Origin of the sequence: Pseudomonas sp. D47 (assembly GCF_045447305.1) — a bacterium.
Classification (GTDB): Bacteria; Pseudomonadota; Gammaproteobacteria; order Pseudomonadales; family Pseudomonadaceae; genus Aquipseudomonas.
Window position 1 is genome coordinate 1 of record NZ_JBJGXU010000026.1, and the last position, 81,594, is coordinate 81,594.

An 81,594-nucleotide genomic window follows, 5' to 3' on the forward strand; every position below is an offset into this window, starting at 1 on the left:
CGTTCCGCGTACGCAACACCCAGACCCAGTGCTCGATCCTAGACTAGGGAAGACAAGGCAATATTCAATGATATCAATGAGGGACAAGCAAAATAATGAAGTTCTAGATGAGCGAGGCCGGCCAATAATGACGCGAGAGTATGAATTCACCCGCGCCAACGGCTCTAAAATTCTGATTCAAGATCATGGTGCTGGACACAAATTTTCCGCACCTGAAGGACAGGGTGATCAAACATCACATTTCAACCTTAGACCGAAAAACTGGCCCAGAACTGGAAAATTAGACGGTGGCAAAGCCCACTATTACTTCCGAGGCAAGAAATGAAGCATTGGAACGAACTAGACGATACTATTTTCTTCAACAAGGTATTTACCTATCCAGTAGAAATAGGCGAAATAACACTTTTTTCTGTGACAATTGACAATGACAGGCCCAATATCGGTTTAGGCTTCGACATTTCAGAGCTTCCTGACGCACCACCAAAAAAGTGGATTCCAGAGGAGTTCAATACATGCCGGATAGGCTTAGATTGCGGAGGTCTGAGCGACGTTAGAATCAGCAATATCCCTACTAAGGAACCACTAAAAATGGTAATAACCAAACACGAAAACTTTTATGCTTTGCAAGCAAAGTCCGCAACTTCAGCAATTGAGTTCAAGGCGAAATATATTTCGCTCTGTGGGCCATCTGTATATTTCAACGACCCGGATTCAGCTTGCTACTAATGCGAGAAGAGGTGCGCGTAATCTGATTGATCCGGCCCCATTGGATCATGGTTATGCAAACAAAGTAGACAGCCACTATAGCCCCCATAGCCAACCCCAATTCGCCACCCCACCACCCCCAACCTAAACTCTGTCCAAGCTATTTCAACGGACAGAGGATTCACCATCATGGGCAAACGTCACCCCTATCTCCCCGCCTGGCAATGGCGTAACGCCCCACAAAACCATCAGCACCCTACCAACCTGGGGCTGCAGTTGATTGCCGTACCGCTGCTGATCATCGGGTTTCTGTTGATCGCATCCGGGGTGTTCAGCCTCAGCCTGGCCAGCTTCGCCGTCGGTGTAGTCGGTGTGTTGGCAGGCGTGGCGCTGCAGCGCCACGGGCGCAAGCTGGAAGCTCAGGGCAGCCAGCGGTTCTGAGGCTCAGGCGAAGACCACCACGGTCTGGCGGCTGATGGCGATCAGTTCGCCGGTCGGGCTCCACAGCGCAGCGGCGGCGTGGCCGTAGCCGTCGCGGGCGTGCTCGATGTTGACGTGGTACTGGCACCAGTCGAGGGTGGTCAGGTCTTGCAGCGGCTGGATAAATTCGATGGTCCAGGTCAGCGTGCTGCCCGGAGCCGGTTTGGTCAGGTGTGGCAGTAAGGCCGGTGGCCAAGCATCGACCAGGGCGAGGATATGCGCCTCGGTCAGCGGTTCTTCCTTCACGTCCCCGCGCAGGCGTACCCAACCGCCCATGTCGCGGGATTTATTGCCGGTGAACGGCAAGCCGCCGACGCTCCAGCGCATCGCCAGGTGGCGCATGAACTCCGGCGTGACGCCCTTGATGTAGGGCAGTTCCTGGCATTCGTCCCAGTGTTTGAACGTAGGTGGCGCCTCGCTCGCCACATCAATCACTGACTCACGCGGCGCACCGAAACTGGCCTGCACCAGCGTCGCCACTTCACCGTTCTGCGTCACGCGGCCAAGCAACTGGCTGACGGCCTTGCCTTCGCGCAGCACTTCAACCTGGTAACTGGCCGGTACATCCGGCGCAACCGGACCGACAAAGGTGATGGCCAATGAGCGCAAAGGGCGATCTGCCGGCACTTTGGCGCGCAACGCTTCATATTGCAGCGCGGCAACCAGGCCACCAAAGGTCGCACGGCCCTGGGCCCACTCGGCGGGGATGGTGACATCCAACGGGTTGCTACGGGCAGCGTCGAGCAAATTACTAAAGCGCATGGTGACCTCACATCTAGAAAACCGATGGGGCGATCTTAACCATCGAGCTGGCTAGGTACAGCGCCCATTCCGGCCAAAAACCGGACCGGGCTAGAAACAATCCGCGCGGAGTTTGTCCAGTACCCGATCTGCCTGGCCTTCCGCCTTGGCCATGGTGCGATGCCATACAGGAACGCACGGCTGCAAATCCGGCTGGTGCCCGGCCTGCGCCAGCCATTGCCAGCAGTCATGCCAGTCACCGAGGGCGCCTTGGGCTAGTTTGAGGCGCGACATGGCTTTGGCAGGCAGCTTGTCCAGCTCGGGATAGGCTTCAGCGGCGTAGCGCACGCGCTTGATCAGCAAGCGCAGGCGGTGGCGATCATGGTTTGGGTCTTTGAGGGCTTCATCGAGCTTCTGCCATTGCTTGGCCAGTCGCTTTTGAATACGCGGGCGAAGGCCCTTGAGTAATTTCTGGTGTTGGGAGGCGCGGATAAAACGTGGGAATGCATCGAGGATCAGCAGCAGGTGCGCCACTTCCGGGCTTTGCGCCACGTGGCGATAGGCGTCGGGTTGCAGGCGCATGCGCCGATCCGCCGCTTCGTGGTAGCCGTGCTGATGCAGATACGCCGCCAGGACCTCGCGGTCGCGTAGCGGCGTCGTCAGTTGGCCGACCGTGCTGGCGGCCAATTCAACGTGTTCCACACCCGGCAACCCACGCAAGGGCCGCAACAAACTGCGCAGGCGCCGCACGGTGGTGCGCAAGTCGTGCAAGGCTTCATCGTCGGTGACAGCGGCGAGGCGAGCTTGGCAGCTCAGTAACCCTACTTCCAGGCCAATGACCTGAGCGACTAACTGATCGACCAAAGCTGACATCCGTTCCTCCATTGACGATGAATAATCCTGGTTGACGCGACCGATCAACGCCCGGCGCGCGACTCACGAATATAGAACCGCGCTTTTTCGGCTTTGTTGGAGCAGCCTTCAAACGCTTCAAATTGCTGCTGGGTCTTGGCGCCCGTCAACAAGGACAAGGCTTTAGAGTAGCTCACGGTGCCGGCAAAACCTTCGGCCTTGGCCAGGTCCAGCTCATGCCACGCTGCATCCAGTTGCGTGCCACAGCTATCGCGGTACGCGGTTTTCCCGGCACAACCGGCCAGGGCCAACACGATCACAGGCACACACATCCAGGCTTTCATCAAAGACACCTCAAAAAAAGAAAAACAGTCGTACGGTGTAGACGTTGCCCACAAGGAAAAGTGCCTTGTTCGCCGCCTGAAATCAGAAGCACCTATCGCCAGAGCATACCCGAGCCTGCTCGCTATCCTCGAAAAATATTACAAGGCTCAGCGAAGATTGAAGCCGCCCCCTCAATGGGTGCATTGTGGGCACCTGCTTTGGTAAGGACATGGACAATGAAGAAGCGTGTTGCCTTGGTGCTGGGCTCCGGCGGGGCCAGGGGCTACGCCCATATCGGCGTGATCGAGGAAATCGAACGCCGCGGCTACGACATCGCCTGTATTGCCGGCTGCTCCATGGGCGCCGTGGTAGGTGGGATTTATGCCGCCGGCAAGCTTGACGAGTATCGAAACTGGATCGAAAGCCTCGACTACCTGGATGTACTGCGCCTAGTCGACGTGAGTTTTCGCCTGGGGGCAATTCGCGGCGAGAAAGTCTTCGGCCAAATCCGCAAGATCGTTGGCGAGATCAATATCGAAGAACTTCGCATTCCCTACACCGCCGTGGCCACTGACCTGACCAACCAGCAGGAAATCTGGTTTCAGGAAGGCTGTCTGCACCAGGCCATGCGCGCCTCAGCCGCGATTCCCAGCCTGTTCACCCCCGTGATGCAGGGCAACCGCATGCTGGTGGACGGCGGCCTGCTCAACCCGCTACCGATCGTGCCGGTGGTGTCCAGCCATTGCGACTTGATCATCGCGGTCAACCTCAACGCCACCAATCAAAAACATTACCAACTGCCGGTGATCCAACGCCCGCCAGCGTTCAAGAGCCGCTTCAACAGCTTGGCCCGGTCGTTAGGGTCGCACCTGCCGTTTCGACGCAAACAAGCCGAGCAGTTAATGAAGCTCGAGCAGGAAGCGCTCCAGCACGCCCACGCCGCCGAGATCAACCCGTGGCTGGAGTCGGCCGAGCCCGAATCCCAACAACCTGCCGCCGCGCCGGAAAAAGCTGGGGCGCCGAAATCGGCGACCGGTTCGTTCATCATCGACAACGTCGGCCCGGCATCACTGCTGGACCTGATCAACCAGAGCTTTGAGGTGATGCAAACGTCACTGGCGCAGTACAAGATCGCCGGTTACCCGCCGGATGTGCTGATCAACGTGCCGAAGCGGGTGTGTCGGTTTTTCGAGTTCTACAAGGCGCCGGAGTTGATCGCCTTGGGGCGGGAAATTGCCAGGGATACATTGGACAAGTATGAGAGTGAGCAGGGCTGAAATTTGTGCTGTGGCTGATGGCCCTATCGCGGGCAAGCCCGCTCCCACAGTGTGATCTGTGAACACATTCAAAGGTGGGAGCGGGCTTGCCTGAGATGAGGCTTGCGCGGGCGCCGCCAGACTCAGGCATTCAACAACCGATACCCCACCCCCGCCTCGGTCACAATAAACCGTGGCTGAGTCGGGTCATCCGCCAGCTTCTGGCGCAGATGCCCCACCACAATACGCAGGTAGTGGCTGTCTTCAGTGTGGGTCGGCCCCCAGATATCCTTGAGCAATTGCTGCTGGGTAATCACTCGGCCCGGATGCCGCGCCAGTTGCGCCAGCACCGCGTACTCCTTGCGGGTCAACGCCACCTCGACACCGTCCAGCAGCACGCGGCGATAAGCCAGGTCCACCGTCAGCGAGCCAAAACTCAAGGCGGCCTCCTGAGCCTCCCCCGCCGGGGCCTGGCGCAGTAACGCGCGAACGCGGGCGAGAAATTCCTGGATACCGAACGGTTTGGTCACGTAATCGTTGGCGCCGCTGTCCAGGGCTTCGACCTTCTGCACCTCGCTGGCGCGCACCGACAGCACCAGCACCGGCACCGTCGACCACTCGCGAAACTCGCGCAGCACCTGCTGGCCATCCATGTCGGGCAAGCCGAGGTCGAGCACCAGCAAGTCCGGCTTGCTCAATGCCGCTTGTGCCAGGCCCTCGTTGCCGGTGCCGGCCTCGATTACCTTGTAGCCTTGGGAGGCCAGGCTGATACGCAGGAATTTGCGGATCTGCGGTTCGTCATCAATGACTAAAATCGTCGCGGTCTGGCTCATGGTGTCCAATCAAAATCCGTGGAGAAAAGAGGGTAGCTCAAGCCTCGCGTTCCAGGCCAGGCTGAGTCGGCAATGGCAGGAACAAGGTGATGCAGGTGCCCCGCCCTTCAATGCCGTCGGCGACGCTGATGCGCCCACCGTGAGCGCCGACCATGCCCTGGCAGATCGCCAGGCCCAGGCCCGTGCCCTGCCCGCCGCGATCACCGCGAGCGGCGGTGTAGAACATGTCGAAAATTTTCGCGCGCTCGTCTTCGGGAATCCCCGGCCCCTCATCGGCCACGGCAAAAAACAGTTGGTCATCCGCCACGCCCGCACTGACCTCCAAACGGCCTTGGGCGGGGGAAAAACGCGCGGCGTTTTCCAGCACATTGACCAGCGCTTGCTCGATCAAGGCGGCGTGCACATACAGCAAAGGCAACTCCGCCGGCACGTCGATCTTCACCTGCAGCGGCGCCAGCACTGCACGCAAACGGCCCAGGGCGCTACCGACGATATCGCCCGGCGAAACCCAATCGCGCGCCAGCTTCAGCGCGCCGTGCCCCAGGCGGGTCATGTCGAGCAGGTTCTGGATATAGCGGTCGAGGCGCTCGGCTTCATCACGCGTGCCTTCGAGCAATTCGCGGCGATCCTCCAGAGGAATGGCTTCGCCGAGAGCCAACAGGCTGTCGATGCTGCCGCGCATCGAGGTCAGCGGCGTGCGCAAATCATGGGACACCGACGCGAGCAAGGCGCTGCGCAGTTGCTCGGTCTCACCGTGCAAACGCGCGGATTCCAATTCCTGCGCCAATTGCGCTCGCGCCAACGCCTGCGCCAGCGGCTGGCTCAATGCGGTGAGCAGACGACGGCGCTGGCCGCTTAATTCCAGACCTGGTTTGGGGCTGACACCGAGCAAGCCCAATGGCCCCTCTTCGCCCGACAACGGCCACCACCACCAGCGCCCAAACGGCAAGGTGCCAGTGCCCATGCCCGCCGGTTGGTCGTGCTGCCAGGCCCAATCGGCGGCGGCGCGTTCAGATTCAGTGAGGTTCAGCGGCGAACCGGTCTCGACCTTCCAGTCGCCCTGGCTGTCACGATTGACCAAGCACAAGTCCAAATCACTCCAGCCTTCCAGGTGATGCGCCGCCGCGCTGATCACCGCCTGGCGATCGGTGGCGGCGGTGAGTTTGCGCGACAGGTCGAGCAGTTCGCTGGTTTCTTGCTGGGTATCGCGCAGGGCCTGCAACTGCCGACGCTGGCGCGCAGCCAGGTTGCCGGTCAACGCCGCCATCAGCAGGAAAAACAGCAGGGTCAGCACATCTTCTTCGCGCTGGATGGCAAAGGAGAAATTCGGTGGGATAAACAGAAAATCGTAGGTCAGGAACGACAGCGCCGCACACAGCAGCGACGGCCCCAGGCTGCTGCGCACGCCGACCAGCAATACCGCCGCGAGAAACACCAGGGAGATATTCGGCAGCGGCAACACGCTGGCCACCGCCCAGGCCAGTGCCGCCGCCACAAGGGTCGCGACCACCGCCAAGCCGTAGTCGAACCACACCAAGCCGCGTACATCTGGCAGGCGCGGCGACGCGGGCATGTCGTCGCTGTCGAGGACGTTGATTTCCAAACCGCGTGCATTGCGCAGCAAGCGCGCCGCCAGCCCACCGCCGAACAACCGTCGCCGCCAACGCATGCGCGACTGCCCCACCAACACAAGGCTGGCGCGGCGTTCGGCGGCGTGCTGGATCAGCGTCTTCGCCACCTCCCCGGCCCGCAGCAACACCACTTCACCGCCCAGCCGCTCGGCCAGTTGCTGGGCATTTTGCAGACGCAGGCGCGATTGCTCATCGCGCGCGCGGCCGCTATCGATATGCACCAGGCTCCAGGGCAAATGCCGACGCTGGGCCACGCGGCTGGCGTGGCGCACCAGGCGTTCGGCCTGCGCATCGCCATCCACGCCCACCAGCAACCGCCCACGTACCGCCGGCGCGGCCTGGCCGAGTTGGCGATAGCCTTGGGCCAAATCGTCATCGACGTGGGCGGCGGCGGTCTGCATCGCCAGCTCGCGCAGGGCCATCAGGTTGGTCTGGGTGAAAAACGCGTCGATGGCCGCCCGGGCCTGCTCCGGCACGTACACCTTGCCGTCGCGCAGGCGCTCGAGCAGCTCGCGCGATGGCAGGTCGATCAGCAGCAGTTCGTCAGCCTCTTGCAGCACCCAGTCCGGCAGGGTTTCGCGCACTTGCACGCCGGTGATACCGCGCACTTGATCGTTGAGGCTTTCGAGGTGCTGGACGTTGACCGTGGTGAACACGTTGATGCCGGCGGCCAGCAGTTCCTGGATGTCTTGCCAGCGCTTTTCATGGCGGCTGCCGGGGGCGTTGCTGTGGGCCAGTTCGTCGACCAGCACCAGCTTGGGCTTGGCAGCGAGCAGGCCGTCGAGGTCCATTTCTTCGAGCATTACACCGCGGTATTCGGTGCGCACCAACGGTTGTTGCGGCAGGCCGCTGAGCAAGGCCTCGGTCTCGGCGCGGCCGTGGGTTTCGACTACCCCGGCGACCAGCCGCACGCCCTGGCGCAGCTGGGTGTGGGCGGCCTGGAGCATGGCGTAGGTCTTGCCCACGCCCGGCGCGGCGCCGAGGAAGACTTTGAGCCGGCCACGGCCGTCCCGTGGCAGATCGGCTAACAGGGCATCGGCGCGGCCGGAGTCGCTCATGCTTTGCGGTTCCTTCAGGTGTTTATTTGGGGTCCTTCAGGCCGCCATCGCGGGCAAGCCCGCGCCCACAGTTGGAATACATTCCCCTGTGGGAGCGGGCTTGCCCGCAATAACGGCACCACGGCTTACAACTTTTCCAGCGCCATGTTCAGCGCCAGCACATTCACCACCGGCGGCCCCACCAGCGGGCTTTCGATGTGCTCATCGAGCAAGCGCTGCAGTGTAGACACCGGCACATTCCGGGCCGCCGCCACTCGCGCCAGTTGATAGGCAATCGCTTGCGGTGGCAAGTGTGGATCAAGACCGCTGCCGGAGGTAGTCAGTGATGCCAAAGGCACGGGGCCCTGGCCTGGCACCAACTGCTTGTTGGCATCATCAAAGATGCGCGTGGCCAACGCCGGGTTGCTTGGGCTCAGGTTACTCGCGCCGCTGGACACCGTCGCAAACGCGCCGGCCGAGGGGCGCGGATGGAACCAGCTGTCACCGGTAAAATCCTGGGCGATCAGGCTGGAGCCGCGCACTTTGCCGTCGGCATCACGCACCAGGCTGCCGTTAGCCTGGTCAGGAAAGGCGACTTGCGCCACGCCAGTCACGACCAGTGGATAGGCGACGCCGGTGATCAGGGTCATGAGTACCAGCAGGCTCAGGGCCGGGCGGATCATGGTGGACATTTCAAATTCCTCAATTCGTTTATCAGCGCCGGGCGCGGAGCGTCCGGGGCGGCATTCCCACGCGGAGCGTGGGAACGATCCGGGTTACACCAGGTGCAGCGCAGTCAGCAGCATGTCGATCGCCTTGATGCCCACGAACGGCACCAGGATCCCACCGAGCCCGTAGATCAGCAGGTTGCGACGCAGCAATGCCGCCGCACTCGCCGCCTGCACGCGCACACCGCGCAGCGCCAGGGGAATCAGCACCACGATGATCAACGCGTTGAACACGATGGCCGAGAGGATCGCGCTCTGCGGGCTCTGCAAGTGCATCACGTTGAGCACGCCGAGTTGCGGGTAGATCGAGGCGAACAACGCCGGCAGGATCGCGAAGTACTTGGCCACGTCGTTGGCGATGGAGAACGTGGTCAGCGCCCCGCGGGTCACCAGCAATTCCTTGCCGATCTGCACCACGTCCAGCAGCTTGGTCGGGTCGCTGTCGAGGTCGACCATGTTGGCCGCTTCACGGGCCGCTTGGGTGCCGTCGTTCATCGCCATGCCAACGTCAGCCTGGGCCAGTGCCGGGGCGTCGTTAGCGCCGTCGCCGCACATCGCAACCAGGCGACCGTCGTTTTGTTCGTGGCGAATGCGCGCGAGTTTTTTCTCCGGCGTGGCTTCGGCCAACACGTCATCCACACCGGCTTCAGCAGCAATCGCAGCAGCGGTCAGTGGGTTATCGCCCGTCACCATCACGGTGCGAATCCCCAGTTTGCGCAGCTCGGCGAAACGTTCGCGGATGCCAGGCTTGACCACGTCTTTGAGGTGGATCGCACCCAGCAGCTTGCCATCGGCACACACCAGCAACGGTGTGCCGCCGCTTTGGGCGATCTTGTCGATTTCCCGCGAGAGTGCCGGCTGCAGGTCACGACGTTGTTGACCGATAAACGCCAGCAGCGAGTCGACCGCACCTTTGCGGAACACACGGCCTTGGTAGTCGACACCCGACAAACGCGTTTCAGCACTGAAGGGCACTGAGGTCAGTTGATCCAGGCTCGGCTCTGCCTGAGGGTGCAAGGCCCGCAGGTATTCGACGATGGATTTACCTTCCGCCGTGTCATCCGCCAGGGAGGCCAGCAGCGCACCTTCAGCCAGGTCACGCCCGCTGACGCCAGGCGCGGCGATCACCGCAGCACAGCGACGGTTGCCGAAGGTGATGGTGCCGGTTTTGTCCAGCAGCAACACATGCACGTCACCCGCCGCTTCCACCGCGCGGCCGGACTTGGCGATCACGTTGAGGCGCACCAGGCGGTCCATACCGGCGATACCGATGGCCGACAACAGGCCGCCGATGGTGGTAGGAATCAGCGTCACCAGCAGTGCGACCAGGAACACCAGCGGCAGACTGCCATTGGCGAAGTGGGCGAACGGCTGCAAGGTGACCACCACCAGCAGGAAGATCAGGGTCAGGCCGATCAGCAAGATATCCAGCGCGACTTCGTTGGGGGTTTTCTGGCGTTTGGCGCCTTCCACCAGGGCGATCATCCGGTCCAGCGTGGACTCGCCCGGGTTGACGGTGATGCGGATCAGCAGCCAGTCCGACACCAACCGAGTGTTGCCAGTGACGGCCGAACGGTCGCCGCCGGACTCGCGGATCACCGGCGCGGATTCGCCGGTAATCGCCGCTTCGTTAACCGCCGCAATGCCTTCGATGACCTCGCCGTCACCGGGGATCATTTCCCCGGCGGTGACGCGTACCACGTCGCCTTTACGCAGGCTGGTGGCCGGCACGACTTTGAAGCTGCCGTCGGCCTCTTTGCGGCGCGCGCTGAGGCCTTCGCTACCGGCTTTAAGGCTGTCGGCGCGGGCCTTGCCGCGACCTTCGGCCAAGGCTTCGGCGAAGTTGGCGAACAGCACGGTGAACCACAGCCACACGGCGATCTGCACGGCGACAAACGTCGGCACGTTGACGTCGGGTACAAAGCACAACACGGTGGTGAGGATGGCGGTCAGTTCGACCACCAGCATCACCGGCGAGCGTTGCAGTTGGCGCGGGTCCAGCTTGACGAACGCCTGGATCAGCGCCGGGCGCCACAGGGCGGAGATGGCGGTTTTGGCGGGTTCCTGGGTTGTCACAGGGGCCGCATTTTTTGCAGGCATATTCATTTTCATATCCCTCAGAAGCCCATGCTCAAATGTTCAGCGATTGGGCCCAGTGCCAGTGTCGGCAGGAAAGTCAGGCCGCCCACCAGCAAAATGGTCACGGTCAACAGGGTCACGAACAGCGGGCCATGGGTGGGGAAGCTGTTCTGGCCAATCGGTGCGGTCTTTTTCATCGCCAGGCTGCCGGCCAGGGCCAGTACCGGGAGGATGTAGCCGAAGCGGCCGATCAACATGCCCAGGCCCATCATCAGGTTATGAAACGTGGTGTTGCCACTGAAGCCGCCGAACGCCGAACCGTTGTTGGCACTGGCCGAGGTGTAGGCGTACAGCAACTGGCTGAAACCGTGAGGGCCGGGGTTGCTGATGGCACCCGCCGGGCCAGGCAGGCTGGCGGCGATGGCGCCCAGTACCAGCGTGCCCACCGGCATGACCAGCAAGGTCACCACCAGCAATTGCACTTCCTTGGCCTGCAGCTTCTTGCCCAGGTATTCCGGGGTGCGGCCGATCATCAGGCCGGCGAGGAACACCGCGATCAACACGTTGAGCAACATGCCGTACATACCGGCGCCGACGCCGCCGAAGATCACTTCGCCGACCATCATGTTGACCAGCGCCACCATGCCGCTCAGCGGGTTGAGGCTGTCGTGCATGCCGTTGACCGAACCATTGGACGCCGCCGTGGTGGTGACCGACCACAACACAGTGGCGGTGGTACCGAAGCGCACTTCTTTACCTTCCAGCGGCGCGGCTTGCTCAACGGCTGGATTGTTCAGGGTCGGGTTGGGCTGGTATTCGGCCCACAACGAGGTCGCGCCGCCGATCAGGAACAGGGCCAGCATGCAGCCGAGGATCGCCCGGCTCTGACGCAGGTCTTTCACGTAATGGCCGAAGGTAAACACCAGCGCCACCGGGATCAGGATGATCGCCGACAACTCGAACAGGTTGGCCCAAGCGGTCGGGTTCTCAAACGGGTGCGCCGAGTTGACGCCGAAGAAACCACCACCGTTGGTGCCCAGTTGCTTGATTGCAATCTGGCTCGCAGCCGGGCCCAGTGGGATCACCTGGTCAACGCCCTGCATCGTCACGGCGCTCACATAGTGAGCGAAGGTTTGCGGTACGCCCTGCCACACCAGGAACAGCGCAAACACCAGGCACATCGGCAGCAGGCCGTAGAGGGTAGCGCGGGTCATGTCGACCCAGAAGTTACCCAAGGTCTTGGTGGATTTGCGACCGATACCGCGGCAAAGGGCGACCAGCACGGCCAGGCCGGTGGCGGCACTGACGAAGTTCTGCACGGTCAGGCCGACCATCTGGCTGAGGTAGCTCAGGGACGCCTCACCGCTGTAGTTCTGCCAGTTGGTGTTGGTCATGAAACTGACCGCGGTGTTGAAGGCCAGGGTCCATTCCTGGCCCGGCAATTTCTGCGGGTTCAGTGGGAGGTAGTCCTGGAACAGCAGGATCGCGAACAGCAACACAAAACCTGCCAGGTTGAACGCCAGCAACGCCAGCATGTACTTCTGCCAGCTCTGTTCCTGATGTTCATCCACGCCCGACAAGCGATAACACGCGCGCTCGACGGGGCCGAGCACTGGCGTGAGCCAAGTGCGCTGACCTTCCATCACCTTGTAGTAGAACCGCCCCAGGAACGGTGCCGGCACCAGCACCACGGCAAAGAAGGCGATGATCAGCCAATAGTCATAACTGTGCATAGCCTGCTCCTAGTTCCGATCCGCGCGTAACAGCGCAACCAGCAGATAAATGAACAGCGCCACGGCCAATAGCAGTGACACCCCGTCCAGAACGCTCATGGAAGTCTCTCCGTTTTGCGGCGATTGCCGCGTGTGGGGCAATTGTCCGCAGGAGTGGCGTAAAGGAACGAGAGCGACGGCAGGGGCGGGGCGTAAAGACGGCGTAAAGAGTGGGTTTATGCGGGGTTTACAGGAGGGTTTTCGGCGACTGGGTGGGCCTCATCGCGGGCAAGCCCGACTCCCACACTGGACCGAGTTGCCCAGGTGAGCGCTCATCAAATGTGGGAGCCGGGCTTGCCCGCGATGGCGGCGGCGAGGTCGCCACCGCCCCCATCTGGTGCGACGCTGGCAATTTTCAAACGCCAAACCATTCCCTTGACGACAGTTCGGCGCCTTTACGACACCGCATCGCGCAGTGGCATGGCCGCTGCAACACCCTGAATCATTCCAAACCGTTCAGGGAGCGCAACATGATGAACACACAACTCAAACCCACCTTGGGCACCCTGCATTTGTGGGGCATCGCCGTCGGGCTGGTGATATCCGGCGAATACTTTGGCTGGAGCTACGGCTGGGGCGTGGCCGGTACGCTGGGCTTTTTGGTGACCTCACTGATGGTCGCCGCCATGTACACCTGCTTTATATTCAGTTTCACCGAGCTGACTACCGCGATTCCTCACGCTGGCGGGCCGTTTGCCTACAGTCGTCGCGCCTTTGGTGAGAAAGGCGGCTTGATCGCCGGGCTTGCGACGTTGATCGAATTCGTCTTCGCACCGCCCGCTATTGCCCTGGCGATCGGGGCGTATCTGAATGTGCAGTTTCCGGCCCTGGACCCCAAACACGCGGCCGTGGGTGCCTACATCGTGTTCATGGGCCTGAATATTGTCGGCGTGAAGCTCGCGGCCACCTTTGAGCTGGTGGTGTGCGTGCTCGCCGTCGCTGAATTGCTGGTGTTCATGGGCGTGGTCGCGCCGGCTTTCAGCTTCAGCAACTTCGCCCTGAATGGCTGGGCCGGTTCCGATACCTTCGGCGCGCCAGCCATTGCCGGGATGTTTGCGGCGATTCCCTTCGCCATCTGGTTCTTCCTCGCCATCGAAGGCGCGGCCATGGCCGCCGAGGAAGCCATAGACCCCAAGCGCACCATTCCAAAAGCCTACATCAGCGGCATCCTGACGTTGGTGATCCTGGCCATGGGTGTGATGTTCTTCGCGGGCGGCGTGGGCGACTGGCGCACCCTGTCGAACATCAACGATCCGTTGCCGCAAGCGATGAAAACCGTGGTGGGCGACAGCTCCGGCTGGCTGCACATGCTGGTGTGGATCGGCCTGTTCGGCCTGGTGGCGAGTTTCCACGGCATCATCCTCGGTTACTCGCGCCAGTTCTTCGCCCTGGCCCGTGCCGGTTACTTGCCATCGTTCCTGGCCAAACTGTCGCGTTTTCAGACTCCACACCGAGCAATCATCGCCGGTGGCGTGGTCGGCATCGCGGCGATCTACAGCGACGGCCTGATCAACCTGGGCGGCATGACCTTGACCGCCGCCATGATCACCATGGCAGTGTTCGGGGCCATCGTGATGTACATCATGAGCATGCTCAGCCTGTTCAAACTGCGTAAGACCGAACCGCTGCTGGAGCGCACCTTCCGTGCGCCGGGCTACCCAATCGTGCCGGGCATCGCTTTGGTACTGGCGGTGGTGTGCCTGGTGGCAATGGCCTGGTTCAACGCACTGATCGGGCTGATATTCCTCGGTTTCATGCTGGTGGGGTTCATCTACTTCCAGCTGACCGCGCAAGACCGTGCCGATGCACCGGCGGATGCGATGTTGACTGGCCTTTAAGACCTTGAGCAGGAACGGGCCTACAATGAACTACTAAGAACGCCCGTTACTCAAAGCAGCAATGACCGTGGGAAATTTACCCACGGTTTGCTGCCTCAAGGAGAGCCCTATGCCGTGGTATGCCTGGTTGATTTTAGTGGTCGCGATCGGTTCGATCGTCGGTGGTTTGTTGATGCTGCGTGACAGCGCCAACAAGGTGGAACTCACCGACGAACAGCGCAAGCGCGTGGCCGAGCGCAACGCACAAGCGGACTCAAAAGACGCACAAGACCGCTGAACCTGCCGCTACTCCCAATCCGCCTTGGCGATATGCAACCCGTGCTGGCCTTTATAGGCCGCACGCTCGGGCTGGCTCCAGCCTTTGAGCAACTCATCCTCCAACCGATAGATCTCCACCCCCAGCGGGCGACACACCGTCAGCGGGTCTTGCGCGTCCGGCCCCCACATCGGCAACGATAGATCCCCGCCCGGGCACGTCGACAGTGCGCAGAGCACATCAATCTCGGCAAAAAACTCCAAGTAGTCGCCCTTCTGCGCCGGGCAGGCTTTCATGAAGTACATGTCGTCGTGATTGAGGCCGGTGCACTGGAAGATATTCAGCACGTCGTGCACATCAAATTCGGTCAGGCCGTAGGGAAGCACGGCGCGCGTCAGGTTTGAATGGCAATGGTGATGAAAGTCTTCGCCGGTGAGCATGCGGTTCACATACGGGTCGCAGCGCGTACCGAGCAAGTCGTGCAGGCGCCCGCCATGTTCATCGATGCCGTAGCTCGCCAGGCTGTCATCGGTGATGGTCACCAACGGCCGCAGAAACGGCAGGTTCGACCACAGCCGGTCATGGGTGCTGACATGCGCGCCTTGCAACTGGCGGGTGCGCGCCGCCCACAAGCGTTCGCGCGGGTCGTTGGCGTTCCACACATTGAAGTCGCCGACCTGCGGCCCCACCGGCGTGGTGACACGGAACACATGCCCGGCCGGCACCTTCCATGCCCTGCCCGTGCGAATCGGCACTTCAAACTGCTCGATTAACGTGCGTTTATCCGCCTGGTCACGAATGCGTTCGTAGAACGCCGTGTCCACCTGCAGCGCCGACCCCTTACTGACCTGGTAAGCGGCGGGATAGTCTTTGTACATGGTGAAGATCCTCGATCAGGGTTAGGTAAACAGGCTTAATGTCAGACGCTGTGAATCATCCAGGTACAGGCTCATCGCTTGGCCTGCCGCCGGTTTATCCGCTTGGGCCAATAATTCGTAAATTTCGCGATCGCGCTCCAACCAGGGCGCCTGGAAACGCTGCTCATCGGGTGCCGCGCAAAACACCAGCCGCAGTTGGGCAATGACTTGGGCGAAAAACTCATCAAACAATGGGCTGCGCATCAGCCCAACAACCTGCTGGTGGAACACCAGGCTGTGCGTCGCCACGGCGCGCCAATCTTCACGCTCCCGGGCCAGGGTGGTGGCCTCAATGGCGTTTTGCATGCGCTCGGCCTGATCAAAGGTCAACGCTGCGCTCTGGGCGATGGCCTGCAATTCAAGGGTTCGGCGCACGACGAACAGATCACGCACTTCGTCGCGCTCCAGCCGCCGCACCATCACACCTTTGTTGCGCACGTAGCGAGTGAGCCCCTCCTGCCCCAGACGATGCAGCGCCTCGCGGATCGTATTACGCGAGGCGTTGTAGGCCTTGACCAGATCAACCTCGACCAACGCCATCCCTGGTAACAGCCGCCCAGCAATGATGTCGGCACGCAGTTCCAGGGCAATCTGATCGGCTAAAGACAAACTGAGCGTCATGACCACCTCATGATTGTTGAACAATCTCTGCTGAAGGCATAAACACTTTTCATGCCAAGATCGCCGAGGGTTGCTTGGATGTGTAAAACGGTTTACCCGTTAAAATGCACACTGGTTCACGAGGCAGTCCTATGCGTTATTCAGCAGACCATAAAGCCCAGACCCATCAACGCATCATCAAGGAAGCCTCCGTGCGTTTTCGCCGCGACGGTATCGGCGCCACCGGCCTGCAGCCGTTGATGAAAGCGTTGAACCTGACGCACGGCGGGTTTTATTCACATTTCAAATCCAAAGATGATCTGGTGGAAAAAGCCCTGCAGGCTGCTGCCGGGGAACTGGATGCCCATTGCGAAATGCTGTTCAGCCAGGAGCGGCCGTTGGAGGCGTTCATCGACAGCTACCTGTCTGAATGGCACAAGGCCTCACCGGCAGAAGGCTGCCCGGTGCCAACCATGTCTTCGGAACTGGGCCTCAGAGGCCAACATAGCTCGACCACCGATGCGGTACTGGGTGCTCGGTTGAAGCAGGTCGAAGCGGCCCTGGGCAACGCGAATGCCGATGAACAAAGCCTGGTGATGATGTCGACGCTGGTAGGTGCTCTGGTACTGGCCAGGAGTGTCGAGAGCCCGCAATTGGCGACGCAGATCATGAATGTAGTACGCGCCAGTTTGAAAGCGCAGGTTGCAGAGGATGAAAAGGCCGGTCAGTGACCGGCCTCCTTAGCTGCTTTCACATCCTCAATTGATCACCAGCCTGTCACGATTTTTCTCCAGCAACGCCTTGCCGATGCCCTTTACTTCCAACAACTCATCCACGGCCGTAAACGGGCCGTTGCTTTCGCGGTAGGCGATGATCGCCTTGGCCTTGGCCGCGCCGATGCCGAAGAGGTCACGTCGCAGGGTCTCGGCGTCGGCCGCGTTCAGGTTGACCTGGGCAGACTGCTCGGCCTTGGGCATCTGCGCGGTGATGGGGGTCGGGGCTTCGGGCTTGATAGAAGGGGCTGCGTTGACGGCAACCGAAAGCGTGGTGAGTAAAGCGAAGATCAGCGAAGAGATGTAAGTGTTTTGCATTGGTGACGCTCCATGACATCGGTAGAAGAAAAGCAGCTTTCCGAAGCTGCTTCTCAAACTTAGGTCATGTTGGGCGTTCGTCAAAAACGCTTGAGTAACAGCGTGTTAAATCAAGGTTCCAAGCGACGCTGCTGGTGGATCCAGTCGACGATTTCGCCGTCAGGGGAGTAACCGCTGACGGTGTCGCGCAGGATCTGGCGAACGCGGGTGTAATCGTCCTGATCCACGGCAGACAGCAGTTCGGTCAGCTTGGCCTTGAGGATGTCCCATGACAGATGATCTTCATTGGCGCTCATGATCATCGGGTGCTGGGTGGCAACTACGTTGTCGCCGATCAGTAACTCTTCGTAAAGCTTTTCGCCGGGACGTAGACCAGTGAACTCAATAGCAATGTCACCCTGAAGGTTCTTGTCGGAGCGAACGCTCAGGCCGGACAAGTGAATCATTCTTTCTGCCAGCTCTACGATTTTCACCGGCTCGCCCATATCCAGCACGAACACATCGCCCCCCAAGCCCATGGAACCGGCCTGAATGACCAACTGCGCCGCTTCGGGAATGGTCATGAAGTAGCGGGTGATTTTGGGATGCGTGACGGTGATCGGGCCACCTGACTTGATTTGCTTGTGAAACAGCGGGATCACCGAGCCGGAAGATCCCAGTACATTGCCGAATCGAACCATGGTGAAACGGGTTTTATTGACCCTCGAAACATTGGTCTTGTCGCCGAACAACACCGGCGCCAGCTCACGGCTGAGGGCTTGAAGCGTCAGTTCGGCAAGGCGTTTGGTGCTGCCCATGACGTTCGTTGGGCGCACAGCCTTATCCGTCGAGATGAGTACAAAGTTGGACACACCGGCCTGCAGCGCGGCCTGGGCGGTATTCAACGTCCCCATTACGTTGTTCAGCACGCCTTCGGCGATGTTGTGCTCAACAATGGGCACGTGTTTATAGGCTGCCGCGTGATAAACGGTGTCTACGCGCCAGGTCTTCATGACGTCCAGGAGTTTATGCGGGTTACGCACCGACCCCAGGATAGGTAGCAAGCGTACGGAAAGCGACTCACGGGTAATGCGCTGCTCCAGCTCGGACATGATGCTGTAGAGGTTGAACTCACTGTGCTCCAGCAATAACAACGTCGTTGGATTCAGCGTCAGAATCTGCCGGCACAGTTCAGCACCGATGGAGCCACCCGCCCCCGTTACGAGGACGCTTTGCCGCCTGATGCAATGCTCCAGCAGCTCCTCTTGCGCGGGAACGGCATCGCGCCCCAGCAAGTCCGCGATATCGACTTCCTGGATGTCATCGACCTTCACACGCCCACTGGCAAGATCCATAAAGCCGGGTACGCTGCGCACATGTAATGGGAAACCTTCGAGAAACCCTAGAATCTCTCGCCGCCGCCCTCTGTTGGAGGACGGTATGGCCAATAAAATCTCTTGCGCGCCGGTTGCCTCGATCATTCGCTGGATATGCCTGGGTTTATAAACCTGCAGGCCCGAAATGACGCGATCAGAGATACCGTCATCGTCATCGATAAACGCTACCGGCCGCATGACGCGGCCCATTCGCAATGCCGCTACCAGCTGATTACCAGCAGCACCCGCGCCGTAAATCGCAACGCGTGGCAGGCCGTCTTCCCGGCTGGTGAAGGGCACGTGCTGCGCCGCCGTGAACCAATCCCCCAGGAAATACTGACGCATGGCCAAGCGCAGGCCACCCACCAATATCAAGCTCAGCCACCAATAATTGAAAATGATCGAGCGAGGTACGACAGTCTGGTGATTACTGTAGAGGTAAACGACTACGCCAAGTATCAGGGATGAAAGGCTGACCGCTTTGATTATCACGATCAAGGCATCGTTACCGAAGTAACGCATGACAGCACGGTACATTCCAAAACGAATGAACAGCGGGATGGCCACGACCGGAGCGCTCAAAAACAACCATCGGTGCTGTGTCACAGGGTTGATCAAATCGTCCACCCCTAAGCGAACGACGAACGCCATCCACAGAGCAATCCAGACCAGAAAAACGTCTGTGATGACCTGCAAGACACGCTTCCTTCGCCGAGGAAGGCCTAACAGATATGACCGAATACTACCCATAAACCCTTCAAACACCTTTGCTGCTCCTATTCCTGCCGCCACACTGCAAACTTGACTTAAACACCTCGTACGGGCTGCGTGACGCCAAAGCCCGCTTACCGGAAATGCCTCATCATGTTTCCAGTTTGCCCGCCTTGTACTTCACCGCCAGAATAATCAGCGGGATATAAGCAATAACCAGCCCAAGCAAGCCATTGAGACCTAATACACCTACACCAATGGCGATGGGCGTCAACCAAAACAGGTTAATCGCCAACACTGAAAGCGTCACCGGCAAATGCCCACCCACTTGGCGAGATGCAAACTGATAGGCATGACTACGATGAGCTTCGTAGACTTTGTCGCCGCGTATCAGCCGACGGCTCAACGTGAAGGTCGCATCAACAATAAAAACGCCCAAGAGAATCAACCACACCCACAGGAGATTCGTGTCTTGCCATGCCGCAGCCAGGGAAAGCCCTCCAAGAATAAGGCCCAGGAAACCGCTACCGGCATCCCCCATGAAGATTCTCGCTAGCGGAAAATTCCAATAGAGGAAGCCAAGCACTGCCATGCTCAACAATAGCGGTACCCAGATGAGGATCGGATAGCCGGCAAGCCAATAAACCAGGCAGGCCCCAAGGCATGCGCACATCGCCTCGATACTGGCCAAACCATCGATACCATCCATGAAATTATAAAGGTTGAGCATCCACACCAAATAGAACACAGCGAGGACGTGGCCTACCCAACCTAGATCAATAACTATTCCCGGCAAACTGATCGCTGGCAGGCCACCTAACCAGAACAATACCCACGCTGCAGCACTGAAATGCCCCAACAAACGCCAGCGAGCGGCGATGTGGCCATGATCGTCGAGAAACCCAAGCAGCGCGACCGCGCCCCCTGCCACCATAAGCGCCCAAAACACAGCGTGTGGCAACTCACCACCGACGAACAAAATCGGCAGTGCCACCAGAAAGCTCACGACAATAGCCACGCCACCGCCTCTGGGCGTCGGGACCGAGTGGGAGCTACGCGCGTTAGGTATGTCTATCAAACTCCGGGCCAACGCATAGCGTCGCAAAAGCCATGTCAATACAAGTGAAAGGCCTGCGATCACGGGCGCAAGCCACAGTACGTGGTTCATCAACGGCTCCAATTGCGGCTCTTATTAAAACGAACCAACTACTTCAATTTTCCCTGAAAACGTTCAGCGGTCTGGCGTAAAGCAACGGCTAGCGTGGTGGAAGGTGTCCATCCCAGGAGGTCACGCGTTTTTTGGATATCAACCTGTAAAGAGCCGCATAGACGCTGGCCCATACCTTTACGGCCGATCATCCGCGCGCACCAGCGCAATAACACCGCGGGCACAGGCACCAGCCGCGCCGGCTTGTCTAACGCCACGCCAATACGCGTCAACAGCTCAGTGGTTGATATGTCTTCACCATCGCTCACCAGGAATGTCTGGTTGGCAGCGGCGGGATGGTGCAGGCACGTCACAATCAGATCAACCAGATTATCCAGCGCAACCAGGCTACGCTGACTGTTAATAGCCCCCAGTGGCAGGGGTATGCCCCTATTCAGCCAGACCATCATGCTGTGAAAGTTTGCCTTTACGCCCGGCCCATACACGAGGGTTGGACGGATGATAACGACCTCCATGCCGGTCCTTTGTGCCAACAACCGAAGCGCCTGCTCAGCCTCCATCTTGGAGATGCCGTATGGGGTTGTAGGAGCAGGCAGGTCATCGGCCTTATAGGGTTCCCCCTTTCGCGTGCCCTCTCCATTGACCTTGATCGAGCTGATGAAAATGAAGCGTTTGACGCCCGCACGTGCGGCTTGCTCTGCCAGCCTCAACGTGCCTTCAACATTGACCTTGCGGTACTCCAAAAGTGGATCGCTTGAAGCATCCGACATAACGTGAACGCGCGCAGCACAATGAACCAGCACATCCACTCCTTCTAAAGGAAGGTTCTCTGCGCCAAGGTAGTCCTCGCCTACGCGTACCCGAGTCGCTGCGGGCGGTAGCTCCACACCGTCACGACGAACAAGTGCAAGCACCTGACAATCTTCTGCCGATGCCAGACGCTTTACGAGCGCGGCGCCAACAAAGCCGCTTGCCCCGGTAACGAAGAATGTTTTCTTATGACTCAACCCGCATTCTCCAGCCACCTATACATATCAAAATGTAACTCCATCTTCTTTCCAAACAAATGTGCACACCACGAGTTCTCGCGATGAAAGGAGCAACCAACAAAACTAGTGTGAGGCGGCCTATTACAGACCCACGTCGCCATTCTCCACACGCACCGACTGGTCCGAGACCGTTAGCTCAAGCCCAAAGGTTCGCACTCAGCGCACGTTTGTAGCGACGCCATGCCCTTCACGCCTAAGCCAGAAAATCGTGAGGGCGCCTAGGGTACCACTTGAAGCCCGAAACGCCGCAGAATCAGAGCACGCCTATACACTCATCAGAACCTTGTATAACCATTCAACCCATGCCGAGCGCTAAATACGCCAAGTTGACCACCACCTGAAACGCAGGTAGGGAGTAATAGCAGTTTTGGGCGAAGCCAACTCATCGGCAGAGAACAGAAATTCTGTACGACGAATCTGAATTGCACATCATAAGGCTTGATCTTCAGGAGCAGGACGACGCGCTGGATAGAGCCTCTGAAGCCTGCGAGAGATCAGCCATCGCCCATCGCTGCCGACGGCCTTTTTACATGTGAATTCAAGAGTCTGCGTGGGCCGTAGATCTGTTTAATGCGTCGAGGTCATGCTAGGCTTCCCGCCTGCCAAACCTTCTGTAGCGCCCGTATAACATGGGTCACTGCCATGCTCCAGCGGGTTGAGCGGTTTCAAAAGCGTTGATAGGCAATGTATCCCATGAGGGCGACAGTTTTGGTGGACGAGTCAGGTATACCTATTTCTGAAAATTGCCAGCTCGCCCCTGCCACATCGCCAATATCTATTTTTATAATGAATCAATCGTTTCATTACTTGCCGTGACTAAGGGTTATGTCTTCAAAAAGCACTTCGCGAACACAATCGAAACCCTCATTCGATTTCATTGAGTTTCCGAATGCATCAAGCCTGCTTGGCTGGGGTGTTGGGGGTTACGGCGAATGAGTGTTTTGTTTAAAAACATATCCGCCAACTTTCTGGGGCAAGGCTGGATCGCCTTTATGGGCATCTGCTTTGTTCCTCTGTACCTTAAATTTATTGGCGTAGAAGGTTACGGGCTAGTTGGTTTCTTTATCATTCTTTCCTCAGCAATGACGATGTTTGACGGCGGCTTTGGAGCCGTCGCAACCCGAGAGGCCTCCAAGTATGAAACCGCATCAGCAGCCGAAAGGCTAAAGGTCATTCTTACGCTTAAAAGCGTGGAGTGTATCTTCTGGGGAGTGGCGATCACTGTCGGCACAGGCGTCATACTGCTGGCCCCGATGATTGCCGAATACTGGCTTACGGTCAGCCTGGATAAAATCCAATCGATCACTCAATCACTCAGAATAATGGGGATTGCGCTGCTATTGCAGTTCCCTATCGCACTGTACTACGGCAGCCTCATCGGCCTTCAACGGCACGTTACGCTAAACTCTATCAGTTCTTTTTTTGCAACCACGCGCGCGGCGGGTGCAGCCTTAGTATTATGGATCGTTTCCCCTACGGTAGAAGCGTTTCTGATCTGGCAGGCCATCAATAGCCTGGCCACCGTCTTGGTATTGCGCATGAAGCTGGTCAACGGTCTGCCGGAGTGGAAAGAGGCAGGACTATTTTCCCTCGATATTATACAGCGCCTGGGCGGTTTTGCAGCCGGAGTAGGTATAACCAACATTCTTGCGTTTTTATTAATGCAAGTAGATAAAATCATTCTCTCGAAAATATTACCCTTAAAAGACTTTGGATGTTACATGCTCGCTTGGACTGTCGGCTCAGTGGCATTCAGGCTGATTTCTCCAATATTTAACGTTTACTACCCCAAACTGGTCTCACTCGTCGCGGCTCAAAATACCGCCGACACATTTCACACGTTCACCAGGGCCAGCCAGGTACTGTCATTGCTGGTCATTCCATTCTCTCTATGGGTGGCGATGTACAGCCACCCCTTGATGCTTTTCTGGACCCGGGACGAAACCGTCGCCACGCAGGCTAACGCTCCACTGATGGTCCTCGCCATTGGGACAATGCTCTATTCGTTCATGCAGATGCCTTATGCGCTGCAGTTGGCACATGGCTGGACGCGCTTTAGCGTATGGCAGAATGCGACGGCAGTAGTCTTTATGGTCCCACTGACGTACTACCTAGCCACTCACTACGGACTGAACGGAAGCGCATGGCCCTGGCTGATTCTGAACGTTGGCTACGTCGCGATATGTTCACCCATCATTTTTCGCAAACTAAAAGTCAGGCCAGCCAGCACATGGTATGCCGAGGCCATACTTATACCCGCTGCGATCGCATTTTCTTCGCTGCTGGCAATGAAGATGTTGTTCGATACGTTAGCCTTTAACAACCTGCTGACGATGGCGTTTTCTCTCGGAGTGACTTATGTACTCGTTGGGCTTCGCATCTTTACTTTCCGCTTTACCGGTCGAAAAATTGAGTGGAGAAACACGTTATAGTCACTGTGAAACAAGACCCCCACTTAACCGTACACAGCTGCCCTGACGTAGACAGGGCGCACCTCGACTTTCTTGGTCTATCAAGATCTTATTTTTCACAGGGCGAAAAATAAAAATGCGCGTTGCTTTTGATCACCAGATATTCTGCCTGCAAAACTACGGCGGTATCTCTCGCTATTTTTCTCGGATTGCCGAGCAGATGGCCGTCACCGGCAACGAGGTGGGCATTTTCTCGCCGCTGCACCGCAACTTCTATCTGCAGGATCTGCCCGAAGGTATCGTTCACGGCCGCAAAGCCGAACAATACCCACCTCGCACGACAAGACTGGCGTTGATCTACAACCATCTACTGGGTCACAACGCAATGCGTGCCTGGCGGCCTCAGGTGGCTCATGAAACCTACTTTTCACGCTTCAGCGCCGTTCCCAAAGGCTGCCCGGTCGTATTGACGGTCTACGATATGATCCATGAGTTGTATCCCGAAAACTTCTCGGCTCGGGACCAGACAACGCAGTTAAAGCGACGTGCCGTTGAGCGAGCTGACCACGTGATCTGTATTTCGCAGAGTACGCGACAGGACCTCATGCGACTGTTTGCGGTGCCCGAAAGCAAACTGTCCGTTGTCCATTTGGGGTTCGAACAATTTAAGCGCGCCTCGCAGGAAGTTGCCGGCCCATCCACCAAGCCGTATCTGCTGTATGTCGGAAGTCGTCACGGCTACAAGAACTTCTTAGGGTTACTTGACGCGGTAGCGAGCTCACATCGGTTAAAAGCCGACTTTGATATAGTCGCCTTCGGCGGCGGCGCTTTTTCGGCAAGCGAACTGGAGCACGCTAAACAGCTCGGCTTTTCTGCCGGCCAATTACGCCAAGTCGGTGGCGATGACGCAGTCCTGGGCCAACTTTATGAAGGTGCCAAAGCCTTCGTCTATCCCTCTCTTTATGAAGGTTTTGGCCTTCCTCCCTTGGAAGCCATGGCGCACGACTGCCCCGTCATCAGCAGTGGCACAAGCTCAATGCCCGAGGTTATTGGCGATGCCGGCGTCTTGTTCGACCCGCTCAATGGCGACGAAATGGCCGGAGCGATAGAAAGAGTGGTTTACTCTGACAATGAAATCGCGAGGCTGGTTGAGCTCGGCCATGAGCGATTGAAGCATTTCTCATGGCAGCGCTGCACCCAGGAAACCTTGGCGATCTACCAGTCCTTACAAAGGTAATGTTTTGGAATATTCAGAAAAAACAGCCCTGATTTGTGGCGTGAGTGGTCAGGATGGCGCTTACCTGGCGAAGCTCCTGCTCGATAAGGGCTACACCGTCTGGGGGACTTCCAGAGATGCGCAAGGTTCTTCATTCGCCAACCTGAAGCGGCTGGGCATTGCCTCGAAGTTAACGCTCCTGTCGATGGTGCCGGAAGACTTTCGCAGCGTGTTTATGGCGCTAAAGCGCAGCCAGCCTGACGAAGTATACTTTTTGGCTGGCCAATCATCTGTCGGGCTGTCTTTCGAACAACCCGCCGAAACAATTCAAAGCATCACCCTTGGGACGCTGAACATGCTCGAGGCCTGCCGGATGACGGAGCGGCCAATTCGTTTTTATCAGGCAGGGTCCAGCGAATGTTTTGGCGACACTAATGGCGAGCCGGCGTCGGAGAATACGACGTTCCATCCTCGCAGCCCTTATGCGGTAGCTAAATCCTCCGCTTTCTGGCTGGTCGATAATTATCGCGAGGCTTATAATCTTTTCGCTTGCACCGGTATTTTATTCAATCACGAATCCGAATTACGCCCGACCAGGTTTGTTACACAAAAAATTGTAACTACAGCCAAACGCATTGCTACGGGTTCCGACGAGCGATTAACGCTTGGGCGACTGGATATAGCACGTGACTGGGGAGCCGCCTCAGAGTACGTCGATGCCATGTGGCGAATGCTGCAGTGTGATGAGCCAAGTGATTTCGTGATCGCTACCGGCCAGACCCATACACTGGAAGCCTTCGTAGCAGAAACTTTTACTCAATTGGGCCTCGAGTGGACAGATTACGTGGACCAATCGAGAGAGTTCTTTCGACCCACAGATCTGTTGATCAGTCGTGCGGACCCGGCCAAGGCCGAACGCGTTCTGGGATGGAAAGCCCAGTCGACAATGCCCGAAGTCATTAGCAGCATGCTTAATTCGATTTAACTAAATATTCAAAGAATTCTAGGACGTAGACATGACCCTGAAAAAAGCGCTGATTACCGGGATCACCGGCCAGGACGGCTCCTATCTGGCTGAGTTGCTGTTGGAAAAAGGCTACGAAGTCCACGGTATCAAGCGACGTGCATCGTCCTTCAACACCCAACGTGTCGATCACATCTACCAGGATCCGCATGTTGATAATCAGCGCTTCATCCTGCATTACGGCGACCTGTCCGACTCATCGAACCTGACCCGCATCATTCAGGAAGTTCAGCCTGACGAAGTCTACAACCTGGGCGCACAGTCCCACGTCGCCGTGAGCTTCGAGTCGCCTGAGTACACCGCGGATGTGGATGCCATGGGCACCCTGCGTATTCTTGAGGCTATCCGCCTGCTCGGACTCGAGAAGAAAACCCGTTTCTACCAGGCTTCCACCTCTGAGCTCTACGGCCTGGTGCAGGAAACGCCTCAAAAGGAAACCACGCCTTTTTACCCGCGTTCGCCGTATGCGGTGGCCAAGCTTTACGCCTACTGGATCGTGGTCAATTACCGCGAAGCCTATGGCATGCATGCCTGCAACGGCATTCTCTTCAACCATGAATCACCGCGCCGTGGCGAGACGTTCGTGACCCGCAAGATCACACGCGGCCTGGCAAACATTGCCCAGGGCCTTGAGCAGTGCCTATACATGGGCAATATGGATGCCTTGCGCGACTGGGGCCACGCCAAGGACTACGTCCGCATGCAGTGGATGATGCTGCAACAGGACGTCCCTGAAGACTTCGTGATTGCAACCGGTGTGCAGTACTCCGTGCGTGACTTCATTCGCTGGTCTGCTGCCGAACTCGGCTTGACCTTGCGCTTTGAAGGCACCGGCGTGGACGAACGCGGCATTATTGAATCCATCACCGGCGACAAGGCTCCAGCACTCAAGGTGGGCGACACCCTGGTGCGTGTCGACCCACGCTACTTCCGCCCGGCAGAAGTTGAAACCTTGCTGGGTGATCCAACCAAGGCAAAAACCAAGCTGGGTTGGGTGCCGGAAATCACCGCCCAGGAAATGTGCGCCGAGATGGTTCGCGAAGACCTGAAGGTTGCCCAGCGCCATGCGTTGCTGAAGAACCATGGTTACGATTTGCCGGTGTCGCTGGAGAACTAGGATGTCACGCCAATTGAGCGAGTGTGTTTTTGTTGCCGGCCATAAGGGGATGGTCGGCTCGGCCATTGTGCGACGCCTGCAAGCCTTGGGTTACACCAATATTGTGACCCGCGACAGGGCTCAATTGAATCTGCTGGATCAGCATTCGGTCGCGACGTTCTTTGCCGAAAACAAGATTGAGCAGGTCTACATGGCGGCGGCCAAGGTAGGTGGCATTCATGCCAATAACACTTACCCGGCAGAGTTCATCTACGAAAACCTGATGATGCAGGCGAACCTCGTCCACGCTGCGCACCAAAACAATGTGCAGAAAATGCTGTTCCTGGGATCGTCGTGCATTTACCCGATCAAGGTCCAGCAACCGATGGCCGAGGAGGCTTTGCTCACGGGTGTGCTTGAGCCGACCAATGAGCCGTACGCGATTGCGAAGATTGCCGGGATCAAGCTGTGCGAAAGCTACAACCGTCAGTATGGGCGTGATTACCGTAGCGCAATGCCGACCAACCTGTATGGTCCGAATGACAATTTCCACCCGGAAAATTCCCATGTCATTCCGGCCCTTCTGCGCCGTTTCCACGATGCAGTCGAGCAGGGTGTAGAGGAAGTGGTTATCTGGGGCAGTGGCGCCCCCATGCGCGAGTTCCTGCATGTCGATGATATGGCCAGTGCGTCAGTGCATATCATGGAGTTGGATCAGGAGCAGTATGGCGCCCATACCCAACCCATGCTCTCTCACATCAATGTCGGCACCGGTAAAGATTGCACCATCCGGGAATTGGCTCAAACCATTGCCAAGGTCACAGGGTTCAAAGGCCGCCTGGGCTTTGATGCGAGCAAGCCGGACGGCCCGCCCCGAAAACTGATGGACGTATCGCGCCTGGAACAACTGGGATGGCACGCCACTATCAGCCTGGAAGATGGGCTGCGTGATGCTTACGCCTGGTTTTCCGAGAATGCCTTGCACGCGCGCTCGCGCTAGCTGCAAGGCGCTTGGCGATGGCCCCACTGGGGCCATCGCCAAGCGCCCTCCCCTCCATCAGATAGTCATCACGATTTTCTTTTCTGCAGGAAGCAACCTCATCCCGCCGGGGCATTCCCGGTTGAGGCTTAGTCGGTACTTATGATCAGACACCTAATCAACATTATTCTTTCGCTCCTTCCACCCTCTCGACTGTTTGCCGCCCGAGCCGCTTTATTGCGCTTTGCGGGCGTCGAATTGCAGTCGAATGTGAAATTTTGCGGACGTGGATGGATCTACGGTCGGGGTCGCCTGATCATCGCCGAAGGGACCTGGCTCAGTCCAGGGGCGGTCTTTCATACCCATCAGGAGGCTGATATTCAAATCGGCTCCCGATGCGACTTTGGGCCGGGCGTTGAATTTGTCACAGGCAGTCATGAAATCGGCACGGGAGAACGCCGTGCAGGCCAAGGTACGGCACGCACTATCGTGGTGGGCGACGGCTGCTGGGTGGGAGCCAAAAGCATCATCTTGGGGGGCGTCACCATCGGCGACGGCGCCATTATTGCAGCAGGTGCCGTGGTGACGCGTGATGTGCCTGCTCATACGCTGGTTGCCGGCGTGCCAGCTGTCGTGAAGAGACAGCTGACATGAAGCGGCCTTTAGTCTTTGTGGTATGCAACGCACTGGATGACAAAACTCGCCTTGAACGAGGCATTGTCAGTGATAGCCCGGCAGCCTCGCGCAAAGTGCTTATGCTTTGCCAGGCACTGCGCGAAGCAGGCGCACGCCCCTGCATCCTGAGTTTGGGCCGAGGCCGCGCCAACGGTTCTTTTACTTATTTCCCGCGAATTGTGAGGCGAGTAGCTGGCGTGCCGGTGGTTTACGCGCCGTTTTCACACGTTCGGTTTTTCTCCCAGTTTCTTTCGCTGTTCTTTCTGATCGGAGCGCTGCTTCGGCTCTCGTCCAACCAGAAAAAAGCAGTGATTTTCTACAACCGCATGAGCGCCTACCTGCCTCTTCTGCTGACAGCGTCGGCGACAGGCTACAAACGTTTTCTCGACCTTGAGGATGGAGAAGTAGCGGGCCAAAACAGTGGCCGTCTGAAAGCACTGCTGGGCCGCTCGATCACCTGGCTATATGACCGTTTGTGTCCGGACGGCGCATTGCTGGCGTGCAGCGCGTTAGAGGATATGACCCGCATTCGCCCTGTACATTGTTATTACGGGTCGACCTCCACAAAGGCATTCGACGTAAAGTCGAGTAGCAGCCCCCTGTCGATTCTGATGGCCGGAACACTCAATACGGACACAGGTGCAGACCTGCTGATTGAAACGATCCGTCTGCTACGACAAGAACCCGGCGACTGGGTGCACAAACTGCAATTCGAAGTAACCGGCAAAGGCGAAGCGCTCGACGCCCTCCAGGCTCTGGCCATTGAAAATGCCCCCCCCAACGTTACAGTGCATGGCCGCACAACTGATGCGCAGTACGCAGAAGTACTTAATCGATGCCGTGTGGGGCTGGCACTCAAACCTGTAGGCGGGCCGTTGGCTGACACGACGTTCCCCTCCAAGGTCATTGAGTTTGCCGAGGCAGGCCTGCTGGTTCTGAGTACGGACATCAGCGATGTACGCAAGGTATTAGGTTCCGGCGCTCTGTACCTGACGCGCAATGACCCAAAAGAACTGGCGGAGCTGCTCCGCAACATCGTCGAGCAGCCCGAAGCCATGCAGGCCCGTACTCTCCAGGGCCAGCAAGCCGTTATTGCTCGATGCGCACCGCAACTGGCCGGTGAAGCGGTATTCGGTTTTATTTTTGGTGGGCGACCATGACAAAACAACCCATGCTCGTTACCTGGCAACCCGTACTGACAGATCATCAGGCGTTCACTTACGAGGCACTCGCTCAACAGGCCGGCGTACCGGTGCTAGCCTACGTATTGACGATGGAGGATGCGACCCGCCGCGCTCAAGGCTGGCAAGAGACCCAGGTCGAATCGATCGAACGCCGCCTGATACCGTCGCATGGCGGGCTTGCCTACTGCCTCCAAAAAATGCGCGAGCACCGGCACGACGTACACGTGTTCGGCAGTGCATTCCAAAACACCAGAATGCTGTACTGCCTGTTGCTGGCACTGGTATTTCGTGTCGAGTTTTATATTGTCTCAGAGCCCTATTCCCCGATCGCCCAAGGCTACTTCAGCGATGGACGAATGACGCTGCAAAAACTCAAGGCGATGCTGCGGCCGTGCCTTTACAAGACCTACATGACCTTGCTGAAGCGACGCATGTCCGGGGTGTTTTCGATCTCTTCGAAAGCAGTCTCGCAATATTCAGATTCGGGCGTTGCTAAAAACAAATTGTTCCCATTCGGCTACTTTATTCCCTCTCTTGAAAGCGCCCCACCAAGCACCTCGCAAACGCGCGAAGACGGCCAACCGTTGAGAGTGGTTTTTGTTGGGGCACTGATTACACGCAAAGGCCTGGACCTGCTGATAGAGGCCGTCACGCGCTCAAAAGCAGCTGTCACGCTAGATGTCTACGGGCCTGGAGATCCTTCATCATTTGTCTTTGATAACGATAGAACCCGTTACCAGGGCACCATTGCATTCGGCAGTACGCAAAAAATCGTCTCCACCTACGATGTGCTTGTTTTGCCGAGTCGCTATGACGGATGGGGAGTTGTGGTGAATGAGGCCCTGTGCGCGGGTGTTCCGGTGATTTGCAGCGATAAGGTAGGCGCTCGTGTGCTGGTTGAGAAATTTGCTGCGGGTGCGGTCTACGATGCCGAGAGCCCGGACGCACTTGAATCGATCATCACTGCATTAGCTTCCGAGCCCGAACGCCTGCTCGCGATGCGCGCCGCCACGCGACATGCCGCCGAAGCCATCCAGCCAAACGTCGCGGCCAGTTACATGCTGGCGGTGCTTCGCGCAAAACCTGGGGACAAAGCCACCATCGCTTCCCCTTGGTATCCGGAATAATCATCCCATGAGCCAAGATTCTGTTCGCCTGCACCTGACCAACATCGCAGGCCTGGGCGCAGTGCAATTGCTCAAGTCATTGCTACCGGCCTTGGAGCGCAACAAGCGCGTGCGTATTGTTGAAGCCTATTTGCCCGACAGGGGAGATCTTGCGTCCTACCAAAGTGCGGACGGCTCGATAAAAGTAACGAGTTATCGGCGCTACCTTCCCAACGCCCTTTCGCGCCTGGTGGAATGCCTCTATCTCGGCCGGCGTTTCAGTGGGGAGCCCCCCCTGCTGGTGATGGGCGACCTGCCCATTCGCTGCGCAGCTCGGCAAACGGTGTTCGTACAGAACTCTCACCTTTTGCGGCCGGAAAGATTCTCCTGGAGCGTTGGCGGTCTCAAGCTGGCGCTGCTCAGGTGGGTGTTTCGCTCAAACCTGCGGTACGCACAAGCGTTTATTGTGCAAACAACGTTGATGCGTGACGCTTTGATTGAGTCATACCCCTCGCTGCGCTCACGGGTGCATGTCGTGCCTCAACCGGTACCTGTATGGCTGCTGAACTCCGATCTTCGCCGCACAGGGCGTGTGGGAGCTGCCGCCGGACCTTTACATATGATTTATCCGGCTGCGGGGTATCCCCACAAAAATCACAAGCTGCTCGCCGCCGTCAATAATATCAATATGACACAATGGCCCGTAGCGAAGCTCGATCTCACCCTCGAGGAAAAAAACAATCCTGCTCCCAGCCTTACAGGGTTACGTTGCGTGGGCATGCTGTCTGCGCAGAAGATGCTGCAGGCCTATAGCCAAGTGGATGCGCTACTGTTTCTCTCAACCGATGAGAGCTATGGGTTTCCACTGGTGGAAGCGATGTTTGCAGGACTGCCGATCATCTGCCCGGACCTGCCTTACGCGCGAGTTTTGTGTGGTGACGGGGCGATATACTTTCGCGCAGATAACGCAGACTCGCTGAAAAATGCCGTAAACGAACTGCACGGAAGGCTCTCAGCCGGCTATTGGCCAGACTGGAGTGAGCAGTTGACAACGATCCCCAGGGACTGGGAGACCGTCGCGAAGACCATGCTGGACATCGCCGCTCAGCCTACCGCGGGCGCGACCAACGAATTGAATGCAAGGGAAGATTAAATGTTGATTCCGGTAATTATGGCCGGCGGCTCTGGCTCTCGCCTCTGGCCGCTTTCGCGTCAGCTCAACCCAAAGCAGTTCCTCTGCCTGGCTGACAGCGAGCTGTCCATGTTGCAGGCTACGATCAAGCGTCTGGACGGCCTTGATGTCGCCGTACCACGCTTGATTTGCAATGAAGAACATCGATTTCTGGCAGCCGAGCAACTTCGGCGCCTGGGACTGGAAGACGCCAATATCCTTCTGGAACCAGTGGGCCGAAATACCGCGCCGGCCGTGGCCCTGGCAGCTTTGCAGGCGTGCGCTGATGAGCAGGATCCCTTACTGCTGGTGCTGGCAGCCGATCATCTGATCCAAGACGCCGAAGCATTCCAAGACTGCATCCGGCAAGCGTTACCCCTGGCTCATGCCGGGAAGCTGGTCACGTTTGGAATTGTGGCGACTCAACCGGAGACCGGTTACGGTTATATCGAAAAAGGTGAGAGTGTCGACGCCGGTGGTTTTCGCGTGGCACGCTTTGTAGAAAAGCCGAATGAGGAAACCGCTCGCACTTACCTGTCCAGCGGGAACTACCTCTGGAACAGCGGCATGTTCATGTTTCGAGCCAGTCGTTACTTGGAAGAGCTGGAAAAATTTCGTCCAGACATCCTCGCCGCTTGCCGCAGTGCTATCGCCCTAGGCACGCAGGATATGCACTTTACCCGTGTCGGCAAAGAGGCTTTTGCAAACTGCCCGGCCGAGTCGATCGACTACGCCGTGATGGAGCAAACCGCTGATGCAGTAGTAGTACCGCTGGATGCGGGCTGGAGCGATATCGGCTCGTGGGCGGCACTGTGGGAGGTCGGTAGCAAGGATGCGCAAGGCAACGTTTGTCACGGCGACGTACTGATCGAGCAGACAAATAATACGTTCGTACACTCGCATAGTCGCTTGGTCAGCACTGTAGGCGTCAACGACCTGGTGATAGTTGAAACCAAAGACGCCGTTCTGGTGGCCCATAAAAGCCAAGTGCAGAACGTGAAGAAAATCGTTGATCGACTCAAAAGTGAAGGCCGTTGTGAGTCACTGGATCATCGCGAAGTCTATCGTCCGTGGGGTATGTATGACTCGATTGATAACGGCAGTCGGTATCAGGTCAAACGCATCACCGTTAATCCTGGCGCACGACTCTCGTTGCAAATGCACCACCACCGAGCCGAGCACTGGATCGTTGTGAGTGGCACTGCGAAAGTCACCAACGGTGACAAAACCTACCTGGTGACTGAAAACCAATCCACGTACATTCCCATTGGCCAAGTCCACACTCTGGAGAATCCTGGCGTTATTCCACTGGAACTGATTGAAGTGCAATCCGGCTCCTATCTCGGCGAAGACGATATCGTACGCTTTGAAGACCTGTACGGTCGCACATAAGAGGTTGTCTTGAAGGTATCAATTATTACGGTCTGCTATAACAGCGCCGGTACGATTCGAGACACGATAGAGTCCGTTTTTTTACAAGACTACAACAACATAGAATACATTCTGGTGGACGGGGGCTCTAAAGATGGCACTCAGGCGATTATCGAGTCTTATGGTGATCGCATCAGCCGCTTTGTCAGCGAGCCGGACAAAGGGCTCTATGACGCGATGAATAAGGGTGTAGCCCTGGCCACAGGTGATGTCATTGGGATTCTGAACTCCGATGACTTTTATGAAAGCGCCACCAGCGTTTCTGCTGTGGTGGAAGCCTTCGAGCGCCGCCCGGAAAGTGATGCAGTGTTCGGCGACGTTGTGTTTGTGGACGATCCCGACCTGCAAACAGTGACTCGCTTTTACCGCGGCAATCGGTTCGCCCCCTGGAAAATGCGTTTTGGATGGATGCCGCCTCATCCGGCGACATACATTCGCAAGTCGGCTTACCATAAAGTCGGCTCATACTCTTTGAAGTACAAGATTTCCGCGGACTTTGAGTTCTTTGTCAGGCTTTTCATGGTGCACCGCCTCAAGTACTCGTACCTCGATAAGGTATTGGTACGCATGCGATCGGGAGGCGCGAGCACGGCAGGATTTAAGAGCAGCCTGAGACTGAACATGGAGATTGTGGACGCTTGCCGCACAAACGGCATCTGCACCAACCTACCCATGCTTTTACTCAAGTTACCGTTCAAACTTTATGAGTTGCGTAAGCGCCCTAAAGATAACGCCTGATCATCGGGCTGGCCTGTCAGCAGCGCGCGCCGTGTGTGCGCCTGCTGGCTAGTCGACAGCAGTCTACCGCTAAGGGCGGGGCTGAGAGGGACTCAACCTAACTAGACAGACTGCTTACGGCGCACCTTACACCCTACCAGCACCCCAAGAACCGGACCTATCAACATCCCGGCAATCAATGCCAGCGTAACAAACACCGCTACCGGCCATTGCCCTGTAGTCCACCCCAGGAAGGACAATGCCACTCCCTGCTGGTTTTCAAGCACAAACGCCAACACCGCCAAAACAGCGAGAAGAGCGACTAACACCAGCAAAACGCGCTTGATCCCACGCATAACTTACTCCTACCCCAAAACCACTCAGACGCCTTCTTCCTCGTCTTCGTTCACTCGATCCCGCAACTCCTTGCCCGGCTTGAAGTGCGGCACAAACTTGCCGTCGAGGCTGACGGACTGCCCGGTTTTCGGGTTACGGCCCACACGCGGTGCGCGGTAGTGCAAGGAAAAGCTACCAAAGCCCCGGATCTCGATTCGATCCCCAGTGGCCAAGCATTGGGACATTTGCTCAAGCATGGTCTTGATAGCCAGCTCTACATCCTTGGATGAAAGCAGCCCTTGATGGGTGACAATTCGTTCGATCAACTCCGACTTCGTCATATTTTTCCCTTCTTTTTCAAGCAGCTAGGAAAAGCGCTTCAGAGGTTTTAGCATGACTTGGTGAATTTGAACAGCCCACACCCTAACTTATCTGCAGGTTCGTTTTACGCCCATAAAAAGTGCCAGCGCCCTCATTTGCAGATCACCAGCATCGTGCGGGTCACCGCGCCAGCCGGGTTCCAGCCAAACAGATAGTCACCCTCTTCATCCTTGGCGTCGCTGGACCGAGCTACAACCTTGTAGCCCTGCATCTTGCACTCGCGGGCAGCACGCTTCTCACACTTCTCCCAATTGGAGCCAAGCCCTGAACAGTCAATCTCGATGCCGCTGACGCCGTGCCTGGCGTGAGTCTTGGCACTGGTGGAGCAGCCTGCAAGCAGCATCATTGAGAAAACGACAATAAACCTGTTCATTCAAATCCTTATTGAAGCAACAACACGAAATAGCGCGTATGAAAACTATAGTCAGTTCTGACACCCCGCTGTAAGACTTGGTTCGAGGTTGTTGATTCAACAAATTTCAGGCACAAAAAAGGGCGACCGAAGTCGCCCTTTTTCTATGGTCTGACAGAACTTAGTTCTGTTTTTCCATCTGTGCACGCAGCAGGTCGCCCAGAGTGGTAGGACCAGCAGAAGGCTCAGACGAAGCTGGCTTATCGCGCAGGCTTTGAATGGCTTCTTTCTCTTCGATCTCGTCTTTCGACTTGATGGAGAGCTGGATTACGCGGCTCTTGCGGTCAACGCTGATGATCTTGGCTTCTACTTCCTGGCCTTCTTTCAGAACGTTACGCGCGTCTTCAACGCGGTCACGGCTGATTTCGGAGGCTTTCAGAGTCGCTTCGATATCGTCGGCCAGAGTGATGATGGCGCCTTTGGCGTCAACTTCTTTCACGATGCCTTTAACGATTGCGCCTTTGTCGTTCTCTTGAACGTACTCGGAGAACGGATCGCTTTCCAGTTGCTTGATACCCAGGGAGATGCGCTCGCGCTCTGGGTCAACCGACAGGATAACGGTGTCCAGCTCGTCGCCCTTCTTGAAACGACGAACAGCTTCTTCGCCAACTTCGTTCCAGGAGATGTCGGACAGGTGAACCAAGCCGTCGATGCCGCCGTCCAGACCAATGAAGATACCGAAATCGGTGATCGACTTGATGGTGCCGGAGATTTTATCGCCCTTGTTGAACTGGCCAGAGAAATCTTCCCATGGGTTAGATTTGCACTGCTTGATGCCCAGGGAGATGCGACGACGCTCTTCGTCGATGTCCAGAACCATAACTTCCACTTCGTCGCCGACTTGTACGACTTTCGAAGGGTGGATGTTTTTGTTGGTCCAGTCCATTTCGGAAACGTGTACCAGGCCTTCCACGCCTTCTTCCAGCTCTGCGAAGCAGCCGTAGTCGGTCAGGTTGGTAACACGCGCGGTTACGCGAGTGCTTTCTGGGTAACGAGCTTTGATAGCAACCCATGGATCTTCGCCCAGCTGCTTCAAGCCCAGGGAAACGCGGTTACGCTCACGATCGTACTTCAGAACCTTGACATCGATCTCGTCGCCAACGTTGACGATTTCGGAAGGATGCTTGATACGCTTCCAAGCCATGTCGGTAATGTGCAGCAGGCCATCGACGCCACCCAGATCGACGAATGCGCCGTAATCGGTGAGGTTCTTGACGATACCTTTGACTTGTTGGCCTTCCTGCAGGGATTCCAGCAGAGCTTCACGCTCGGCGGAGTTCTCTGCTTCCAGCACGCTGCGACGGGAAACGACAACGTTGTTGCGCTTCTGGTCCAGCTTGATGACCTTGAATTCGAGTTCTTTGCCTTCCAAGTGCGTGGTGTCGCGCACTGGACGAACGTCGACCAAAGAACCTGGCAGGAACGCACGGATGCCGTTAACGTCGACAGTGAAGCCGCCTTTAACCTTACCGTTGATAACGCCCTTGACCACTTCTTCAGCTGCGAAGGCTGCTTCGAGAACAATCCAGCATTCAGCGCGCTTGGCTTTTTCACGGGACAGCTTGGTTTCACCGAAACCGTCTTCAACCGAGTCCAGAGCAACGTGAACTTCGTCACCGACATTGATAGTCAGGTCGCCAGCATCGTTGTAGAACTGTTCCAGCGGGATCAGAGCTTCAGACTTCAGACCAGCGTGAACGGTTACCCAGCGAGCTTGGTAATCGATATCAACGATAACACCGGTGATGATGGAGCCAGCCTGAAGGTTCAGGGTTTTTAGGCTTTCTTCAAAGAGTTCCGCAAAGCTTTCGCTCATTTTAATTCCTGTTGATAAGGGCGAAGAATACGCCCATCTCCACACCCCAGACGGTGTGGGTTAGTTTCAATTAGAAGAAGCACCGCAGGACTATGACTGGTCCCCTGCAGCCTTCTTGGTCACCCGGCGATATCGCGAATGGCGATTTCACTCAAGATGCGTTCCAGCACCTGCTCGATGGACAACTCCGTGGAATCCAGCTGTATGGCGTCAGCCGCCGGCTTAAGCGGGGCTACCGCACGCTGGGTATCACGCTCATCGCGTGCACGGATCTCATCTAGCAGACTCGACAGACTAACACCATCGACTTTTCCCTTCAACTGCAAGTAACGGCGGCGAGCCCGTTCCTCGGCGCTGGCGGTCAGGAAAATCTTCAGCGGCGCTTCCGGAAACACCACGGTGCCCATGTCACGACCATCGGCGACAAGGCCCGGCGGCTCCTGAAAAGCCCGCTGACGCTGCAGCAATGCGTCACGCACGGCCGGCAGCGCGGCAACCTGGGAAGCCCAGGAACCGACTTGTTCGTTGCGCAGGTCATCGGTGACGTCATCGCCTTCAAGGATGATGCGCTGCGGATGACCTTCCGTCGCGCCGACGAACTGCACATCCAGGTGCGCCGCCAGCAGCTTCAGGGATTCTTCGTTGGTCAGGTCGACGCCATGGTTGCGTGCGGCAAACGCCAGCACGCGGTACAGCGCGCCGGAATCGAGCAGGCACCAGCCCAGGCGCTTGGCCAGAATGCCGGCGATGGTGCCTTTGCCCGAGCCGCTTGGCCCGTCGATGGTAATCACCGGTGCTTTGATATTCACAATTGAGCCTCTTGGGCAACACGGATGCCGACGTGGGCACACAGTGTAAGAAAATTCGGAAAAGATGTAGCTACATTGGCGCAGTCACGAATACGAATCGGCGCAGTAGCCCGTAAGGACGCCACGCTGAAGGCCATGGCAATCCGGTGGTCGCCATGGGCATGCACGTCGCCCCCGCCTATCAGGCCCCCGTCAATGATAATCCCATCAGGTGTCGGTTCACACTTCACGCCTAATGCCAACAGACCGTCGGCCATGACCTGAATACGGTCGGACTCTTTCACGCGCAACTCTGCAGCGCCGCGCAATACAGTGCGGCCCTCAGCGCAGGCCGCCGCGACGAACAACACCGGGAACTCATCAATAGCCAGCGACACCAACGCGTCAGGAATCTCGATGCCCTTCAGCGCAGCAGCACGCACGCGCAGGTCCGCAACCGGTTCACCGCCGACCTCACGCAGGTTTTCCAGGGTGATATCCGCGCCCATCAGCCGCAGGATATCGATCACCCCGGTACGTGTCGGGTTGATCCCCACATGCTCCAGCAACAACTCGGAGCCTTCGGCAATCGACGCCGCCACCAGGAAGAATGCAGAAGAAGAAATATCCCCCGGCACCTCAATATGCGTGGCGGTCAATGCATGGCCCGACTCGATCGACGCCGTAGCGCCCTGCACCTGCACCGGGTACCCGAAGCCGCGCAGCATTCGCTCGGTATGATCACGGGTCGGGGCCGGCTCAGTCACCGAGGTTTTACCCTCGGCGTACAAACCTGCCAGCAACAGGCAGGATTTGACCTGCGCACTGGCCATCGGCAGCGTGTAGGTCAGCCCCTTCAATGCCTGGCCACCGCGAATGGTCAACGGCGGGTGCCCTTGCGGCCCGGTCTCGATCACGGCTCCCATTTCCCGCAGCGGCGTGACCACGCGGCTCATTGGGCGCTTGGACAGTGAAGCATCACCGGTCAAGACACTGTCGAAGCTCTGCGCCGCCAGCAACCCGGACAGCAGGCGCATGGACGTCCCGGAGTTACCCAGGTAAATCGGCCCCGGCGCTGGTTTCAAGCCATGCAAGCCAACGCCATGAATGGTCACGCGCCCATGGTGCGGCCCTTCAATCACCACGCCCATGTCACGAAACGCCTGCAAGGTTGCCAGGGCATCTTCACCTTCAAGAAAACCTTCAACCTCGGTCACGCCATCGGCCAATGAACCAAGCATGATCGAGCGATGGGAGATCGACTTGTCGCCCGGCATCCGAATCTGCCCGCTCAAGCGGCCACCCGGGTTGGCGAGAAAGGTCAGCTCATCGGCGTTCACGGCAGTTTCCATGTAGGCCCGGCGAGCCAGGATCTTGCTGAAATGCTCACGCGCCACCCTTGCACGGGTGAAAACGCCCAGTAATTGATGGCCGTCCCCGGCATCCACCGCGTCGCGCAAGGCGTCGAGGTCACTGCGGAAGGTGTCCAGGGTGCGCAATACCGCCTCGCGATTGGCAAGGAAGATGTCGTGCCACATCACCGGGTCGCTGCCGGCAATGCGCGTGAAATCGCGGAAGCCACCGGCGGCGTAGCGGAAAATGTCGAGGTTTTCGTTACGCTTGGCCAAAGAATCAACTAGACCAAACGCCAGCAGATGCGGCAAATGACTGGTCGCCGCCAGCACTTCGTCGTGGCGCTCGACCTGCATATGCTCGACATCCGCGCCCAGCTCGCGCCACAGCCGGTCAACCACAGCCAACGCCGCCGGATCGGTTTGCTCAAGTGGCGTCAGGATCACCTTATGGCGGCGGAACAGCTGCGCATTGGACGCCTCCACCCCACTCTGCTCGGAACCGGCAATCGGGTGGCCCGGCACAAAACGCGCCGGCATGCCGCCAAACGCGAGTTGTGCCGCGCGCACCACATTGCCTTTGGCACTGCCGACGTCCGTCAGGATCGCCTGGCCCAAGTCCATCTCGGCCAACAAAGCCAGCAGCTTCTCCATGGCCAGAATCGGCACCGCGAGCTGGATCACATCCGCGCCCTGGCATGCGAGCGCCAGGTCAGCTTCACAGCGATCCACCACGCCCAACTCAACCGCCAACTTGCGCGACTGTGGGTCCAGGTCCACACCGACCACTTCGCCGCACAACCCGCTTTCACGCAGGCCTTTGGCGAAGGAGCCGCCGATCAACCCCAGACCGACCACCACCAAGCGACCGATCATAGGCACAGCAGGTTGCAATGCAGTGACATCAACCACGAGCCAGAACCTTGGCCAACGCCTCCAGGAAGCGGCTGTTTTCCGCCGGCAAACCGATGGTGATACGCAGGTGGTTCGGCATGCCGTAGTTGGCCACCGGGCGCACAATCACGCCTTCGCGCAGCAGGCCCTGAAAGACCGGCGCAGCCGGTTGACCAAGGTCGACGCAAATGAAGTTGCCCTTGGACGGAATCCAGCCCAAGCCCAACTCACGGAAGCCTTCCTGCAGTTGCAGCATGCCGCTTTCGTTGATGCGACGGCCTTCTTCCAGGTATTCGGCATCCTTCACCGCCGCACAGGCCGCCGCCAGGGCGAGGCTGTTGACGTTGAACGGTTGGCGCACGCGGTTCAGCACATCGGCCACCACCGCCGTGGACAGGCCGTAACCCACCCGCAGCGAGGCCAGGCCATAGGCCTTGGAGAACGTACGCGACACCAGCAGGTTCGGGTAAGCCGCGAGGAAATCCAGGCCGTCCGGCAGGTCGCTGCCTTCGGCGTACTCGATGTAGGCCTCGTCCAGCACTACCAGCACGTGCTCCGGTACGTCTTGCAGAAAGTCGTTCAACGCCTGCGCATCGAACCAGGTACCGGTCGGGTTGTTAGGGTTGGCGATAAACACCACACGGGTCTGGGCGTCGATGGCCGCCAGCATGGCCGGCAGGTCATGCCCCCAATCCTTGGCCGGAATAACGCGCGCGTCAGCACCCACCGCCTGAGTGACAATCGGATAGACGGCAAAAGCGTGCTCGCTGAACACCGCATTCAAACCAGGCGCGAGGTAGGCGCGGCCGACCAACTCAAGAATGTCGTTGGAACCGTTACCCAAGGTCACTTGGTTCAGCTCGACCCGGCAGTTTTCCGCCAGCAGGGACTTGAGGGCAAAACCGTTACCGTCCGGATAGCGGGTCAGCTCAGCCAGCGCTTCACGAATCGCCGCCAACACCTTGGGGCTTGGGCCCAGCGGGTTTTCGTTGCTGGCCAGCTTTACGATCTTCGACGGGTCCAGGTTCAACTCACGCGCCAGCTCGTCCACAGGCTTGCCTGGAACGTAAGGCGACAGTTGTTGCACGCCCGGCTGAGCCAGGGCGAGGAAGTTGCCACTCATGTTAAAGCCTCACAAAACCGCTTTCGGGTAAGAGCCCAGCACCTTGAGTGCTACGGCTTCCTGACTGATTTTCTCCAGCACACCTTTAACCAGTGGGTCGCGGTGATGGCCGATGAAGTCGATAAAGAACACATAAGTCCATTTACCGCTGCGCGAAGGGCGCGTCTCGATTCGCGTCAGGTCAATCCCGTTGTCGTGGAACGGCACCAGCAGCTCATGCAGCGCGCCGGGCTTGTTGCTCATGGAGACGATGATCGAAGTCTTGTCGTCGCCGGTCGGCGGCACTTCCTGACTGCCGATCATCAAGAAGCGCGTGGAGTTGTCCGGGCGGTCCTCGATTTTCTCGGCCAGACGCGTCAGGCCGTACAGGCCAGCGGCCATATCGCCGGCAATCGCCGCCGAATTCCACTCCCCCTTGACCCGCTTGGCCGCTTCGGCGTTGCTGGACACAGCCACGCGCTCGACATTCGGGTAATGGGCGTCCAGCCACTTGCGGCACTGGGCCAGGGACTGAGCGTGGGAGTAGATACGGCTGATGCTGTCGGTCTTGGTGTTCTCGCCCACCAGCAAGTGGTGGTGGATACGCAGCTCAACTTCACCGCAGATCACCATGTCGTGCTCAAGGAAGCTGTCCAGCGTGTGGTTGACCGCGCCTTCAGTGGAGTTCTCCACCGGCACCACGCCAAAGTTCACCGCACCAGCGGCCACTTCACGAAACACTTCGTCGATCGCCGCCATCGGCTTGCTGATCACGGCGTGGCCGAAGTGCTTCATGGCTGCTGCTTGGGTGAAGGTGCCCTCAGGGCCGAGGTAAGCCACTTTCAGCGGCTGCTCCAGTGCCAGGCACGAAGACATGATTTCACGGAACAACCGCGCCATCTCTTCGTTGCCCAGCGGGCCCTGGTTGCGCTCCATGACGCGCTTGAGCACCTGGGCTTCGCGCTCAGGCCGGTAGAATACCGGCACTTCGCCTTCCGCCAGAGACGCCATCTTCACTCGTGCAACTTCCTGGGCGCACCGCGCGCGCTCACTGATCAGCTCCAGGACTTTCTCGTCCAGGCTGTCAATGCGTACGCGCAGAGCTTTGAGTTCTTGCTCAGACATTAGCCGTGTTCCTTTTCGAACTCTGCCATGTAGGCCACCAGCGCCTTGATGGCGTTGATGTCGACAGCGTTGTAGATGGAGGCGCGCATGCCACCTACCGAACGGTGGCCCTTGAGGTTCAGCAGGCCACGTGCGTCGGCACCGGCCAGGAATGGCTTGTCCAGACGGTCGTCAGCCAGACGGAACGGCACGTTCATCCACGAGCGGTCGGTCAGGTTGATCGGGTTGCTGTACAGGCCGCTGGCGTCGATGAAGTCGTACAGGGTGCGCTTCTTCTCTTCGTTGAGCTTGCCCATGGCGGCGACACCGCCCTGCTCTTTGAGCCACTCGAACACCAGGCCGGACAAGTACCAGGCGAACGCCGGCGGGGTGTTGTACATCGAGCCATTATCGGCCGCGACCTTGTAGTTGAGCATGGTCGGGCACACCGAGCGCGCGCGACCCAGCAGGTCTTCACGAACGATGTTGACCAAGATGCCGCTGGGGCCGATGTTCTTCTGCGCGCCGGCGTAGATCATGCCGTACTGGGACACATCAATCGGGCGCGAGAGGATGTCCGAGGACATGTCGCACACCAGCGGCACATCACCCACTTGCGGCACCCAGTCGAATTCCAGGCCGCCGATGGTTTCGTTGGCTACGTAGTGAACGTAGGCAGCATCCTTCGACAGCTTCCATTCGTTCTGACCGGGAATGGCGAAGTAGTCGTAAGGCTTGGCGGTGCCGGCCACATTGACGTGACCATAGCGCGAGGCCTCTTCAATCGCCTTCTGCCCCCAGATACCGGTGTCGATATAGTCGGCGGTGCCGTCTTCCGGCAGCAGGTTCAGCGGGATCTGGGCGAACTGCTGGCTCGCGCCGCCCTGCAGGAACAGCACTTTGTAGTTGGAGGGGATGCCCAGCAAGTCGCGCAGATCCTGCTCGGCCTTGGTGGCGATGGACACGAACTCATCGCTGCGATGGCTCATTTCCATCACAGAGAGGCCTTTTCCATGCCAGTCGAGGAGTTCACCCTGCGCGCGCTGCAGGACTGCTTCAGGAAGCGCCGCGGGACCGGCACAGAAGTTATAGGCTCTCTTGCTCACATCCAATCTCACTCTGATCTGGTTGGGGCTGCAATCATGTTCGGCAACAACCTTTATCTGAAGCAAACCCACGCGGGAGTTGGCTTGCCTGCGATACAGGCACCTCGGTAGTTCAACGGGTACCGCGGTGATGCTATCGCAGGCAAGCCAGCTCCCACAGGGAACGGCTCCAGACAAAAGCCAAGTATTTCAAAGGGGACAAACAACAAGGGGGCGAATCTTCATCCGCCCCCTGTGTGTCCGCTTATTCCTGCGGTTCTTCTTCGTCTGCGGCAGCATCGAGGGTTGGCTCGTCGACGTGGTCATCGCCGGTTGCGATCACCTCGCCGTCAAACACTTCACCTTCTTCCAGCTCTTCGCCTTCGACTTCGGACGGTTCCTGCACACGCTCCAGGCCGACCAGTTTTTCGTCCTTGGCCAGCTTGATCAGCGTCACGCCTTGGGTGTTGCGACCCAGGCTCGACACTTCAGCCACACGGGTACGTACCAGGGTGCCCTGGTCGGAAATCAGCATGATTTCCTCGCCATCGAGCACCTGGACCGCGCCGACCAGACGGCCGTTGCGATCGTTGCTGACCATAGCGATAACGCCCTGGCCGCCACGCTTGTACTCCGGGAATTCGCTGATGGCAGTACGTTTGCCATAACCGCGCTCGGAAGCGGTGAGGATCTGGCTGCCTTCTTCCGGGATCAGCATCGAAATCAGCTTCTGCCCTTCCGGCAGACGCATGCCGCGCACACCGCGAGCGGTACGGCCCATGGCACGCACGTCGGATTCCTTGAAGCGAGTCACTTTGCCGCCGTCGGAGAACAGCATGACTTCACGCTCGCCATCGGTGATGGCAGCGGAGATCAGTACGTCGCCTTCATCCAGCTCCAGGGCGATCAGGCCCACGCTGCGCTGACGACTGAAGGATTCCAGCGGAGTCTTCTTCACGGTGCCTTTGGCGGTCGCCATGAAGATGAAGTGACCTTCGGTGTATTCGTCAACCGGCAGCATGGTGGTGATGTATTCATCACTGTCCAGCGGCAGCAGGTTAACCAGCGGGCGACCACGGGCCGCGCGCGAGGCTTCCGGGATTTCGTAGGTTTTCAGCCAGTACACTTTGCCTTTGCTGGAGAACAGCAACAGCGTGGTGTGGCTGTTGGCGACGAGCAGGTGAGCGATGTAGTCCTCATCCTTCACGCCAGTAGCCGACTTACCTTTACCGCCACGACGCTGAGCCTGGTACGCAGCCAACGGCTGGGTCTTGGCGTAGCCACCGTGGGAGATGGTCACCACACGCTCTTCTTCCGGGATCATGTCACCCAGGGTCAGGTCGAGACGGGCATCGAGGATTTCGGTGCGGCGCACGTCGCCGTATTCGGCACGGATCACTTCCAGTTCTTCGCGGATCACTTCCATCAGGCGCACAGCGCTGCTGAGGATGCGGATCAACTCGCCGATCTGGTTTAGGATCTCCTGGTACTCGGCCAGCAGCTTCTCGTGCTCCAGACCGGTCAGGCGGTGCAGACGCAGTTCCAGGATGGCCTGGGCCTGTTCCGGCGACAGGAAGTACTTGCCGTCGCGCAGACCGTATTGCGGGTCCAGGGTCTCCGGGCGGCACGAATCGGCACCGGCACGTTCAACCATCGCCACGACGGCGCTGGATTCCCACGGCATCTTGATCAGCGCTTCTTTAGCTTCCGACGGCGTCGGCGAAGCCTTGATCAGCGCGATAACCGGGTCGATGTTCGACAGCGCAACCGCCTGGCCTTCCAGGATGTGGCCGCGCTCACGCGCTTTGCGCAGTTCGAACACGGTACGGCGGGTGACCACTTCGCGACGGTGACGCACGAAGGCTTCCAGCAGATCCTTGAGGTTCAGGATGCGCGGGCGGCCGTCGATCAGGGCAACCACGTTGATACCAAACACGCTTTGCAGCTGGGTCTGGGCGTAGAGGTTGTTGAGGATCACCTCAGGCACTTCGCCACGACGCAGCTCGATCACCACGCGCATACCGTCTTTGTCGGACTCGTCGCGCAGCTCGGTGATGCCTTCCAGCTTCTTCTCTTTAACCAGCTCGGCAATCTTCTCGATCAGACGCGCCTTGTTCAACTGGTATGGGAGTTCGGTGATGACGATCTGCTGGCGGCCACCGACCTTGTCGATGTCTTCGATCATCGAGCGGGCGCGCATGTAAATGCGGCCGCGACCGGTGCGATAGGCTTCGATGATGCCGGCGCGACCGTTGATGATCGCGGCGGTCGGGAAGTCCGGACCGGGGATGTATTGCATCAGCTCATCGATGGTCAGCTCAGGGTTGTCGATGAGCGCCAGGCAACCGTCGATGACTTCACCGAGGTTGTGCGGCGGGATGTTGGTGGCCATGCCCACGGCGATACCGCTGGAGCCGTTGACCAGCAGGTTGGGAATACGGGTTGGCATGACCGCCGGGATCATTTCGGTGCCGTCGTAGTTCGGCACCCAGTCCACGGTTTCTTTATGCAGGTCGGCCAGCAGCTCGTGCGCCAGCTTGGTCATGCGCACTTCGGTGTATCGCATGGCCGCGGCGTTGTCGCCATCGACCGAACCGAAGTTACCCTGGCCGTCTACCAGCAGGTAGCGCAGGGAAAACGGCTGGGCCATCCGAACGATGGTGTCGTACACCGCAGTGTCGCCGTGAGGGTGATACTTACCGATCACGTCACCGACAACACGGGCAGATTTCTTGTACGGCTTGTTCCAGTCGTTACCCAGCTCGCTCATCGCGAACAGCACACGCCGGTGCACGGGCTTCAAGCCATCGCGCGCATCAGGCAGTGCCCGCCCGACAATTACGCTCATCGCGTAGTCGAGGTAGGACTGTTTCAGCTCGTCTTCGATATTGACCGGGAGGATTTCTTTGGCCAGTTCGCCCATGAGAAGCCTGATTCCTTTTTCGGGTGAAACCTCGTCACATCCTATGGGACGAACGAAGCTCGCCGCTGCCGGCAGAGTGCCTGACAACGACTTACGACAAATCAACGAGTTATGACACGGATCTGCACGTTATAGGCGGCCCCTTGAGGCAGCCCTGGAAACCGCCGGATGTTATCACAATCGCCGCCACGCACCTATCCCCCTGATGCGCATGGAGCATAGTAAGTTGACGGATGACAGGCTTGAGGGCGACGAGAGGGGCTCAGAGATAGGGTGGTGCTATTTTTCCGGGGCAGATGCGAGGGGTTTATTGACTTTTAAGGCCAATCGCGGGCAAGCCCGCTCCCACATGTTGATTTGTGAACACAGTGAGTGTGGGAGCTGGCTGGCCTGCGTTGACGGTTCCACAGACAGCAAAGCCCTCAATGCAGGCGTTTACGGCACATCAACTTGGCCAGCTTGGCCGTATCCGGGCGCTCAACAACGCCCTTTTCCGTGACGATCACATCAATCAGATCGGCTGGCGTCACGTCAAATACCGGATTAAAAGCAGCCACCTCCAAGCGCTGCCCCATGACATCCAACAATTCACCGGGATCACGCTCTTCCAGCGCGACGTCATCGCCCGTTGCCATCATCAAATCCAGCGTCGAACTCGGCGCCACCACCATAAAACGCACGCCGTGGTGCATGGCGCACACGGCTAACTGGTAAGTGCCGATCTTGCTTACCACATCACCATTGGCGGCAATGCAGTCGGCGCCGACAACCACCCAGGTCACCCCTTTGGTCTTGAGGATATGCGCGCCGGCCGAGTCAGTATTCACCGTGACCGGGATGCCCTCGCCCGCCAGCTCCCACGCCGTCAGCCGCAAACCTTGCAGCCAGGGCCGCGTTTCGTTGACGTAGACACGCTCGACCAAGCCTTCCAGGAAGGCCGCACGAATCACCCCGAGGGCCGTGCCGACACCGCCGGTCGCCAGTGCGCCAGTATTGCCATGGGTCAGGATCGCCTGGGGGTTGCCCTGGTGCTTGCGAATCCGCTCAAGACCCAGTTGAGCCATGACCACATTGGCTTCCCGGTCGCTTTCATGGATCCCAATGGCTTCGGCTTCCAGCACCGCCAGCGGGTCGGCGTGCTTGCTGACGCGGTCCAGGCGATCACGCATGCGCTTCAAAGCCCAGAACAGGTTCGACGCCGTCGGACGGGTATCGGCCAATAGCGCGTAGCCTTCTTCCCACGCAGCCTGCCAGTCACCGCCTTCAGCCATGGATTCACGGGCGGCGAGCACCAGGCCATAGGCGGCGCTGATACCAATGGCCGAGGCGCCGCGCACTACCATCGTGCGTATGGCATCGGCTACTTCAGCCACAGTAGTGCAGGCAACCCAGGATTCCTGAGACGGCAAGGCACGCTGATCGAGCAGGTGCAGCGCGCCATCACGCCATTGGATGGCCTTCACTTTCTCTGCCGCTAACAGTCGGTCGCGCATCCCTTACCCCGCACTCATGAACAAAAGCCGCCGATTATAGCGATCCGCCAGCCTGGACGCTCGGGTATACTTCGCCCTTCTTTTATAGCTGCCCGGGAAGAAGCCTGCGATGACCTCCACTGCCGCCCCGCTCGACGTGTTGCTGCTGCCCACCTGGCTGGTACCTGTCGAACCTGCCGGCGTAGTGTTCAAGGAATACGGCCTGGGCATTCGCGATGGGCGCATCGCCTTTATCGGGCCACGGGCCGCCGCGCTGAAGCTTTCGGCCACCGAAGTGCGCGAGCTGCCGGGCATGCTGCTCAGCCCCGGTCTGATCAATGCCCACGGCCATGCGGCGATGAGCCTGTTCCGCGGGCTGGCCGATGATTTGCCGCTGATGACCTGGCTGGAAAAGCACATCTGGCCCGCCGAGGCCAAGTGGGTCGATGAAGCCTTCGTGCGCGACGGCACCGACCTGGCTATCGCCGAGCAGCTCAAGGGCGGCATCACGTGCTTTTCCGACATGTATTTCTACCCCAAGGTCGCCAGCGACTGCGTACACAACAGCGGCATGCGCGCGCAGATCGCGATTCCGATCCTCGACTTCCCGATTCCCGGCGCCAGCACGGCCGATGAGGCGATTCGCCAGGGTGTAGAGCTGTTCGGCGACCTCAAGCACCACCCACGTATCAAGATCACCTTCGGCCCCCACGCGCCCTACACCGTGTGCGATGAGAACCTGGAGAAGATCCGCATCATCGCCGAGGAGCTGGACGCGGCCATCCACATGCACGTGCATGAAACCGCTTTTGAAGTGCAGCAAGCCGTCGAGCAGACCGGTGAACGCCCCTTGGCGCGCCTGGGCCGCCTCGGCTTGCTCGGCCCGCGCTTCCAGGCCGTTCATATGACCCAAATCAGCGAGGACGACCTGGCTTTGCTGGTAGAAAGCAACACCAGCATCATCCATTGCCCGGAATCGAACCTGAAACTGGCCAGCGGCTTTTGCCCGGTGGAGCGTCTGTGGCAGGCTGGCGTCAATGTGGCGATCGGCACCGACGGCGCCGCCAGCAACAATGACCTGGACCTGTTGGGCGAAACCCGTACCGCCGCGATGCTGGCCAAGGCCGTCGCCGGCTCGGCCACCGCCCTGGATGCCCACCGTGCCCTGCGTATGGCCACGCTCAACGGCGCACGGGCCATGGGCCTGGAAAGCGAGATAGGCTCGCTGGAGGTCGGCAAGGCCGCCGATATCGTGGCCTTTGATCTTTCAGGGCTGGCGCAACAACCGATCTACGATCCGGTCTCACAGCTTATATATGCCACCGGACGCGATTGTGTGAAACACCTTTGGGTCGCCGGCAAGCAGTTGCTCGACGACCGGCAATTGACCCGCATGGATGAACAACAGTTGACCGCCACGGCCATTGCCTGGGGCCAACGCATCAGCGGGCACAGCGAATAACGCAGGGTTTGAACCTACGCTTGAACATCTGCAAACCGATTTATCAGATTTAGAGGATTCACCATGAGCAACGTCGACCACGCCGAAATCGCCAAATTCGAAGCCCTGGCCCACCGCTGGTGGGACCGTGAAAGCGAGTTCAAACCGCTGCACGACATCAACCCGCTGCGGGTCAACTGGATTGACGAACGCGTCAACCTGGCCGACAAGAAGGTGCTGGACGTTGGTTGCGGCGGCGGCATCCTCAGCGAAGCGATGGCCCAGCGTGGCGCCACGGTAATGGGTATCGACATGGGCGAAGCCCCGCTGGCCGTGGCCCAGTTGCACCAGCTGGAGTCCGGTGTGAGCGTGGAATACCGCCAGATCACCGCCGAAGCCCTGGCCGAAGAAATGCCTGAGCAGTTCGACGTGATCACCTGCCTTGAGATGCTCGAGCACGTACCGGACCCGTCCTCAGTGATCCGCGCCTGCTTCCGCATGGTCAAGCCGGGCGGCCAGGTGTTCTTCTCCACCATCAACCGCAACCCCAAGGCCTACCTGTTCGCGATCATCGGCGCCGAATACATCATGAAGCTGCTGCCGCGCGGCACCCACGACTTCAAAAAATTCATCCGCCCTTCCGAACTGGGCGCCTGGAGCCGTCAGGCCGGGCTGACCGTCAAAGACATCATCGGCCTGACCTACAACCCGCTGACCAAGCACTACAAGCTGGCCAGCGACGTTGACGTCAACTACATGATCCAGACCCTGCGCGAGGAGTAAGCCTGTGAAGTTGCGAGCGGTTCTCTTCGATATGGACGGTACCTTGCTGGACACCGCGCCGGACTTCATCGCGATCTGCCAGGCGATGCGCGCCGATCGCGGCCTGGCGCCGATCAACGACCAGCACATCCGCGATGAAATCTCCGGTGGTGCGCGGGCGATGGTTGCCGTGACCTTCTCGATGGACCCGGAATCCCCAGGCTTTGAAGAACTGCGCCTGGAATTCCTGGAGCGCTACCTCAAGGGCTGCGCGGTCCACAGCAAACTGTTCGACGGCATGGCCGAGCTGCTGGAAGACATCGAAAAATCCAAGTTGGTGTGGGGCGTGGTCACCAACAAGCCGCTGCGCTTTGCCGAGCCGATCATGCAGCAGCTGGGCCTGGCCGAGCGTTCGGCGCTGTTGATCTGCCCGGACCACGTGAAGAACAGCAAGCCGGACCCTGAGCCGTTGATCCTGGCGTGCAAGATGCTCGACCTGGACCCGGCCAGCGTGCTGTTCGTGGGCGATGACCTGCGCGACATCGAATCCGGCCGCGACGCCGGCACCCGCACCGCAGCAGTCACGTTCGGCTACATCCACCCGGACGACAACCCACGCAACTGGGGCGCCGATGTGGTGGTGGATCACCCGCTGGAACTGCGCAAGGTGCTGGATAACGCACTGTGCAGTTGCTGAGTGTTCGCAGATCTCACCAACACTGAGATCAATGTGGGAGCTGGCTTGCCTGCGATGGCGGAGTACCTGTCGCCACAGGTGCTGGCTGGCAGACCGCTATCGCAGGCAAGCCAGCTCCCACCTGAAATGGATTCCACTTCAAGAGCTGTATCAGCTTGAATTCTGTCGAGGCTATTTATGTTTGATTACTGCGCACGTCCAGAACTGCTCAAAGGCCGCGTGATCCTGGTGACCGGTGCCGGTCGCGGGATTGGCGCGGCGGCGGCGAAAACCTATGCCGCCCATGGCGCCACCGTGCTGTTGCTGGGTAAGACCGAAGCCAACCTGGCCCAGGTGTATGACGAGATCGAAGCGGCCGGCCAACCGCAACCGGTGGTGATTCCGTTCAACCTGGAGACCGCCCTGCCCCATCAATACGATGAGCTGGCCGCGATGATCGAAAAAGAATTCGGCCGCCTCGACGGCCTGCTGCACAACGCCTCGATCATCGGCCCACGCACGCCGATCGAGCAGTTGTCCGGTGAGAATTTCATGCGGGTGATGCACGTCAACGTCAACGCGATGTTCATGCTGACCAGCACCTTGCTGCCGCTGCTCAAGCTGTCCCAGGATGCGTCGGTGGTGTTCACCTCCAGCAGCGTCGGGCGCAAAGGCCGGGCGTACTGGGGCGCTTATGGCGTGTCGAAATTCGCCACTGAAGGCTTGATGCAAACCCTGGCCGATGAGCTTGAGGATGTGGCGGCCGTGCGCTCCAACAGCATCAACCCGGGCGGTACACGCACCAGCATGCGTGCCCAGGCCTACCCAGGCGAGAACCCGATGGAAAGGCCTGCGCCGGAAGAGATCATGCCGGTGTACCTGTACCTGATGGGGCCGGACAGTACCGGCATTAATGGGCAGGCGTTTGATGCGCAGTAATAACTGAAACAACACCACCCAAAATGTGGAACTGGGTTTATGTGGGAACTGGCGTGCCTGCGATGCAGGCACCTCGGTGCATCAGGCATAGCCAGTTGATGCAATTGCAGGCAAGCCAGCTCCCACAGTTAGACTTCGGTGGTTTCAGGCTTTACAGCCTTCCTAGGCGCATCCACCAGCACCGGAATCTCCTTCCCGTCAGCATCAAACAACTTACCGCCGCTGAAGTAATCCCCCTCGCGCAACGCCGCCACGTCGTGGAAGCACAAACTGCGCTCAGTCCCCGCCACGAACACCGACTGCTGGTCCGAGTTCCCGGCGGTGAAGTGGTTGAAGCCCAGGTTCAGCAGGATCGCCATGATCGCCGACGAACTGATGCCCGAATGAAAAATGGTCGCAAACCAAGTGGGGAAGTGGTCGTAGAAATTCGGCGCGGCGATGGGGATCATGCCGAAACCGATGCTCGTTGCAACAATAATCAGGTTCATGTTGTTGCGGTAATCCACCTTCGACAGCGTGCGAATACCACTGGCCGCCACGGTGCCGAACAGCACAATCCCGGCGCCGCCGAGTACCGACGTTGGTACGGCCGCAATCACCCGACCCATAAAGGGCAACAGGCCGAGCACCACCAGGAACATCCCGCCGGTGGCCACCACAAAGCGACTCTTCACGCCGGTCACCGCCACCAAACCGACGTTCTGGGCGAACGCGCTTTGGGTGAATGAACCGAAAATCGGCGCGAACATGCTCGACAGCATGTCGGCGCGCAGGCCGTTACCCAAGCGTTTGGAGTCGACTTTGGTGTCGATAATCTCGCCCACCGCCAGGATGTCCGCCGAGGTTTCCACCAAGGTCACCATCACCACGATGCACATGGAAATGATCGCGGCCACATGGAAGGTCGGCATGCCGAAATGGAAAGGCGTGGGAAAGCCAAACATCGGCCCTTGGGCGACGCCGGAGAAATCCGCCATGCCGAGGAACACCGCGATCACGGTGCCAATCACCATCGCCAGCAGGATCGACAACCGCGAAATAGTGGCGCTGCCGATCTTGCTCAGCAGCAGCACCAGTACCAAGGTCAGCGCCGCCAGGCCGATGTTCGGCATGCTGCCGAAATCCGCTGCGCGGCTATTGCCGCCCATGGCCCAGCGCGCCGCCACGGGCATTAAGGTCAGGCCAATGGTGGTGATCACAATACCGGTGACCAGCGGCGGGAAAAACTTGGTAATCCGAGAGAACACCGGCGTGATCAACAGGCCGATCAACGACGCGGCCATCACCGCCCCAAGAATCGCCGGCACCCCGCCGGCGCCATCACTGCCGACAATCGCCACCATGGTTGCCACACCGGCAAACGACACGCCCTGCACCAACGGCAACTGGCAGCCAAAAAACGGCAGGCCCAGGGTTTGCAGCAGCGTGGCCAGGCCACCGGCAAACAGTGACGCGGCGATCAACAGGCCGATATCCGCCGGCGACAACCCGGCCGCCTGGCCGACGATCAACGGCACGGCAACGATGCCGCCGTACATGGTGAGCACATGCTGCAGGCCGTAAGCCATGTTGGCGGCGACGCCAAGATTCTCATCTTCTGGCCGCTGCGGTGACGCCTTCGGGATAGTCATGGTGAGGGGTTCTCTGTTTTTGTTGTGCGAGCACTGTATGCAATGTTTGGACTGGATGTCCATAGAGTTGTATACAATCAATCGAACAAGATACCCTCCATCGGCGTTACAAAAACAATCCGGCCGTCATGAGCCAGAACGCCAAAGGACCTAGAACAATGAAAAAGGCATTACAGGGCGTAACCGTTGCACTCACCCTCCTCGGCGGCGGGGAGGCCGTCGCAGTGGAATGGATGAACAACAGCGTGGGATTTCGCTACGGCCAGCACTTCACCAACCCGAACAACCCCGACGACTTCAGCAAGCGCATCTACAGCTTTACCCACGCCAGCGGCTACCAATACGGCAGCAACTATCTGAACCTCGATGTGTTTCTGTCCGACAGCCGCGACCCGCGCAAGGGCACCGACCATGGCGGCAGTGAGGTTTACGCGGTGTACCGGCACCAGCTGTACGCGTCACGGGTATTCGATGTGCCGCTCGGCACCGGGCTGATCAAGGATTACGCCCTGACCCTGGGCTTTGACGCCAACCGCAACAACAACCTCGCCTCAGCCAAAAAGCGCGCACTGGTGATCGGCCCGACATTGAAGTTCAACACCGTCGGCGTACTGGATTTGAGCCTGATGTACTACAAGGAAAGGAACCACACCGGCATCCCCGGCGCGCAAGAGTCGAACCACACGTTTGACGACACCTACATGCTCAACCTGACGTGGATGCGCCCGTTCAACATCGCCAACCACGCGGCGAAATTCCAGGGGTTTGTCAATTATGTCGGGGAAAAAGGCGAGGACTACCATGGCCGTGACACCGCGCCGGAAACGCTGATGCGCAGCGCGCTGATGGTGGCGGTGCGGCCGGGTAAAAGCGTGAAGCCGAACCTGTATCTGGGGGTGGGTTATGAGTACTGGCATAACAAGTTCGGCGTGGACGGTGGCCGGGGTACCCGGACGTCAACGCCTACGCTGAATATGGAAGTGACCTTCTAAAAGTCGCCACTCAATCAGCTGAAGAACTGGGTCAACTGTGGGAGCTGGCTTGCCTGCGATGCAGGCACCTCGGTTTATCAGCCACACCGCGGCGATGCGATCGCAGGCAAGCCAGCTCCCACATCAGATCAGGCGTTTGCGAGCTCCGGATTGTCCGTCTTCGGCCGCGCCAACCAGTAACCCAGCACCGCCAACGGCGCCGTCGCCAGCATCACGATCACGGTAATCAGCAGCGGCTGATCAATCATCGACGACACCAGCAGGCTGCTGAGAAAGCACAGCCCCAGTTGCAAGGTGTTTTGCAGTGCCGCCGCCTTGCCGGAATTTTCCGCAAAGGGCATCAGCGCATTCGCCACCACAATGGGGTAGCTCGCACCGTTGACCAGTGCCATCAGGCAGAACGGGATCAGCAAAGTGGTCAAGGTCGGCACCGTCAACGTGGCGACCAGGTACAACGCCACCATGCTGATGCAATAAGCCACCAGCAACCAAGGCAACAGGGTTTTGCCCTGGTAATGCTGCAAGGCGCTACGGCAGCTGTAGCCACCGACCAGAAAGGCCAAGGTCGGCAGCACATAGCTCAAGCCAATGTCATTCGGGCTGTAGCCCATATCGCCGAGGATGAAGGGCGAAGCCGTCAGCCAGGCGAAGAAACTGGCCGAACAGGCGGCGAAGATCATCACGTTGCCGGTGAACACGCGGGAGGTCAGCAACTGCCCATAACCGAGGCGCGAAGGTTCGCCCTCCTCTGCCCGACGTTTCGGCATCTTGCGCAGGAACAACGTCGGCAGCAGCAACAGCAGCGACACGCCCAGCAACACCGCGAAGATCGCCTGCCAGCCGAAGTGATTCAACACCATGGCGCCCAGCAACGGCGCCAGGGCCGGTGACAGCGACATCAGCGGCATGATGCTGGCGAACACACGGTGCGCCTTGACGGCCGGGTAGCGGTCGATCACCAGCGCCTGCCAACTCACCGCTGCGGAACACACACCAATCGCCTGGATAAAACGCAACACCAACAATTGCGGCGCCGTTTCGACCCAGAACATGCCCGCGCACCCCAGCACAAACAGGCTCAGGCCCGTCAGCAGGATCGGCTTGCGCCCCAGGCGGTCGGACAACGGCCCCCACAACAGCTGCCCCACCGCAAACCCGGCGAGGAAAATACTCAAGCTGGCGCCCACGGCACCTGGGCTTATGTGTAATTGCTCGCCCATGGCGCCGAACGCCGGCAAGTACATGTCCATGGCGAGATAACCGAGCATGCTCAGCCCCGCCAGATACCAAGTGAAACCAAAAGAATTTTTCATTGAAGCCTTGCTGAACCTGCCATCAAACTATTTGCTGACTGGCGCCCATTATGAAGCTGACAGTTTGTGTGTGAAGCGATAATAATTGGATACTCTTATCAATTTTTTTGAAGGCAGCCGCCATGTGGTCCGAATACTCGCTGGATGTCGTCGATGCCGTGGCACGCCATGGCAGCTTCAGCGCCGCCGCTCAGGAGCTGCACCGCGTGCCTTCCGCCATCAGCTACACGGTGCGCCAGCTTGAGGAATGGCTGGCGGTGCCGCTGTTTGTGCGCCGCCATCGCGACGTGGAGCTGACCCCCGCCGGGCGCCTGTTTATCGACGAAGCCCGTGGCGTGATGAAAAAAATGCTCGGCACCCGGCGTTTGTGCCAGCAGGTGGCGAATGGCTGGAGCGGCCAATTGAAGGTGGCCGTGGACTCCATCGTCAAGCCCCAGCGTTGCCGGCAACTGGTGCTGGACTTCTACCGGCGCTTTCCCGAGGTGGAATTGCTGCTGGAATACGAGGTGTACAACGGCGTGTGGGACGCCCTCGCCGACGACCGTACCGATATCGTCATCGGCGCCACCAGTGCGGTGCCGGTGGCCAGCCACTTCACGTTTCGCGACATGGGCCTGCTGAACTGGCTGTGTGTGGTCAGCGCCCAGCATCCATTGGCGGCGATGGACGGCTTGCTCAGTGACGATCAACTGCGCCCGTTCGCGTCGCTGTGCATGACCGACACTTCACGCAACCTGCCCAAGCGCGACACCTGGACCCTGGATAACCAACGCCGGCTGGTGGTGCCCAACTGGTCCTCGGCGATTGATTGCTTGCGCGATGGCCTGTGCGTCGGCATGGCGCCGGCGCATCAAGTGTTGCCGTGGATCGAACGCGGCGAGCTGGTGGCGCTGCAATTGAGCCGACCGTTCCCAGCCAGCCCGTCGTGCGTGGCGTGGGCGCAGAGCAAGCTGTCGCCGGCAATGAGTTGGTTGCTGGAGTACCTGGGCGACACCGAAACCATGAATCAAGAATGGCTGAATGGCCCAGATCTCTGAACGTCACGCCGTTCAAATGTGGGCTTGTGTGGGAGCTGGCTTGCCTGCGATGCAGGCGCCGCGGTCTTAATGTCAGACCGAGGTGATGCTATCGCAGGCAAGCCAGCGCCCACATTTTGATCGGGCTTCAATCCAATAAGCGGGTGATGGCCCTTACGATCATCTCCACTTCTTTTGCCTCCAGCGTCAGCGGCGGCAGCAATCGGATGATCTTGCCCCGCGTCACGTTAATCAGCAGCCCATGCTCGTGCGCCGCACGCTGTGCCAAGTCGCGATACGGGCGGGCCAGTTCGATACCAATCATCAAGCCCTGCCCGCGAATCGCCAGCACCTGCGAGTGTTCACTCAACTCCACCCGCAACCGCGCCAGCAGCCGTTCACCCTGGTGCGCGGCGTTCTGCAGCAAGCCCTGCTCTTCAATAATATCCAGCACCGTGCAACCCACACGGCAGGCCAACGGGTTGCCGCCGAACGTGCTGCCGTGACTGCCGGGGGTGAACAGCTGGGCCACGGCGGCCTTGGCCAGGCAGGCGCCGATGGGCACGCCGTTGCCGAGGCCTTTGGCCAGGGTCATCACGTCCGGGGTGATGCCTTCATGCTGAAACGCAAACCAGACGCCAGTGCGGCCGATGCCGGTCTGGATTTCATCCAGCATCATCAGCCAGCCGTGGCGCGTGCAGTGATCGCGCAGGGCTTTGAGGTAGCCGGGCGGCGCAGGTAACACGCCACTTTCGCCCTGGATCGGTTCCAGCAGCACGGCCGCAATGCGCGTACCGAATTGTTCAGCGATGACGTCCAGCGCCGCCAGGTCGCCAAACCCGACCTTGAGAAAATCCCCCGGCAAACGCTGGAAGCCCAGGCGCACCGAGGGGCCATCGCTGGCCGCCATGGTGCCGAGGGTGCGCCCGTGAAAAGCGTTTTCCATCACCACCACCAACGGTTCTTCAATACCTTTTTTCCAGCCATGCAGCCGTGCCAGTTTCAGCGCCGTCTCGTTGGCTTCGGCGCCGGAGTTGTTGAAGAAGGCGCGGTCCAGGCCCGACAACTGTGTAAGGCGCTGGGCCAGGCGCTGCTGCCAATCAATGCTGTAGAGGTTGGACGTGTGCAGCAGCAGGCCCGCCTGCTCACTGATCGCCGCCACCAGCCTTGGGTGGGAGTGCCCGACATTGGTCACCGCCACACCCGCTACCGCGTCGAGGTATTCACGGCCCTGCTGGTCCCAGAGGCGCGTGCCCAAGCCTCGGGTGAAGCTCAGGGCCAAAGGTTGATACGTGGTCATCAGGCAGGCGGCGGTCATGGTGGCAGGCTCCAGTGCATCGTTGGGATGGGGGCAGTATCGTTAGCCACCTGAGCTGGATAAACTGCGCATTCCTGCAATGACTTTAAACCAAGGCTTGATAATGGATTTGTTCCAGGCAATGTCGGTGTACGTGCAAGTGGTGGAGACCGGCAGCATGACGGCTGCCGCGCAGGAATGCGGGATGTCGACCACCATGGTCGGCAATCACTTGCGCGCGCTGGAGCAACGCCTGGGCGTCAGCCTGCTCAAGCGCACCACGCGCAAGCAGAGCCTCACCGAGTTTGGTGAGCAGTACTACCAGCGTTGCCTGGAAGTGCTGGGGCTGGTGGCCGACTCCGAGTTACTGGCGGAGCAGATCCACAGCGGAACCCCCAAAGGCAGCCTGCGTATCACCGCACCGCCGGTGTTTGGCACCGAACGCCTCGCACCGGCCCTGAGCGAATTTTCCCAGCGCTACCCACTGATCGACCTGCACGTGATGCTGAGCAATGAGCGGATGAACTTGGTCGACAGCGGGTTCGACGTGGCGATCCGCCTCGGCGAACTGGAAACCTCCAGCCTGATCGCCAGGCCCATGCAGGCCTACACCCTGACCCTCTGCGCATCACCTGCGTACCTGGCGCGACGTGGCACGCCTTCGAAACCCGATGACCTGCGGCAGCACGACTGCCTGGCGTTCGCCTACCCTGCGACCGACAACTGGCGCGACACCGACAAGCTCTGGCGCATGACCGGGGAGGAAGGCGAGGTGGAGGTTCCGGTGGCCGGCTCATTGACCATCAACAGCTCGCAAGGCTTGCGCCAGGCAGCCGTCAACGGCATGGGCATCATCATGCTGGCCGATGCCCTGGTGCAACCGGACCTGGAGAGCGGCAAGCTGGTGGCCTTGCTGACCACCTATCAACTGTCAAGCCGCCCCATGCACCTGCTCTACCGCCAAGACCGTTATCGCTTGCCCAAGCTGCGCGCTTTTGTGGATTTCGCCATGGAGAAGTGGGCGCGCTAGAAGCCCACACCCAACTCGCGCAGGCGCGCCGCTGTACGTTCGGCCGACACATGGTGAATCCCCTGCCAACCGAGGGCGACCGCCGCCTCGATATTGCCGGCGACATCATCGATAAACACCACTTCACTGGCCTGGATATCCGGCAGATGGGCACGCACCTGGCTTAGGCTCGCGTGATAGATCGCCGCATCCGGCTTGATCAGCTTCAGCTCGCCCGACACCACGATGTCGCGAAAACGCTGCAGGAACGGATAGTTGGCCAGCGCATAGGGGAAGGTTTCAGCGGACCAGTTGGTGAGCCCGAACAGCGGCATATCGGCCGCATGCAACGCTTCGAGGATCGCCACGCCTTCCGGCAATGAGCCGCGCAGCATCTCGTGCCAGCGATCGTAATAGGCCTGGATCAAGGGTTGATGTTGCGGGTATTGCTCAATCAGGTGGCGCGTGCCTTCGGCCAGGCGGCGGCCGGCGTCCTGCTCGGTGTTCCAGGCCTGGGTGCAAATGGTGTCGAGAAAGTGTTGCCGCTCAAGATCGTCGGCAATCAGCTTGCGGTACAGGTGGTGCGGGTTCCAGTCGAACAGGACACCGCCGAAATCAAAAACTACTGCACGAATCGTCATCAGATCCTCCGTTAGCGTGGCTTGATAGCCGGTGGAGTCTGGCAGATTGTGAGGGCGGGTGGGAGGGTTCCCAAAAGGAAGGCGTGACGCAAACAAATGTGGGAGCTGGCTTGCCTGCGATAGCAACACTGCGGTGTGACTGACACACCGTGGTGTTGCTATCGCAGGCAAGCCAGCTCCCACATAAACAGCTCTTACATTTTTAGAGCGTGTTTCAGGCGTGGATCAGACCATTGATCTTAACGGTCGGGTTCACATCCGCTTCGTAATCAACACCGTCGATTTCAAAACCGAACAACCGCAGGAACTCAGCCTTGTAACCGGCAAAATCGCTGATCTCGTTAACGTTGTCGTCAGTCACCTGGTTCCACAGCGCCGCCACGGCGTCCTGGACTTTCGGCTCCAGCTCAGCCAGGTCGGCACGCAGGCGGCCGTCGGCATCAAGCTTGGGCTCTTTGCCGTACAGGCTGTCCTTGAACAGGCCGTAGACCTGCTCGATGCAACCTTCGTGAGTGCCCTGCTCTTTCATCACTTTGAACAGCAGCGACAAGTACAGCGGCATGATCGGGATGGCCGAGCTGGCCTGGGTGACGACGGCCTTGAGCACCGACACACGGGCGTCGCCCTTGAGTGCGGCGAGGTTGTCGCGCAGGGTCAGGACTTTTTTGTCCAGGTCTTTCTTGGCTTCGCCGATGGAGCCGTTCCAGTAGATGTCCTGTGTCAGCTTTTCACCGAGGTAGGTGAACGCGGTGGTCTTGGCGCCTTCGGCCAGTACGTCGGCGTCACGCAGGGCATCGATCCACAGCTGCCAGTCTTCGCCGCCCATGACTTTCACGGTGCCGTCGATTTCTTCCTGGGTGGCAGGCTCAAGCGTGGTGTCGACCACAACGCCTTTGTCGGTGTTGATACCGCGCAGGGTCACGGCCTTGCCGATCGGCTTGAGGGTGGAGGTGTGCACCACGCCTTGCGGGTCGGTACGGCGTGGCGCGGCCAGGCTGTAAACGACCAGGTCGATCTTGCCCAGGTCTTTCTTGATGGTTTCGATGGTCAGGCGCTTGATCTCGTCGGAGAACGCGTCGCCGTTGATGCTCTTGGCGTACAGGCCTTTTTCAACCGCAAACTTCTCGAACGCCGCGCTGTTGTACCAGCCGGCGGAGCTCAGTTTGCCTTCTTCGCCTTCTTTCTCAAAAAACACACCCAGGGTGTCGGCGCCGCAGCCAAACGCTGCACTGATGCGCGCGGCCAGGCCGTAACCGGTGGAGGCGCCGAGGACCAGCACCTTCTTCGGGCCGCCTTCGATAACGCCATTCTTGGTTACGTAGTCGATCTGTTCCTTGACGTTCGCTTCACAGCCAACAGGGTGAGCGGTCACACAGATAAAGCCACGAACCCGCGGTTTGATGATCATAAAATTTCTGCCTCTTCCAAGGTGCCGAAGGCCAATGGTGGCCGTTCAACTTAATCGTACCGGTCTATGACGCCCGAAAAACCGAAGCGTCACGATAGTCGTAAATCTTCTGTTTACAAAATCCAATCGGCGCAGCGCTTTTTGGCGCATGCCTGCTACCGTTCACACACCTACCGAGCTTCCTGCGCAGAATTCTGAGCCCGACCCTAAATATGAAGATTTGTTCAACTTATTCACAATTTAGTAATATTTAAAACGCCTATTCGTCGCTGAACCCCTTATCATGGCAGGGTTGTATCTACATGTTTCTACCCCCCACCACTCGCAGCCACGGATCCGGACCTGTCGAATGGCGTCCAGCTGGAGCTGAGTTTCATGAGCAAGTCTGCCTTACGCAAAAAAACAGTGTCGGTCGCCTGGGTCATTGGCGTCCTGCTGATTATTTGCCTCTTTCCCCTGACCACCGCGGTATTCCTCGGCCTGGTGCTGGTGTGCGGTGTCTACGATTTCCTGCGTAACGGCCTCTATGACGCCAACACCATCAAGAAGTACTTCATCGGCAGTGGCCGCAACACCTGGATATTGGCACCGTTCAACACCCTGTTTGACCTGTTGAGCCTGCGCAACCGCCATGTCTACACCATGCGCGACCTGCCACCCGCCTGGCGTGAAGACCTGCAGCAGGTCATCGACGATGCCATGGCCAACAAAGATGAAATCATCAGTTACCTGGACGAGCGCATGGCCGAGAAGAAGCGCGGCATGTTGTTCTTCCAGTGGTACGGCCGCCCAATCGAAACCACCTTGGACATCCCGCAACTGCGCAAGAAACTGCCGTTTGTGAAGACCATCGGCGTCTCGGTGTTCAACGAAAACCGCTCGACCTCCTTCCACTTCGGCCCGCTGCGCATGATGTTCCGTGTGCTCTACAACATGGCGCCGGCGCCTCACCACGACGGTGTCTTTATCCAGGTGGGCAAGCACAAGCACTACTGGCACGACGACCCGCTGTTTATCTTCGATGACACGCTGATGCACGCGTCCTTCAACAAAAACGACGCAAAACGTTACTGCCTGTTCATTGATATTGTGCGGCCAACCTTGTTGCCCTCCGTGCTCAACGCCGTGATCGCGGGTTTTGCCGGGCTGGTGTTTACCCTGCGTCGGGTTTTCTACAAAAACTGGAAGCTGATTCAGTAAGTTCTGCGGCATGATGGTGCTGGACGGTGTTTGCGCCCTGCCTGAGAGGCGGCCAAACTACAGTCTCGTGCGACCGAATTCGGCGCTCACCATTTTCAAGCCATCGCCGCCCTGTGCGGGTGCGGTGGCTGCGCCTTCAAGGAATCAGAATGCCCCAACGTCAAGTCATCAATGCCTCCGTCAGCCCCAAGGGCAGCCTCGAAACCCTGTCCCAACGTGAAGTTCAGCAACTGAGTGAAGCCGGCACCGGCAGCATCTACACCCTGTTCCGCCAATGCGCCCTGGCCATCCTCAACACCGGCGCGCATATCGACAACGCCAAGACCATCCTCGACGCCTATCAAGACTTTGAAGTGCGTATCCACCAGCAGGACCGTGGCGTGCGCCTGGAACTGTTGAACGCGCCGGCCGACGCCTTCGTCGATGGCGAAATGATCGCCAGCACCCGCGAGATGCTGTTCAGCGCCCTGCGCGACATCGTCTACACCGAGAATGAGCTGGGCAGCCAGCGCATCGACCTGAGCGACTCCCAAGGCATCACCGACTACGTGTTCCACCTGCTGCGCAACGCCCGTACGTTGCGCCCGGGTGTCGAGCCGAAAATCGTGGTGTGCTGGGGCGGGCACTCGATCAACACCGAAGAATACAAATACACCAAGAAAGTCGGCCACGAACTGGGCCTGCGCAGCCTCGACGTGTGCACCGGTTGCGGCCCTGGCGTGATGAAAGGCCCGATGAAGGGTGCGACCATTTCCCACGCCAAACAGCGTATTACCGGCGGGCGCTACCTGGGCCTGACCGAGCCGGGCATCATCGCGGCCGAAGCGCCGAACCCGATCGTTAACGAACTGGTGATCCTGCCCGACATCGAAAAACGCCTGGAAGCCTTCGTGCGCGTCGGCCACGGCATCATCATCTTCCCGGGCGGCGCCGGCACGGCCGAAGAGTTCCTGTACCTGCTGGGCATCCTGATGCACCCGGACAACCGCGACGTGCCGTTCCCGGTCATCCTCACCGGGCCGAAACACGCCGCGCCGTACCTGCAACAACTGCACGCGTTCGTCGGTGCCACCCTCGGCGAGGCGGCGCAGGCGCACTACCAGATCATCATCGACGACCCGGCTGAAGTCGCTCGCCAGATGACCGTAGGGCTCAAGACCGTAAAGCAGTTCCGCCGCGAGCGCAACGACGCGTTCCACTTCAACTGGCTGCTGAAGATCGACGAAGGCTTTCAGCGCCCGTTCGACCCGACCCACGAAAACATGGCCAGCCTGCAACTGAGCCATGCCCTACCGCCCCATGAACTCGCCGCCAACCTGCGCCGTGCGTTCTCGGGGATCGTGGCGGGCAACGTCAAGGACAAGGGCATTCGCCTGATCGAGCAACACGGCCCGTACGAAATCCACGGCGACCCGGCGATCATGAAACCACTGGACGAGCTGCTGCAGGCGTTTGTCGCCCAGCACCGCATGAAGTTGCCGGGTGGCGCGGCGTATGTGCCGTGTTACCGAGTGGTGCAATAACTAGCGTTGCACCGCCACACATTTGATTTCCACCAGCAACCCGGGGTGTGCCAGTTCGGACACCCCGATGGTCGTCCAGGCGCAATGGCCACGTGGGAACAGGCGGTTTTTCACCTCGCGAAAAACCGCCATGTGCTGGCTCATGTTGACGTGATACGTGGTCATGTCGACCACGTCTTCAAAACCACAACCGCCCTCCTCCAATACCTGCAGCAGGTTCTGCCAGGCGGCGATGAATTGCGCCTCGGGATCTTCTATCACCGCCAGTTCCAGTGTGCGGCCGACCTGCCCTGCGCAGTACAAGGTGTTGCCAACTTTAACGGCGGGCACGTAGCCAGCACGCTCAACGATGGGTTGCATGGCAGCGGGGATGATGAGGCGGCGGCGTTCAGTCATAGCTTGTATCTCTTTGGGGCTGAGGCAGGCGTGCGAGAGCAGACAGTTCGAACTAGGGTTTTACCTGTTCCCACTTACCAGCAGAGCAACCTATGGACCAACGGATCTTGTCCTTCATCAATCCTTACCTTAGGGTAAGGAATATCACGATGGAGATCTTCGCTATGGCCACCGCAACATTGACCTCAAAAGGGCAAATCACCATACCTGTCCAAGTCCGGACAGCACTCGGCCTGGAAACGGGCGATCGGGTTGAATTCGTCGAAACGGAAGATGGCAAATTTTCGATCATCGCGGCGAGCAAAACCGTGCAGGACCTCAAAGGGTTGATCCGCAAGCCCGCCCACGCCGTATCGATTGAAGACATGAACCACGCCATCGCGGCGCAAGGAGCAAAAGCCGGATGATCGGGCTGGATACCAACGTACTGGTGCGCTATGTCACCCAGGATGATCCCATTCAATCACCCAAGGCATCGGCGCTGATCGAATCGCTCACCACGCTGTCACCGGGCTTTGTGAGCCTGGTGTCCGTGCTGGAACTGGTCTGGGTTTTACAAAGCTGCTACCAGTCGGCCAAGAGTGATGTGGTGAACGTTTTGGAAACGCTGTTGCGCACGCGTGAATTGACCGTCGAACATGCTGAAATCATCTGGCAGGCCCTGCGACGATTCACGGCAGGCAAAGCCGATTTCGCCGACTACCTGATAGAACGCTGCGCCCATGCGGCAGGCTGTGAATACACCGCCACCTTTGACCTCAACGCAGCCAAGGCCACCGGAATGAAACGGCTGGCCTGAGCCATGGCATTGCGACGACGTTCAGGCTTTGGTAAAAACCGCGTTCAACCTTGATCGAGAGACAGACTCACGTGCGCACGCTTCTTCTCGCTACCTTGAGCATGGCCTGCACCCTGGCCAGCGCCGACACCATCACCTGGCCGGATCTGCCGCAGAGTTGCTTCGTCAGCGGCCGCTCAGCCACCAGCACGGATGTCGACACAGGCTGTGCGGCGTTTCTGATCAATGTGCAAGGCAAGGCGGCGGGTACGCCGATCAAGCTGGATATCCCCCAGTATGCGATGCATGTGGACGAAGCCACCGGCAAAGAAACGCCTGTGATCATCATCCAGGCGGAAGAGAACGGCGAGGTCAAGGCGGTCGGCTACAAGGAATTGGGCACCGATCAGCTCGGTGCCGCGTTGCTGCGGGAGGTTCGGCTTCTAGGCACCCAGAAGCCGATCTAGACGTTATTTGGTCTGGGCTCAGCGAACCCAGCCACCGCCCTGCCAGTGGTAACCATCATTGCGCTGCACCCAATGCGGGTGCACATAACGATAGCCTTCGCGCACTTGCTCCCAATGGCCGTGCACCGCGACGTATCGCCCGCCTTCCCAACGCCAGTAACCGCGTGACCAGACATAGCCGTAGCGCGTAGCCGGTTCGACTTCGATCACCTGCACCGGCGGCGGTTGCGGCGCAACGACTTCGACATACTCACGTTGTACCGGCCTGCGGTCATGCACAACGCGCTCTTGCACACACCCGGACGCCGCGACGACTACCGCCGCCAATGCCGCATAACGTAGCCACATACAAAACCCTCGGGCGCTGACGCCCAACACCTGCACCGTAAAAAATGCCCCCTTGTTTCAGCCGCGCTCCTGCTTAGGCTTGGGTTCTTTTTTAACAGGTGATGTCTGTCAGCTTGCTGAACCCGCAGGCCTCAAGAGGCACATGCGACGGTCGGTCGTTTCAGGCGCGCCGACGAACATCGGTTACACCCGCCCGCACTCATGCAACACACGCGATTGCACACAACTCAGACGCCGCGACAACTGCCGCCACCAATCCTGCATAACGTAGCCACATACAAAACCCTCGGGCCCCGACGCCCAACGCCTACACCCATCAAAAATGCCCCCTTGTTTGAGCCGCGCTCCTGCTTAGGCTTGGGTTCTTTTTTAGCAGGTGATATCTGTCGGGTTGCTGAACCTGCTGGCCTCAGGAGGCACACGCGACGGTCGGTCGTTTCAGGCGCACCAGCAGCAACCCCGCAACCACCACAGCAATGCCGGCGTAGGTCGACCCGGCGATCACATCGCCAAACATCAGCGCCGCCCACACCAACGTTACCGGCGGCTCCAGATAGACCAGCGCCGCAACATGGGTAGCCGTCATCACCCGTAACAACATCCACAGGCTCAAGTAGGCGACGAACGTAGAGAACAGCGTCAGCCAGACAATCGAGATCAACACGTCAGGGTCGTGGGGAATACTCAGCGTGTCGGTGTAAAGCACCGCAGCGGTAAAGCCGACCAGGGTCAGCAGCGACTGGATAAACAGCGGCAACACCAAGCCTGCGTCCTGGCGGTGCACGGTGCGGCGCTCATACAAGGTCGCCAGTGTCAGCCCCAACGCCGAGGCCAGTGGCAACAGGTACATGACCAGGCCGACGCTTTGGCCGCCGCTGCCATACTGCCCGGCAATCACGATCGAAACCCCGCCGAAGCTAATCAACAGCCCGAGCCACTGCCAGCCACCGCTGCGCTCCGCCGCGCTGCCGGTCGACAGTGCCGCTGTCATCAACGGCTGCAGCGCCGCAATGATCGCAGCAATGCCCGGCGGCAAGCCATTCTGGATCGCCACGTACAGGCAACTCAGGTACAGGAACTGCGACAGAAAGCCGATCACGGCGTAATGGCGAACCTGAGCCCATGAAACCTTCAACAACCTCACATTCAAAAACAGCCCCAGGCACACCGAGACCAACAGGAAGCGCCAGAACAGCAGGTTGAACGCCCCGCCGCCTTGGGTACCCAACTTGGCGCCGATATAGCCGGAGCTCCACGACAGAACAAACGCCACCTGCAACAGCAGCCGCTTTAAGGTTGATCGCGTCATGAAGCCTCCCGTCAGTGCACATTGACGCAAAGGCTAAGGGCCGCGCATGCTTCTGTATATTTGAATTAACAGCACTACTAATCCGTAATAGTGGAATCATGGCCAAACAACTGAATATCGATCTGCTGCGTACCTTCCATGCAGTCGCGCGCTTTCGGCGCTTCAACGAGGCGGCCGAGCATGTGCACCGCAGCGCGTCGACCGTGACCACACAGATTCAAAAGCTCGAAGACCAAATTGGCCAGCGCCTGTTCAGCCGCAGCAACCAAGGCGTTGAACTGACCCTGTACGGCCAGAAGCTTCTGGGCGAAACCACCGAGTTTCTCAAGAGCCACGACAGCCTGCTGATCGCGCTGATGCCACAGCGCATGCAGGGCAAGATTCGCCTGGGCATTCCCGACACCTACGCTCCGGCGTTCATGCAGGCGCTCCTGCCCCGTTTGATCGCCGACAACCCGCTGCTGGAGCTGGAAGTCGAAGCGCGCACCAGCGGTGAACTGCTGAATAGGTTTATGGCCAACCAGCTCGACCTGGCCATCACCGTCAGCGCACAACCGCTGGCCCAGGGCGAACGCCTGGGGCCGGTGCAGCCGCTGTGGGTGGCGGCCGAGGGCTTCCGTTGCGCGCCGAATGCGGCGCTGCCGATCACCGTGCCGGTGGCCGGCTGCCCGTACCGTGCGGCGGCGTTGCAGGCGCTGAAGGATCACGGGATTTACCACCGGGTATTGCTGGAGAGCCCCAACTCCACGGCGGTCGAGGCCTGTATCCGCAGCGGCGTGGCGGTCGGGTTGATCGAGGAAAGCCGCATGGGCACCGGCCTGACGCAAGTGATTGCAGGGTTCGAATTACCGCCCTTGCCGGTGCATCATCTGTACCTGCTGTGCGATAGCAGCAATGCACTGGCCCTGCATCTGTATGCGCAGGTTAAACAGGGTTTCCACATGTGAGCCCTCACGCCGGGCCGAAGCGCACCAGCACTGCCTCGACAAACCGCCGCAACTTGGCGGTGCGCTGCCGGTTGGCGGTGTAGACCAAGTGCATGGGGCGGCTGGGCGCCTCAAATGCCGGCAGCACCTGCACCAACTCGCCCTTGGCCAAGGCCGTGCGCAGAAAGTCTTCGGGGCCCAGCACGATGCCGAAGCCATCCAGTGCCGCCGACATCAACGCCCGGCTTTCATTGATCTGAAGGCGGCTGGCAACCTGCACCCTGTAAGGCGTCGCGCCTTGGTGAAAGACCCATTCGCAGTCCGCCGGGCGTGACCAGAAGGCGTAGCCCAGGCATTCATGCTGCGCAAGGTCCGCCGGACGCTGCGGCGTACCCCGCGCCGCCAGGTAAGCAGGCGCCGCGCACACCACCAGGCGATAAGGCGCCAGTGGCCGTGCCGTCAACCCGGTGGTGGCCAGCGGGCCGATGCGGAACGCCGCTTCATAGCCTTCTCCACCAAGTCGACGAAACGATCCGTCAGGTGCAGGTCGATTTCCACGTCCGGGTTGTCGCGCAAAAACGCGGTAATCAGTGGCATCAGGCTGTAGGAGCCGAAGGTGACCGGGGCGGTGACTCTCAGCTTGCCGCGCGGCGTGTCATTCATGATCTGGGCGAGCGAATCGGCAGCCTCGGCCTCCGTCAGAATATGTTTGCAGCGCTCGTAGTACGCCTGCCCCAACTCCGTCAGGCTTTGCCGACGCGTGGTGCGGTTGAGCAAACGCGCGCCCAACCGTTGCTCCAGCGCGGCCACATGCTTGGCCACCATTTGCGCAGACATATTCAAGCGCTCGGCGGCGCGGGCGTAGGAGCCCAACTCGGCGGCCATCACAAAGGCATTCATGCTTGAAAGACGGTCCATCATTCCCCACTCCCAGTAACGACACCCACACCAGAACGCTCATTTATCGCCAACTGGTTGCCAATCATCATAACCGCTCGACGACTGACGAGGAGCAAGACCATGAAGATCGGTGTGATTGGAGCAGGTTTTATCGGGCGTGCCGTGGCACAGCTGGCGCTGGCCGCCGGGCATGAAGTGATGTTGAGCAACTCCCGTGGCCCGCAGACCATGAGCAGCGTGCTCAGCGGCATACTCGGCGTGCAGGTGGGCAGTGCTGAAGACGCCGCCAAGTATGGCGACGTGGTGCTGGTGGCCATCCCCCTGGAGCATTACCGCAGCGTGCCCGCGCAATGGCTGGGAGGCAAAACGGTGATGGACGCCAACAATTACTACCCCGACCGCGATGGGCACATCGCCGTGCTGGACCGCTTTGAAACCACCACCAGCCGGCGGCTCGCCGAGCATCTACCGCACGCTCACGTGGTCAAAGTGTTCAATGCGATTTTTGCGCCCGACCTGACGCAACACGCCCGCCCCCACGGCGCGCCAGACCGCCGCGCACTGCCGGTGGCCGCCGATGACGCCGCAGCGAAGGCGCAAGTGATCAAGCTGCTCGACCAGCTCGGTTTCGATGCCGTGGACGCCGGCGGGCTGGATGAAAGCTGGCGTTTTGAACGGGCGAAACCTGCGTATTGCGTGCCGCTAGACCAAGCGGGTTTAACGGCGGCGCTGGCAGCCGCCGAACGCACGGTGGAACTGCCGCCGGTCGAACGCTCCCGCGCCTGAATACCACGCACAAAAAAGCCCGCTGACCGTTCCCGGTTCAGCGGGCTTTTTTACATCAGGCTTGGCTTACAGCGCCAAGTCAGACGCCGGCTTGCTCGGCTCAGCCGCAGGCTTGGCAGCCTCGGTGGCCTTTGGCGCGGCCATCTGCGGAATCGCAGGCGGTGGCGTCAGTTGCAGGATACCAGCGGTGTAGGCCCATTCCTTGGCAACAGCCTCAGGGCTGTCGTTCAGCTTGGTGCCGTAGCTCGGTACGATCTGGTGCAGTTTGGCCTGCCACTCAGGGGTCGCGACCTTGTCCTTGAACACTTTCTGCAGCACGGTCAGCATGATCGGAGCCGCGGTGGACGCGCCTGGCGATGCACCCAACAGGCCGGCGATGGTGTTGTCGGCGGAGCTGACCACTTCGGTGCCGAGTTTCAGGACGCCGCCCTGCTCTTCGTCACGCTTGATGATCTGCACGCGCTGACCGGCTTGCCACAGGCGCCAGTCGGATTGCTTGGCGTTCGGGAAGTACTCTTGCAGCGCCTTGAAGCGGTCGTCATCCGACAGCATCAGTTGGCCGGCGAGGTACTCAACCAGTGGGTATTCACGAATACCGACTTTGGTCATTGGCCAGATGTTGTGGGTGGTGGTGCTGGTCAGCAGGTCCAGGTACGAGCCTTCTTTGAGGAACTTGGTCGAGAAGGTCGCGAATGGGCCAAACAGAATGACACGCTTGCCATCCAGCACGCGGGTGTCCAGGTGCGGAACCGACATCGGTGGCGCGCCAACCGAAGCCTTACCGTAGGCCTTGGCCATGTGCTGCTCGGCGATGGCCGGGTTATCGGTCACCAGGAACGAACCGCCCACTGGGAAGCCCGCGTATTCCTTGGCTTCAGGAATGCCCGACTTTTGCAGCAAGTGCAGTGCACCGCCGCCGGCGCCGATGAACACGAACTTGGCGTCGGTTTCAGTCTTGGTGCCGTCTTTCAGGTTTTTGTAGCTCACACGCCACGAACCGTCGGCGTTCTTGGTGATGTCCTGCACTTCGCTCGACAGTTTCAAGTCAAACTTCGGCGTGGTTTGCAGGTGAGCGACGAACTGGCGGGTGATCTCGCCGAAGTTCACGTCGGTGCCGATCGGGCTCCAGGTGGCGGCGATCTTCTGCTTCGGATCACGGCCTTCCATCATCAGCGGAACCCATTTGGCGATCTGCGCCGGGTCTTCGGAGTACTGCATGCCAGCGAACAGCGGGCTCGCTTGCAGGGCTTCGTAGCGTTTTTTCAGGAACTTGATGTTGTCATCGCCCCACACAAAGCTCATGTGCGGTGTGGAGTTGATGAACGAACGTGGGTTCTTCAGCACGCCCTGCTGGACCTGCCAGGACCAGAACTGACGGGAAATCTGGAACGCTTCGTTGATCTCGACCGCTTTCGGGATTTCAACGGTGCCGTCCTTGTTTTCCGGGGTGTAGTTCAGCTCAGCCAGGGCCGAGTGACCGGTACCGGCGTTGTTCCAGCCGTTGGAGCTTTCTTCGGCCACGCCATCCAGGCGCTCGACCATCTCCATCGACCAGTCCGGCTGCAGCTCGTTGAGCCAAACACCCAGGGTCGCACTCATGATGCCGCCGCCGATCAGCAGCACATCGACTTTCTTTGCCTCTTCCGCGTGAACGGACGTGATCCCCATCGACAAAGCCAACCCCAGCAGGGCAGTGTTTACTTTTTTAAACATCAGTAGCACCTATGATAAAACGCCATCCGCCCTACCGCCCCTGAGCATGGGCAACCCTCCATCACGCTGCGTCAGGCAACGCACCGCGGGGTTTGCACATTCACGAGAGAGCCGCAGGGTGGGCACACAAGGCCGACGTATCGACCTCACTGTTTTTGTCCCTTCTGCGCTGACTTCTTATCATTATTGGCTTCAGCTACCTGGGCAACAGCCAACCGCCGGGACGTATACGGATGTACGCACCGGGGAAAGACTAGACCAAGACGGCGCGCAGAATATCACGGCATACAGCCAATATGCGCTGTTTGGCCAATTGACAGCTCTAAATCGCGGGTTTTAACCCGAGCGTGTCAAGCCTGGCAGGCGCGACGTGGCGTCACAGGCGGTGAGATGAAACTGAACTCTGCTGCAAAAGGCTGTTCTAGACACCTTCGCCGCTGCTTGCGTAGCATCGGCGGCTGTCCTTCGTGCAATCTTTCCAAACAGAGTTACCCATGACTATCCAGCAAACACCCGGGCACGTGCTACCAGCGCGCAGCGCCGCCAAAATGGAAGCTGCCATGGCCGTGGGCGCCTTCGCAATCGGCACCGGCGAATTCGCCATCATGGGTTTAATGCCCGACATCGCCCAGAATTTGAATTTGAGTGAACCGCAAGTCGGCCACGCCATCAGCGCCTACGCCCTGGGCGTGATGGTCGGCGCACCGCTGCTGGCCATCCTCGGCGCCAAGTTGCTGCGCAAACACATGCTGCTGTTGCTGATGGGCCTGTACGCCCTGGGCAACCTCGCCACCGCCTTCACCCCGACCTTCGGCTCGCTGATGGCCTTCCGCTTCATCAGCGGCCTGCCCCACGGCGCCTACTTCGGCATCGCCGCCGTCGTCGCCTCGAGCATGGTGCCCAACGACAAGCGAGCCGGCGCCGTCGCCCGCGTAATGATGGGCCTTACCCTCGCCATGCTGCTCGGCAACCCCATCGCCACCTTCCTCGGCCAACACCTGGGCTGGCGCTCGGCGTTCGCGCTGGTCAGCGCCATCGCCCTGTGCACCCTCTTCCTCGTCTGGCAATTCGTCCCCGACCGCCACGACGAACCGCGCAGCGACCCACGCAAAGAACTGCGCGCCTTCACCAAACCGCAGGTGTGGATGGCGCTGTCGATTGGCGCAATTGGCTTTGCCGGCATGTTCTGCGTGTTCAGCTACCTTGCCCCGACCATGCTCGAAGTGACCAAAGTCTCGCCACAATGGATCCCCTTCGGCCTCGCCGCGTTTGGCGTCGGCGGCATCATCGGCAACATCGCCGGCGGCAAACTGTTCGACCGCATGCAATTTCGCGCCGTGGGCTGGATTCTGGTGTGGTCGATAGCCGTGCTGCTGTTCTTCCCCTTTGCGGCATCGTCGCTATGGGGCGTGCTGCTGAGCATGGGCCTGGTCGGCACCATGGTGGCGTTGGCCGCACCGCTGCAAATCCGCCTGATGGACATCGCCCACGAAGCCCCAAGCCTGGCGGCGGCGTCGAACCACGCTGCGTTTAACCTGGCGAACGCGCTGGGGCCGTGGTTTGGTGGGATGGCGATTACGGCTGGGTATGGGTGGACGAGCACCGGCTACATTGGCGCCGCAACAGCGCTGGTCGGCCTGGGCATCTACCTGATTGCCCGCCGCATGAAAGGCGGCCACTGACACTTCTCAGAGCACTACAGTCCTAATGTGGGCACTCTAAATGTGGGAGCGGGCTTGCCCGCGATAGCGGTGGGTCAGCCAACAAATCAATGACTGCCCACCCGCTCACTCAATCATCATGCAACAACCCCGACCCATACTCCCCATAACTACTCCCCAAACCACTGCCGCCAAAACTCATCTTGGCCGCCTTGCTCGGGCTATGGTCCCCAAACGCCCGACATCCCCCCGAAAAACAAGGGTCACTGCTCCCGCCCGACGACCCCGTCGAACAAGCACCCAACAGCAACGTGCCAGCAATCATCACGACTTTAATCAGGTTCGAGATCATGTTTTCAGTTCCCTATGGGCTGGAGGCGCGGGGGTCCTCTCTTAAGTGGGAGCGTAGTCCTCAACGGTGCGGGGAATTATGAAACTTTGCTGGGTGACAGGATGGGTTCAGGTTGCCGCCTTGGAGTAAGGCGGCGGGGTTGGATGTCAGGCGGTGGCCGTGCTGGCGGCGGGCGCGACGTGCTCTTGGGCTCGGGCGACGAGTAAAGCGCTTAGGTCGATGAGTTGCTGGATGCCGAGGATGATGGCGCGGTGGGGGTCTTCGAGGTCGAAGGCCAGGGTGGCGGCCATTTGGTTGGCGGAATCGAGGTTTTCGGCGGCGTTGGCTAGGAGGGTTTCGGTGTCGATGTTGGGGCTGACGCGGAAAAGATTGCCGGGCGCGGGTTCAAAGATTGCATCGTCGTCAGATGGCGGCAGGTAATGATAAATAGCGCGCTGAGCCGCAGCGTGAAGCTTGGCATCAATGGGTTCAGCGTTTGAGGCATGAGGCGGATTAGGCGTGACCTTGTACATGGCGAAGCTCCTTTAGAATTCCAGGAACTACCAAACTCACTTCCACATGAGGGTGGCAGCTGTACGCAGGTGTGGAAGACCAGGGCTAAAGGACCCGGCGCACCGAAGTGCCCCGCGCACAGCCGCCATAAGCAATCATACAGACGTAAAAAAACGCCGGTAGGTGTTTATGGGCGATTGAGCGCCTTCAGCTTGGTCGGACTTCCACATCCGGCCGCTGGATTGGCAGCGGCTGGAGGAGGTTAGCTAGGGGTGGTCTGAGGGGCAAGCTGAGAAAAGCGTGGGAAGTTTCCCAGTGTATTTAGCCTGTTCCCGAGATCACTCCATACACTGTGAGTCGTCCCGATGATGGACTGGAACAACTAATCCTGTAGACCATGTATTACTTGCCTTACAGAGCCGGCATGAAAGCTGCGTACCACTTTTGTACCAACACTGCTCCATGCAGTGATGCCCTCCCCTCGCGATAGGCGGCAATCGACCAATAGCAGCCTCTCACCGACACTCCGTTTTAGGCGGTTCGACGCCTTTTCCAGTAATCGCTTACCATGGCTCACGGATTTTAATTTTTAATCATTAAATGGTACTAAGTAATGAAAAGGTTTATATCCAAGGCCCTCGCATTGACGTTGCTCTGTGCACTTTCAAATGGAGTGTCCGCTGAAACGCCTTCTCATCGGGACGCCAAAATTTTCGTCAATCAGGCACAGATCGGCCGAAACCTTCCCGGTATTGCACTATCGGTGGCAAAGCGGACGGTGACCTTTACAATTCTCGCCGGCAGGCTGGGACATGCGGATGCAGCTTCAGAGGTATCGAAAGAGATCAACGCACTACTGCCCAAGTATCAATCCAGGTGGGATGAAAACATCGCGCAAGCATATGAAAAGTCATTCTCTGATGAGGAGTTGGCTTCGCTCGCATCGGAAGGCCGATCATCAAAATACGCGGCGAAAGTCAGAGAGCAACAAGACAAGATCGGTATGGCGATGGAGTCAAGCTCCAAACCGATCCTGAGCGAAATGGTCTCCGAAGCCCTCAATGTTACGTTTTCCAAGCAATCCTTTGAATAAGTGTTCTGTCATTGAAACTATCGACGTGTCTTCCGTTTTCAATTGCAAACGACCGATAACTTCGCCCCCTTCACGACGGGCAGCAATCGACCCATGGCTGCCCTTCGGTACGAACGAAAGCGGCCAATAGGAGCCGCTGGACAGCCTTGCTGCCACTCGATAGCTTCGGCGCCCTAAGCCTTGGGGAGGCTTACCGTTTCGCCTCACGGAACAACTTATAAGGATGTGAGACATGATGCTATGTTTGGATGGCCAGTTTTCTGAACAAGAACTTTCCGAAAGTGACGAACTCGATCTACGGAACGTTTCGGCAAATATATGGCCGACGGTGCTCTCTCGGTGCAAAGCAAATGAACTACGCCTTTACAACCTTAAGCTTGCTTCACTTGAGGGAATTGATAGGTTAACTAATACACGGCGTTTGACGCTGGAACGGGCGAAAAAAATTGAAACACTGGAACCCGTTTCCGGACTGAGTGGTTTGACGTATCTGGCAGTTGGAGACTTTCCAAGGCTGCGGCAACTCGACGGCATTGAGAAGCTAAGCGAGCTGACAGAGCTGCGTCTGTCCGGTAGCCTGGGTGGGGGCTCACCTCTCCGCCTTGATTCCATCGAGCCTGTTACTCGTATCTCCAAGCTCACCAGACTTTCACTGGCCAATGCGAAGTTCGAGGTCGATGACATCACTAGCCTCGTTCGCTGTACCCATCTACGCCACTTGAGCTTGACGAACCAGTTTGATCGATCTCAGGTCGCGTTTCTCGCAAGCCGATTGAACAAGCAGCTCGCCGAGCCTCTAACTGCATACGTAAAAACACATCTGCGTTGTATGAAGTGCAGTAGTCTGACGTCTATGTTTACGGGACGAAGAATGCCTTTCCTTTGTCCAGCGTGTGATGCACCGCGATTTGAAAAGCTCACTCGCCAGTTCGAACAGATGATGCACGATGCATGACAACTTCATTTGCTAGACGGTTCTATTGCTCGTTTTGGACCATTCTTTACTTGCGCAAGATTGTCCGCTTCGGTCGATTGCTGCCAGTCAGGCGCAAAATCACAAGCTTTATCGGTGATGGATTGGAACTACTGAACCAAAGAGCCTTTAAAACAAAGGCCTACAGCTGATTTATCTTTATCTCGTACCATTTATGTACCATTGGACCCCATTCGGCCCATACCTCCGACCTGAATAGCCGCCATAGGCATCAGGCAGAGAACGGCCAACACCAGACAGACTATTAGAGATCAGTGCCGTTAGGCTGGTGTATCGAAACGATATACCAAGTCAGGAGGTCAGCAACGCCGAGCTAGCCTTCGTCGATGAAGACAACTTATATATCGCCCGATTATCAAGAGTCGAAAAAATAGGCCAAACGGATATAAATCTGGATATACGACCAAGTGCTACCGACCCGGCGCAAGACCAACAGTTATCGCATGCATCAAGCGCCCATATCACTGGACAGGCCATACTGGCAGTCGCAGAAGTGCTGCACCCTAGCGGTCCCATCAAGCTGCAAGTGTACTTGCAAGCTGACATCACAAAGAGCTGCCGACCGCGCAATGTGTACCTAACACATTACCGGTGCCTTGCCGCTCTTGATGCGTGTCTAGCGTCGCTGCTTTCAACCGTTGAAACGATAGAACGGCACAAAAGGAGTGTTGACGCTCGATTTGTGCCGGACGGCGGCGCTGATCCCGGTAGCTTCCTATATATCCAGTTCCTGCACGAACTGCCGTGCCCCCAGGTGGCGCAAATTCAGCAACGACGGTGGAACGGCGGGGACCAACAGAATGTTCTCGCGAATATTGCTCTCACCCAACTTATCGATGATGCTCTGTCTTATACCGGCATAACTCGACTCCAGCAGCTTGGCTTCGAACGTACTCACACTAATATTGCCCAGCAGCTCTTTTACCGGAAATTTCTGATTGAATATATCATCACCGACCCGGGTCGACGTCTTAAAGTAGACACTGCATACCGAAATTAGCGCCTCACCGTGCACCACACTGAGCTGCAAGTTAACAGACGATACAGCGTGGGGCAGGAGGCCTGGAGATGATATCGTCTCATTGAAATTAACATGAGTCTTTAAGCTATACAATTTCGACGAAGGACTGTCGACTGACTGCTCACTCAATAATTCAATACTCTCTTCAACCCGAATACGCTGGGGGCGTTCGAGGATCTTGTAGAACGTTTTCTCCAGCACTTCTTTCACGGTGATTTTATACACGAGTTGCGGTATAGCATAACTAACCGTTCCCGAATTTCTGACGCGCCAGAATAACTTCCCCAGTGAGTTTCTATAGAAGTCCAGCCACGCAGCCGGGTCGATAAACCGCGTGCCTTGATTTTTATCAGCTGCCAACTGGCACAACAGGTTTGAATTGGCGATATCTTCCAACACCGCGGGTGTCGGTGAGCGAAGGCGTCGCGGATAGCAAGTTACCCGAAATCACATAAACTTCGTCGGCAAGCAATTTCATGATAGTTCCTCCTTGAACTGATAGAACCTGAATAGCCCGCGAGCCGACGGTTAACGTCGGCCCGCGGGGTCATTTAGATTTCCAAGTCATCGATGAATTCTTCGGCGTTCTTGCCCAGCTTCTTGATGACAGATTGGCGAACCGTCGCATATACCGACTCATTGAGCACCGTCTGCTGCGCAGCCCGATACATCCACGCGGAGGTCTTACTCCAGCTCCAGAACAAGAAGCTGCCACGCTGTACCGTGGTACTGGCGTTGACGGTAGTCAGTACCATTACCACGTTTCCGTCCCTATCCTGCATCACAGGGAGGATCTGGAACGTGCCCACGCTGTCCCGAGTGCTGCTATTGTCGAACAGTTTCAACGGGGCCTGATTCTTCGGATTGTCTTCGAGTGACGAGAAGGTTTTTTCAGTCACCTTGTACACGGCGCTGTCAGCACCCACGACTGCAGCAATCACCTCAAGGACGACCTGGTCCATGGTGACATTGGTGTTACGCGGCTGATAGCTCTGATAATAAGAGCTAACACGCCCCCAGCCCAGGTTAGCAAGGCCATCGGTATAGAACTTGAACCACTCTTCCCGTTGCTTTTCCGGATTGAATTTTTTATCCGCAGCCAACTGCATCAGCAATGTACTATTTTGCACGTCATCGCGTGCTTGTTGACTCAGGCCGGTCACAAACGAAGTAATACTGCCGCGTACTACTGCCGCGCCTTCGTCCTCGGCATTCGCACGTGCAACCACACTGCGCGAACGGCTTTTTACTCCGGAAGCTTCGGGAATATCCAAGGATGCGACCCAGGCCAGCAGTTGATTATGATCAGTAATGGAACCCATGATGATACTCCTTGTAATTTCAAAGGTGAGATATAACGATTTTCACTGCACACAAAGCCTTCTATCGAGTCAGTCATTGATTAACAATGGTCTGCTGCTCAATGAAGAGGACTTTATTTTTTATAAACTAGACGCGCACGCTTCGCCCTGAGGCAGGAACTTAATTAACAGACAGGATCTGAAAGGCGGGGGTGTGTAAATACAGTTAATACGATATGCGCACATTTTTCCATTCCTTGGGAAAAACCATCTACTCGATATATAAATGCAGTGCGGAATCCTTCCGCTAACATGCCACGCCTGAGAGTTAAGACGGAAAACCTTGGAGTGTCAAGATCAAAAAATTTAACCTCCCAAGGTTCCTTGAGACGTTTTATATCCCGATTCGGAATAAGTAATTAGTAAAATATGCCTCAGTTAAAAAACGGAAATAATCAAAAGTACTTTCAAGCGGCACGATACTGATCACGACAAGAATATCGGAAGGACGTGTTCGGGAAATGTGGAAGCAGGATCGCAAAGCTGCAACGCCAACCGACCCAACTGACGCAGGAAATGTCGTTTAGTTGTTCCCCAATCTCTGGCACTCAAGAGCAGGGCCCGCGAATTCCACACACGGCAACGCCCCCGTTCAAAGTGGTGAATGGCGCGGAACACGCCTCCCCGACACCCAAGACCCATCCCTGATAAACTGCGCCCCATTCGTCTCGCTAACTCAGATCCCCAATGCCCTTACAAACCGCTCCCCTCTCCCGCCGTTTCTCCGTCGCCCCCATGATGGATTGGACCGACCGCCACTGCCGGTTCTTCCTGCGCCTGCTCTCCAAGCACGCCCTGCTCTACACCGAGATGGTCACCACGGGCGCGATCCTGCACGGCGACCACGACCGCTTCCTGCGCCACAACGAAGCCGAGCACCCGCTTGCGCTGCAGTTGGGTGGCAGTGTCCCCGCTGACCTAGCTGCCTGCGCGCGTATGGCTGAGGCTGCCGGTTACGATGAAGTGAACTTGAACGTTGGCTGCCCGAGTGACCGGGTGCAGAACAATATGATCGGCGCGATCCTGATGGCGCACCCTGCATTGGTGGCGGATTGCGTGAAGGCGATGCGTGATGCGGTGTCGATTCCGGTGACGGTGAAGCATCGTATTGGGATCAATGGGCGCGACAGTTATGCCGAGTTGTGTGATTTCGTCGGGACGGTGAGGGATGCCGGGTGCACCAGTTTTACGGTGCATGCGCGGATTGCGATTCTTGAGGGGTTGTCGCCGAAGGAGAATCGCGACATTCCGCCGTTGCGCTATGACGTGGCGGCGCAGTTGAAGCAGGATTTCCCGGAGTTGGAGATTGTGCTGAACGGTGGGATTAAGACGCTTGCGCAGTGCCAGGAGCATTTGCAGGTGTTTGATGGGGTGATGTTGGGGCGGGAGGCTTATCACAATCCGTATTTGCTGGCGGAGGTGGATCAGCGGTTGTTTGGGAGTTCGGCGCCGGTGGTTAGTCGGGCGGAAGCGTTGGCGCAGTTGCGGCCTTATATTGCGGAGCATTTGGCCAGTGGTGGGTCGATGCATCACATTACGCGGCATGTGTTGGGGTTGGGGACTGGGTTTCCGGGGGCTCGGAAATTTCGGCAGATGTTGTCCGTGGATATTCATAAGGCGAGTGATCCGTTGGCGTTGCTGGATCAGGCGGGGGAGTTGTTGGAGGGGCGGTGATTTAGCGGGTTGGGTGTCAGTTGGTTTATTGGGTGGCTGGGGTTGGCGGTTCCCCCAACTGATCGTTCCCATGCTCTGCGTGGGAATGCAGGGCGTGACGCTCCGCGTCACTATTGCGCTGGACTTGAGCCGTGCGCTGGTAGCGGGACGCGGAGCGTCCCAGGAGGCGTTACCACGCGGAGCGTGGGAACGATCGATATAAGGGGAACCTGTCGGCGGTTTTGGTCTCCTATTTAGCACCACGGCCGGTGATTCAAACGGCTGTTTTCAGGTTGTTGCCCTCGCAAACGATCGAACGCATTTGCGCCCTTGAGCGCCTGCCGGCGCTCGGGTAATGTCATCAGACCCACAGGACAGAGCACGCCCATGACTTCCAAGCTGGAACAACTCAAGCAATTCACCACCGTTGTAGCCGATACCGGCGATTTTTCTACCCTCGCCAAGCTCAAGCCGCAAGACGCCACCACTAACCCTTCCCTGCTGCTCAAGGCCGCTTCGATCCCAGGCTATGCCAAGCTGCTGGATGAGGCTGTGAAGGACTGCAATGGTGACGTGGGCCTGGCCAGCGACCGTTTTGCGGTGGCGGTCGGTCAAGAGATCCTTAAAGTCGTACCGGGCCGTATTTCCACTGAGGTGGATGCGCGTCTGTCGTTCGACGAAGCGGCCATTCTCAAGCGTGCGCACCGTCTGATCGACTTGTACGACAAAGCCGGCGTTGGCCGTGACCGTGTGCTGATCAAGATCGCCTCCACCTGGGAAGGCATCCGCGCGGCGGAGAAGCTGGAAAAAGAAGGCATTCAGACCAACCTGACGCTGCTGTTCTCGTTTGCCCAGGCTGTGGCCTGTGCCGAAGCTGGGGTGTTCCTGATTTCGCCGTTCGTGGGCCGTATCTACGATTGGTACAAAAAGGCCAACGGCAACGACTACACCGGTTCCGATGATCCAGGCGTGCAGTCGGTAACGCGCATCTACAACTACTACAAGGCCAATGGCTACAAGACCGTGGTGATGGGTGCGAGCTTCCGTAACCTCAACCAGATTGAAGAGTTGGCCGGATGTGATCGCCTGACCATCAGCCCGGACCTGCTGGAGAAGCTGGCGGCGGATGAAGGCAAGCTGGAGCGCAAGTTGGCGCCAGGCCATGCCGGTGAAGCGCGGGTGCATTTGACTGAAGCGCAGTTCCGTTGGGAATCCAACGAGGATGCGATGGCGACTGAGAAGCTGGCGGAGGGGATTCGTCAGTTTGCTCGGGACCAGGAGAAGCTTGAAGCGTTGTTGACTGCCAAGCTGTAAGGCAGTCGGCGACAAAAAGGGCGGCACCCTCGCGGGTGCCGCCCTTTTTTGTGCCTTTCGCTGGTCTCAAGCCGACCTCAGTAC

Annotated in this window: 75 protein-coding genes and 2 pseudogenes; 37 read left to right on the forward strand and 40 right to left on the reverse strand. The window is 58.6% G+C overall.

All coding sequences use genetic code 11. The features are described 5' to 3' along the window. From ACI77I_RS17775 to ACI77I_RS17785, 3 genes and pseudogenes are all read left to right on the forward strand, one after another. The coding region (locus tag ACI77I_RS17775; protein WP_406998076.1) for an HNH/endonuclease VII fold putative polymorphic toxin at positions 1–325 on the forward strand (325 nt) is incomplete at its 5' end. Then, entirely contained in the window at positions 322–726 is a 405-nt protein-coding gene (locus ACI77I_RS17780; protein WP_094952380.1) for an Imm50 family immunity protein, read from the forward strand. The genes ACI77I_RS17775 and ACI77I_RS17780, both read left to right, overlap by 4 nt. Before the next feature lie 168 nt (positions 727–894). Continuing rightward, positions 895–1,143 (forward strand): annotated as a pseudogene (locus ACI77I_RS17785) (terminase); the annotation flags it as partial. Positions 1,144–1,149: 6 nt separating this feature from the next. Here ACI77I_RS17785 and ACI77I_RS17790 read toward each other — a convergent pair. The 3 genes from ACI77I_RS17790 to ACI77I_RS17800 all read right to left on the reverse strand — a co-directional run bounded on the left by ACI77I_RS17790 (position 1,150) and on the right by ACI77I_RS17800 (position 3,122). Beyond that, positions 1,150–1,947, reverse strand: a complete 798-nt coding sequence (locus ACI77I_RS17790; RefSeq protein ID WP_406998077.1) for an acyl-CoA thioesterase — start codon at positions 1,945–1,947, stop codon at positions 1,150–1,152. Positions 1,948–2,037: 90 nt separating this feature from the next. After that, positions 2,038–2,799 (reverse strand): CHAD domain-containing protein, encoded by a 762-nt coding sequence (locus ACI77I_RS17795; RefSeq protein ID WP_263274755.1) that lies wholly within the window; start codon positions 2,797–2,799, stop codon positions 2,038–2,040. A 44-nt stretch (positions 2,800–2,843) separates the two neighbouring features. Then, positions 2,844–3,122 (reverse strand): hypothetical protein, encoded by a 279-nt coding sequence (locus ACI77I_RS17800; protein ID WP_010176194.1) that lies wholly within the window; start codon positions 3,120–3,122, stop codon positions 2,844–2,846. Between the two features lie 216 nt (positions 3,123–3,338). Between ACI77I_RS17800 and ACI77I_RS17805 the strand changes: the two genes are divergently transcribed. Continuing rightward, positions 3,339–4,379 (forward strand): patatin-like phospholipase family protein, encoded by a 1,041-nt coding sequence (locus tag ACI77I_RS17805; protein WP_094952376.1) that lies wholly within the window; start codon positions 3,339–3,341, stop codon positions 4,377–4,379. 122 nt (positions 4,380–4,501) lie between these two features. Here ACI77I_RS17805 and ACI77I_RS17810 read toward each other — a convergent pair whose 3' ends face one another. From ACI77I_RS17810 to kdpF, 6 genes are all read right to left on the reverse strand, one after another. After that, positions 4,502–5,191, reverse strand: coding sequence for a response regulator (locus ACI77I_RS17810; protein ID WP_406998078.1), 690 nt, complete (start codon positions 5,189–5,191; stop codon positions 4,502–4,504). Positions 5,192–5,228: 37 nt separating this feature from the next. Beyond that, the gene (locus tag ACI77I_RS17815; RefSeq protein WP_406998079.1) at positions 5,229–7,880 is read right to left on the reverse strand and encodes a DUF4118 domain-containing protein; all 2,652 of its coding nucleotides are present in this window, start codon (positions 7,878–7,880) and stop codon (positions 5,229–5,231) included. Positions 7,881–8,005: 125 nt separating this feature from the next. Continuing rightward, positions 8,006–8,551 carry a potassium-transporting ATPase subunit KdpC gene (gene kdpC / locus ACI77I_RS17820; protein WP_242155109.1) on the reverse strand — a complete coding sequence of 182 codons (546 nt, stop codon included), beginning with the start codon at positions 8,549–8,551 and terminating at the stop codon, positions 8,006–8,008. An 84-nt stretch (positions 8,552–8,635) separates the two neighbouring features. Continuing rightward, positions 8,636–10,693, reverse strand: coding sequence for a potassium-transporting ATPase subunit KdpB (kdpB, locus tag ACI77I_RS17825; RefSeq protein ID WP_371917701.1), 2,058 nt, complete (start codon positions 10,691–10,693; stop codon positions 8,636–8,638). Positions 10,694–10,704: 11 nt separating this feature from the next. After that, positions 10,705–12,399 carry a potassium-transporting ATPase subunit KdpA gene (gene kdpA / locus ACI77I_RS17830; RefSeq protein ID WP_242155107.1) on the reverse strand — a complete coding sequence of 565 codons (1,695 nt, stop codon included), beginning with the start codon at positions 12,397–12,399 and terminating at the stop codon, positions 10,705–10,707. A gap of 9 nt (positions 12,400–12,408) precedes the next feature. Next, on the reverse strand, positions 12,409–12,498 hold the full coding sequence (gene kdpF / locus ACI77I_RS17835; protein WP_003218754.1) for a K(+)-transporting ATPase subunit F: 90 nt from the start codon (positions 12,496–12,498) through the stop codon (positions 12,409–12,411). Between the two features lie 413 nt (positions 12,499–12,911). Between kdpF and eat the strand changes: the two genes are divergently transcribed. Together eat and ACI77I_RS17845 are read left to right on the forward strand one after the other, a co-directional pair. Then, positions 12,912–14,276 (forward strand): ethanolamine permease, encoded by a 1,365-nt coding sequence (eat, locus tag ACI77I_RS17840; RefSeq protein WP_406998100.1) that lies wholly within the window; start codon positions 12,912–12,914, stop codon positions 14,274–14,276. 109 nt (positions 14,277–14,385) lie between these two features. Then, the gene (locus ACI77I_RS17845) at positions 14,386–14,553 is read left to right on the forward strand and encodes a DUF2897 family protein (RefSeq protein ID WP_083359476.1); all 168 of its coding nucleotides are present in this window, start codon (positions 14,386–14,388) and stop codon (positions 14,551–14,553) included. Positions 14,554–14,561: 8 nt separating this feature from the next. On the opposite strand, the gene ACI77I_RS17850 is transcribed toward ACI77I_RS17845, so the two are convergent. Further along, on the reverse strand, positions 14,562–15,410 hold the full coding sequence (locus ACI77I_RS17850) for a DUF1989 domain-containing protein (protein ID WP_094952370.1): 849 nt from the start codon (positions 15,408–15,410) through the stop codon (positions 14,562–14,564). 21 nt (positions 15,411–15,431) lie between these two features. Further along, positions 15,432–16,070, reverse strand: coding sequence for a GntR family transcriptional regulator (locus tag ACI77I_RS17855; RefSeq protein ID WP_094952369.1), 639 nt, complete (start codon positions 16,068–16,070; stop codon positions 15,432–15,434). Between the two features lie 131 nt (positions 16,071–16,201). Here ACI77I_RS17855 and ACI77I_RS17860 point away from each other — a divergent pair, with 131 nt between their 5' ends. Further along, entirely contained in the window at positions 16,202–16,780 is a 579-nt protein-coding gene (locus tag ACI77I_RS17860) for a TetR/AcrR family transcriptional regulator (RefSeq protein WP_406998080.1), read from the forward strand. A gap of 27 nt (positions 16,781–16,807) precedes the next feature. On the opposite strand, the gene ACI77I_RS17865 is transcribed toward ACI77I_RS17860, so the two are convergent. The 4 genes from ACI77I_RS17865 to ACI77I_RS17880 form a co-directional block, all read right to left on the reverse strand. Then, the gene (locus ACI77I_RS17865) at positions 16,808–17,140 is read right to left on the reverse strand and encodes a helix-hairpin-helix domain-containing protein (protein ID WP_094952368.1); all 333 of its coding nucleotides are present in this window, start codon (positions 17,138–17,140) and stop codon (positions 16,808–16,810) included. Between the two features lie 110 nt (positions 17,141–17,250). Continuing rightward, complete coding sequence (locus ACI77I_RS17870) at positions 17,251–19,245, reverse strand: nucleoside-diphosphate sugar epimerase/dehydratase (protein ID WP_242156026.1); 1,995 nt, start codon at positions 19,243–19,245, stop codon at positions 17,251–17,253. A 112-nt stretch (positions 19,246–19,357) separates the two neighbouring features. Next, positions 19,358–20,374, reverse strand: a complete 1,017-nt coding sequence (locus ACI77I_RS17875) for a glycosyltransferase family 4 protein (RefSeq protein ID WP_242155102.1) — start codon at positions 20,372–20,374, stop codon at positions 19,358–19,360. A gap of 38 nt (positions 20,375–20,412) precedes the next feature. After that, positions 20,413–21,381 carry a UDP-glucose 4-epimerase family protein gene (locus tag ACI77I_RS17880; RefSeq protein ID WP_406998081.1) on the reverse strand — a complete coding sequence of 323 codons (969 nt, stop codon included), beginning with the start codon at positions 21,379–21,381 and terminating at the stop codon, positions 20,413–20,415. Between the two features lie 974 nt (positions 21,382–22,355). On the opposite strand from ACI77I_RS17880, the gene ACI77I_RS17885 reads away from it, so the two are divergent. From ACI77I_RS17885 to ACI77I_RS17935, 11 genes are all read left to right on the forward strand, one after another. After that, a complete protein-coding gene (locus ACI77I_RS17885; RefSeq protein ID WP_406998082.1) occupies positions 22,356–23,855 on the forward strand; it encodes an oligosaccharide flippase family protein in 1,500 nt (499 codons plus the stop codon). Between the two features lie 115 nt (positions 23,856–23,970). After that, the gene (locus tag ACI77I_RS17890; RefSeq protein ID WP_406998083.1) at positions 23,971–25,071 is read left to right on the forward strand and encodes a glycosyltransferase family 4 protein; all 1,101 of its coding nucleotides are present in this window, start codon (positions 23,971–23,973) and stop codon (positions 25,069–25,071) included. Positions 25,072–25,075: 4 nt separating this feature from the next. Next, a complete protein-coding gene (locus ACI77I_RS17895; protein WP_242155095.1) occupies positions 25,076–26,035 on the forward strand; it encodes a GDP-mannose 4,6-dehydratase in 960 nt (319 codons plus the stop codon). A gap of 31 nt (positions 26,036–26,066) precedes the next feature. Then, complete coding sequence (gene gmd / locus ACI77I_RS17900) at positions 26,067–27,191, forward strand: GDP-mannose 4,6-dehydratase (protein ID WP_242155093.1); 1,125 nt, start codon at positions 26,067–26,069, stop codon at positions 27,189–27,191. A 1-nt stretch (position 27,192) separates the two neighbouring features. After that, positions 27,193–28,170 (forward strand): GDP-L-fucose synthase, encoded by a 978-nt coding sequence (locus ACI77I_RS17905; protein WP_242155091.1) that lies wholly within the window; start codon positions 27,193–27,195, stop codon positions 28,168–28,170. A 141-nt stretch (positions 28,171–28,311) separates the two neighbouring features. Then, positions 28,312–28,803, forward strand: a complete 492-nt coding sequence (locus ACI77I_RS17910; RefSeq protein WP_242155082.1) for a DapH/DapD/GlmU-related protein — start codon at positions 28,312–28,314, stop codon at positions 28,801–28,803. Beyond that, a complete protein-coding gene (locus ACI77I_RS17915) occupies positions 28,800–29,984 on the forward strand; it encodes a glycosyltransferase (RefSeq protein WP_406998084.1) in 1,185 nt (394 codons plus the stop codon). The genes ACI77I_RS17910 and ACI77I_RS17915 overlap by 4 nt, the downstream gene beginning before the upstream one ends. Next, the gene (locus ACI77I_RS17920; protein WP_406998085.1) at positions 29,981–31,135 is read left to right on the forward strand and encodes a glycosyltransferase family 4 protein; all 1,155 of its coding nucleotides are present in this window, start codon (positions 29,981–29,983) and stop codon (positions 31,133–31,135) included. The genes ACI77I_RS17915 and ACI77I_RS17920 overlap by 4 nt, the downstream gene beginning before the upstream one ends. 7 nt (positions 31,136–31,142) lie before the next feature. Continuing rightward, positions 31,143–32,267 (forward strand): glycosyltransferase, encoded by a 1,125-nt coding sequence (locus tag ACI77I_RS17925; RefSeq protein WP_242155076.1) that lies wholly within the window; start codon positions 31,143–31,145, stop codon positions 32,265–32,267. Further along, positions 32,268–33,677 carry a mannose-1-phosphate guanylyltransferase/mannose-6-phosphate isomerase gene (locus ACI77I_RS17930; protein ID WP_242155073.1) on the forward strand — a complete coding sequence of 470 codons (1,410 nt, stop codon included), beginning with the start codon at positions 32,268–32,270 and terminating at the stop codon, positions 33,675–33,677. Between the two features lie 9 nt (positions 33,678–33,686). Next, entirely contained in the window at positions 33,687–34,454 is a 768-nt protein-coding gene (locus ACI77I_RS17935) for a glycosyltransferase family 2 protein (protein WP_406998086.1), read from the forward strand. Positions 34,455–34,555: 101 nt separating this feature from the next. Here the strand turns inward: ACI77I_RS17935 and ACI77I_RS17940 are convergent, their stop codons facing one another. From ACI77I_RS17940 to mtnA, 11 genes are all read right to left on the reverse strand, one after another. Next, positions 34,556–34,789 carry a LapA family protein gene (locus tag ACI77I_RS17940; RefSeq protein ID WP_242155070.1) on the reverse strand — a complete coding sequence of 78 codons (234 nt, stop codon included), beginning with the start codon at positions 34,787–34,789 and terminating at the stop codon, positions 34,556–34,558. A 24-nt stretch (positions 34,790–34,813) separates the two neighbouring features. Beyond that, positions 34,814–35,110 (reverse strand): integration host factor subunit beta, encoded by a 297-nt coding sequence (gene ihfB, locus ACI77I_RS17945; protein ID WP_003218804.1) that lies wholly within the window; start codon positions 35,108–35,110, stop codon positions 34,814–34,816. A gap of 131 nt (positions 35,111–35,241) precedes the next feature. Beyond that, positions 35,242–35,523, reverse strand: coding sequence for a hypothetical protein (locus ACI77I_RS17950; RefSeq protein WP_094952932.1), 282 nt, complete (start codon positions 35,521–35,523; stop codon positions 35,242–35,244). Between the two features lie 160 nt (positions 35,524–35,683). Next, the gene (gene rpsA, locus ACI77I_RS17955; protein ID WP_094952931.1) at positions 35,684–37,378 is read right to left on the reverse strand and encodes a 30S ribosomal protein S1; all 1,695 of its coding nucleotides are present in this window, start codon (positions 37,376–37,378) and stop codon (positions 35,684–35,686) included. Positions 37,379–37,497: 119 nt separating this feature from the next. Beyond that, the gene (gene cmk / locus ACI77I_RS17960) at positions 37,498–38,187 is read right to left on the reverse strand and encodes a (d)CMP kinase (protein WP_242155068.1); all 690 of its coding nucleotides are present in this window, start codon (positions 38,185–38,187) and stop codon (positions 37,498–37,500) included. Continuing rightward, a complete protein-coding gene (locus ACI77I_RS17965) occupies positions 38,184–40,394 on the reverse strand; it encodes a bifunctional prephenate dehydrogenase/3-phosphoshikimate 1-carboxyvinyltransferase (protein WP_406998101.1) in 2,211 nt (736 codons plus the stop codon). Before ACI77I_RS17965 ends, cmk begins: the two co-directional genes overlap by 4 nt. A 28-nt stretch (positions 40,395–40,422) precedes the next feature. Continuing rightward, the gene (gene hisC / locus ACI77I_RS17970; RefSeq protein ID WP_242155064.1) at positions 40,423–41,535 is read right to left on the reverse strand and encodes a histidinol-phosphate transaminase; all 1,113 of its coding nucleotides are present in this window, start codon (positions 41,533–41,535) and stop codon (positions 40,423–40,425) included. 9 nt (positions 41,536–41,544) lie between these two features. Beyond that, the gene (pheA, locus tag ACI77I_RS17975; protein WP_094952927.1) at positions 41,545–42,639 is read right to left on the reverse strand and encodes a prephenate dehydratase; all 1,095 of its coding nucleotides are present in this window, start codon (positions 42,637–42,639) and stop codon (positions 41,545–41,547) included. After that, positions 42,639–43,724: a 3-phosphoserine/phosphohydroxythreonine transaminase gene (serC, locus tag ACI77I_RS17980; RefSeq protein ID WP_094952926.1), complete on the reverse strand. Its 1,086-nt coding sequence runs from the start codon at positions 43,722–43,724 to the stop codon at positions 42,639–42,641. The genes pheA and serC overlap by 1 nt, the downstream gene beginning before the upstream one ends. 244 nt (positions 43,725–43,968) lie before the next feature. Beyond that, positions 43,969–46,626: a DNA gyrase subunit A gene (gene gyrA, locus ACI77I_RS17985; RefSeq protein ID WP_094952925.1), complete on the reverse strand. Its 2,658-nt coding sequence runs from the start codon at positions 46,624–46,626 to the stop codon at positions 43,969–43,971. Between the two features lie 422 nt (positions 46,627–47,048). Continuing rightward, positions 47,049–48,119 carry an S-methyl-5-thioribose-1-phosphate isomerase gene (mtnA, locus tag ACI77I_RS17990; protein WP_406998087.1) on the reverse strand — a complete coding sequence of 357 codons (1,071 nt, stop codon included), beginning with the start codon at positions 48,117–48,119 and terminating at the stop codon, positions 47,049–47,051. Positions 48,120–48,228: 109 nt separating this feature from the next. On the opposite strand from mtnA, the gene ACI77I_RS17995 reads away from it, so the two are divergent. The 4 genes from ACI77I_RS17995 to ACI77I_RS18010 all read left to right on the forward strand — a co-directional run bounded on the left by ACI77I_RS17995 (position 48,229) and on the right by ACI77I_RS18010 (position 51,916). Continuing rightward, positions 48,229–49,560: a TRZ/ATZ family hydrolase gene (locus ACI77I_RS17995; RefSeq protein WP_242155062.1), complete on the forward strand. Its 1,332-nt coding sequence runs from the start codon at positions 48,229–48,231 to the stop codon at positions 49,558–49,560. 63 nt (positions 49,561–49,623) lie between these two features. Then, on the forward strand, positions 49,624–50,322 hold the full coding sequence (gene ubiG / locus ACI77I_RS18000; RefSeq protein WP_094952922.1) for a bifunctional 2-polyprenyl-6-hydroxyphenol methylase/3-demethylubiquinol 3-O-methyltransferase UbiG: 699 nt from the start codon (positions 49,624–49,626) through the stop codon (positions 50,320–50,322). A gap of 4 nt (positions 50,323–50,326) precedes the next feature. After that, positions 50,327–50,998: an N-acetylmuramic acid 6-phosphate phosphatase MupP gene (gene mupP / locus ACI77I_RS18005; RefSeq protein ID WP_094952921.1), complete on the forward strand. Its 672-nt coding sequence runs from the start codon at positions 50,327–50,329 to the stop codon at positions 50,996–50,998. Between the two features lie 177 nt (positions 50,999–51,175). Next, entirely contained in the window at positions 51,176–51,916 is a 741-nt protein-coding gene (locus tag ACI77I_RS18010) for a YciK family oxidoreductase (RefSeq protein WP_094952920.1), read from the forward strand. Positions 51,917–52,044: 128 nt separating this feature from the next. Here ACI77I_RS18010 and ACI77I_RS18015 read toward each other — a convergent pair whose 3' ends face one another. Continuing rightward, a complete protein-coding gene (locus ACI77I_RS18015; RefSeq protein ID WP_094952934.1) occupies positions 52,045–53,547 on the reverse strand; it encodes a nucleobase:cation symporter-2 family protein in 1,503 nt (500 codons plus the stop codon). Between the two features lie 158 nt (positions 53,548–53,705). On the opposite strand from ACI77I_RS18015, the gene ACI77I_RS18020 reads away from it, so the two are divergent. Beyond that, on the forward strand, positions 53,706–54,539 hold the full coding sequence (locus ACI77I_RS18020) for a nucleoside-binding protein (RefSeq protein ID WP_406998088.1): 834 nt from the start codon (positions 53,706–53,708) through the stop codon (positions 54,537–54,539). A 128-nt stretch (positions 54,540–54,667) separates the two neighbouring features. On the opposite strand, the gene punC is transcribed toward ACI77I_RS18020, so the two are convergent. After that, positions 54,668–55,852 (reverse strand): purine nucleoside transporter PunC, encoded by a 1,185-nt coding sequence (gene punC / locus ACI77I_RS18025; protein ID WP_406998089.1) that lies wholly within the window; start codon positions 55,850–55,852, stop codon positions 54,668–54,670. Between the two features lie 122 nt (positions 55,853–55,974). On the opposite strand from punC, the gene punR reads away from it, so the two are divergent. Continuing rightward, the gene (gene punR, locus ACI77I_RS18030; RefSeq protein WP_242155059.1) at positions 55,975–56,889 is read left to right on the forward strand and encodes a DNA-binding transcriptional activator PunR; all 915 of its coding nucleotides are present in this window, start codon (positions 55,975–55,977) and stop codon (positions 56,887–56,889) included. 127 nt (positions 56,890–57,016) lie between these two features. Here the strand turns inward: punR and ACI77I_RS18035 are convergent, their stop codons facing one another. Continuing rightward, the gene (locus tag ACI77I_RS18035; RefSeq protein WP_406998090.1) at positions 57,017–58,186 is read right to left on the reverse strand and encodes an aspartate aminotransferase family protein; all 1,170 of its coding nucleotides are present in this window, start codon (positions 58,184–58,186) and stop codon (positions 57,017–57,019) included. A gap of 103 nt (positions 58,187–58,289) precedes the next feature. Here ACI77I_RS18035 and ACI77I_RS18040 point away from each other — a divergent pair, with 103 nt between their 5' ends. Further along, positions 58,290–59,195 carry a LysR family transcriptional regulator gene (locus tag ACI77I_RS18040; protein WP_242155056.1) on the forward strand — a complete coding sequence of 302 codons (906 nt, stop codon included), beginning with the start codon at positions 58,290–58,292 and terminating at the stop codon, positions 59,193–59,195. On the opposite strand, the gene ACI77I_RS18045 is transcribed toward ACI77I_RS18040, so the two are convergent. After that, positions 59,192–59,815, reverse strand: coding sequence for an HAD family phosphatase (locus ACI77I_RS18045; protein WP_094952861.1), 624 nt, complete (start codon positions 59,813–59,815; stop codon positions 59,192–59,194). The two genes, ACI77I_RS18040 and ACI77I_RS18045, sit on opposite strands and share 4 nt — an antisense overlap. Positions 59,816–60,029: 214 nt before the next feature. Further along, the gene (gene fabV / locus ACI77I_RS18050; protein ID WP_094952862.1) at positions 60,030–61,223 is read right to left on the reverse strand and encodes an enoyl-ACP reductase FabV; all 1,194 of its coding nucleotides are present in this window, start codon (positions 61,221–61,223) and stop codon (positions 60,030–60,032) included. Positions 61,224–61,598: 375 nt separating this feature from the next. On the opposite strand from fabV, the gene ACI77I_RS18055 reads away from it, so the two are divergent. Both ACI77I_RS18055 and ppnN read left to right on the forward strand, forming a co-directional pair. After that, on the forward strand, positions 61,599–62,423 hold the full coding sequence (locus tag ACI77I_RS18055) for an aspartyl/asparaginyl beta-hydroxylase domain-containing protein (RefSeq protein WP_406998091.1): 825 nt from the start codon (positions 61,599–61,601) through the stop codon (positions 62,421–62,423). 149 nt (positions 62,424–62,572) lie between these two features. Beyond that, on the forward strand, positions 62,573–63,946 hold the full coding sequence (ppnN, locus tag ACI77I_RS18060; protein ID WP_406998092.1) for a nucleotide 5'-monophosphate nucleosidase PpnN: 1,374 nt from the start codon (positions 62,573–62,575) through the stop codon (positions 63,944–63,946). Here ppnN and ACI77I_RS18065 read toward each other — a convergent pair whose 3' ends face one another. Continuing rightward, on the reverse strand, positions 63,947–64,342 hold the full coding sequence (locus ACI77I_RS18065) for a RidA family protein (RefSeq protein WP_406998093.1): 396 nt from the start codon (positions 64,340–64,342) through the stop codon (positions 63,947–63,949). It abuts the gene before it with no gap. A gap of 149 nt (positions 64,343–64,491) precedes the next feature. On the opposite strand from ACI77I_RS18065, the gene ACI77I_RS18070 reads away from it, so the two are divergent. The 3 genes from ACI77I_RS18070 to ACI77I_RS18080 all read left to right on the forward strand — a co-directional run bounded on the left by ACI77I_RS18070 (position 64,492) and on the right by ACI77I_RS18080 (position 65,587). Further along, positions 64,492–64,749 (forward strand): AbrB/MazE/SpoVT family DNA-binding domain-containing protein, encoded by a 258-nt coding sequence (locus ACI77I_RS18070; RefSeq protein ID WP_242155054.1) that lies wholly within the window; start codon positions 64,492–64,494, stop codon positions 64,747–64,749. Further along, positions 64,746–65,141 (forward strand): PIN domain-containing protein, encoded by a 396-nt coding sequence (locus tag ACI77I_RS18075; protein WP_094952867.1) that lies wholly within the window; start codon positions 64,746–64,748, stop codon positions 65,139–65,141. The genes ACI77I_RS18070 and ACI77I_RS18075 overlap by 4 nt, the downstream gene beginning before the upstream one ends. A 101-nt stretch (positions 65,142–65,242) precedes the next feature. Beyond that, positions 65,243–65,587 carry a hypothetical protein gene (locus tag ACI77I_RS18080; RefSeq protein WP_094952868.1) on the forward strand — a complete coding sequence of 115 codons (345 nt, stop codon included), beginning with the start codon at positions 65,243–65,245 and terminating at the stop codon, positions 65,585–65,587. Between the two features lie 18 nt (positions 65,588–65,605). On the opposite strand, the gene ACI77I_RS18085 is transcribed toward ACI77I_RS18080, so the two are convergent. Both ACI77I_RS18085 and ACI77I_RS18090 read right to left on the reverse strand, forming a co-directional pair. Then, complete coding sequence (locus tag ACI77I_RS18085; RefSeq protein WP_094952869.1) at positions 65,606–65,935, reverse strand: YXWGXW repeat-containing protein; 330 nt, start codon at positions 65,933–65,935, stop codon at positions 65,606–65,608. Positions 65,936–66,344: 409 nt separating this feature from the next. Then, a complete protein-coding gene (locus ACI77I_RS18090; RefSeq protein WP_094952870.1) occupies positions 66,345–67,244 on the reverse strand; it encodes a DMT family transporter in 900 nt (299 codons plus the stop codon). A gap of 98 nt (positions 67,245–67,342) precedes the next feature. Between ACI77I_RS18090 and ACI77I_RS18095 the strand changes: the two genes are divergently transcribed. After that, positions 67,343–68,191, forward strand: coding sequence for a LysR substrate-binding domain-containing protein (locus ACI77I_RS18095; RefSeq protein WP_406998094.1), 849 nt, complete (start codon positions 67,343–67,345; stop codon positions 68,189–68,191). Between the two features lie 4 nt (positions 68,192–68,195). Here the strand turns inward: ACI77I_RS18095 and ACI77I_RS18100 are convergent. Further along, a pseudogene (locus ACI77I_RS18100) lies at positions 68,196–69,091 on the reverse strand (LysR family transcriptional regulator). A 99-nt stretch (positions 69,092–69,190) separates the two neighbouring features. On the opposite strand from ACI77I_RS18100, the gene ACI77I_RS18105 reads away from it, so the two are divergent. Continuing rightward, positions 69,191–69,856 carry an NADPH-dependent F420 reductase gene (locus tag ACI77I_RS18105; protein WP_406998095.1) on the forward strand — a complete coding sequence of 222 codons (666 nt, stop codon included), beginning with the start codon at positions 69,191–69,193 and terminating at the stop codon, positions 69,854–69,856. Positions 69,857–69,922: 66 nt separating this feature from the next. Here ACI77I_RS18105 and mqo read toward each other — a convergent pair whose 3' ends face one another. Beyond that, entirely contained in the window at positions 69,923–71,569 is a 1,647-nt protein-coding gene (gene mqo, locus ACI77I_RS18110) for a malate dehydrogenase (quinone) (RefSeq protein ID WP_094952874.1), read from the reverse strand. Positions 71,570–72,063: 494 nt separating this feature from the next. Between mqo and ACI77I_RS18115 the strand changes: the two genes are divergently transcribed. Next, entirely contained in the window at positions 72,064–73,251 is a 1,188-nt protein-coding gene (locus ACI77I_RS18115) for an MFS transporter (protein WP_094952875.1), read from the forward strand. A gap of 109 nt (positions 73,252–73,360) precedes the next feature. Here ACI77I_RS18115 and ACI77I_RS18120 read toward each other — a convergent pair whose 3' ends face one another. After that, positions 73,361–73,582 carry a hypothetical protein gene (locus ACI77I_RS18120; RefSeq protein WP_406998096.1) on the reverse strand — a complete coding sequence of 74 codons (222 nt, stop codon included), beginning with the start codon at positions 73,580–73,582 and terminating at the stop codon, positions 73,361–73,363. Positions 73,583–73,728: 146 nt separating this feature from the next. Then, positions 73,729–74,094, reverse strand: coding sequence for a DUF6124 family protein (locus tag ACI77I_RS18125; protein WP_094952877.1), 366 nt, complete (start codon positions 74,092–74,094; stop codon positions 73,729–73,731). 593 nt (positions 74,095–74,687) lie between these two features. Between ACI77I_RS18125 and ACI77I_RS18130 the strand changes: the two genes are divergently transcribed. Together ACI77I_RS18130 and ACI77I_RS18135 are read left to right on the forward strand one after the other, a co-directional pair. After that, positions 74,688–75,167 carry a hypothetical protein gene (locus ACI77I_RS18130; protein ID WP_263274730.1) on the forward strand — a complete coding sequence of 160 codons (480 nt, stop codon included), beginning with the start codon at positions 74,688–74,690 and terminating at the stop codon, positions 75,165–75,167. 232 nt (positions 75,168–75,399) lie between these two features. Continuing rightward, positions 75,400–76,122, forward strand: a complete 723-nt coding sequence (locus ACI77I_RS18135) for a leucine-rich repeat domain-containing protein (protein WP_406998097.1) — start codon at positions 75,400–75,402, stop codon at positions 76,120–76,122. A gap of 754 nt (positions 76,123–76,876) precedes the next feature. Here ACI77I_RS18135 and ACI77I_RS18140 read toward each other — a convergent pair. Continuing rightward, positions 76,877–77,581 (reverse strand): hypothetical protein, encoded by a 705-nt coding sequence (locus ACI77I_RS18140; RefSeq protein ID WP_406998098.1) that lies wholly within the window; start codon positions 77,579–77,581, stop codon positions 76,877–76,879. Between the two features lie 152 nt (positions 77,582–77,733). Continuing rightward, a complete protein-coding gene (locus tag ACI77I_RS18145) occupies positions 77,734–78,504 on the reverse strand; it encodes a hypothetical protein (protein ID WP_094953090.1) in 771 nt (256 codons plus the stop codon). A gap of 726 nt (positions 78,505–79,230) precedes the next feature. Between ACI77I_RS18145 and dusA the strand changes: the two genes are divergently transcribed. Both dusA and tal read left to right on the forward strand, forming a co-directional pair. Continuing rightward, positions 79,231–80,217, forward strand: a complete 987-nt coding sequence (gene dusA / locus ACI77I_RS18150; protein ID WP_406998099.1) for a tRNA dihydrouridine(20/20a) synthase DusA — start codon at positions 79,231–79,233, stop codon at positions 80,215–80,217. Between the two features lie 366 nt (positions 80,218–80,583). Further along, positions 80,584–81,510 carry a transaldolase gene (gene tal / locus ACI77I_RS18155; protein ID WP_094953088.1) on the forward strand — a complete coding sequence of 309 codons (927 nt, stop codon included), beginning with the start codon at positions 80,584–80,586 and terminating at the stop codon, positions 81,508–81,510. The last annotated feature ends 84 nt before the right edge of the window (positions 81,511–81,594 follow it).

Excerpts from the sequence above, each read along its gene's own strand:
- ACI77I_RS17780 (WP_094952380.1), top strand. The coding sequence starts at position 322 with ATGAAGCATTGGAACGAACTAGACGATACTATTTTCTTCAACAAGGTA.
- ACI77I_RS17790 (WP_406998077.1), bottom strand. The coding sequence starts at position 1,947 with ATGCGCTTTAGTAATTTGCTCGACGCTGCCCGTAGCAACCCGTTGGAT.
- ACI77I_RS17795 (WP_263274755.1), bottom strand. The coding sequence starts at position 2,799 with ATGTCAGCTTTGGTCGATCAGTTAGTCGCTCAGGTCATTGGCCTGGAA.
- ACI77I_RS17800 (WP_010176194.1), bottom strand. The coding sequence starts at position 3,122 with ATGAAAGCCTGGATGTGTGTGCCTGTGATCGTGTTGGCCCTGGCCGGT.
- ACI77I_RS17805 (WP_094952376.1), top strand. The coding sequence starts at position 3,339 with ATGAAGAAGCGTGTTGCCTTGGTGCTGGGCTCCGGCGGGGCCAGGGGC.
- ACI77I_RS17810 (WP_406998078.1), bottom strand. The coding sequence starts at position 5,191 with ATGAGCCAGACCGCGACGATTTTAGTCATTGATGACGAACCGCAGATC.
- ACI77I_RS17815 (WP_406998079.1), bottom strand. The coding sequence starts at position 7,880 with ATGAGCGACTCCGGCCGCGCCGATGCCCTGTTAGCCGATCTGCCACGG.
- kdpC (WP_242155109.1), bottom strand. The coding sequence starts at position 8,551 with ATGTCCACCATGATCCGCCCGGCCCTGAGCCTGCTGGTACTCATGACC.
- kdpB (WP_371917701.1), bottom strand. The coding sequence starts at position 10,693 with ATGAATATGCCTGCAAAAAATGCGGCCCCTGTGACAACCCAGGAACCC.
- kdpA (WP_242155107.1), bottom strand. The coding sequence starts at position 12,399 with ATGCACAGTTATGACTATTGGCTGATCATCGCCTTCTTTGCCGTGGTG.
- kdpF (WP_003218754.1), bottom strand. The coding sequence starts at position 12,498 with ATGAGCGTTCTGGACGGGGTGTCACTGCTATTGGCCGTGGCGCTGTTC.
- eat (WP_406998100.1), top strand. The coding sequence starts at position 12,912 with ATGAACACACAACTCAAACCCACCTTGGGCACCCTGCATTTGTGGGGC.
- ACI77I_RS17845 (WP_083359476.1), top strand. The coding sequence starts at position 14,386 with ATGCCGTGGTATGCCTGGTTGATTTTAGTGGTCGCGATCGGTTCGATC.
- ACI77I_RS17850 (WP_094952370.1), bottom strand. The coding sequence starts at position 15,410 with ATGTACAAAGACTATCCCGCCGCTTACCAGGTCAGTAAGGGGTCGGCG.
- ACI77I_RS17855 (WP_094952369.1), bottom strand. The coding sequence starts at position 16,070 with ATGACGCTCAGTTTGTCTTTAGCCGATCAGATTGCCCTGGAACTGCGT.
- ACI77I_RS17860 (WP_406998080.1), top strand. The coding sequence starts at position 16,202 with ATGCGTTATTCAGCAGACCATAAAGCCCAGACCCATCAACGCATCATC.
- ACI77I_RS17865 (WP_094952368.1), bottom strand. The coding sequence starts at position 17,140 with ATGCAAAACACTTACATCTCTTCGCTGATCTTCGCTTTACTCACCACG.
- ACI77I_RS17870 (WP_242156026.1), bottom strand. The coding sequence starts at position 19,245 with ATGGGTAGTATTCGGTCATATCTGTTAGGCCTTCCTCGGCGAAGGAAG.
- ACI77I_RS17875 (WP_242155102.1), bottom strand. The coding sequence starts at position 20,374 with ATGAACCACGTACTGTGGCTTGCGCCCGTGATCGCAGGCCTTTCACTT.
- ACI77I_RS17885 (WP_406998082.1), top strand. The coding sequence starts at position 22,356 with ATGAGTGTTTTGTTTAAAAACATATCCGCCAACTTTCTGGGGCAAGGC.
- ACI77I_RS17890 (WP_406998083.1), top strand. The coding sequence starts at position 23,971 with ATGCGCGTTGCTTTTGATCACCAGATATTCTGCCTGCAAAACTACGGC.
- gmd (WP_242155093.1), top strand. The coding sequence starts at position 26,067 with ATGACCCTGAAAAAAGCGCTGATTACCGGGATCACCGGCCAGGACGGC.
- ACI77I_RS17905 (WP_242155091.1), top strand. The coding sequence starts at position 27,193 with ATGTCACGCCAATTGAGCGAGTGTGTTTTTGTTGCCGGCCATAAGGGG.
- ACI77I_RS17910 (WP_242155082.1), top strand. The coding sequence starts at position 28,312 with ATGATCAGACACCTAATCAACATTATTCTTTCGCTCCTTCCACCCTCT.
- ACI77I_RS17915 (WP_406998084.1), top strand. The coding sequence starts at position 28,800 with ATGAAGCGGCCTTTAGTCTTTGTGGTATGCAACGCACTGGATGACAAA.
- ACI77I_RS17920 (WP_406998085.1), top strand. The coding sequence starts at position 29,981 with ATGACAAAACAACCCATGCTCGTTACCTGGCAACCCGTACTGACAGAT.
- ACI77I_RS17925 (WP_242155076.1), top strand. The coding sequence starts at position 31,143 with ATGAGCCAAGATTCTGTTCGCCTGCACCTGACCAACATCGCAGGCCTG.
- ACI77I_RS17930 (WP_242155073.1), top strand. The coding sequence starts at position 32,268 with ATGTTGATTCCGGTAATTATGGCCGGCGGCTCTGGCTCTCGCCTCTGG.
- ACI77I_RS17940 (WP_242155070.1), bottom strand. The coding sequence starts at position 34,789 with ATGCGTGGGATCAAGCGCGTTTTGCTGGTGTTAGTCGCTCTTCTCGCT.
- ihfB (WP_003218804.1), bottom strand. The coding sequence starts at position 35,110 with ATGACGAAGTCGGAGTTGATCGAACGAATTGTCACCCATCAAGGGCTG.
- ACI77I_RS17950 (WP_094952932.1), bottom strand. The coding sequence starts at position 35,523 with ATGAACAGGTTTATTGTCGTTTTCTCAATGATGCTGCTTGCAGGCTGC.
- rpsA (WP_094952931.1), bottom strand. The coding sequence starts at position 37,378 with ATGAGCGAAAGCTTTGCGGAACTCTTTGAAGAAAGCCTAAAAACCCTG.
- ACI77I_RS17965 (WP_406998101.1), bottom strand. The coding sequence starts at position 40,394 with ATGATCGGTCGCTTGGTGGTGGTCGGTCTGGGGTTGATCGGCGGCTCC.
- hisC (WP_242155064.1), bottom strand. The coding sequence starts at position 41,535 with ATGAGTGGCAACTTCCTCGCCCTGGCTCAGCCGGGCGTGCAACAACTG.
- pheA (WP_094952927.1), bottom strand. The coding sequence starts at position 42,639 with ATGTCTGAGCAAGAACTCAAAGCTCTGCGCGTACGCATTGACAGCCTG.
- gyrA (WP_094952925.1), bottom strand. The coding sequence starts at position 46,626 with ATGGGCGAACTGGCCAAAGAAATCCTCCCGGTCAATATCGAAGACGAG.
- mtnA (WP_406998087.1), bottom strand. The coding sequence starts at position 48,119 with ATGCGCGACCGACTGTTAGCGGCAGAGAAAGTGAAGGCCATCCAATGG.
- ACI77I_RS17995 (WP_242155062.1), top strand. The coding sequence starts at position 48,229 with ATGACCTCCACTGCCGCCCCGCTCGACGTGTTGCTGCTGCCCACCTGG.
- ubiG (WP_094952922.1), top strand. The coding sequence starts at position 49,624 with ATGAGCAACGTCGACCACGCCGAAATCGCCAAATTCGAAGCCCTGGCC.
- ACI77I_RS18010 (WP_094952920.1), top strand. The coding sequence starts at position 51,176 with ATGTTTGATTACTGCGCACGTCCAGAACTGCTCAAAGGCCGCGTGATC.
- ACI77I_RS18015 (WP_094952934.1), bottom strand. The coding sequence starts at position 53,547 with ATGACTATCCCGAAGGCGTCACCGCAGCGGCCAGAAGATGAGAATCTT.
- ACI77I_RS18020 (WP_406998088.1), top strand. The coding sequence starts at position 53,706 with ATGAAAAAGGCATTACAGGGCGTAACCGTTGCACTCACCCTCCTCGGC.
- punC (WP_406998089.1), bottom strand. The coding sequence starts at position 55,852 with ATGAAAAATTCTTTTGGTTTCACTTGGTATCTGGCGGGGCTGAGCATG.
- punR (WP_242155059.1), top strand. The coding sequence starts at position 55,975 with ATGTGGTCCGAATACTCGCTGGATGTCGTCGATGCCGTGGCACGCCAT.
- ACI77I_RS18035 (WP_406998090.1), bottom strand. The coding sequence starts at position 58,186 with ATGACCGCCGCCTGCCTGATGACCACGTATCAACCTTTGGCCCTGAGC.
- ACI77I_RS18040 (WP_242155056.1), top strand. The coding sequence starts at position 58,290 with ATGGATTTGTTCCAGGCAATGTCGGTGTACGTGCAAGTGGTGGAGACC.
- ACI77I_RS18045 (WP_094952861.1), bottom strand. The coding sequence starts at position 59,815 with ATGACGATTCGTGCAGTAGTTTTTGATTTCGGCGGTGTCCTGTTCGAC.
- fabV (WP_094952862.1), bottom strand. The coding sequence starts at position 61,223 with ATGATCATCAAACCGCGGGTTCGTGGCTTTATCTGTGTGACCGCTCAC.
- ACI77I_RS18055 (WP_406998091.1), top strand. The coding sequence starts at position 61,599 with ATGAGCAAGTCTGCCTTACGCAAAAAAACAGTGTCGGTCGCCTGGGTC.
- ppnN (WP_406998092.1), top strand. The coding sequence starts at position 62,573 with ATGCCCCAACGTCAAGTCATCAATGCCTCCGTCAGCCCCAAGGGCAGC.
- ACI77I_RS18065 (WP_406998093.1), bottom strand. The coding sequence starts at position 64,342 with ATGACTGAACGCCGCCGCCTCATCATCCCCGCTGCCATGCAACCCATC.
- ACI77I_RS18070 (WP_242155054.1), top strand. The coding sequence starts at position 64,492 with ATGGAGATCTTCGCTATGGCCACCGCAACATTGACCTCAAAAGGGCAA.
- ACI77I_RS18075 (WP_094952867.1), top strand. The coding sequence starts at position 64,746 with ATGATCGGGCTGGATACCAACGTACTGGTGCGCTATGTCACCCAGGAT.
- ACI77I_RS18080 (WP_094952868.1), top strand. The coding sequence starts at position 65,243 with ATGGCCTGCACCCTGGCCAGCGCCGACACCATCACCTGGCCGGATCTG.
- ACI77I_RS18085 (WP_094952869.1), bottom strand. The coding sequence starts at position 65,935 with ATGTGGCTACGTTATGCGGCATTGGCGGCGGTAGTCGTCGCGGCGTCC.
- ACI77I_RS18090 (WP_094952870.1), bottom strand. The coding sequence starts at position 67,244 with ATGACGCGATCAACCTTAAAGCGGCTGCTGTTGCAGGTGGCGTTTGTT.
- ACI77I_RS18095 (WP_406998094.1), top strand. The coding sequence starts at position 67,343 with ATGGCCAAACAACTGAATATCGATCTGCTGCGTACCTTCCATGCAGTC.
- ACI77I_RS18105 (WP_406998095.1), top strand. The coding sequence starts at position 69,191 with ATGAAGATCGGTGTGATTGGAGCAGGTTTTATCGGGCGTGCCGTGGCA.
- mqo (WP_094952874.1), bottom strand. The coding sequence starts at position 71,569 with ATGTTTAAAAAAGTAAACACTGCCCTGCTGGGGTTGGCTTTGTCGATG.
- ACI77I_RS18115 (WP_094952875.1), top strand. The coding sequence starts at position 72,064 with ATGACTATCCAGCAAACACCCGGGCACGTGCTACCAGCGCGCAGCGCC.
- ACI77I_RS18120 (WP_406998096.1), bottom strand. The coding sequence starts at position 73,582 with ATGATCTCGAACCTGATTAAAGTCGTGATGATTGCTGGCACGTTGCTG.
- ACI77I_RS18125 (WP_094952877.1), bottom strand. The coding sequence starts at position 74,094 with ATGTACAAGGTCACGCCTAATCCGCCTCATGCCTCAAACGCTGAACCC.
- ACI77I_RS18130 (WP_263274730.1), top strand. The coding sequence starts at position 74,688 with ATGAAAAGGTTTATATCCAAGGCCCTCGCATTGACGTTGCTCTGTGCA.
- ACI77I_RS18135 (WP_406998097.1), top strand. The coding sequence starts at position 75,400 with ATGATGCTATGTTTGGATGGCCAGTTTTCTGAACAAGAACTTTCCGAA.
- ACI77I_RS18145 (WP_094953090.1), bottom strand. The coding sequence starts at position 78,504 with ATGGGTTCCATTACTGATCATAATCAACTGCTGGCCTGGGTCGCATCC.
- dusA (WP_406998099.1), top strand. The coding sequence starts at position 79,231 with ATGCCCTTACAAACCGCTCCCCTCTCCCGCCGTTTCTCCGTCGCCCCC.
- tal (WP_094953088.1), top strand. The coding sequence starts at position 80,584 with ATGACTTCCAAGCTGGAACAACTCAAGCAATTCACCACCGTTGTAGCC.